The following is a 95,809-nucleotide window of genomic DNA, read 5'->3' as shown; positions in this document are numbered from 1 at the left end:
CCCCACCCCCCCCGCCCCGCTTGCGACCCCACCCGCCGATCCGATCGCGATCGCCGCAGACGCGCCCGGATCGACCATCGCCACGCCCGGTGTCATGGCCGCGGTGTACGAGACACCCGTCTCGCTGGCATCGACGACCGCGGGCCTCGTCACCGGCACGCTTGGCGGCAACGCGCTTGCCGACCTCGCTGACGTCGCGAGCATCAGCCGGACCGTGACCGAGGCGTCGACGTCCGCCGTCAAGGCGGTGCAGGTCGCGGTCGAGACGACCGCGGTGACCGATGCGCAGACGGTCGCCGCGTCCGCGGCGACGCGCCAAAGCGAGGCGGCAACCGCCGCCGCGGAGTCGAAGGCCTCCGCCGACCGCGCGAGCGAGGAAGCCGCCAGCGCCGCGCTGCGCGCGAACGACGCCGCGGCGAAGGCCAAGGCCGCGCAGGATGCGAGCGAAGCCGCCAAGATGGCGGCGCAGGCGCAGGCCGACGCCGCGGTCAAGGCCGCGGCCGATGCATCGCAGCAGGCCGCTGCGGCGCAGGCCGATGCAGCGGCAAAGGCGGCAGCCAAGGCTGCGGCGGACGCCGATGCGGCAATGGCGGCGCGCGCGGCAGAAGAGGCCGCCAGGGCCGCCGCCGATTCGTCGGCCGAACAGGCCGCACGCGTCGCGGCCGCCACCGCGGCCAAGGCGGCAGAGGACGCACGCCGGGCAAGCGAACTGGCCGCCGCCGCGGATGCGGATCATGCGGCGAAATCGGCCGCCGATGCCGTCGCTGCCAGCGCGGCCGCCGCTGCCGCCAGGGCTGCGGACGCCGCTGCGGCGGCCGCGCGCGACTCCGACGACGCCGCGACGCAGGCCGCAGCACAGAAGGCTGCGGCAGACGCCGCGAAGGCGGCGAGCGACGCCGCGGCGGCCGCGACCGCATCGCGGCAGGCGGAAATCGACAAAACGGCAAGGGACGCGGCCAAGGCGGCCGCCGACCAGGCCGCGGAAGCATCGAGGACCGCCGAAAAGGCCGCCAAGGACAGCGCCGACAAGATCGCACGCGACGCCGCCAGGGATGCCGAGAAGGCCGCGAAGGATGCAGCCCAGGCCGCCGAAAAGGCCGCGAAGGCGGCGGCCGATGCCGCGCGGGCGGATGCCGAAAAGGCGGCGCGGGATGCTGCAAAGGCCGCATCCGACAAGGACGCGGAAAAGGCCGCGAAGGATGCCGCCAAGGCCGCCGAGGAAGCGGCGAAGAACGGACGCGACCAGGCGGCGAAGGACGCGGAGAAGGCTGCCCGCGAGGCCGCTCAGGACGCCGCCAAGGCCGCGGCCGACCTCGCCAAGCAGCAGGACGATGCCGCAAAGGGCGCAAAGAAGGCCGCCGACGACGCTGCCAAGGGCGCCGACGACGCCGCCAGGGATCTGCTCAAGAGAGCCGATGCCGCCGCGAAGGCCGCGCTCGAGGCGCTCAAGAAGTTCAAGCTGTAACGCGCGCTTGATCACCGCGGGTTGCCTGACGGCAGCCCGCGGCACCAAACGCGGTGACTTTGCCCGATCGGACCCGGCCCGCGGACCGCAACGCCACGCCCGCGCCGATCCTCCGCCGCATCGGTAGGAAAGCGCGCCGCACTATGCAGGCGCTACGCAGAAAGTCGGAATCGATCTCGAATTGCTATGCCGCGCTCGATAGCCGGGTTGCCACGACAAGGAGTGTGGCATGGCGGCGTGGCATCAGTCGCGGCGAGCCGATCTCGGCTTGCGCGCATCGGGACTTCTCCTCTGCGGGATAGCGTACACCGCGCTGTCACGGCTGTGCGCGATGCCGCTCGCCCCGGACACCGTTGGCGCGCTCGCCTTTGCGCTCGCCGCGATCGGTCTGCTCGCGGCGAGCGCGGGCAGCGCGATGGCGGCGCTCGGCCACCATCTGTTCGACCAGATCAAGGTCAGCGAACGGTGGCAGCCCCGGACCCATGACGTCATCCTGCCGATCGAGACCGCGACAATCACCGATATGGCAGACCCCGCACGGCGCGCGTCGCAAACCGCGGGTGCCGAGCGTGTGCCCGCGTCTCGGCTGGCTGGCACCGAACGCATCGACGCGCGCCCACCGCGCAGTTTCTGCGCATCGATCGCCGAACGCGTCGACGACCCATGCGATCGCGCCGCACTCGTTCCGCCGGACGCGCTGGCTGTAGCGACGACGCGGTGAAATGCGACGAGCCGTTACGGCCACTATGCCGGCACTATGGGGTTTCCCGAAATCGCTCTCGAATCGCTATGCCGCGGTTCGTAACTCGGGTCCGCGGGCGGCTTGACGCCCGATCACACAGGCCGTGGCGCGCGGCCTGAGCGGGACACGGACATGACAGTCATCATCACAAGACCTGGCCTATGCCGCACCGCACGATGCGACCCGCGCTGGCCACGGATCACCGCGGCGCTGGCCGCGATGCGCGAGCGGCACCGTCACGCCGTCCGGATCGTCGATACCGACTGCGCGTGCGGAACGCTTTTGATCGCGGCCGTGCACTACGCGCGTGTGCTCGGGTTCACCGCGATCGAGGGACACGGCATCGACGACGCCGCCCCGCTGATCGGTCGCGCGCGCGCCGCCGCGACCCGGCTGCACGATCCCGCGATTGGCCTCAGCTTCGAACGTGCCGACATCGCGCAGGCGCTGGCCCGCGAAGCCGATGTCCCGGCGGACATCCTGCTGTGCCACGACCGCCACGCCGCCGACGACAACGACGGCAGCACCGCGCGGCTGCTGGCGGCTGCGGGTCACGTCGTGATCGACGATCGCGTATCCGCAGCCGCCTGGAGGTGCGCGGCATGACGCGGCGCGACCTGCGATGGAAAGCCGGCGGCCTCGCGCTGACCGCTACCGCCTGCGCGCTGTGCGGGGCAGTCGACGGGTCGCCGTTGATGATCGTCGTCTTCCCGCTCGCATTGCTCGGCCTGCCGCTGATGATCCACGGCAAACGCGTCGGGCAAATGGTCCGCGCGGAACGTCGCGGCCACGGCCACACCATCGACATCGTCCACGCCGCGCGCATGCGCCGGCGCAGCGACTGACGCGCGACGGCACGCCCGTCCCCGCACCGCCGTCAGCACGGACGATCGGGATCGACCCAGTCGCGACGAAGCGGCGTCGATGCCAGCCACATCAGCAACGCCGCGACCAGGTACAGAACGAGCCCCGCGAGCATCGCATAGCGCAACGCTTCGTCGCCATAGCGCGCGGCAAGCGTGTCCGAGAGTGCGCCGAGCGCGAAACTACCGCCGCCGAGACCGATGAGGTTGTTGATCAGCAGGAACGTCGCCGATGCAGTGGCGCGCATATGTCCGGGCACCAGATGCTGGATCGCGGTGATGACGGGCGCGAGCCAGACATAGGCGAGCGCCTGGGGCACGAGGAAGAAGACGAACGCCGCCGTCACCGAGGACGACAGGATCCCCGCGGCGAACAGCGGCACCGCGATGACGAACGCGATCGCGGGGACGCGCGCGTACATCCGCCGATCGCGCGCACCCAGCCGATCGCCGAGCACGCCGCCGAGCAGGACGCCCGCAACACCCCCCAGCAACAACACGCCGCCATAGAATTGCGCGGTCTCGATCAGGTCGAGCCCGAAGCTTCGCTGCATCAGCGACGGCAGCCAGAAGGCCAGGCCATAGCCCAGCATCGAGCTCGCCGAGGCGCCGAACGCGAGCAGCCAGAAGCTCGGCTTGCGCGCGAGGATCCCGAACACGCGGCGGACGGGCTCGCGGTCGCACGCATCGGACCCGCGAACCGGCTCGCGCACGCACAGCCGAAACACCGGCGCGAGCACCAGCCCCGCGACACCGACGACGATGAACGCGGTCCGCCAATCGATCGACGTCGCGATATAGCCGCCGAGCATCACGCCGGCTGCCGACCCGAGCGGGATGCCGAGCGAATAGACCGCCAGCGCGCGCGCACGGCGGTCGGGCGCGAACGTGTCCGCGATCACCGCATAGGAGGGCGCGACGCCCCCCGCCTCGCCTACCCCCACGCCGACGCGGAACGCGAACAGCTGCGCGAAACTGCCCGCCACCCCGCACAGCGCGGTGAACGCGCTCCACACCGCGAGCGAGAGCGTGATCACCCAGGTCCGGCTCGTCCGGTCGGCGAGCCACGCGAGCGGGATCGCCAGCGTCGAATACAGCAACGCGAACGCCAGCCCGCCCAGCAGGCCCAGCTGCGTATCGGTCAGCGCCAGGTCGGTCTTGATCGTCGGCGCGAGGATGCCAAGGATCTGCCGGTCGACGAAGTTGAACGTGTAGACCAGCAACAGCATGACGAGCGCCGTCACGCGGTAGCGGCGGCCCTCGCGCGGGGCCGCCGGGATAGGACTCGCCATATTCTACTCCAGCAAACGAAGGGCGATCACCCGCCCCCGGTTGCGCTCCATCAGAATTTCGCGGTGAGGGTCGCAAAGACCTGACGCGGGTTGCCGTAATAGGCGGTCAGCACGCCGTCGCTGCCGAGCGATGGCCGCAACGCGCCCGCCGCCGTGCGCAGATAGTCGCCGGTATCGGGGTTCTGCAGCAGGAAATTATAGCCCGACACGACATAGCGCTTGTTGGTCAGGTTCTTCCCATGAACCCCGATCGAGAAGCGCGCATCGATCGTATAGACGAGGTTCGCGTCGAGCAGCGCATAGGCCGGCTGGTCGAGCAGCGGCGTGCGGAGCTCGAACTGCTGCGAATCGCTGCGATAGGACAAGGTCGTGCTCGCATCGATCGCGCCCGCCGCACCGACCGGGACATGATAGGCGAGCGTCCCGCTTGCCGTCAGGTCGGGCGTGTTCTGGAACCTGCGATTGGCGGCAACATTGATCCCGCGCGAATCGATGAAGCGCGTGTATTTGGCATCGAGATAGCCGATCGTCCCCGACAGATTGACGCGGTCGCCGGTGCCCGCGATCCCCTCCGCGACCGTCAGATTGGCCTCGCCTTCGACACCGTTGATCCGCGCCCGGCCCGCATTGGTCGTGATGCCGATAAAGGTCTGGATCCCGCCGACGGTGGCCCCGACCGATCCGGGCACCTGCACATCGGTATATTTCGAATGGAATCCCGCCACCGCGAGCGTCAGCCGGCGGTCGAACAGCGACGCCTTGTATCCCGCCTCATAGCTCTCGACGCTCTCGGGCCCGAACGACAGGAAGTTGTAGATATCCTGCCGGTCGCCGCCGGCACCGGTGATGCCGTTGCCGTTTAGATCCGGTGCCGCTGTGCCGACGCCGCGCGGGTCGAACCCGCCGCCCTTGAACCCCTTCGACCAGCTCGCATAAAGCGTGTTGTTCGCATCGGGCTTGAAGCTGACGGACGCGCGCGGCGTGAACTTGGCAAAGCTCGCCGTCCCGCGGAAGTCGGTCTGCCGTGCGATCGGCGCGGTCGTGCCGCCGAAGAAGGGCGACGCGCCGAGATACACGTTGCGCTGCACCTGCGACATGCGATCGTCCCACGTATAGCGGCCGCCGACCGACACGCTGAGCATCGGCGTCACGTCGAGCGTGGCATCGCCGAAGACCGCCACCGTATTCGTCCGCACATCGCCGAAGGTCAGCGCGGTCACCGTCCCCGGCAGCCGCACGTCGAACACGGTGCGTGCCTTGGCATCGAGATAATAGAGCCCCGCCAGCATGTTGAACGGCCCGGCATCGACCAGCAGCTGCACCTCCTGGCTGAACTGCTCGTTGTTGTAGAAGGCGGGGACGTCGACATCGACCGCGGGCAGTGCGTCGAAATCGATCGGCGTCGCGCTGTCGTCCTTGCGATAGCCGGTGATGCTGCGCAGCGTCAGATACGCGGCGGGCTTGAGTTCGGCGAAGAGCGAACCGCCATAGGCCTCGACCGACTGCTTCGGCGCGACCAGTCCACCGCGGCTGTCGAACACGTCGGTCAGCACCGGCGTCCTGGAAACCAGCCCCGGGATCAGCCGGTGCCCGCCGCGCGGGTTGCTGTCGTCCTTGGTATAATCCCCCGACAGGCGGAAGAACGCGCTGTCGCCCGCCTCATATTGCAGCGTGCCGCGCGCGCCCCAGAAATCCTTGTTGTAATTGTCCTGTCCCGTGGTGAGGTTGGTGCCGAACCCGCCGCGGCTCAGCCGCGCGACCGCGCCGCCGATCCGGAACCCCGTGTCGCCGATTGGCGTGCTCGCGCTGATGACGCCGTCCGCCTGGTCATAGCTGCCATAGGTGCCGCGGATGCTCAGCGTCGGGTCCGAGCCGATCCGGCGGGTCACGTATTTCACCGCGCCGCCGATCGTGTTGCGACCATAAAGCGTCCCCTGCGGCCCGCGCAGCACCTCGATCCGCTCGACGTCGTAGATATCGAGCACCGCGGCCTGCGGGCGGTTGAGGTAGACGTCGTCGAGATAGATGCCGACGCCCGCCTCGAACCCCGCGACGGGATCCTGCTGGCCGACGCCGCGGATGAAGGCGGTGAGCGTCGAATTGGTGCCGCGCGAGGTCTCGAGCGTGACGTTGGGCGTGACAGCGGCGAGGTCGGTGACGTCGAGCGCGCCCGACGCCTCGAGCTGCGCGCCGGTGAACGCGGTGATCGCGATCGGCACGTCGAGCAGCCGTTCCTCGCGACGGCGCGCGGTGACGACGATATCGCCGTCGATCCCGGCCTCGTCGGCGGCGGGCCCCGTCTGCGTGGCCGGCGTGGCGTCTGCGACGCTGGCGGCGGGTTGCGTCTGCGCGGACGCGGATCCGCCGAGCAAAGCGGCGAGTGCGACCCCGGCGTTCAACATGATCATCACGGATTTCGGCTGTGCCACGGTGTCATCCCCTCCTGCGGCGCCCGCTTGATGCGCCCGGTATGATCCGGGTTGTGCGCCTTGGTTCCAGTCTATACTGAAACCTGAACCAGTATTCAACTTGTGTATCGAGGCAGACAGAATGGCGAAGGCGCAGGAGACGACGCCGTCAGACCCGGCGGTCAGCGGCGACAGCAAGGCCCCGCGGACCGAGCGTGGCCGCCGGACGATGCGCGCGATCCTCGACGCCGCCGCGATCGAATTCGGCGACAACGGGTTTCACCAGGCATCGATCAGCGACATCACGCGCCGCGCCGGCGTCGCGCTGGGCAGCTTCTACACCTATTTCGATTCGAAGGACGCGGTGTTCCGCGCGCTCGTCCGCGACATGTCGGACCAGGTACGCGATCAGGTCGCCCCGGCGATACTGTCCGCGCCCGACCAGGTTGCCGCCGAGCAGGCGGGGCTGCGCGAGTTCATCACCTTCGTCCGCCAGCACAAGGAGATCTACCGGATCATCGACGAATCCGAATTCGTCGATCCCGCCAGCTTCCGCCTTCACTATGCGACCACTGCCGACCGCATCACGCGCCGCCTGCGAAACGCCGCGGAGCGCGGCGAGGTCACGGGCGACGTCGGGGAGATCCACGGCTGGGCGATCATGGGGATGAACGTCTTCCTCGGACTCCGCTACGGCGTCTGGAGCGAGGACGGGACACCCGACGACATCGCCGGCGTCGTCGCGCGGATGCTGCGCGACGGCATCCTGCGCAGCCCCGCGGATCGCTCGCCGCCGGATACCGATCGTGGGTCCGAGCCACAGGTCCGCGACGTTCCGTAGCGCCGGCGGAGGGTCGAGCCTCCGACGGCGCCGGTCTCATTCGTGGCGCAGCGCACGCGCGGGCTCGCTGCGTGCGACGCGCCATGTCTGGCTGAAGATCGTCGCCACCGCGATACAGCCCGCAACCAGGATCGCCGCGACGAACAGCCACGGCGACAGCGCGACGCGGTCGTCGAACCCCGCCAGCCAGCGCTGCATCGCGATATAGGCGACCGGGACCGCGATGACCCCGGCGATAAGGACGGGCGTCAGGAACTGGCCGATCAACAGCGCCAGCACGTCCGTCGTCGACGCGCCCAGCGCCTTGCGGATCCCGATCTCCCGGATCCGGCGCGCGGTGTCGAACGCGGCGAGCCCATAGAGGCCGATACACCCGATCGCGACCGCGAGCACCGCGCCGATCATGAACAGCCGCGATCGCTGGACGTCCTGGCGATAGAAGGATTCGTAGAGTTTCTGATCGACCGTCACCGCGACCGGGGGCACCGCCGGCGCGATCCGGTGCCACAGCGTCTCGATGCGCGCGAGCACCGGCGCCGGATCGCCCGCAGTCCGGACGACCTGAACCGAGCGATAGCCGCCATCGGGCCGGTAGCTATAGGCCAGCGCATCGACCGGATCGCGCGGCGTGCCGAACCGCATGTCGTCGACGACACCGACGATCCGAACCGCGCCGGTATCGCGCGCTACCACCTGATCGATCGCATCCGCGGGGCGTGCAAACCCCAGCCTGCGGACCGCGGTGCGGTTGAGGATCACATTTGGCACTCGATCGGGCGGATCCTTGTCGCCATTGCCGATATCGAGCGCGAACCGGGCGGGATCGAACAGCCGCCCCGCGATCAATCTCGCGCGAAAGGTCTCGAAAAAGGCGTCCCCGACGGTGCCCTGGACGATCATCGGCGGCTCGCCGGTCGCCCCCGCGCGGTGCATCTTGCCGATCGCGAAGCTCCCGCCGCCGGGCACGATGCCGCTCGTCGTCACGGCCGCCACGCCCGGGATGGCGCGGATCGCGGTCGCAAGTTCGGTCCTCTGCGCCGGATCGAGCGCGCGGTCGCCAAAGCCGTTGACGAGGATCAGGCCATCGCGACCGAAGCCGATATCGGCATTCTGGACATGGCGGGCCTGCGCGACGAGCACCGCCGTGCCGATCATCAAACTCGTCGCGATCGCGAACTGCAGCACGACCAGGGCCTTGCGGACGCGGGCCCCGGTGCGGTCACCCCCCGGAGTCTGTGCCGCGGCAAGCACCCCGGCTGGCTGGAACCGCGAAATCACGAAGGCGGGATAGAAGCCTGCAAGCAGCGTCACGAGCACGACCAGCGCGGCAAGCGGCGGCAGGATCGATCGCGCGCCCCAATAGACGAGCGTTAGACCGGTCCCGCCGGTGGCGTTGACGAAGGGGAGCGCGATCTCCGCCAGCGTCAGGCCGACCAGCGCCGACAGCGTCACGGCGACCAGCGCTTCGCCAAGCAACTGGACGACCAGCATGCCGCGCGTCGCCCCCAGCACCTTGCGCATCGCGATCTCGCGCGCGCGCATCCCTGCCCGCGCAGTCGCCAGGTTCACATAGTTGAGCATCGCCAGCAGCAACGCGACCGCGCCCACGGTGCCGAGGACGGTCACGACCGTCCGGCTGCGCCCGTCCGCGAGATGCACGTCGGCGAGCGGCGTGATGTCCTCCGTCAGGAACTTGATGCTGTCCGCGTTGAAGCCCGGATCGGGGTGGCGACGGATGAAGGTGGCGATCCGCTGGGCACTCGCGGCATCGGGCAACGCGAGGAAGGTCGTCACGCCGTAGCCGGCGGATTGTTCGTCGGCGGCGGGCCGCGCGGGCATCGCCGCGAACATATCGCTGACATAGGTCGTGTTCGCGGGCAGGTTCGCGATCACCGCACCGATCCGGTAGACCGCGGGCTTGCCGTCGCGCGCGACCGTCAACGTTCGGCCCAGCGCGCTGGCCCTGCCGAAATAGGTCTCGGCGACCATGCGCGTGACGACGATGCCGTCGGGGCGTGCGAGCGTGCCCGCGACATCGCCCTCCAGGACCGGCGACGGAAAGATCCGGAAATAGCCTGGATCGACCAGCGCCAGCCTGGCGGTGGCGCTGCTCTGCCCCGTCACCACCGTGGCGGTGTCGTACGGTGTCATCCGCACGCCGACGAGCCCGGGAAACGCGGCCTTGAGCTGTGGCAGCAGCTCGGGCGACGAGGGGATCTGGATCCGCGGATTGCCCGGAAACTGGATGCTGCGCTCCACCTTCCACACCCGCTCCCATCCCGGCAGCACGCGGTCATAGCCCGTCTCGAACCGCACGAAGAGGAAGAGCACCAGGAACACCGCGATGCCCAGCGCGAGCCCGCCGATGTTGAGGATCGCATACAGCCGATGCCGGGTCAGCGATCGGTAGAGCGTCAGCAGTGCGGAATGCATGGCGATGATCCTAGTCGTGGCGCAGCGCGCGCGCGGGCTCGGCACGCGCGACGCGCCACGCCTGGCCAAACACCGTGGCGCTCGCGATCAGCACCGCGGCCAGCGACGCACCGACGAAGAACGCCGGCGACAGCGCGATCCGGTCGTCGAAGAATGCGAGCCACCGGCGCATCACGACGAACGCGATCGGCCAGGCGATCAGATTGGCGAGCAGCACCGGTCGCAGGAACTGCCCGATCAGGAGCGTCAGCACGTCCGCCGTCGATGCGCCCAGCGTCTTGCGGATGCCGATTTCCTTGACGCGCCGCGCGGTGTCGAACGCCGCCAGCCCGTACAGCCCGACGCACCCGATCAGGATCGCCAGCGCAGCCCCGATCGTGAACAGCCGGGCATTCTGGTCGTCGAACTTGTAGAGCTGATCGTACATGTTCTGCTCGACCGTGCGCGCGTCGTACGGAACCGCCGGGGCGATCCGTTTCCAGACGCGCTCGATCCGGTCGACCACGATGCGGGGATCGCTGCCGGTATAGCGCAGGCTGGCGAACGCGTCGGAGATGTCGCGGCGCGACAGAAAATACGCGCTTGGCGGCACGGGGACGCGCGGCGACTGGAACCGGATATCGCCAACCACGCCGACGACCATCAGCGATCCCTTGCCCTCGACCCGCTGGCCGATTGCGTCCTGCGGGCTGGCAAAGCCCAGTTCGCGCACCGCTGCCGCGTTGAGGATGACGTTCGTTCGGCGCGTGTCCGGATCTGCGCCGGCCTCGTCGCCACCGCGCGCGGGATCGAGCCACCGGCCCGCCAGCAATCGCGCACCATAAGTGGTAAAATAGCCCGGCCCGACGGTGATCGTCGTCACGGGCGGGCGCCGGTCGGGCGTTTTCGGACGGTGCAGCGTCGAACTGTTCGTCGAATTCTGGTCGCCCGGTGCATCGTCCGCCACCGCGACGCCCGAAATGCCCGGTAGCTTGGCGAACGCATCAAGCAGTTCCGCCTTCTGCGCGGGCGCCAGCGAACGATCCGCGAACGATCGGACGAGGACCAGTCCGTCGCGCTGGAAGCCGACCGCCGCATCGCGGACATGCGCGATCTGGCCGATCATCACGCTCGTTCCGATTGCAAAGGCGATCGCGATCGCGAACTGCACGACAACCAGCGCGGATCGCACGCGCGCGCCGGTCCGCCCGCCGCCCGGGGCGCGGGCCGAGGCGAGCACCGCGGCCGGCTGGAACGTGGCGAGGACGACGGCAGGGTAGAGTCCGGCGACGATGCCGACGGCGATCGTCAGCGGGACGAGCAGGATCAGCACGCCGTCCGCGCCCCAATAGTGCATCGTGGCCTTCAGCCCACCGCCGAACGAAAAGAACGGCAGCGCGATCTCGGCGAGCGCCAGTCCGATTAGCGCGGCCAGCGCGACGGTCGCGATCGATTCCACCAGAAACTGCCGCACCAGCATACGCCGCGTGCCGCCCAGCACTTTTCGCACGGCGACCTCGCGCGCGCGCAACCCGGCGCGCGCCGTCGCGAGGTTCACATAGTTCACGATCGCGATCAGCAGCGTCAGGACGCCGATCAGCCCCAGCGTCGTGACGAACGCGCGGTAATAATCGTAGCTCAACCGCATCTCTGACCGGGCCAGCAGCGTCTGGCGATATTGCCCCCCGATCATCGTCTCGCGGTTCTCGCCCGTCACGCGGCGTTTCAGGAAAGCGGGAAGCTGCCGTTCGAACACCCTGGCCGCACCGGCGTCGGGGAATTGCAGATAGGTCATCAACGACGTGCTGCCCCAATGGTCGAAATTCGCATCGGCGAACCGCGATCGGACGAGCGGCACGAACATCTGGCTGGTGATGCTTGTATTCTCCGGCAGATCCTTCAGCACCGCGCCGACGCGGTAGCGGTAGCGAACGCCGTTGAGCATGAGCGGCAGCGTCTGGCCGATCGCCGACCCGGTGCCGAAATACCGCGCCGATACGTCGCGCGTGATCACGATCCCGTTCGGGTCGGCGAGCGTCGTGCCGATGTTTCCGGCCAGCACGGGAAACGGAAACAGATCGAAGAATTCAGGGTCGACGGTCGCCAGCCGCTCCTTGGTTGCGGCGTCGCCCCTGAGGACGATCCCGGTGATACCGTTGTAGCGGGCGCCCTTCAGTCCGGGAAAGTCGCTCCGCAACAGGTCGAGCTCGCCACCGCTCGTATAGGGCATCGCATAGGGCGGATCCCCCGGGCGGAAATACTGCTCCTGCACGATCCAGACCTTGTCCCAGCCCGGCAGGCTGCGATCGAAGCTCCATTCGTTGCGCACAAACGTCGCCAGCACGAGGAACACCGCGATGCCGAGCGCGAGCCCGCCGATGTTGAGCAGCGCGAACAGGCGATGGCGCGTCGCCGAGCGATAGAGGCTGGTAAGGGCGGACATGGCGGGTCCTTCAGGCGTCGCCGGAGGGCTTGGAGGACGGCTTGGTCGCCGCGAGATGACGGACGAGCACAACCACGAGCAGCAGCAGCACGAGCGTCCCGAGCAACCGGCGCATCATGCCGCCCGCCGCGCGGACGACAGGATGCGACCGTCGAGCATGTGCACCGTCCGCTTGGCGATGTCGGCGTGCGACGGGCTGTGCGTGACCATCACGATCGTCGCGCCGTCCGCGTTGAGCTGGCCGAGGATGTCCATCACCTGCGCGCCGTTCTCCGTATCGAGGTTGCCGGTCGGCTCGTCCGCGAGGATGAGCCGCGGCTCGCCGACGATCGCGCGCGCGATCGCCGCGCGCTGCTGCTGCCCGCCCGACAATTGGTGCGGGTGATGCCGCTGGCGGTGTGCGATTCCGACGCGGTCCATCGCCGCCGCGACACGGTCCTTCTTCTCGCGCGTGGGCATGGTGCGATAGGCGAGCCCCAGCGCGACGTTCTCGGCGATCGTCAGCTCGTCGATCAGGTTGAAGCTTTGGAACACGAAGCCCAGCCGGTCGCGGCGCAGCCTCGCCAGCGCGGCCTCGGGCGCGCGCGCGATGTCGGCGCCCTCGAACAGATACCGCCCGTCGGTCGGCCGGTCGATCGTGCCGATGATGTTGAGCAGCGTCGACTTGCCGCACCCCGACGGCCCCATGATCGCGACGAACTCGCCCGCCTCGACCGCGAGGTCGATGCCGCCGAGCGCGGTCGTCTCGATCTCGTCCGAGGCATAGGTGCGGCTGAGGGCCTGTAACTGGATCATGATCGAATCCTATCGGATGAAAAGGGTCTGGAAGGGGGTGTAGGTGCCGAGCGCGGTCGTCACGATCCGCTCGCCGGGCGCGAGGCCGGAGACGATCTCGACCTGATCGGGATTGCGCCGGCCGGTAACGATCGCGCGCCTGACGGCCTTCTGGTCGCCATCCAGCACGAACGCGGTCGTGCCGCCCGCATCGAGCCAGCCGCCCGCGGGCGCGACCACCGCGGGCCGGTCCGCACCCAGCACCAGCCGCACGTCGAGCGTCTGCCCGCGGTTCAGTCCGCCCGGCGCCGCTCCGCGAAACCCCAGTTCGACGCGGAACCGGCCCTCGGTCACCTGCGGCAGGATCTTGATGACGGTCATCGGATAGCTGCGCCCGTCGATATCCGCCGCGGCGCCGAGCCCCGCGCGCACGCGCCCGAGATAGAATTGGTCGACATCGGCGGTCAGCTTCCACTGCCCCTCCGAATCGATCTGCCCGACCGGGTCGCCACTTTTCAGCGTCTGCCCGGGCTGGAGCGTGAACGCGGTGAGCCGCCCAGCGACGGGCGCGCGCAGCACCAGCGCGGACAGGCTCGCGCGGACCATCGCGAGGCTTTCGCGCAACTGGCGCGCGGTCGCGGCGATTCCCGACGCCTGGTCCGCCAGCGTCGCCCCCGCCTCCGCCGTCCCGCGATCGAGCGCGGCAACGCGCGCCTGCTGATAGCCGACGTCCTCGCGCACCGGATCGATCGCGGCGCGCGTGATGATCCCGCGGTCGAACAGCACCTGCTTCTGCGCGAGCAAGGTCCGCGCCTTGGACAGCGCGTTGCGTGCCTCGGCGAGGTCGCGCGCGCCGTCCTGCCGCGTGGTCTGCACCGACAGGCGCTGGCCGCTGATCGCGCTCAACTGCCCGACGATGTCGGCCGACCGGCTGGCGACGTCGAGTTCGAGCGACGGGTTGGACAGCTGCGCGAGCGGCGTGCCCGCGGCAACGCGCGCGCCGTCGCTCGCGGCCAGTGCGGCGACCTGCCCGCCCGAGATCGCGGTCACGAACACCGTGCGCAGCGGCGCGACCTCCGCGCGCAGCGGCACGAAATCGCGGAACGGGGCGCGCGTCACGTCGCCCGTCCGGATCGCCGCCGCGTCGACCGCCAGCGCGTTCGCCCCCGGCATCAGCAGCCACAGCAGCGCCCCCGCCGCGAGCACCGCCAGCGCGATCACGCCGCGCACGATCTGCCTGCGCCGCGCGGCATGCGGGCGCTCGATCCGCCGATCCATCGCGGCGCCGGCATTGGGCAGGGTCGTCTCCGTCATGCGGACACTGTACCGGACCGCGCGACGACAGCCTAAGTGGTTGATTTATCGTGATAATCGAACACGGCCGGCATCGACATGCAGCCAGACTGTACCGACTGTCCGTTTCCGGACACTATGTTCGCCATGTCAACCGAATCGCATATCCTCGTCATCGACGACGATCCCGACATCGCCAGGGCCGCCCGGCTGTTGCTCGAACGGCACGCGATGCGCGTGTCGACCGCGGCGGATCCGGAGGCAGCATGGGTGGTGCTGGCGGGGGCCGCGATCGATGTGATCCTGCTCGATCTCAACTTCGCGCGCGGGCGCACCACCGGCGAGGAGGGGTTCGCGATGCTCGACCGGCTGATCGCGGCGGATGCGCGTGCGGTCGTCATCGTCGTCACCGGGCATAGCGGGATCGCGGTCGCGGTCCGTGCGATGCGCAGCGGCGCCGCCGATTTCGTGATCAAGCCGTGGAACAACGAACGCCTCCTGACCACGGTCGAACGCGGCCTAGCGCTGCGCCGCGCGAAGCTCGAGACCGCGGCGACGCCACCGGTCACCGACGGCATCCTGCTCGGCGAAAGCGACGGGATCGTGCGCGCGCGGGCATTGATCGCGCGCGTCGCACCGACCGCGGCGCCGATCCTGCTCCTGGGTGCGACGGGCACGGGCAAGACGCTGATCGCGCGGCTGATCCATCAGGCCTCGCCCTTGGCGCACCGCCCGCTCGTGACGCTCGACGCGGAGGCCGCGGACGCTGCCGCCATCGCGGCGCGGACGACCGCCGCGGCGGGCGGGATGCTGGTGATCGACCATATCGACCGGCTGCCCCGCGCGCTCCACGACGTGCTGCTGCCCGCGCTCGACGGGATCCGCGTGGTCGCGACGACGCGGCTCGATCGCGTGGGCGTCCGGGGCGCGATCGGCGAGGACCTGCTCGACCGCGTCGGCACGATCGAGATCGCGCTCCCGCCGCTCGCCGACCGCGGTGGCGATGCGGTGCTGCTCGCCCGGCATTTCCTCGCGCTGTTCGCGCATCGCCATGGCAAACCGAACAGACCGCTCGACGCGGACGCCGCGCAGGCGATCGCGGCGGATCGCTGGCCGGGCAACATCCGCGGCTTGCGCCAGACGATCGAGCGCGCGGTATTGCTCGGCACCGGTGACGCGCATGCGATCGGCGACCTCATGCTGGCGCCCGATATCGCCGTGCCGCACGCGCTCGCCCCCGACCTGTCGCTGGCGCGCAACGAGGCGGCGCTGATCACCGCCGCGCTCGAGCGTCACGCGTTCAACGTCAGCCGCGCCGCCGCGCAGCTCGGACTGACGCGCGCCGCGCTGTATCGACGGATGGCGCGCCATGGCCTCTGACCGCGTCCGCGCCGCGGTGCGCGCACTGGTGATCGCCGCGGCGGGGGCCGGCGGGGCGTTTGCCGCGACGCGCGGGCTTTATGCCACCGCGCTGCTCGCCGCGCTGATCGCGGTCTGGACCGCCGCGCTGAACCTCGTCGATACCGCCCGGCAGCTGCCGCCGCGGCCATCTCCCCCTGCGCCCCTACTCGCCGACGAGGAGGATCGCAGGCGGCTTACCGCCTATCTCGACCTGTCGCCCGCCCCGCTCGTCGCGCTCGACGACGGCCGCCTGCGCGTCGTCAACCGCGCGGCGCGGCGTCTGCTCGGCGCGAGCGACCTCGTCGCGGATCCGCCCGCGGGACTCGTGACCGCGCTGTCCGATACCCGCCCCGGTCGCACCGCGACGATCGACATCAGCCACGACGCCGTCGTCCGCAGCTTCGCGCTGGCCACCGGCGATCTCGCGCTGTCGGGTCGGATGACGCGGATCGGCGCGCTGATCGACATCGATGCCGAGCTGAAAGCCGCCGAAGCCACCGCGCTTCGCGAGCTCGTCCAGGTGCTCAGCCACGAGATCGTCAACGCGCTCACCCCGATCGCCTCGCTCGCCGAGACCGCCGTGGCGATGCTCGACGATCCCGACCCGGCGCTGCCCAAGGTGCGCGAGGCGATCGAGACGGTGGCGCGCCGCGCCGCGAGCCTGCACCGGTTCGGCGAGAGCTATCGGGCGCTGGCGCGGCTGCCCGCGCCCGTCCCCGAGCGGATCGCGCTGACCGCGTTCACCGACGATCTGGCGGCGCTCTTCACGACGCGGTGGCCGGGTATCGCGTTCACGACCGACCGCGCGGACGCGCCGGCGCATCTGCTCGCCGACCCGGACCAGTTGACCGCAGCGCTCTGGGCGGTGTTGCAGAACGCCGCCGAGGCGCTCCACGACACACCCGATCCGCGCGTCACCTTCGCCGTCTTCGCACTGGTCGGCCAGACGCGGTTCGCGGTGACGGACACCGGTCCGGGGATCCCCGCCGGCGACCAGCCCGACATCTTCCGCCCCTTCTTCACCACCAAGGCGAAAGGCACCGGCGTGGGTCTCGCGCTCGCCCGGCAGATCCTCCGCGGCCATGACGGCGAGCTCCTGCTTGCCGCCTCGCGCCCCGGGGCAACGCGGTTCGAGGCATCGGTCCCTGCGGGTACGACCGGCTGACGCGCCGGCACCGCCGTGGCGACAGCGGCGTTCGGAGGTTCACGGCGCCGCGGTCTGGTCCTCAGCGCAGCACGCGACGGCCAGCCGTCGTTCGAGCCAGCGCGACAGCAGCAGATGCGGGACCGCCACCGACGCCAGCAACTGAAACGCCTGCGCGCCGAAGCTCGGGTCGAACCGCGACGGTGCGATGACGCGCACGCCCCACCAGCCAAGGATCGCGACGCCGGACAGCAGCGCCCCCGTCCCGAGCCACCGCGCGCGCGTCATGTCGCGCAACAGCACGCGCGTCTGCGCGAGGTGCCGCGGCGAATGGAGGAAGACGAAGAACAGCGCGAACCCCGCGACCGGCGGCAACATGATCAGCAGACCCAGACACACCGCCATTGCGCTCGCCCAGTGCCGGCTCCCCTGCCGCCATGCCAGCGCGATCCCGACCAGCGTCACCAGCAGCGCGACCGGCGCGATTGCCGTGACGATCCGCGCAACCACCGCCGCGCGCGGATCGCTCATCGCGACGAACACGCCCGATACCGCGGACGGATGCCCGATCGTCGCCGCGCCGATCACCGCCGCACCCGCGGCCACGCGCAACAGCGGCTCCTCGAGCATCGCCCAGTCCTCGCCGAAATGAACCGCGGCAACCGCGAGGAACAGGACCAGCGCCACCAAGGGCACGGTCAACCACAACGACACCATCAGCAGCGCGGTCGCGACATAGCCCCCAACCACCAATCCGACGCGCGCCAACCCGCCGCCCGCGAGCCCGCCGCCCGCGAGCCCGGCTCGCGACCGGTCCAGCGCGACCGCGCGCCGCAACAGCGCGATATCATAGGCGCCGTGCGGCAGCCCGCCGCCGATGAACACGATCGTCGCCGCCACGACCGCCGCCGGCTGTCCGAGCGGCAGCCCGAGCAGCGTCGCCACGATCAGCGCTGCCGCCGCGACCCAATAGGCCGGATAGACGACATCACCGCGCCGGGATGGGGCACGGTGACGGGATGACGCGCGTCGGTCCGATGACGCGCGTCGTTCGGATAACGGGCGGGGATGCGCAACGATCGTCACGGCATCACACGGCATAGCCCTTGTGCGCATCGGCCTCCGCCTCCGACTTGCGGACCGCGATCAGGAAGATCAGAATGCCCAGACCCGCCTTGGCGACGATATCCGCGATCGTGTAGCCGATCTGGATCGTCGTGGTGACGGTGCCGCCGGTCAGCCCGGCATAGGGCGCCATGTACACGATCGGGTAGAACCCCCATGACGCGAAGGTCAGCAGCCGGGCCTTGCGCACGAGCCCTTGCGCGGCGGCGGGCTGGTCGGCGATCGACTTGCCGAGCCCGCTGAACAGCTCCCACACGATATAGACGAACGGGATCGACGACAGCGTGCCCCACAGGACGCGCGTCGGGATATCCGCCGAGATTTCGCCCGGATAGCCCAGCACGATCATCAGTGCGGCCGCCGATCCCAGCCGCACCGCCTTCGAGCTGGTCTCCTCGCGCGAGAGCCGCATCACCAGCACCAGTTCGATCAGCAGCAGCGGCACGGTCAGCAGCCAGTCGACGTAGCGATACGCATCGTTGAACGCGAACGGCGTCGCGGTGACGACGCCGTTGCCGAAACTGTACGCGGCGATCCAGCTCTCGAAGATGCGGTAATAATGATAGGCCGCGATTCCGGTGACGAGGCCCGAGATGGTCAGCGCGGTCCGATACGCCGGCGCGACCTGCGACCGGCTCAGCCACAGAAACGCCGTTGCCGCCGCCATCGTCGCGAAGGTGAAGGAAAACGCGTTGTAGATCAGCGAATATTGAAAGGGTGTCACGATATCCATTGGAGCCTCCGTCGCATTGATCCGCGGCACGAGTGCGCCGGGCAGCCTGACGCGGGATGTCGCCCAACGATCATGAGGCGCCCTCCATCCCCCGGTACAGCGTCACACCCGCGCTGGATGGGAGCGGGTTCTCCCAGCCGCAGATCGCATGGCCCAGGGGCCACGACACCGCCGTTGTGACGACCAGCCTTGCGTAGAAGGCACCGGGATCGCGGGCGATACGGACTTTGTGCCGTATCCCCGCGCGCGCCTAAAGCCCCGCCTCGACCGCGAGCCGGATGAGGTCCGCCGTCGTGTGCAACCCGAGCCGGTTCATCAGGATCGCGCGGTGCATCTTGACGGTCTTTTCCGCCAGATCGAGTTCCGCCGCGATCTGCTTGTTGAGCAGGCCGTTCGCGACGAGCTGGAGCACCTGGCCCTGTCGCGGCGACAGCGCCTTGACCATTTCCGCCGCACGGATGCGACGCATGCTCGACGACGTCGCCGCTTCGGGCGCAATTTCGAGTTGCACGCCGAGGAAATACAGCAGCGCGTCATGCGTGTCATAGATCGGTGCGACCATGACGGCGTTGCGGAACGGCTCGCCACTGCGCTTGTAGTTCAGGATCTCGACGAGAACCGGACGATGCTCGCGCACGCCGCGCCGGATTTCTTCGGTCAGCCACGGCTCGGTCGCCGGACCCGAGAGGAACCGGCAGTTGCGCCCGACCACATGCTCCGCCGGATAGCCGGTCAGGTCGCAGAAGGCGGTATTGCAGGCGATGATCGGGTTGTCCGGCAACCGCGGATCGCTGATGACACAGGAAATCGGACTATCGGCGACCAGACGGAAATGACGATCCTGTTCGGGAAAGACTTCGGCCTGTTCTGCCATATCACCCGCCTCCCCGATTCCCGTCGCCATGCATACCGGCGTTGGAAGATCGTGGCACTCGAATTATCGCGTCGCCAAGGACAGTTTTCGGATCACCATGAATATTACCACCTTTACATTCGCGCAGCTTCGAGAATGCCCCGTGCCCGGGTGTAGTCGGCATTCCCCGATGACCGGCAGCGAGATAGACTGACGCAACACAGGTTATGAGATGTGAATTGATATAAATCAGGTCAGATCTGCTGCAGCCCTTCCCGACGACCTTGCCCCCCACGAACGCGAGGACGATGCCCGGGCCGTCATCGCGATCCGATACAGGCGCCGGGATGCAGTCCACGACACGCGCCGCGCACTGCCATCCGACGCGCCGCCCGCTGCCGGCGCGCACGCCGAAACACCCGGTCGCTCCGAACCTTTGTCGCCGGTGGCCGTTGACGGACGATGACCGAACCGTCTGAGCAGCAGGCGCAGATGCGCGTATTCTTCACCGCCGACACGCATTTCGGCGACCACCGCACGATCAACATTTCGCGCCGGCCGTTCGCGAACGCTGCCGAGATGGACGAGGCGCTCGTCGCACGCTGGAACGCCGCGATCGGCCCGGATGACGTGGTCTGGCATCTCGGCGACGTCGCGCGACGACCGGCGGACGTCGCCGGGCTGCTCGCACGGCTCAACGGCACCAAGCATCTGCTCCGCGGCAACAACGATCCCGACGCGACGCTCGCGGCACCCGGATGGGCGAGCGTCGCCGATTATGCCGAGATCGAGCTGGACGGCCGGCGGCTCATCCTGTGCCATTACCCGTTCCGGAGCTGGAACGGACAGCACCGCGGCGCGATCAACCTGCACGGCCACAGCCATGGGCGGCTGAAACCGGTGACGCGACAGTTCGACGTCGGCGTCGACGCGAACGGCTATGCGCCGATCCTGCTCGACCAGCTGCTCGCCCCCCGCTGATCGCGCCCGGTCGCGGTGCCGGCGTCCCGCGCAGACCTTGCCGGCTAGACGACGATCGCGGCGTCGGGCGCGGGTCCCGTGGCGAACGCCCCTGCGATCGCCCATGTGCGCAGATCGACGCGCACGACCTTGTCGTTCTCCAGCGAGGCATAGAGCATGTCGCCTGCAAGGTTCAGCCCCGGCGCCCCCGCCTCGAGGGCAAGCCGGTCCGTCTCGGCGAGCGTGACCGGATCGAGCCGCGACAGGCTCTTGTCCGCCACGTTCGACACGATCAGCCGGCCATCCGCCTGCGTCACGATACGGACCGCCTCGCCGCGCATCGGCCGCCGCGCGCGCGTCTCGAGCGTGTCGGCATCGAGCGCGTGGATGATCCCGCCGGGGCGATCGATGACGTAGAGCGTCCGCTCGTCCGCGCTCAGCGTCATCGCCTCGGGCGCGGTGCCGATCCGTTTGCGCACCGGCGCGACGCCCATGTCCTCGGGATCGACCATGATGACCGCGCCGCTCAGCGTGTCGGCGACATAGCAGCGCGTGCCGTCGCGCCGGATGACGAGGTAATGGCTGCGCGCACCGCCCACCGGGATCAGCCGCGACGGCGCGTCGTCCCGCACGGGATCGTCGAAGCGCGCGAGCATGCTGTCGGTCTCCGACAGGACATAGAGCCGCCCCCGCGCGTCGATCCGGACCGCGTGCAGACGACCGAAGGGCGACAGGTCGATCGTCCGCACGAGCGCACGCCGGTGTAGGTCGATGACCCAGACCTTGCTCCCGCCCGCGCCGGGCGCCTTCCAGCTCTCGACCCCGTAATGGCCGACATAGGCAAAGCGCCGTGCCGCATCCGCCGCGATCTCGTGCGGCTGCGTGCCGAGCGACAGCGCGCCGACCCGCCGGCCGTCGGGCAGCGCGTAAAAGGCGATACGGCCTGCGGTCTTCTCGATCAGCGCCAGCACGTCTCCGCGCGGTCCGCTCGGTTGCCCAGCCGCCTGCCCCACCGCGCGCGCGCCAAGCGCAAGCGTCGCGACCGCACTCCCGGCAAGCAGCCACAATCCCTGCCGTCGATCGATACTGGACATGATGTGTTCCTTCACCATCTGAAGCGATGAACGCCGGGGCGGTTCCGGAAACGACCGCGCGTGCAGCCAGCGGTTGATGGCAAGCGCGCCGCGCGGCTTTCCGCCTCCCCGTTCGTTCGCACGACACCGCGCCCTCGCACAGCAACAGGACCACGCCCCATGCAGATCGATCTCACCGGCAAACGCGCCATCGTCACCGGCTCCACCGAAGGCATCGGGTTCGCGATCGCCCAGGGGCTCGCCGCCGCGGGCGCGACCGTAGTCGTCAACGGCCGTACGCAGGCAAAGGTCGATGCCGCGGTCGCGCGGATCGGCGGCGCCACGCGCGGCGTCGTCGCCGATCTCGGCGATGCGGCGGGTCACGACGCGTTGCTTGCGGCCGAACCCCGGGCCGACATCGTCGTCAGCAATCTCGGCATCTTCCAGCCCGCGGACTTCTTCGAAACCGACGACGCGACGTGGGACCGCCACTGGCAGATCAACGTGATGGCGGGCGTTCGCCTCGCGCGCAGCTATCTGCCCGGCATGGAAAAGGCAGGCTGGGGCCGGTTCGTGCTGCTCGCGTCCGAATCCGCGTTCAACATCCCGGTCGAGATGATCCATTACGGCGTCAGCAAGACCGCCGACGTCGCGCTCGCGCGCGGCCTCGCCAAGCGGATGGCGGGCACCGGGGTGACGGTGAATTCGGTGCTGCCCGGTCCGACGCTGTCCGAAGGCGTCGCGGCGATGCTCGAGGACGAGCGCGCAAAGGGCGATCGCGCGATAGAGGACGTCGCCGCCGACTTCGTCACGGCGCATCGCTCGGGCTCGCTCATCCGCCGCGCCGCGACCGTCGAGGAAGTGGCCAACATGGTCGTCTATCTCGCCTCGCCGCTTGCGTCGGCGACCACCGGCGCGGCGCTGCGCGTCGATGGCGGCATCATCGACACGCTGATGTGAGGCACGGGGATGTAGGCGCGGAATATAAACGCAGGACCACGATCGCGGACGACATGGAAGCCTTCATCGCCGCGCTGGACCGGCTCCCGACCGGCTATGGCGAGGGATCGTATCGCGGCGTCCGCTGGGGCGCGACGCTGTCGGTCTCGGCGGATGCCAAACGCCGCTGGCTCTGGGGCGAGGCGTTGGACGGCAGCTTCACGGTCAGCTTCAACCTCTACATGCTCGCCGCCGGTCCCGCGCTGCGACCGTGCGAGATGCCCGCCGCGGACGTGATCGCGTTCGTGCTCGGCTACATCCCCGACGCCGCCGCCTGACTCTTCGCAATGCTGTCGACACCGGCGGCCGAGACGGTCGCACGCGTCGCCGATGGCGGCGCGTCTGCGGCAGCACTCCCCCACGCGGTGTTGGGCTTCGGTCCCATCACCAGCGCCAGCGTCGCCCCGTCGCGGATGTCCGCGTGGCTGAACCACGGCTTCGTCCACGGCCTCCCGTTGAGCGTCGCGGACTGGATATACATGTTGGCCGCCGAAGTGTTGCGCGCGACGATCTCGAGCATTTTCCCGTTCCCCATCGTCAGCCGCACCCGGTCGAAGATCGGGCTGCCGATGATGTACGCCGGCGTCGAGGGATCGACCGGATAGAAGCCCATCGCGCTCAGCGCGTACCACGACGAGGTCGATCCCTGGTCGTCCATGCCGGGATAGCCATAGCCCGCGGCATCGCTGCCATAGAGGTCAGCGAGCACGCGGCGGACGAGCGCCTGCGTCTTCCACGGCTGCCCGCTCCAGGCATAGAGATACGGCGCATGCTGGTCGGGCTGGTTGCCCTGGACATATTGGCCGATCAGCCCGGTACAGTCGCGGCAGATGCCCTTTGGCGCATAAGGCGTGGTGAAGAACGCATCGAGCTTCGCGTTGAACGCCGCGCGTCCGCCAAGCGCACCGATGAGTCCGTTCACGTCGTGCGGCACCAGCCACAGGTTCGACCAGCCCGACGCCTCCTTGCTCGCGAAGTTGTAATAGGGCTCGCCCGGGTCGAACGGCGCGATCCAGTTCCCATCCGCGGTGCGCCCGCGCATGAACCCGATCGACCGGTCGAACACGTTGCGCCAGTTCGCCCCCCGCCTGGCGAAGAACGCCGCGTCGTCGGTCTTGCCGAGCCGGCGCGCCAGTTGCGCGAGCGCGTGGTCGTCCCAGGCATATTCGAGCGTCTTGTCCATCCCCGCCTTGCCGCCCGCATAGGGCGGACTGGGATTGCCCGCGGGCACGATGTCGGAGATCCAGCCCTTGTCGGCATATTCCGCGAGATACCCGCGCGGCCCTTTCACGTCCGTCGCGTTCTTGCGCAGATAGGCATAGGCGTCGGCATAATCGAAGCGGATGCCGCGCTCCATCGCGCCGAGGTACATCAGCACCGCATGATCGCCGTGGAACGAGGTGTTCATGTACCCCCGCTCGCGCGCGGTCTCGAGCTCGGAGCGCATCGTCGCCGCGACCAGATCGGGCGCGACGAGTTCCAGCAGCGTCAGCTGGTTGCGCGCGGTATCCCAGTACGGCACCGGGCTGTAGCGGTCATACGCCATCACCGACGACCCCCCGTCTTGCCGCATCAGCCGTTCCCCCTTGCGCGCGATCAGCCGCGGGCTGGCGAAGGACTGGAACAGCGTCGAATAGAAGAGCTGGCGCTGGCGCGGCGTGCCGCCCGTCACCTTCACCTTGTCGAGCAACTGCGCCCAGGCGGCACGCGCGGCCCCGCGGACGCCCGCGAAATCCCAGCCCGGCTGTTCGGACCGCAGCCGGGCCTCCGCCTCGGCATAACTGTGGCCATGCGCCACCTTGACGAGCACCGTCTCGCCGCGCGGCGCCGCGAAATCGAGATAGCCGCCGGCATAGCTGCCAGCGACGCTGCGGCGTTTCGGCTCGACGTCCTTGTCGCCGATTCCCCATGCCGCACCGTCTCCGGGCGCCTTGCGGAAGGTGCCGAAACCGCTGAACGGCCTGGAGAATTCAGCGACGAAATAGGGGCCGTCGGCGGTCTCGCGATCGCCCTGCGGTGCCGACAGACCGCGGATCACATGGTCGCCCACCACCTCGATCGTACCGCCCGCACGCGGCAGGTTGATCAGCACCGCGGCACGATCGGTCTTGGGAAAGGCGAACTTCATGAGCCCGCTCAGGCGCGTCGCGGTCAGCTCGACCACGGTCCCGCCGTCCAGCGCGACCGAATAATAACCGGGCGCCGCCGTCTCGCGCGTCTTGTCGTAATGGACCTGCGTATAGGCCGGCGGGACCGTCCAGTCGCCGACCACGGGCATGAAAAGGGGCTTTGCACGCCCGCCATAGGTCGGCCCGCCGCCCGCGGTGAAGCCGATCATCGTCGCGTTCGGATAATGATAGGGCGTCGGGACGCCGAACGGATAGTTCAGCTCGATGTTGACGTTGACCGGCGCGACCTCGACGCCGCTGTGCGGTACGCGCGCCCCGGGTGACGTCTGCCCCGAATAGGCGGGCTCGCCCGGCGGCGGCGCGTTGCCGAGCAGATCGGCGCGGTCAAGCGGCGCGGTCCCGACCAGCGGGTTGGCTTCATCGACGGGTTCGCGGACGCCCCGGCCGGACTGCGCACCCGCGGCCACCGCGATCAGCGCGCCGCCGACCAGAAGGAGAATTCGGCAGGAACCGGAACGGATCATGGCGCGCGCCTCTCGTGTCTCGAGGGCGATGCCCCTCTCCCGTCGCGGCGTGCCCCGTCTCGATCGCGGAGCATCGCAGCGACACGAGGATCAAATAAGAAAAGCAATTTGTCAAATATGAACCTTCACGCCGCGCCGCCCCCGGCTCCTGCCGCCGTCTCAGTGCCCCCGCGCCAGATCCATGTCCTCGAGCGCGATCCCGTTCGTCTCGGGCATGACTTTCCAGACCCACAGGAACTGGAGCAGCATCATCGCGCCGAAAAACGCGAACACCCAGCCGCCGAGACGCGCGGCGAAGACGGGGAATGCCCAGGTGATCGCCGCCGCCATCACCCAGTGCGTCGTGCTGCCGAGCGCCTGGCCCTTGCCGCGTACCGCGCTCGGGAACACCTCGGAGATGAACACCCAGATCACCGCGCCCTGCGACACCGCGAAGGCGGCGATGAAGCCGAGCAGCCCGATCAGCACCAGCGTCCCGTCGGGACGGTCGCCGGCGAGCTGCACGCCGACGAGGAACAGCGCCGCGGCGGTCAGCACCGACCCCATGTACAACAACGGCTTGCGGCCGAACCGGTCGATCAGGAACAGCGCGAGGATCGTGAAGACGAGGTTCGTCCCGCCAACCGCGATCGACTGCAGCAACGCGGAATCGGCGCCCGCACCCGCCAGCTCGAAGATCCGCGGCGCATAATAGAGCAGCGCGTTGATCCCCGAGAGCTGGTTGAACATCGCGATCGCGATCGCGCACGTCACGGGTACCGAATAGGCGCGCTGGAACAGCCGTGGCGCCGACGCCGCGGGGGTCCGGGTCGCCGCCGCGTGCATCTTCGCGACCTCGCCGGCGGGATTGGCAAAGCCGAGCCGCGTCATCACCGTGCGCGCCTCCTCGTCGCGCCGCTTCCCGACCAGCCAGCGCGGACTGTCGGGCAACAGGAACGTCACCGCGAGGAACAGCACCGACGGCACCGCGACGATCCCGAACATCCACCGCCACGCGGTATCGGCGGGGATCAGCCCGGCAATGATGTAGTTGGACAGGAATGCCAGCACGATCCCCAGCACGATGTTGAGCTGGTTGAGCGCCACCAGCCGGCCGCGGAACCGCGCGGGTGACACCTCGGCGATATAGACCGGCGTGACCACCGACGCCGCGCCGATCGCCAGACCGCCGAGAAAGCGGAACGCCAGCAGCACCCCCCAGCCCGGCGCCAGCCCGGTTCCGAGCGACGAGACGACATAGGCGATCGCCACCGCCAGCAGCATCGGCTTGCGCCCGAACCGGTCGGCGGGCGCGCCTGCACACAGCGACCCGATCACCGTACCGATCAGCGCCGATGCGACCGTGAAGCCGAGCGCGCCGTCGCTCAGCACGAACTGGCTCTGCAACGCCGCCGTCGTTCCGGAAATGACCGCCGTGTCGAACCCGAACAGAAGACCGCCAAGCGCCGCGCCGGCCGCACTCAGGATCATCGCCAGCGTCACACGGCTTTCGGCCGCCGGATAGTCATGCATGCATCGCGCTTTCGTTCGGATGGGAGGCTTGCCGCCATGCTAGCCGGTTGATTCTCCGTTGTCGCATGGCGAACGACCCCGCCCGCCCGCCCGGCCGCACGCATCGATGGTCCCCTGGCACGACGATGATCGGGGTCAGCTCGGGCTGCCGAAATCGAGGACGACGCGCGCGGCGACGTTACCGTGGTCGAGCCGGTCGAACACGGCGTTGATCGCCGACAGCGGCTGGCGTTCGATCTCGGCCCTGACCTTGCCGTCGGCGGCAAAGGCGAGCGCTTCGGCCATGTCCTTCCGCGTGCCGACGAACGACCCGCGGACCGTGATGCAGGCCGCCACGACGTCGAACAGCGGCAGCGGAAAGTCGCCCGGCGGCAACCCGACGAGCACGCACGTGCCATGCCGCCGCGTCATCGCGACGCCCTGATCGAACGCGGCGAGCGACGGCGCGGTGATGAGCACGCCGTGCGCGCCCCCGCCGGTGACGGTCTTCAGCGCGCCGACCGGATCATCCCCCCGCGCATCGACCAGCGCTTCGGCACCAAGCGCCCTCGCATGCGCCAGCTTGCCGTCATCGACGTCGACCGCACAGACGCGCAGCCCCATCGCGCGGGCATATTGGACCGCAAGGTGCCCGAGCCCGCCGATCCCCGAGATCGCGACCCATTCGCCGGGCCTGGCGCCGGTTTCCTTGAGCCCCTTGTAGGTCGTGACCCCCGCACAGATGATCGGCGCAGCGTCGATCGCCGACAGCCCGTCGGGAATGTGCGCGACATAGTTCGGGTCCGCCAGGATATACTCGGCAAAGCCACCGTTGCGCGTGTAGCCGGTGAACGCGATGTCGGGGCAGACGGTCTCCCAAGCCGACAGGCAATATTCGCAGTGCCCGCACGCCGAATACATCCACGGCACGCCGACCCGGTCGCCGAGCGTGACGATGGTGACGCCCGCACCGACCGCGACGACGATGCCGATCCCTTCATGCCCCGGGATGAACGGCGGGACCGGCTTGACGGGCCAGTCGCCGCGGGCGGCGTGCAGATCGGTATGACACACCCCGCATGCCTCGGTCCTGACGAGGATCTGGCCGGGGCCGGTCGACGGCGTCTCGCATTCGCGAAGGACGAGCGGCTGGCCGAAGGCCTCGACGACGGCAGCCTGCATCCTGCGCGGCACCACGGGTGCGGTCCGGGGCACCGTCACTGCGCCACCTGCCGCACGAGGTCGGGATCGTGCATCAGCGCCTCGTCGCCGAACGCGACCTGCGCGCAACTGCGCCGCGCCTGCGTCTGTACGTCGCGCAGACAGACGTCGGCGGCGTGGCGGCCAAGATCCGGGGTGATGTGATCGAAGCGCCGGTGCTCGTGCGACTGCATGCCGAACGCATGGACCAGATACGCGTCGAGCACGCTTCGCAGCCCCTGCTCCTGCCCTTCCTCCTCGAGCCAGACGTTCGACGAGGCGGCCGTCGTGAAACTCAGCAGGCGTTTGCGGCCGAGCAGCGGGTCGCGCACCTGCCGCCGCACGGCTTCGGGTGTCACGCCGGCGCCGAAGACGCGTTCGATATAGCCCTTCATCATCGCCGGCGGCGACCCGAACCAGATCGGATAGATCAGCACGAACAGGTCGGACCCGGCCAGCAGCTCGCGTTCTGCGGTCACGTCGGGCGCGCGCCGCGGGTCGGCAAGCGTCGGCCGCTCGTCCGCCTTGAGGACCGGATCGAACCGCATGGCATAGAGATCGCGCAGCACGACGTCCTGCCCGGCGGCGCGCACCGCCTCGCAATAGCGCGCGGCGATGGCATGGTTGAAGCTGTGCGGATCGGGATGACACAGGATGACGGCGTGTCGCCCGCCCCTGCCCGGGGCCTGCTCGTCTACGCTCATCATGCTGTCCGATCATCCGTGCGGTGCAAGGAAATACCGGAATACGCGCGCAGCGGATGCGCGAAGACCCTCGGAAACTACGCAATGCGGTTGCGCCGCGGTCAGGCCGCCGGCGGGGGACCAGTTCGTCCGGGATCGACGACGAATGTGGCGATCATTGCGATCATGACGCGACCCCGGCAAGCCGGCGGTCGGGCGTCACGGTCGGCCTGACCGCCGCGACGCCGCCCCTCGTCAGACCATCAGAACTTCGCGCGGATGCCGAAATTGTAGCGGCTTCCCGTTTCCTGCAGCAGCAGGAACCGCTCCTCGATCGCCGACCATTCGTGGATGCGACGGTTGAGAACGTTCACGCCCTGAACATAGACCTGGAAATTGGGCGTGACATCATAGCCCACGTTGAAATCGAGCTGGCCATAGGCCGACCGGTTCCGCGGCCGCGACTGATCGGACCGGCAGGCGCGCAGATAGTCGGAGCGCCAATTGTACGAGGTCCGCGCCGAGACGCCGTATTTCTCGTAGAACACGCTCCCGTTCGCCGAATGCGGTGAAAGCCCGTTATAGCCGCAGTCGTAATCGCTGAGCGAGATGTCGCGATTGGCCTTGCTCTCGACATAGGTGTAGTTGCCGGCGACGCCGAAACCCGATGCGAAGCCCGGAAGCCAGTCGAGCGCATATTGCGCGCCGATCTCGACACCGCGGATATAGCCCGACTGGCCGTTGCGCGTGCGCGTATCCTGGAACGTCCGCCCGAAGCGCTGCACCGGCAGCGTCTGCAGCTCGAGGAAGTCGCTCAGGTCCTTGTAGAACCCGCCCACGCTGATGTAGCTGACCGCGGACAGATACCATTCGAGCGACAGGTCGTAATTGTTCGACTTGAACGGCGCGAGCGACGGGTTGCCGCCCGAGGAGAGCGGGACGGAGACGCGACCGCCAAAGCTGTTGTCGACGCCAAGGTCGGTCAGCGTAGGCCGGGTGATCATCTGCGAGAACGCGGCACGCGCCAGCAGCTTTTCGGTCAGATTGTACCGGATGTTGGCCGATGGCAGCGCGTTGACGTAACTGTTGCGCACCGTCACCGGCGTCGAGGGACCAAAGGTATATTGCAGCGTGTCGTCGCCGGGCGTCGTCGCGATGCCGATGACGGGAAGGTCGAACCCGCGCGACATCGTCTGCGTGCGGATCACGCGGACGCCGGCATTGCCGCTCCAGTTCTCGCCGCCGAACTGCATCGAGATATAGCCGGCGAGAAGCTTCTCATCGACATTCGACAGCGACCCGAGATTCTCGCGCACGCCGTAGGGCCCGCCTGGCAGTGCCAGCAGACGCGCCGCCTCGGCGGCCTGCTCGGCGGCGGTGCGGCCCTGACGCGGCCGGGCCAGATTCGTCGGGTCCGACAGGAACGCGATGATCGCCTTGGGGTCGTAGGTGATGAACCCCGCGGGCGCATTCTGGCTGCCCGAGACGCCCGACAGGAAATCGTCGAGCTGGAACGGGCTCAGCAACGACGGGTCGATCGGAATGTCGTAGCCGCAATAGGCGCAGCCGCCGTCCGTATTGTTCCGGAACCGACGCAGCTTGTTGCGCTCCGAATAGGAGAAGCCGATCTTCACCGCCTGCAGGACGCTGTCCCGCACCTTGAAGTCGCTGTCGATATGGTATTCCGACCCCTTGTCGCGGACGGTGTTTAGCTCGGCGCCCGTGTAATGCGCGCGCATCAGCGACGGATCGGTGATGTTGCCGAAGTTCGACGCGCTCGGCACGTCGTCGCCGGGATTGAGATCGAACCGCGGTGCGGATTGCGCGAGCGAGCCGACGACGACGAAATTGGTCGGGTTGCGCTGTTTCGCGCGCGTCGTCGACGCGTCGAACCGGATCTCGGCATCCTCGGTCGGGTTCCATTTGAGGTTCCCGCCGATCTGATAGGTCTGCGTCAGGCGATCGTTGAGATTCACGATATTGTCGTTCTGCGACAGAGAGACGCGCGACGCGAGCAGTGGATTGTTGGCGATGAACTGCGTGCCCGGACGGTTGAAGCCCGTCGCGCTATTCGTGTCGTCGACGGTCAGCCCGATATACGGCGCGGAGTAGAAATTCGCGAAGATGTTGCGGTTCGTATAGACGTTGAACTTCGAATAGATGCCGTCGACGGTCAGCAACAGCGTGTCGGTCAGCTTCGCCTGAAGCGCGCCCGCGACGTTGATACGTTCGCGCCGGTCCTTCTGGCGGACGAACGCCAGGTTCTGCGGCACGTTGACCGAACCCGGCGTCGTCACGATCGCCGCGGGCGTCAGCCCGACCGAGTCCGCGTTGCCGTTGATCACCGACTGCGGGCCGAACAGCCATCCGTCGGTCTGCGTATAGTCGAGCTGGCTCTTGCGGTTGGTGTAGGATCCCGACAGCACGATGCCGAGCGTCTTCGCGTCGTTGGTCAGCGAGGTCACCGCCGACAGGTCCGGGCTGAACTTGTCGCGCAGCTTGTCGTAGATCGCGCCGGCCGACGCCGCGACATGGAAGCCGCTCCGCCCGTCCAGCGGCCTTGCCGTGACGATATTGACCGTCGCGCCGATCCCGCCTTCCTGCAGTTCGGGCACGCTCGACTTATAGACGTCGGTCCGCTGGATCATGTTGGACGACAGCACGTCGAACGAGAATTCGCGGCCCGGATTGTCGGTCGCCATCACGCGACCGTTGACGAGCACCGTGTTGAACTCCGGGCCAAGCCCGCGGACCGTGATGAACTGCCCCTCGCCGCCCGAGCGGTCGATCGCCACGCCGGTGATGCGCTGGAGTGATTCCGCGATGTTCGCATCGGGAAACTTGCCGACGTCCTCGGCCGAGATGCTGTCGACGATCAGATTGGCTTCGCGCTTCGTCCGCGCCGACGACGTCAGGCTACCGCGGATACCGGTGACGACGATGTCGTCATTGCTGGTCGTCGTCACGTCGTTCTGGCCGACCTCTGCCGAGGGCGGGGTCGGATCCTGCCCGGCAACCGAAGGGTCCTGCTGGACCGACCCCGGTGTCGGGTCGGTGACCTGTTGCGCGAACGCCGGCACGGCCACGGCAAGCGCCGTCACGAGCAATCCGGCTCTGAATGGTAGCGCCATGCAATCCCCTCCTGTTATGATCGACGTCAACCACCTGCGTAATTATCTTACGTCAATGTGTCTGCGCGGAAACAATGAAAAGGAAATTTGCCTTTGTCCAGCAATCATTCGGAATAATCTTATATATTGCCTTCCGATGACTATAGATCGCGCCGCACTTACTGTTCGGTAACCGCACACCACTGCTTCCGAGCCTGGCGGCCCGGCTCATATCGGCATCATGGGCACTGCTGACGCGATCTCAGGCCGCGGGAATCCCCGTACCCTCGCCGCCCAGCCGGTGCCGTACGTCCGATACGGCAGCGCACGGGGCGGATGATCGGCCGGTTGCACGGTGACAGGATTCCCGTAGCTTGGCCGGCACCCTCGTCCCGAACTGGAGCGCTCGATGCTGCGACTTTATCTGCTTGCCGGTCTCGCGCTCGTCCCGGCGACCACCGCGGCCCCCGCGCAACAGGCACGCCACGCTCGCCAGGATGCGCTGTTCGAACTGCGGATCTATTATCCGGAGAAAGGCAAGCTCGCGGCACTGAATGCGCGCTTCAGGGACCATACGATGACGCTCTTTGCCAAACACGGCATGCGCAACGTCGCCTATTGGAACGAGGAACCGACCGAAGCCGCGCCCGAAGGCCGGCTCGTCTACATCCTGAGCTATGCCGATCGCACGTCGCGCGACGCCAGCTGGAAGGCGTTCGGCGCCGATCCCGCATGGCGCGCCGTCGTCGCCAGCTCCGAGGCGGACGGCAAGATCGTCGCGAAGGTCGAGAGCATATTCATGGCCGCGACCGACTATTCGCCGGCACTGCTCACCGCCACGCGCAACGGCCGCGGGCACGCTGCGCCCCGCTAACCCTCAGCCATCGGCGTGACTCCGCTCAGGCGGGCTCGCGCTTCTTGATCAGCACATATTGTCCATCGTTGAGGACGATGATCCGGGACAGGTCGTGCTGGTCGGGCTGAGGGGCCGACTGTGTGCTTGCCGGCGGCGGCATCTCGATCTCGAACTCCGCGACCATTCGGTACAGCGTGGCGCGCCCGCACCGGAGCCGCTTTGCCGTCAGCGTTCGCGAGTTCCCGCAATATGACAGAGCGGCAACAATCGCGGCGCGCTCGGCCGCAGCGAGCGTTCCTTCAATCTTCCAATCCGGAATCGATGGGTCTGCTTCCTTGTCCATTCGCAAGGACTGAACGATCCAACATAAACAGAGTATGACTGAAACATACAATTTGCCGCATGTCTCGGTTTGGCACGCAATTGCGTGAAACGTTCATCGGTCAAGGCTGATCACGTTACTGAACACTGGCTTAACTTAGACACTAATCCTGCGCAGCTTTTTACTTGTTCCGGACAGCGCGTCGTATCGGCATTGGTCACGCAGATGGTCGTAAAGACTTTAACACTACTTCGCGGCATTGACCTGCCATGAATAAGCCCGCCGGTCCTACGGCCAAAAGACTATGGCTATCTTGACCCGGACGATGATGCCGCGACCGGAGTTCCCCACCCGCCACGGGTTCGGGAGCCAGCGCGTTCGATCAGCGGGGTCAGTGCTTCGCGGTGATCGGCACCGACGCGCGTTGCGGACGGTCGACCGCCGCCTCCACGGCGCCGCCTGCCGCCGGCCGCTGGTGCCGGGTCGCGTGCAGGTGGCGCAGGATAAGCGCGAGGTCGCGCTCGGTCAGTCCGGTGCCCCGGTCGATAACGGCCGCAACGGGCAAGGGCTCGACCCACGCCGCAAGCCGGTTGCACGCTGCACCGAGTTCGGGATCCGCGGAATCGTCAAAGGCAGCCATCGCGGTAAAATAGCCCTTCCGGTTTGCCCTGCAAGGCTTGGGGCTGGTCCGGCGTGGCGCGGCACTACGCGATCTCTCCGGATTCTCCGGTTAATTGAGCATTGGGTCAGTCTCGATGCCTTGTTAACCATAAGAGTTTGGGGCTTACGGTACGCCATCGACGGTGCAGATCGCACCGCGGATGAGAGGGTGTATCGATGGCAATGATCCTGGTCGGGTGGGCTGGCTCTTCCCTGGCAACGTTTCTCGCGCTCGGGCACGCCGCGCACAAACTCAAACAGGCGTAAACCGGGCACCAGCCCTGCGGATCGGGGCCCATCGCCCGATCGGGTTTGACGGCGAGCAGCGCGCCCTGCCCCACCCCGGACGCCCCGACGCCCGCCCCACAAAATCTCTGACCGGCAAGGATGCCTTGCACCCCGCGTGATGCGTTTGCACCCGGCGGGGTGTGACATGCTCCCCCATGGAACGCCGAGATCTTCGCCTCGCGGTCGTTCCAATACACGCGATGGGTTGAGAAGACGCGAAGATCAGGCGCCGACCCACCCGCGGCGTCCCCCAAACTTCCACGCAGCAACGATGGAAGCCGATCGCACGACGCCAGTGGCGGCAGGTGGCGATGACACCCGGGACAATCCGCACAGTGCCGGCAAGCCGCCTCATCATGATGAGGCATGCCGGGAGGTTTACGCGATGAATGAACGCTATTGCTCGACAGCATATCGTTACAATTTGCCGTGAACGCGTTTGGACAAGAACTTAACCTATAATTTTCTACCTGATGCAACAATCGATTGCAGCCGGGGTTGTAGCTACTGGAATTCAAGCCTACGCCGCATGAATAGAATGGAGCACAATATGTCTGCAGATACCATCGAACTGAACCCTATAGAACTCGCGACCGAGTTGACGATCGCATGGTTAAGCAATCCCAACACGCGTACGTCCGCCGATGAGGTGCCCGCTTTTCTCGGCAAGATGCACAATTCCATCGCGGCGCTTGCTGGCAATGCGCAGGCATCGGGCACGACCACCGACGTGCCGACCGACTATTCTCCCGCCGTGACTGCAAGAAAGTCGCTTGCCGATCCCGACTACATCGTCAGCATGATCGATGGAAAGAAGTACAAGACGTTGCGCCGCCATCTGTCGACGCATGGCATGACGCCCGAAGAATATCGGGTGCGCTATGGCCTCAAGGCCGATTATCCGATGGTCTCGGCCAATTATTCCGAAAGCCGCCGGGCCATGGCGATGAAGATCGGTCTTGGTCGCAAGTCCGGCGAGACTGTCGGAAGCAAGACGGATGCCGCAAAGCCGGTCGCGCGCAAGCGCAAGGGTGACGCCCCCGGCGAATGAGGCACGGCGTTACTATCGGCCTGCTTCACATCTGATACATTTCTGCTTTGAGGACGGCAGCCTTGAGCCGCCGTCTTCGAAGCCGCCGCGGCGACCGGGTCCGCGCAGGGCAGCGCCATCGCTGCGCGGATCATGGTGCTGCATACCGCTCCTTGGTCACCGGTCCGAGCGACGAAGCCTGCATTTGCGAGCAGCCGACCTCGATCCCGCGATCGGCCGGCAAATCCCCGACATTGCGCACCGGCAGCGAAAAGCGGACAACATCCTCCCCCCAAGCCCGATCCGGTCAATTCCCCCCGAAAAATCCGCAGCGGCCAAAGGAAATGCGTCCATGGATACCCTGTCGCGTCGACAAGCGATGAAGGCCGGCACCGCAGGCGCGGCTGTCCTGTTGAGCGGCCCCGCGGCGGCGATCGGACAGCCGCGCGAGGGTGCCGACCACCCGTGGCGACTCTGGTATCGCCAGCCGGCCGCCGCCTGGACGGAGGCGCTGCCGATCGGCAACGGCCGCGTCGGCGCGATGGTGTTCGGCGGCGCGGGCAGCGAACGGCTCCAGCTCAATTGCGATACGCTGTACGCCGGCGGCCCCTATCGCCCCAACAGCCCGGAGGCACGCGGCGCGCTCGCCGACATTCGCCGGATGGTGTTCGAAGGCCGCTATGCCGACGCGGAGGCGCTGATCAACGTACGCGCGATGGCGCGCCCGCTCAAGCAGATGCCGTACCAGACCGCGGGCGACCTGACATTCACGCTGCCCGCGCTCGCGACGACCGATCGCTACGAACGCGCGCTCGACCTCGATACGGCGATCGCGCGCGTGTCGTTCACGAGTGCGGGCGTGCATCATGTCCGCGAGGTGTTCGCGAGCGCGATCGACGGGGTGATCGCGGTGCGGCTGACCGTCGACCGGCCGGGTGCGCTCGATGTCGCGGTGGCCCTGCAGCCGGGGCAGATCGGAAAGACCGATGCGCGCGGGCCCGACCTCGTCTTCGTCGGCCACAACCAGCCCTCGTCGGGGATCGACGCGAAGCTGTCGCTGGCGATCCGCGCGCGTATCATCGCACCGGGCGCGCGGATCGCCGTCGAGGGCGACACGCTCGTCGTGCGCGGCGCCACCGAGATGGTCGCCATCGTCGCGCTCGACACGAGCCATCGCCGCTATGACGACGTGTCGGGCAAGCCGGCGGACGTGACCGCGGCGGCGATCGACCGTGCGGCGCGCAAAGGCTGGAACGCGCTGCGCGAGGCGCACGTCACCGAGCATCGCCGGCTCTTCCGCCGCATGACGATCGACCTCGGCCGGACCGCCGCCGCCGACCGGCCGACGGACGTGCGGATCGCCGCGCTGACCTCGCCGGACTCGCTGTCGGCGCCGTCGCTCGCCGCCGATCCGGCGCTGGTGGCGCTGTATCACCAGTTCGGCCGCTATCTGCTGATCGCGTCGTCGCACGCGGGCAGCCAGCCGGCGAACCTGCAAGGCATCTGGAACGACAGCAATCGTCCGCCATGGGACAGCAAGTACACGATCAACATCAACACCGAGATGAACTACTGGCCTGCCGAGCCCACCGGTCTCGCCGAGTGCGTCGAGCCGCTCATCCGGATGGTCGAGGATCTCGCGGTCACCGGAGCGGAGACGGCGCGCGTGATGTACGGCGCGCGCGGATGGGTGGCGCATCACAATAGCGATCTGTGGCGGGCGACCGCACCGATCGACGGCGCGCAATGGGGCATGTGGCCGACCGGAGGCGCGTGGCTGTGCCTGCATCTGTGGGACCGCTGGGACTATGGCCGGGACCCGGCGTTTCTGCGCCGTATCTATCCGCTGCTGCGCGACGCCGCGCTGTTCTTCCTCGACACGCTGGTGCGCTATCCGGGGACCGACTGGCTCGTCACCAATCCGTCGCTGTCGCCCGAGAACCAGCACCCGCATGGCAGCTCGATCTGCGCGGGCCCGACGATGGACATGCAGATCCTGCGCGACCTGTTCGACCATGTCGTCGCCGCCGCCGCGATCCTCGGCACGGACGCGTCGCTCGCCAAGGAGGTCGCGGCCGCGCGCGCGCGACTGGTCCCCAACCGGATCGGCGCGCAGGGGCAGCTGATGGAATGGATCGAGGACTGGGACCTCGACGCGCCCGACCTCCAGCATCGCCATGTCAGCCACCTCTACGGGCTCTATCCCAGCGCCCAGATCAGCCTTGAGGAAACGCCCGCCCTCGCCACCGCGGCACGCCGATCGCTCCGCATCCGCAGCGACAACGCCACCGGCTGGGGGCTGGCGTGGCGCCTGAACCTGTGGGCGAGGCTCGACGATGGCGAGCACGCGCACGCGATCCTCGGCCATCTGCTCGGGCCGGGGCGCACCTATCCCAACATGTTCGCTTCGCACCCGCCGTTCCAGATCGACGGCAATTTCGGCGGCACCGCGGGCATCACCGAGATGCTGGTGCGCAGCCGGGGCCAGACGATCGATCTGCTCCCCGCATTGCCGGGCGCCTGGCCCGACGGGAGCATCCGGGGCGTTCGCGTCCGGGGCGCCGCCGAACTCGATCTCGCCTGGAACGCCGGCACCTTGCAGCACGTCCGGATGCAGTCGGCGATCTCGGAAACATGGACACTGCACTACGGCGATCGTCAGCGCCGCGTGACGCTGTCCCCCGGGCAGACGCTGACGCTGAATCCGGCGGATTTCAGACGTCAGGATCCGGGGTCGAACAGGCCCGCCGCTGCAGGATAGGCGTCGGCGATCATCACCCCCGCCGTCTCGGCGTACACCGCCTCCCAGGCCTGACGCGTTGCGGGCGTGAAACCGTCCGCGAGAATGTCTGCGAACGTATCGATCAGGACGGCGCCGATCACCGCATAATGATAGGGCTTCACGCCGTACTGGACATGTCGTCGCGCCAGCGCCGACAGCTCGGGATGCAGCCGCCCGAGATCGACGACATTCTCGACCAGGACATCGATCGTCTCCGAGAACACGGCGATCTGATGCGCCATGTCGTCGGGGAAAAGCGCGCGCGCGAACGGATGATCCAGCAGCAGGCGATAATAAAAGGCGTCCGAATAGCGCGTCGGTGCACGGCTGATCAGCGCATAGCTTTCGCGCACGAGCCTGATCTGATCTGCCGTCAGAGACACATCGCCCTCCCCCGTCGGCTCCCCCCGTCGAGTCGACTTTGCCGCATCGCCGCCTGTCGCGGCTGATCGCGGATTATCCTGACGCCGCAGCATCATGACGCCAAGCGCAATCGGTTCCGCCCGGCATCTTTCGCCGCATACAGCGCGACATCGGCACGCTTGAGAATGACATGCCCCGTGTCGTCGCCCTGCGTCGTCGCAACGCCCAGGCTGACGGTGACTTTCGGCTGCGTGCCACCCCGCGATGCCTCGATCCGGGACCGTACGCGTTCGGCGATCTGCAACGCGGTGTCCGCATCGGTCCGCGGCAGGATGATGACGAACTCCTCCCCGCCATAACGGCCGATCAAGTCGGTGCTCCGCAATCCCTCGATCGCCGACGCCGCGACGCGCTTCAGCACCTCGTCGCCGACATCATGTCCGTACCGGTCGTTGACGGCCTTGAAATGGTCGATGTCGAACAGCACCACCGACAGCGCGGCATCGCCGTCAGCGACGTCCGACAGCGTCGCATCGAGATATTCGACGATCCGCCGGCGGTTCGCCAGCCCGGTCAGCGCATCGGTCGAGGCCAGCGCCATTGCCCTCTCCGCGCTCCGGTTGGCGGCGTCGCGCGCATCCTGCAGCACCTGCCGCGCTTCGATCTGCTCGGTCACGTCACGGATCAGGCCGAACAGCCCGATCGCGTCGTCGGTCGACGAATAATCGCGCTCGCCCTGTGTCGCGACATGGCGGATCGCGCCATCGGGCCGGACGATCCGGGCCTCGAAGGCAAAGGGCTGCCCGCTGGAGAGCGCTTCCGCGACAACCTGCGACACGACCGCCCGGTCATCCGGATGATAGAGGCCGATCGCCTGTTCGAGCGACGGTGGCCGATCTTCGGGAAGCCCGTGCATGCGGAAGACCTGCGGCGACCAGAAAATGGTCTGGTTGACCGAATTGACGCGCCAGTGGCCGATATGCGCGGCGGCCTCCGCCTGATCGAGCAGGCGGATACGCTCGGACAGATTGACCCTCAGGCGATCGCGCGCCGCGAGCAGCGTCGCCATCGGCAGTGCCGAGACGAACAGCGACAGAAGATAGAACTGGAAGAACAGCAGGCGCGAATCATGCGATCCCCGGATCAGAAAGATCGGGCCGGAATCCCACCCGAGCGCGAGCGACCCGATCGCCGCGACGACGATCATGCTGATGATCCCGCCGAGCATGCCGCCACGCAGGACCGCGACGACGATCACCATCATCGGCACGAACAGCATGGGAAACCGGGTTTGCGAGAAGGTCGCGCCCGCCGCGACCGCGGTGCAGATGATGATAGCGATGAGGTTGAGGACATCGCGCCGCGCGACCGCCTGCCGTGCCGACACCAGCAGCTCGAACAGCGCGAGCAACAGCGGCGTGACGAGGAGCATGCCGAGCCACACGGTACTGAACCAGGACAGGATGAACGCGCGGCCGGCCTGCGGCGCGATGCACGCCGCGACGCCCGCGCTCACCACCGCCGCGACCAGCGAGGCGAGAAAGAACGCGGCGAGCCCCGCCGGATCGACGAACGAAACGCGGCGTCCCGACCGCCGCCGCAGCAGCAGCGCGGCGACGACCGCCTCGAGGCCATTGGCGGCGGTAAATCCCACGGAGACGTAGAGATCGGCGCCGGTGAGGAAATTGGCGGAAAAACTCGCGACGAGCGCCGCGATCGCGAACCGCCAGACCGATCGCCGGCGAACGATCAGCAGCGTCGCCAGCAGGATCCCGCTCGGCGGCCAGATCGCGGCGATGCCATGCGCCCCGCGTGTCGCCAGCAGCGACACCACTGCAAAGGCGAAATAGGCAATGCCGAGAGCCATCGGACCGAGCGGTGAATCACCCAATCGTATAATCATTCGTCGCATTGCAATCGGTTATCGGGAAATCCTTAACGACGAGATTACCGTCGCGCATCATCACGCTGTCGTATCGACCAGCGCCATCGCGTGTCGCCCGCCGCGCGGCCGACGGACCGGCGGAGGATACGGTCCGCCCGAGGCGAATATTCCGCACCAGCCCCCGCATTGCGTCTGACGGAGCGCGTCACCGGGCGCGACATCAGCGGACGCCACGCCTCCACGCGGCGAGTTTAACTCGCGGCAAAGCGCGCCGCTGCCGAAACGTCGGCGCCTTGGACCGCTAGCTGCCGGCGTTCAGACGTGCCTGTCGCGCATGTCTGCGGCTCACCTCTTTCATGGCATCGGTTTCGGTGAGATCGACGACATGGACGGTGAGCGGACCGATCCGCTGCGGTATGCGGCTGCCCGTTGGTATCTCGAACGTGGCCCGCACGGTGAACCGGTCGATCCGGTACATGCCCGCATCATTGTCGCTGCCGCTCAGGGGAATATAGCGGCGTGAACCGATCTGCTTCAGGATCCCGGGCGCCCATTGTCCGAGCCCGGCATTGCGCAGCACCTCGACGCCGGCCGTTTTTCCGTCAGGCCGAACCCAATACCCCACATCGGCAAATCTGATCTTCGAATCATGCCAGGGATCCTTCTCGACCAACGTCCGTATCGCGTTGATGTCATTGATCGGTGGCGCATAGAGCAGCTTCGGCGGCCCCTCGGGGTTCTGACGTAGTCGCGCGGCAAGCGCCTCTATGCCGTCACGCTTGCCTTGCTGGAACGCGATCCGGGCGCGCAATATGTCGCGCAGGTCGGTCATCGACGTTTTGTTCTTGGCCGCCAGACCGACGGCTTCGTCCGCGACGCGTTCGGCGTCCTTGTAGCGACCCGAGCCCATGAGCAGCCACGCCCGCCGAAAGGCGCTCCCCGCGGCGATTTCGCCTTGTCCCTGCGCAATGGCCAGGCGCTCGACCTTTTTATAAATGCCTTCGGCAAGTTGAAGCCGGCCCAGCTTGATCAGAGTATCGGCAAAGTCGATCTCCTGCCCCAACGTCGCGCTATTGGCCTCCCCCAGATAGCGGCGCAGCGTCAGTACATTGTTGCGGGCCGACCTCAGCCACAGCTCGTCATTGCCTTGATGCTCGGCAACGGTGGCGAGCGTGGCGTAAAGACTCGATACGGGGCCCGGCAACCGCTCTGCATATGGCACGTTGCGCTTGATCGCCTTCTGGAGAGACCGTTGGGCATCGTCATACCGGCCGCCGGTAAATTGCTCGACAGAGGTTTGGAGCGTAAGTTCGATCTCTTCGTCAGGCGAACAGTTGCGGGCAATGCAAGCGGCCAGCTCTCGCTCTGCTCGTTTGCCAACCACGACAATATCCGGCGATGGCGGCGCGGCAGTAACTTGTACGGCGAGAAGCAGCAGGGCCAGCATTGTATCATCGTCCTTGTCCTTGCTCCCGCTGTCAAGCGGCACACGTGTTGGGACGCGAAGGCATCAGCTGCCCTCGGCAGGCCGCTCATCCTTGTCCGGGTCTCGCCCATGGCTGCGGTCGAGCAGACGCATGATCGGCGTCACGGTGAGCCCGTGCAGCACGATCGAGAACAACACGACCAGCCCGACCAGTCCCCAGAGCCGTTCGGCGCCCGTCACGTGGATATGGTTGAGGCCATAGGCCAGGTAATAGATCGACCCGACGCCGCGTATGCCGAAAAACGCCAGCGTCAGTTTCTCCGACCGGTCCGCCCGGTGACCCCACAGCCCGATCAGCCCGGTGACCGGGCGGATCACCAGCAGGATGACGAGCGCGACCAGCACGTCCGTCAGCGAGACCGATGCCAGCAGGCCGCTGACCAGCGCACCGCCGAACAGGAGAAGCAACACCATCATCGCCAGTCGTTCGATCTGCTCGGTGACATCGTGCATGTCGTGATGGAAATCGTGCGTTCGGTGCGTCCCGCGAAACGTCAGCGCCGTGACGAACACCGCAAGAAACCCGTAGCAATGGATGATCTCGGTAACGCCGTAGGAGATGCACGTCGCGGCCAGCGCAATCAGCCCGTCGCCGGTCTGCGCCAGTTTGGTCTGCGCCGGAACATGGAAGGTCAGCCAGCCAAAGGCGCGACCGATCAGCCAGCCGGCGCCGACGCCCGCGCCGATTTCCCACAGCACGCGGTAGCTCAGCCACTCACCCAGCCACGGTCCCTGCGTGCCGGCAGCGGCCGCCGCCATGATGGCGAGATGGACGAACGGAAACGCGAAACCGTCGTTGAGCCCTGCTTCCGACGTCAGTCCGAAGCGCACCTCGTCTTCGTCGTCGCTCTTGGGTGGCCCGACCTGGATATCGGAGGCAAGAACGGGGTCCGTCGGTGCCAGGCTCGCCGCAAGCAGCAGCGCGATCGCCCATGGCAACCCCATCCCCCACGCCGTCACCGCGGCGATGGCGAGAATGCCAAGCGGCATCGTGATCGCAAGGAGGCGCCACGTGACCACCCACTCGCGCCAATGAAACACCCGGTCGATCTTCAGGCCGGCGCCCATCAACGCGATGATGACGACGAACTCGGTAAAGCGCTCGGTGATCTCGGGGTACAGAAGCGGCAGCGGCCTCAGCGTCACCTGCGGCAGCGAGAAGAGCGCAGCGCCAAGCCCGATGCACACGATGGGCAACGACAAGGGCAGCTTGCGGAGCGCCAGCGGCAGCCAGACGACCAGCGCGGTGAGCAGGCCAAACCCGGTCAGGATGAGGATGTACGGGTCGGGCAACCCGAAAGCGGCGATCATGACGGGTCTTTCGGGTCGGGAATGCGACCGTGCCGCAGGCTCGGCACGGTCATGGGCTCCGGCGTCCGAGCGCATCGCCGATGCCAACGTTCCGGAAGACGCGAAGGGAAGCCCGAAATTCCGTCACGTTGGCGGCAGCGCGAGGCGATGACGAAGTTCCGGTTCTGTGACGATCTCGATCGTCGCCTTGCCTCGCCGAAGCTCTTCCACCCGGCGGTAGTCCGCATGCGCGGTGACGAAGCGGCCAAACGGCTGGTCATCACTGATGACGAGCATCGTCGTCGTGGAACCGACCGAGGCCATGACGCGCGCACCGGCGGCCGCCAGATGCCGCGCGAGCGTGCCATCGCGCGCGCCGCCGAGGATGGCCACGCGCTGACCCTTGAGCGGCCCCCTTGCCGCGGCCTTCAACGCGACACCGCGGCGCCCGCTCGTCGACGACAGCCAGCCGGCGAGCCCGATACCGGTGTGCTCGATGGCACGCACGATCACCATGCCGGCGGCACGCGCGTCGCTCAGCGCATCATGGTGCTTGTGTCGAACGCCAAGGAACTGTGTCAGCACGTTCAGCCTGTGACTGGGCAGCTCGGGCCACGCGCGTTTCGCCACGCGCACGCTGTCGAGCCACGTCGTCTCGATGGCGGCCTGCCCATGGATCGCACACGCCGCGCCAAGCGCTCCCTTGTCGAAGTAGGAGTGCGCGACGGTGATCCGGCCTGCGAGATGTCCGTCGATGACGGCATGGACGTCGCCGAAATTCGGCGCGCCAACGACATGATCGCCGGTGATCCCATGGATGCGCGTGTTGAACGACGAAAAATGGTCGAGCGGGTCGACCAGCGTCTCGTAGGCGAACAGCTCGACGCCGTTCCTGAAGCCGACGATACCGATCTGGCAGATACTGCTGACGCGCGAGCACGCCGTCTCCACGTCGACGACCACGAAGTCGGGTACGGCGGCATCCGATGCGGGCGATGGAGGCTGCTGAACGGGGTCGGAGGCCGTCATGGTCGGCCCGCAAGGCTGCGGAACGTGATTGACCACCGCGGCCGCTCCATCGCGACGATGCTGTGCTCCCAGTCGTGACGGGCGGGTCCGCTCAGCTGGTAGGCGGCGCGCGGATCGAGCGGGACCGACGCCCTGTCGAACCCATCGCTGCGTCGACGTCGAAACCGCATCTCGGCGGGCGCGCCGAGCGATATGCCGAGGACGTGACCATAGATTGGCCGGTCGCGATGCCATCCGATGCCCGCACCCGGATCGTACCGGATGAGCAGTGCCTGGATCAGGTCCTCCGGATCGAGATCTGCAAAACCAGCCGCCCGGTCGCGGAACGGCAGCAGCCACCCGGGGATGGGTGGTGCCTCTGCCGGCCGGCCGACCTCGAAGTCATAGCTCCACCCGAACGAGGTCGTGAGGCGCTTGCCGGTCCAGCCCTGGAAGCGGAAGGGCGTGAGATCGGTCGCATCGATACGCTCGATCAACGCGTGCTCCTCGCCCGCATCGACCAGGTCGGCGCGCGTACTGAGCCCGGGCAGCAACGGCGCGTCGAACAGGTCCAGGGTCACGCCATCGTCGCCGCGACGATCGGACGCCGGCCCGGCATGGCTGACGGCGGCGCGGCAAGGCTTGAAACGGCAGCGCCGACCCGGCGGATGCCCGTCTTCACGAAGGCGAAACAGGCGTCCATGGCGACGGGGACGATCGTGCGTGCGACGGCGCTCATCCTCCACCGATAGCAAACACGGAACGAAGTGGGAACAGGCCTGTGTACGATCGCCGCACCCGCTGCGTTCGACCCGAGCACGCGTGCCGCAGTCCCGCCGCTGGCGAGCGCCGGTTGCAGACGTTCGGACCGCCTTGCCGACTTTCGCCGATCGCTCATCCGACCCATCAGCCGCGCCCGGCGACCCGGCTCGGTCCGTTAACCGAGGACGGAGCGCAGGCCGAACCACCGCCGCGAACATCCATCACTTCAGCCACGCGAACGCATCGAACTCCCGGGCGAAGATCGCGCGGGCAGCACGCTCATAGACCTTGCGCCCGGAATCGCCGTTCGTGAGAATCACGACCGCCATGTTCGATGCCAGATCCACGACAAACAAATTGGCGACGCCGTCGTTCGCGCCCCAGTGCCAGGCGAAACGTCGGTCCGCACCGCGTTCCAGCCCCCACCCGAGCCCCCAGTCGAGCGTCCCCTTGACGCGTGTCGTCGGTGTCGAAAGCATCGTGAAGCGCTGCGCATACGACAGAAACCGGGCGAAATCGGCCGCCGTCGTCCACAGCCCGGCCGCCATGTTGGGGATCGTGAACATCGGCATCGCCGGGTTCCCGCGCGACACGGCCGCGCTCTCCCGCTCGGCCTGCGTCCAGCGGTCGACGGGTGTCGATGGCCCGGCATCGCGACGCGCTGCGAATTCTGCAGGCCCCTTGTCCGCGAGCAGCGCACCGGCGCCATCATGCGCCCGCGCGACCAGCGGCTCGGTGCCGTGCGCCCAGCCATAGCTGCTCCGGCGCATCCCCGCCGGCCGCAGGACGCGCGCCGCGACAACCTGCGCGGCAGTCTCACCGGTCACCGCTTCGATCAGTCGACCGAGCAGGACGAAGCCTTCGCCCGAGTAGCGGAATTTGGTGCCGGGGGTGAACGCGCTCGTCAGCGCTTCGCCCGCCGCGTCCCGCCAGTTGGGCAGGCCGCTGGAATGCGAGAGCAGGTGCCGCGGCGTGATGGTGCGCGTGCGGGGATCGTCGGTGAACGCGACATGGTCGGCCACCGGCCTGTCGAGATCGATCAGACCACCGCGCACCATGTCATGAACGGCGACCGCCAGGACGACCTTGGAGAGCGACGCCGCTTCGAACAGCGTGTCGGGCGTCGCCAGCACGTCATTCGCCCTGGCATAGCCGGCCGCGCCGCTCGCGATGGTGCCCGACGCATGCAGAACCGCCCAGCTTGCGCCAGGCACCGACGCCAGCTCCAGCCACGCCGGCATCGCGTCGAGCGGTGCCGGCAACTGCGCGGACCTTGCACCCGTCGCGGTCATCGCGACCGCTCCGAGGCATGGAACCGCCAGCACGGTACGCCTCGACACCGAAACCATGCGCATCCCCCCGCAAACTAAGCCGGACCATACAGCGTCACGCCGCGGCGTCACTGGCCCAAATCTGGTTATTTGAATGGCTTGTCGACCTGCGCGGCTCCCGACGGTCATGCATTCCTGCACGGACGGTAGCGCAGCCAGACCGCCGTCGCGCCTCCTTGGGTCTCCCCCCGTGTCCCGGCAGCACGCTCTTATTCCCGTCTCATGCCGGCGTAATGTTTTGTGAAGATTAGTCTTCCTCCGGCGTCGCCCCCTGCGGGCAAGTTGACAAGATGAATGCCGTCCGATCCTAGCTACCCGGGAGATTATCCGGGGGACCAGCCATGAAGACCGTTTTCGCGACGTTTACCGCCATGCTGATGCCGTTCGCGCCCCCCGCGATCGCACAGACCAAGGCCCCGGCGGCGACGCAGTATGAGATCAGCTTCCCCAACGCGGTCCATCACGAGGCGCAGGTCACCGCGACCTGGCGCGATCTCGGCCCTGCCCCGTTGCGCGTCCAGATGTCGCGGTCGTCACCCGGGCGCTACGCGATCCACGAATTCGCCAAGAACGTCTATGCGCTCTCCGCCAGGGATGGCCGCGGTCGCGCGCTCGCGGTGACGCGGACCGACCCTTATGGCTGGACGGTATCCGGCCACGACGGGACGGTGACGGTCACCTACACGCTGTTCGGCGATCACGGCGACGGCACCTATGCGCAGATCGATGCGACGCACGCGCATCTCAACATGCCGGCAACGTTCCTGTGGGCGGCCGGACAGGAAAAGCGCCCGATTCGCGTGCGGTTCGTCCCCTTCGACACCAAGTGGAAGGTCGCGACGCAGCTCCAGCCGACCGGCGACCGCTACACCTTCGCCGCGCCCGACTTCCAGTATTTCATGGACAGCCCGACCGAGCTCTCCGATTTCGACCTGCGCGAATGGCAGGTCGGCGAAGGGGCGACACGCGCCACGATCCGCCTCGCGGTCCATCACGACGGCACCCCCGCCGATCTCGATCGCTTCGCCGCCAGCGCCAGGAAGGTCGTCGCACAGCAGATCGCGCTGTGGGGCGAACACCCCACCTACGACTTCGGCACCTATACCTTCATCGCCGATTACATGCCGCAGATCAGCGGCGACGGCATGGAACATCGCAACTCGACGATCATCTCGCAGCCGCGCTCGTTCAAGGCGGCGAAGTTCTCGCAGATCGACACGCTCAGCCACGAATTCTTCCACAGCTGGAACGTCGAGCGGATCCGCCCCGCCGAGCTCGAACCGTTCGACTTCACCCGCGCCAACCCGACCCCGTCGCTGTGGCTCGCCGAAGGGTTCACGCAATATTACGGGCCGCTGATGATCCGCCGCGCGGGCGAATCGGCGATCGACGCGTATCTCCGCGGGGTCGGCGCGACCGTCAACGCGCTCACCACCGGCACCGCCCGCACCTATGGCGGCCCGCAGGAGATGAGCCTGCGCGCGCCGTTCGTCGACGCGGCAAAGGCGATCGACGCGACCAACCCCAACATCTTCGTGTCCTACTACACCTATGGCGCCGGCCTCGCGCTCGCGCTCGACCTGACGTTGCGCCAGCGGTACCCGGACATCACGCTCGACACCTTCATGCGGCATTTGTGGCAGACCTTCGGCAAGCCGGAACGCCCCTATACGCGTGCCGACCTGTCGCGCGCGCTGGGCGCGGTGACGAAGGACCCCGCCTTCGCCGACGCCTTTTTCAGGACCTCGATCGATGCCAGCGCGCTCCCCGACTATGCCCCCTTGCTCGACCAGGCGGGTCTGAAGCTGCGTCCCGCCAGCCCGGCCGCCGCGTGGTTCGGCAACGTCCGCCTCAAGGCGACCGGCAGCGAGGTGCGCATCGATGGCGCGCCCGCACCCGGTACGCCACTCTATCGCGCCGGCCTCGACAATGGCGACCAGATCGTCAGTCTGGGCGGGACGTCGATCACCAGCGATGCGGACACGACTGCGGCGTTGTCGCGCTACAAACCCGGCCAGACCGCCGACATCGTCTACCGCCAGCGCGGCCTCGAACGCCGCGCCACGCTGACCTTCGTCGCCGATCCCACCGTCGAGGTGGTCCGCTACGAAACCGCGGGCATTACGCCGACCGCCCGACAGATCGCGTTTCGCACCGCGTGGCTCGGGCAGGATATCGCGGCCAACTAGGCGGGAACAGCGATACCCGACCAAGCGGATAGGCGTTGAAATCCGGCGGCCGTCGTGTATCCCTGTGCCACCACAAAAAGGGTTGATCATGAAGAAAGTTTTCGCTGTCGCCGTCGCTACCGGCCTGCTCTCGCTCGCGGCCTGCAACTCCAGCCCGCGCGAGCAGGCGGCTGATCAGATCGAGTCGAACACCGAAGCCGTCGCCGACAACCTCGAAGACGCGGCCGACGATACGGGCAACGCCGCAGCGGAAGCCACGCTTGAGAACAAGGCCGACGCCGTGCGCGCAACCGGCCAGAATCAGGCAGACGACATGCGCACCAACGATCCGGACACCAATCTTTCGAATGGCATCTAAAAGACCGATCGCGTAAAATCGCAGCCAGGTTGCTCCCAAGCAGCTTGTAGAAACAGGGCATCCGGGGCGACCCGGATGCCCTTTTTACGTCTTAGGCGTAAGTGCCCGGGCCGCTGGTGAAGGGATTCGGCACCGTCACGCCGTTCATTCATCGTTGCGACGACCGCGCTCGGCGACCGACCCGCCGTCATGACCGTCGCCTGGACAGGTGATCGTGCGCTGCACGGCTACCGCGTGAACAGGAACCCGACGCCGCCGAGAAACAAGGCGCCCTCGAGCATGCCGATAGCTACGTTACCCGTGGCACGCAGATAGCCGGTTCCAAGCACCTTCGCGAACCTGCCGGTCAGAACGAGAAAATAGTTGAGCGTGGTAAGACCCATCAACCAGTGGCCGATCACCGGCATCAGATCGCTTTTATCATCAATCAGGACGGCGCTGAGGCTCATCCCGAGCGCGAACACCGCGGCAGGATAGCATTGCACATAGAAGGGCTGTCGCAGCGAGCTGCGGTCTAACGTCACCCCGCGGCAACGCACTATTCGGGCAGCAAGGAAAAGCGGAAATGCCGCGAATATCACCGCCCGGAACGCCAGCGCCGTCGTATTATCGTTGACGAGTCCGGCAAGCCCATGCGTGTTGGCGATGATTTCGTCGGTCTGGCCAAGCGCTGCGCTGACGGTATGCGCGAGCAGCAACGCCAGCGCCAGGAAGAGCGGCGGCCGCAGCAGGGCCGCATATTGCTGATCATCCGGAAGTGCCGCTTCGCGTTCGACCTGCTCCATCACGGCGATGGGTTGGAAGACGGCACGCCATAGCGTCAACGGGAAGAAGATCAGCCAGCTCATGACCTCATAGAGGAGTTCGTCGAGCGAACTGAGCCACTTCATGAAATCCATGCTGCATCATGTTCGATTCGATCATCGATCGCAACGGCCGGCGTTCCCTCAAGATCCGGCCTTGGTGCCTGCTACCGATGGAAGGTCGTTGCGCGACCGGATGTGATGCAGACCATCGCCGGGCGTGCAACTCTCTGGCCGAAGTGACGATCCTGATCGTGCAAGTCCCGCGGGCGACCAGGGCCTGAAAGCTGTCGACGGTTATGGACGCCGTCGTTCCTGATTTCTAAACTCGCCCTACCGATGACGAGCTGATTCCGCCCGAACAGGAGAGTCGCGATGCGTTGCCCAGCAGGCCTGTCGAAGATCACGGCCATGTTTCTTTCCGCTTCTGCACTTCCGGCGATTGCCCAGGCGCAATCTACCGGTCTTGAAGACATGGTTGGTGCCCGTGCCGGTCAGGCCGAGATGGAACTGCAACGGCGCGGCTATGTGAACATCCGCGGGGAGCAGGGTGACGATCGCGTCTATACCTATTGGTGGAACGCCGACCGGCGCCAGTGCGTCACCATCGCCACGATGGACGGCCGCTACAATTCCATTCAACCGACCACGTCGCCCGACTGCCGGAAACCCGCAAACCTTCGTCCTGACCCCAGCTACGGTCGTCAGCCTGCGTCACGGCCGCGCCCTGACTATGAACCGGATCCTGCCTATGAACGCGCGCCGACGCGTACCGGTAGCGGACAAGCGGGCTATCCATCGGCAGGCCCGGTCGTCGACGGACGAAACGTCGAGCTCGGTCTCGTGTGTTTTGGGGACGGATCGAAGACCGGCGTCGCCAGCGGTACGACATGGAACTGGAATCGTGATCGCGATCGGTACGAGTCCGGCACCTACACCGAAACCAGGAGAGAGGTCTTCGACGCCTCGCTCATGGTGCAGACCTGGGCGGGTGGTGGACGTATCCGGCTGCCCAAATCACTGGTCCCGCCAATCCATTCCCGCGGGGATCAGGGGTGGTGGGACTTGTACGACGTGTCGGTAAGCCCCGATACGATCCGGGCCAGCTATCGCCTGAACGGTTTGAACAAGCCACGGATGGTGATCGATCGGCGCAGCGGTCGCATCACGGTGGAAGGCATGAGCAATTACGGCTTTCGTGGCACGTGCGACGCCATCGGTCACGAACCCCGCCGCTTCTAGCCCCGCCGTTTCCTGCATGGAGCAGCGGGACTAGAGCGGCGACAGCCAGGTCCGGCAACGGAACGGCTGCGCAAGGCATCAGCCGTGAGCAGGGCAATATCGCGCGAGGAATTCGCCATGGCGCGGCAGCGTCCGCACCGTGCGCGCTATCCCCCTGGACAGATCCGCGAAGGAGTTTTGCAGCTCCTGTTCCTTGATCATGCTCGCGATGCGGTGATGCGCGCGTGGCACGACGCCTTGCCCGAGCATGACGGAAACCCAGGAATCGATCCGGAACAGGTCGTCCTGTCCCTGCCAGGCACCCGCGGTCGTGGTGAAAAGCGAGATCCGCGCGGCGAGGCTGTCGGGAACGGTCATCCGCGCGCAGTCGTGCCAGAACGGCGAATCGCGACGCTCGGTGACGTGGTAATGCAGGATGATGAAGTCGCGCACATGCTCCCACTCGTGTCGCGACTGCGCGTTGAAGCGCGCGGCGAGCGCACCGTGATCATCACCCCGAAACGGGAACAGCTGGATCAGACGGATCACCGCATTCATGATCAGGTGGATACTCGTCGACTCGAGCGGCTCGATGAATCCCGCCGCGAGACCCAGCGCGATACAGTTCCGGTTCCAGGCCTGTCGACGCACGCCCGAGCGGAAACGCAGCGGTCGCGGCTCGAACAGCGGCTGGCCATCGAGCGCGCCGATCAGCGTCGCATGCGCTTCGTCATCGCTCATGTGCCGGCTGGAATAGACCAGCCCGTTGCCCGTCCGCGTCTGGAGCGGGATCTGCCAGCGCCATCCCGCCGTGTGCGCAATCGCGCGCGTGTACGGCACGGGCGACGCGACCGTCTCCGTCTGCACGGCAAGCGCCCGGTCGGTCGAGAGCCATTCCGACCAATCCTCATAGCCGGTCCCGAGCGTGCCCTCGGTCAGAAGCGCGCGAAACCCGGTGCAGTCGATGAACAGGTCGCCCGCGATCCGTTCGCCCGATGCCAGGACGAGCGCTGCAATATCGCCCCCCTCGCGGTCGCGCTCGACCCGGTCGATGCGTCCCTCGACGCGCCGCACGCCCCAGGGTTCTGCCAATGACCGGAGGAACCGCGCATACGCGGTCGCGTCGAGGTGGTAGGCGTATGCCAGCGAATGCTGCTCGTCGTGACCGAAGAGCCCCGCGCCGGCGGCCTGCTGTTCGAGCGAATAGTCGCCGTAGGCGCCACCGAACCCGCGGGCACGCGCCTCGAGCCAGAAATGCTGAAAGTCGGCGATCGCCACCGACCTGCCGACGCTGCCGAACGGATGGAAATAGCGGTCGTCGAGCTGGCGCCAGTTCTCGAACGCGATGCCCAGCTTGAAGGTCGCCTGCGTGGCCCGCATGAAGGCGGCTTCGTCGATGCCGAGAAACGCGTGGAAACTGCGCGCGGTCGGAATGGTGGATTCGCCGACGCCGACGGTGCCGATCTCGTCCGATTCGACGAGCGTCACGTCGACGAGCGATCCGAGCTGGCGCACGATCGCCGCGGCGGCGATCCATCCGGCGGTGCCGCCGCCCGCGATCACGACGCGGGTCCGCGGGCGTTCAGACGTCTCGGTCATCGGTTCAGCCTGTGCAGTAGGTAGGCGCGCAACTGACGGGCGCCGGGCTCGTCCAGCGGTGCGAGCGGCCCGCGTGCGGGGGGCGGCAGATGCGCCGCGACCGCCTCCGCATCGCCGAACACATAATGGTCGAACATCGCGCGCCACGCACGCTTTTCCTGGGCGGGCCGGTCGCGCAGGCTGAGCAGCGCGTGCAGCAGCGTATCCATCGGCGTGTCCATGAAGGCCGGCGCCGCGTTCCACCAATAATTCACGAGCACGTTGAAGTCGTCGAGCGCCTCGACATGGTGCCACCACAAGGCCGGGTAGACGAGCACGTCGCCGGCTTCGAGTTCGGCCACCGATCCGGCGGCAATCGCGGCGGCGAAGCGGGGATAGGCATCGAGATCGGGTGCAGCGAAATCGACCATGCTCACCACCTGCCCGCCCGGGGTCGGCGCGAGCGGGCCGGGATAGAGGTTGCCGACCTGGTCGGGTGGGAACAGCGTGAAGCGTCGCCGCCCGACGGCGCAGACCGCCGCGTTGTTCGACATGTCATGGTGCGCGGACGCGATCGTGCGGTTGCCGATCCAGATGCTGGCAAGCGGCGCATGACGATCGAAGACGTCGCCGTGGGGCGCCAGATCGTTCTCGTGCCGGAAGCCGGGAAGATAGGTGTCGACGTCGGTCGAGCCGAGATAATAAGCGGGCGCCTCGGCGTCGCCGAGATGCCCGAGCACGCGATCGAGGAAAGCCCCGAGCACGATCCGCTCGGCCACGAAGTTCATCGCGGTGGCGGACCCGTCATAATGGAAGCGCCCCCTGATCGCGGGATCGCCGACATAGCCGGTGACGGGACGGCCCGCATCGAACCGGCGCAGATAGGCGGCAGCCTCGTGCGGCGACCTCCGCCCGGCCTGGACCAGCGGCCAGTCGGCGGCGAGCCCGCGGAGGATCACCGGCTCCTCGGTCGCGATCAACGCTTCCAGATCGAGGACACCGGTGTGATCGATCTCGCGCACCCCGCGCGACACGTGCACGCGCTCAGCCACGGAACTCCTTCCGCAGCTTGCGATCGATCAGGTGGCGAAGGTTGCCGAGCGACGAGGCGATCCAGAACGCCGGACGCAGGAAATCGTCGCGGTGGAGCGCTGCCAGAGCGTCGCCGTCGAGCGCAGCCAGCCGTCCCGCATCGACGGTGAAGCGATCGGGAATGTCATAACGACGCCCGTCGGCGAGATCGAGCTGCAGTGTCGCGGGTTCGAGCAGGCCCGCGTCGGCGAACGCGTCGAACATCGCCTTTTCGGTCTCCAGCCCGACATAGATTCGTTGCAGCATCGTCGAGACGTGATCGAGCAGCGGCGCGTTGCCGCCAAGCTCGCGGAACACCGGCTCGCCATCGTCGACGATGCGCGGATGGTCCGGGTCGACATGGATCATCGGTTCGCCACCGGCATCGACGCCGATCGAGAACGGGCCACGCGCGCGCGCCGCCGGCACGTACCGCGCGTCCCAATTCTCGCCGTCGAGGAACAGGTTCTCGTCGGGATCGAGCCCCAGCAGGACGGTCGCGAAGAGGACGCCTTGCTCGTCGCGACGCAGCAGGATCGCATAGTCGCGCTGCAGTTCCTCGAACTCGCCCGGGAAGACGCGCGTCTGGTTGATCGCATCGCCGTAGCTCGCGTGGTGACCGACCGCGACACGCAGGTCGCGGTGGTCGATATTGTTGAGAAGTACCGGAGAGGCCATGCGTTGATCCTAGACGAGGAAGGCCGCTTTCGTCAGCGGCCTTCTCGCCATTCGGTCAGAAGCGGTATCGCGCTCCGACCAGGTACCGTGCGGATCCTTCCGAAAGGTACCACAGGTTGCTCTTGTCGCGGCCGTAGGAGCGCACGCCTTCCTCGGTGAGGTTGATCGCTTCGAACCCGAGCGCGAACCGGGGCGTCAGGTCGAAGTTCACCGAAAGGTCGAGCTGACCATAGGGTGCGGTGAACACCGGATTGCGATCGCCGCCGCGGTTGATGCCGCTGAGGAACTTGTCGCGCCAGTTGTAGGACATGCGCGCCGAAATGCCGTTCTTGTCGTAGATCAGCGTGGCGTTGGCCGTATCCGACAGACCGACCAGTGCGAACGTGTTCACGCTCGGATCAGCGGCGATGTCGATGCCGATATTGCCGCGGACCAGCGTGTAGCTGGCGGCCACGCCGAAGCCCGTATCTCCGAGGAAATACTGCCCCGCCAGTTCCACGCCGTAGATGTGCGCGTCCTGGTTGTTGATCGGCGTATTCACCGCGAAGTTGAACAGCGGATCCTGCGCATTGGCGGTGATGTCGTACTGGCCGAGGATCTGATCGACGAACCCCTGGTTCAACGCGCGGCTCTGCGTGTTGTAGTTGGCCGCGAACTGGGCGTTCGTCGTCGCGACGTTGCCCGCATTCTGCTGCAGCAGCGCCGTGTAGGTGAACAGGTTCACGTCGGTGATGTCCGCGTTGAACGTGCTGGCGAGCTGGTCGCGCGCGGTGCCCGAGCGCGTCCCCGCGGTGCCCGAGGTGGGATCGCGCAGACCGAACAGGTTGCGGTTGACCACCGTCTGACCGATGAAGTTATGCACCTTCTTGTTGAAGAAGCCCGCCGACAGGAAGACGTCCTTGCGCGGATACCATTCGAGCGAGACGTCGATGTTGTCCGACGACAACGGATCGAGATCGGTATTGTGCGCGGTGCCGGTGGCGATGCCGCCGATCGCCGTCGGGCGGCCCGGACCGCCGACGTTGGTCGACGCGAACAGGTCGCCGTAGCCGGCGCGTGAGATCGTCTTGCTGTACGACGCGCGGGCAAAGAGGTTGTCGACGACCTCGAACTTGGCATCCACCGACGGCAGCCAGTTGCTGTACCCGCCACGCGACGACAAAGTCTGCCGATCGGCGGTGTTCGCCACGAAGAAGTCGTTGTCGGCCGTCCATACGACCGCGGTCGGCACGGGCTGAAGCGACACCGCACGCACCTTGGTGTTTTCGTAGCGGACGCCGGCAACCAGCTGCGCGTTGTGGTCGAACAGCTTGCCGTTCCACGATCCCTGGACATAGCCCGACCAGATATTCTCACGGACACGGTTGTCGTCGTTCGCGTCGATGTTGTCGGCATGGTTCACGCCGTCGTTCGTCACGCCGAGATAATAGTCGTGGAGCGTGTTGTAGAGCTTCGTCGCATCCTGCGTACGGAACGCCACCAGCGTGTTGGCGTCCGGATTTCCGTCGTTGTGCTCGAACTTGCACACGTTGCAGAACTGGAACACCTGACCCGGCGCGAGACGCGCGACGTCGGGCGGCAGCGAGTTGCCCCAGTCACCCAGGACCTGGCGCGTGTTGTACTGCGTCTGCCGCGTATTCGTGGTGCGATAGTCCGCACCCGCATCGACGCGAAGCTGATCGTTCAGTGCCCATCCGGCATCGGCGCGCAGTTCCTTGACCCGCTGCGTCTGGTTGGACGCGAACTGACGCTGCACCGCGCTCGACAGATCGCCGAGATCGATCACGCCGTTGCCATTGCCCTTGATGAAGGACTGGCCGGTCGGCGTCGTGCTGACCGAACCGTCGTTGATGCTGAGCGTCTGCTGGGGGAAGCCATTCTTGCCCAGCGTCAGCGAATGTGCGGCGACGACCGGCGCGTTGAAGGCGACCGTCGTCGACGTCTGGCCATTGGGATTGTCAGGCGCGCTGTCCGCCCGACCGATATGGCCGTCGATCGCGAGCGAGAAGCGGTCGGTCGGCTTCCATTCGATGTTGCCGCCGAAATCGTACAGCTTGTTCTTCTGCGCACGATACGCCTGCTCGAACGCCTCGTCCTTCACGCCGTTGATGGTTTCGGACAGGAAGCTCGTCGTCGCGATACCGTTGCTGGCATCGTCGAACGTGACCACGCCGAACGGGCGATTGAACCAGTTGGACTGGGTCGAGCGACGTTCGGACTGGCGCAGCTGCGCATAGAGCCCGTCTGCGGTGAAGGTCAGCGTGTCGGTCGGGCGGAATTGCAGGACGCCCGACCCGTTGATGCGCTCGCGGCTCGCTTCGGAGAAGTGATAGCGCGAGTCGTTCGGCACCGACACCAGGACATTGCCGTTCGTCGGACGGTTGTTGATCACCGTCTGACCGTTGACGAAGCCGTTGCCGGGATTGAGGAAGTCGGTCAGCGACCGGATGTTCCAGTTGTCGGGCGCGACGCTGGAGAAGCTGAAGTTGCGCTTCTGGTAGCTGCCGAACAGCGAAACGCCGAACCGCTGGTTGGGATCGCTCCAGCTGGCGGTACCCGACACCTCGGGCGTGACCCGCGCACCGCAGTCGAAACAGTCCGACGAGCTGTTGTCGTAGCTGCCCTTGACGCCGAGCGAGCCGAGCAGACCCGTGTCCTTCGAGTCGAGCGGACGACGGCTGACGACGTTCACCGCCGCGCCGATGCCACCCGACGGGATCGCCGCGCGTCCGGTCTTGTAGACCTCGAGCGTCTTGACGCCTTCGGACGCGAGGTTGGAAAAGTCGAACGACCGGCCAAAGCCGCCGGCCCCGTCGCCGCCCTGGTCACCGCCCACGGCGACGATGTTCGACGTCGCGAGCTGACGCCCGTTGAGCGTGACGAGATTATACTGCGCACCGAAGCCGCGCACCGTGACGGTGGAGCCTTCGCCGTTGCGGCGATCGATCGACACGCCGGTGATGCGCTGCAGCGATTCGGCGAGATTGGTATTGGCGAACTTGCCGATGTCCTCCGCGCTGATCGCGTCGACGACACCGAAGGAGTCGCGCTTGATCGCGATCGACCGCTCGAGCGAGGCGCGAACGCCGGTCACGACGATATCGTCGCCGGGGGCCTGGTCGGGCTGCGCATTGGTCGCGGTCGCGCCCGTCTCGGGCTGCGTGGCGCCGGGCGACGTATCGGCTTGCGGCGTACCCTGCTGGGCCTGTGCCGACGGTGCCGGCACCGGCGCCGTCTGCGCCGTCGCCAAAGTGGGCATCGTCAGCCCCGCCACCAACGCCAACACCGACGTCGAGCGCGCAAACGCCGTCGGAATAGAACCCCTCATACTCATCCTCCCTGACCGGCAAGTCCCTGCCGGCGTGTGACTTTTGGCGGTGTAATCCCGCGTTCCCCGACCGTGCTTTCGCCCGACATCGATGTCAATCAATGCGTGACATCAAGGCCTTTCGCGCGCGGATTTGCCTCAAGGTGTGTCAAATGCAGCACGCGCCGATGCAAGCCGCCGGTCCGTCAGGTTGACCCTGCCCGCCGCGACCATGGTCTGTGCGTCGGTTGCGAGCGTCAGCGCATAGGCGCCGCCCTTGAGGCGCCAGCCGGCGGCTTCCCACCGTGCCAGCGCGCGTGGATCGGCGGTGATCGTCACGGTTCTGGTCTCGCCGGCCGCCAGCGTCTGGCGGGACCAGCCGACCAGCCGCGGTGCGCCGCCGTCCGGCAACGTTGCGTAGAGCTGCGGTACGGCAACGCCCGTCCGCGCGGTCCGGTTGGTAACGGCGAACGTGACGCTGGCGTTGGCGCCGCCCGAGAACCGTGGGTTGCTGATCCGGGTGCTGGCATAGCTCAGCCCGAAGCCGAACGGGAACAGCGGCGAGTCCTTGCGCGTGGCGTACCATCGATACCCGACGTTCGCGCCCTCCTGATAGGTGACGGGATAGGCCGGCAGCAGGCCGGCGTCGCCGGCACCGGCATTGGCGGAGGCATCGTTGCTCGTCGCGCCGGTCGGCGATGTGACCGGGCGGGGGCGAGGAAGCTGCTCGATGGTCCGCGGGAAGCTGATCGGCAGACGACCCGATGCATCGACCTCGCCGAACAAAACGCGCGCGATCGCCTCGCCGCCACGCTGGCCCGGATACCAGGCTTCGACGATCGCCGGCACGCGCGTCGCCCACGGCATCAGGACGGGTCCACCGGTCTCCAGCACGACGATGGTGCGTCGGTTGGCGGCGGCGACCGCGTCGATCACCGCATCCTGGTTATCGGGAAGCGAAAGCGATGGCGCATCCTGCGCCTCGGTCTGCCAGTGCGTTGCAAAGACGATCGCGAGATCGGCGGCGCGCGCCGCCTTCGCGGCGGCGGCGGGGTCGGTGCCGTCGACGAACGTCACCGTCGCGTTGGGGGCCAGCGCCCTGATCGCCCGAAGCGGCGATGACGAATGATAGGTAATTCGCGCGAACGACGCGGCCGCGCCGCTCTTGAGCGGAATCTCGATCGGCACGCCGCCGACCGAGCGAACCTGCGACGAGCCGCCCCCGGACAGCACGCCGACGTCGGCATGCCCGCCAATGACCACGATCGATCGCGCCGTCCTGGCAAGCGGCAACAGACCCTTCTCATTCCTCAGCAGGACGATCCCGGCCTCGGCGGCACGCTGTGCGACCTCGGCGTTCGCGGCATAGTCGATCGGCTGTGCGGACAGGGGCGTGGGATGGTCGTAAAGCCCGCTCGCGATGACGCCGGTCAGGATGCGGCGGACCATGTCGTCGAGCCGTGCCGTCGAGACCCGCCCGGCAGCGACGGCGTCGGCAAGCGGCGTGCCGAAATAGACCTTGGCATCGAGTTCCTGACCCGATTCCTGATCGAGCCCTGCGTTGGCGGCCTTCTCGGTGGAATGGACGGCACCCCAGTCGGACATGACGAACCCCGGATATTTCCAGTCGCCGCGCAGGACGTCGGTCAGCAGACGCTTGTTCTCGCACGCATAGTCACCGTCGATGCGATTGTACGCGCACATGACCGAAGCCGGCTTCCCGTCCGCGATCGCGATCTCGAACGCCAGCAGGTCGCTTTCCCGCAGCGCCGTCGGATCGATCCGCGCGTCGAGCACGGCGCGTCCGGTCTCCTGGCTGTTCAGGACGAAATGCTTGATCGTCGAGACGATATGGTTCGACTGGACGCCCCGGATCGACGCGGCGCCCATCACGCCCGTCAGCAGCGGATCTTCGCCGAGATATTCGAAGTTCCGCCCGTTCCAGGCATCGCGCGTCAGGTTCACGCCGCCGGCCAGCAACACGTTGAAGGTCTTCGCGCGCGCTTCGCTGCCGATCATCGCGCCCCCGGCATAGGCGATGGCGGGATCGAAACTCGCGGCGGTGGCAAGGCTCGCGGGCAGCGCCGTGGCCACATCGCCCTTGCGCTGCTCGACCTGGTTGGCAACGCCCAGCGACGCATCGCTCTCGCGCAACGTCGGTATGCCCAGCCGTGGGACACCGGGCACGTAACCCGCGGACGGGATCATGTCGGCGGTTGCCGGCTTTGCCATCGGCGGGAATATGCCGTGAACATAACGCAGCTTTTCGGCGCTGGTCATCGCCTTCACCAGCGCGTCCGCGCGGTCCGCAGCGGTCCTCGTGGTGTCGCGCCAGATCTCGGCCGTGCGGGCAGCCGGTGCGCCGGCGGTCCTTGACGCCGACGCCTGTGCAGACCCCGCCACCGGCAGCGGCACCGGCAGCGTCTGCGCCGAAAGCGCGATCGGCGCGACGCTCATCAGCGCGCAGGCGATCCGCGGAAATCCGGTGCTCATCCCCGTGCTCATCGTCAATATCCTCCCATGCCGCATCTTCTCGAGCGGCTTGGCGGCGTGATCGCCAACTCCGACATCGATGTCAATGCGAAGCGCGCGGCCATGGTCGCACGTTGCGCAGCCGCGCCGCCTTGCTAGGATGAGGCGTGACCACCATCAGCATGCCCCTTGCGCCCACGCCCAGCGAACAGCGCGCGACGCTGCTGTTCCGGCTCTGTATCGGCGTCTATTTCCTCGGCGGCTTCCTCAACTCGCTCGTCGGGCTGCTCGTCCCCCGGTTGCGGATGATCGAAGGGCTGAACCACACGCGCTCGCTGCTGGTCCAGTCGGCGTTCCATTCGAGCTATCTCCTCTTTGCCGTGCCGATCACCGCGCTGGTCGTGAAGTTCGGCTACATGCGCAGCATCGCAGCCGGGCTGGTCGTCATCGCGCTCGGATGCGGTCTGCTGGCCGTATCGCTCGGGTCGCTCGGCTACACGATGGTTCTGCTCGCGCTCCTCGCGCTCGCGGGCGGCGTTACCTTTCTGCAGATCGCCGCCAACATCGTCGTCCCCGTGGTCGAACCGGTACGCCGCGCCGTCTCGCGACTGACCTTGCTGCAAGGCTTCAACTCGCTTGGTACCGTGCTTGCGTCGCTGGCGGGATCGACGCTGCTGCTCGGGACGGGTCGGCAACGGCCCGGCGCGCTGGCCGAGCACATACGCGTCGTTCTGCCGTTCCTTGCGGTCGCGCTGGTCGCGCTTGCGCTGGCCGCCGCCTTTATCGGCCGACGCGATCTGCTGCGCGCATCCTCGAGCCCGCGTCGCGTGCCGCTCTCGGGGATCGTCGGCGTGCTGTCGAACCGGCGATTGCTGGCGGGTGGCGGCGCGATGTTCGCCTATGTCGGTGCCGAGGTCACGATCGGCACGCTGCTCGTCGAATATCTGGCGATGCCCGGCATCCTGAACGTGTCGCCCGTCGCGGCGGGGCAACTCGTCGGTCTGTACTGGACAGGGGCACTGGTCGGCCGATTGGTGGGCGCGCGCTATCTGACCCGCTACGGCGCGCCGACGATGCTGCTCGGCTGCGCGATCGCCGCCGTCGCGCTCGTGGCGATGGCGATCGGCCTGCACGGGCCGGTGGCCGCCGCGGCGCTGCTCGCAGTCGGGCTGTGCAACGCGATCATGTATCCGACGATCTTTGCGCTCTCGCTGCCCGATGATCATTCCACCGCGACCTATGCCTCGATGCTGTTGTGCATGGTGGTCGTCGGCGGCGCGATCATCCCGTTGCTGACCGGCGTTGTCGCGGACGCGGTCGGCCTGACGATGTCCTTCATGCTCCCGGGCGCATGCTACATCGTCATCGCGGCGTTCGCGTGGTGGCGGCAGCGAACATGGGCTTTGTGATCGGATGACGCCGCCGGTCACGATCAAGGATGTCGCGCGCGCTGCAGGCGTGTCGCCCAAGACCGTTTCGCGCGTGATGAATGCGGAGGCGCATGTCCGCCCGGCGGTACGCGATCATGTCCTGCGCGTCGTCGCGGAACTCGACTATCGCCCGAACGCCTACGCCCGCAGCCTGTCGAGTTCGCGATCCTACCTCATCGGGTTGTTCTTCGACGATCCGGCATCGGGATATGCGGCAGACGTCCAGATCGGCGCGATGGCCCGCTGTCGCCATCATGGCTATCACCTCATCGTCGAACGGATCGACCGCGGCGGCTCGGGCGCGCTCGACGAGGTATCGCGCATGGTGCAAGCCCTGCAACTCGCCGGGGTCATTCTCACCCCGCCGATCTGCGATTGGGCGGAGCTCACCGATCTGCTCGATCAGCGCGGCATCCCGGTGGTGAAGCTGAATGCATCGCGAACCGACACGTCTGCCGCGGTGATCCACATCGACGATTATCAGGCCGCGCGCGATATGACCGATCATCTCATCGCGCTCGGGCACCGCGACATTGCGTTTGTTCAGGGCATAGCGTCACACGATGCGGCGGGCAAAAGGCTCGCGGGCTTCAGCGACGCGATGCGGTGCGCGGGGATCCGCATCAGGGATGACTGGGTCCAGAGCGGTGACTTCAGCTTCCGGTCGGGCATGGCGGCCGGCGACGCGATCCTGTCGACCGACGACCCTCCCAGCGCCGTGTTTGCCGCCAATGACGAGATGGCGCTGGGCGTTCTGGTCAGCGCCGCGCGGAGAAACATCGCAGTCCCCGGGGCGCTGTCCGTCGTCGGCTTCGACGATGCGCCGATTTCGCGGATGGCATGGCCTCAGCTGACGACCATCCACCAGCCCAACGCCGTCCTAGCAAGCGCGGCGATCGATATCCTGACCGACCCCTCGTACAGACAGGCCGACGACCGCGCCGCGCGATCGGTTCAGGTGCCCTATACCTTTATCGCCCGTTCAAGCTCGGGACCGGCTTGACGCGCGGAGACCTTTGGCCAGCGCGCACGGTCTTGCGATGGCCTCAGCCTGCAACTGCATGTTCCGATCATCAGCGGTAATTTACTCGCGCGATGCCTCACCTGCGCGTGCGCAACCTGAAGCGGAGTCCGGCAAGATGTGTCTGCAGCGGGTGGTGGCGGAGCGGGAGGCCGCCATTACATAGTCCAATCCGTTCCAAAGAAATCCGTATAATACCGCGTTATCAATGGCTTATCTCGGTAATGGCGTCCGTTATGTTCCAACAAGAACCGCCTTATTCCTAAAGTTTATGTTGGTCGCTATGTTGGACACATGAGCGGTATCAAGCCCACCGGGCAACATAAAGAAAAGCGCCTATCAGCGCAGACGGTTCGGTCATTGAATCTCCCCGGCCTTCATGGCGACGGCAATGGCCTTTATCTGAAAGTCGATCCTTCGGGAGCCAAGCGGTGGATACAACGGATTGTCATAGAGGGTAAGCGTCGGGACCTAGGAATCGGCCCTCTGTCGCTTGTCAGCCTCGCAGATGCCCGTGAGAAGGCCCTAGAGAACCGAAAGCTTGCCCGGGCAGGTGGCGACCCTCTTGCCGCTAAAAAGCGCTCTATGGAGGTCCTAACGTTCAAGGCCACCGCCGAGAAGGTTCACGAACTATCGAAGCCTAATTGGCGTAATGATAAGCACGGCGACCAGTGGATCAATACACTGACAACTTATGTGTTTCCCTTCTTCGGATCGAAGCGCATTGATACCGTAGGAAGCGCCGACGTGCTTGCGGCGCTGTCCCCTATCTGGAATTCCCACCCTGAAACCGCGCGTCGGGTTAAGCAGCGCGTAGGGTCGGTTTTCAAATGGGCGATGGCAAACGGTTGGCGAACGGACAACCCGGCAGACGCTATTGGAAAGGCTTTGCCTAAGCATGACCGGTCCAAGGTCAAGCATAGGGAAGCGCTGCCATACGACGCCGTAGAGACCGCTATCGGCGAGGTGGCGGCGAGCGAGGCTGGATTGGCTACCAAACTCGCCTTCGAGTTCCTTGTGCTTACTGCCACGCGGTCAGGGGAGACACGCGAGGCCGTGTGGGGCGAGTTCGACTTAGAGAATGCAACTTGGACGATACCTGCGGCGCGCATGAAGGCGAAGAAGCCCCATCGCATCCCCTTGCCGCCGCGGTGCCTTGCGATCCTTGCGGATGCGAAGACATTGAAGCGCGAAAGCGACGACTACGTGTTCCCCGGCACGAAGGACAAGAAACCCCTGTCCGACATGACGCTATCCAAGCTAATGAAGGACCTTGGAATAGCCGCCGTGCCGCACGGCTTCCGGTCCTCTTTCAGAGATTGGGCTGGCGAGCAAACGCACCACCCCCGCGAGGTTATCGAGTTCGCCCTAGCCCACGTTATCAAGGACAAGGCCGAGGCAGCATATGCCCGCTCGGACCTTTTCGAGAAGCGACGGGCGCTCATGAGCGATTGGTCGGATTATTTAAAACGGGGGTAATTGCTGCGCGGAAAGCGAATCTTAAGTTGGACCGTGTTCAGCCCAAGTTGAATTAACAGCTCGCCTACAAATTCTCCTTACTAACCCGCCCACAGTAAAGGAGCCACTAGGCGCAGTTACTAGCTGTTTCCTTCGGTCACGGACCCTCTAAAAGGGTCTGACTGGCAAAGGAGGCCAGCCACAAAATGAATAAACTGTTACGACGTCAACAAGTCATCGACCGCGTGGGACTTAGCCGCTCCACCCTCTACAACTACATGTCAAAGAACCTATTCCCCCGCCCCCTACGAATCGGGGTGCGCGCCGTCGCTTGGAGCGAAGCAGCAATTAACCAATGGATCGCGGACCGCCCATTGTCAGCGGGAGGCATGATTTAATGAGCGACATGCAACAGCTACTCTCTGCCATCCAAAATGGACTGCCGGTCGAACTCGGCAAGCCCCAACCTGTGCAGGACATACAACTTGTTTGGACCCGTAAGCTTGGGGCGTTGCGCGGGAGCGGAGTCCTCGTTGTGACAACCGCTCGCGAGCTAACGACCGAAGGTGGCAACGGCTGGACTGGCCTTGACGGCAAGGACTTGGACATGATCGACGCCGCTATCAGCAACGCCGTTGATGAGGCCGGAGCTACGGGAATGATTGATCGGTTCATTGTCCGTGCCAAGCGGAACGATCGCCCCCTTAGTGATGCCGAGGTTGATCACCTTTTCGATTAACCGACTTGTCCAACAAGACCTTCGGCAGCCCCACCCTTCCAATGGGGTAATGGGCTGCCGCAAGAGGCCCGCCAAGCGCAAGCTCAAGACTTTAGCTGTCCAAGTAGTATAGCGCGGCATGCGCTTCTACGGGGCTGCAAACACGCATCCCGCTGTCCAGCGACGCAGCTCAAAGGCGACACGCTTACTTAGTACTGTGATGATTTGTTTTTCTCGCAGCATTACGATTTAAGCTGCCTAACCAACCATCGAAAATGGTACGGCCTTCCACAGCAGTCGGGATTGTCATCAATCCTGTACTGTTAATATCGCCACGCCCTTAAATCAAAGGGCCTGTAATTTAACGGGCGATTTAACTTTTCGCCTAAATATGCTTAAACGCATTTAAACGACCGGACTACGTCAACCTAAACCGGTAACTACTATGCAACCACCCTCTTTTATAACCTAATTACAAGGACTATTCACTTTATAATGACTAATCAATATTTAAATGTAACGCGTAAGGAGCGCCCAAACGGTAATCAAGGAGTTCGAGATTCAGCTACGGCGGCGCCAAAAGAAGACCGGTTCATGGCTCTTGATACAGAACCCTATTCGTCTAACAGCACCGCATTCACCGAATATCTATCGCTTATAGTTCATGAACAATCTGGCAAAAGATATAGAATAACAATGGAGTTTAGGCAAGCGGTCGGATCAATGATTGGCGATCTATTTGCGAATGCGATCGAGGGCGTTGAGCGTTACGGATACCGGTCAACAGGGCTGCCCACATTCACCGGCATGGCAATCGGTTACAAGCCGTTCAAGACTGTGATGGACGCCATGGAAAGCCTGAACCTTCTAGAGGTTATCCGCGGCGATCGTGGTAGCCTGAAAGGCCGGACCAAGGAACGGGATGCTACCCGGTTCCGTGCCAAGCCCTCCCTATTGGAAATGGCCCTTGGGTACGGAATCACTCCCGGTAATTGGTCATCCCATTTTAGGCAGACGCCACGGCTTGCAAGGATAGCGCACCCGATCCTTCTTCGGTCATGCTCTGCGATAAAGCGGTCGAAGACAAACTACTTCAAAGGATATAAGCTGCCCGGTACGCCGATGAAGGTAGACAAGGACCTTCCCGGCATTCAACGGATGGCCGATCAGGTTCATGATATCAACAGATTCATGGCACGGCAGGAGCTTGGTCTCGGTGACGGCAAGCATCGCTACTTTCAACGTATCTTCGGGCAAGGCGACACGATTGGACAGGACTTCACCAAGGGCGGTCGCCTCTACAGCCCCGGCAAAGACAGCTATCAGCAGATGGCGAGCGACCTTCGCGCCGATATCACCATCAACGGCGAAGCGACGGTAGAGGTCGATATCGGATCAAGCTTCTTGACGATCTATCGCGTTTTGAAGGGCGTTCCGTTCGATCCACAGGCCGATGCTTATGCAGACATTGGTGGCCTGACACGCGGCGTGGCTAAAACCTGGGTTGTGATAACCTTCGGCTATGATCGGTTTCATACCCGCTGGCCTCCACACACCAAGGCCAAATACAAGAAACGATACGACGAGTATCGAACGCCGGAATACGGTACGGGTGACCTACAGAAGGATCATCCTATCGGGCAAACGCATCTGTTGATGCTGGCCGCGTTACCCGAGCTGGTCGATTGGCCTACCAGCGAAATCCGGTGGGGCGACCTGCAATATGTCGAAAGCTGCGCGGTGAGCGATGCCGTCCACACGTTAGCCATGCGATACGGTGTTCCTGCGCTGCCAGTTCATGACTCTATCCGCGTACCGGTGTCTGCACAGGACTTGGCAACGCGGGTACTGTCAGATGCCTTTTACAATCACGTCGGCGTCCGACCGGTAATCAAGGCAAAGTAAGAAAGCGGGGCGTTGCAGCGGTACCAGTTGGACGACAGGCGTCGGCAGTTTCCGATTTACAGGGCCAGCCGGGTACCAGCCGACGCCGATAGGGGCGGGAAATAGGGCGACGTACCTTATCCCGCCCCTTGCTGCTGTATGCAGCTTAAAATCGATTGTAATTCGCCTATTATGTAGAAGCGCTGCCAACGAGCGCAATACCTCCGGGACACGTTGTTAGCCACCTAACATCCGGTTTAGCGGCTCGCATAACCGGGCACACAGGATTACCAGTTTACTTTCTTCTTAGCTTTTAGATTATTTCAAAGCGGGAATATTAATCAATTCTGATCAAGTTACATCTGCGAGCTTAAGAGCTGTACTGTGAGCATACGAATCCCCAAACTTTATTGACTGGATAGATACGTAAGGATGGTTGACCATTCTATTTGGACTTCGACGATTTTAGAGCTAGTCAATATCATCGACGGGTCAAGCGCGACGATTAGGATCGCAATAAAGATCGATTGCCGTTTCTCTTCGAAACGATCATCGTCTCCCAGATTAGTAAGGCGTTCTTTTCGAGTCGAAAGGGCGATACGATGCCATATGGCTTTGGCGTGAACTCAAAAGTTAATTTACAGGGGGTCCACCCCCAGCTCGTTGCTATCGCAAATATGGCAATCGCACTAAGCGAGCAAGACTTTGCCGTTCACGATGGCGTCCGAACGATCGTTGAGCAACAAAAACTCGTAGCCGCTGGCGCCTCCAAGACCCTTGATTCCAAGCATCTTGTCCAGGCGGATGGCTTTGGGCACGCGATTGATCTGGTGCCTTACATAAACGGCAATTTAAGATGGGAATGGGGCCCGGTTTACAAGGTGGCTGCGGCCGTACATCATGCTGCTATTCATATAGGCGTTCCGCTTACATGGGGCGGAGTTTGGGACACGCCATTCGAGCAAATTAGTGGCACACCAGCCGGTCTTGAGGACGCCGTTCACGATTATGTGAAACGACGCACTGCTCTTGGTAAAAAGGCATTTATAGACGGGCCACATTACCAACTAGCATTATAATAACCGGCTAGGTATTTGATATGGTACAGCTTTACGGCGTTGAAAAAGTTCTGCCACTTGTGCCGGCGGTTGGTGGTGTAGTCTTAGTCATTGCCGCTATCTACGCGCGAAGCATATCCGGCGTAATTGGTAACGGCCTTAATAAACTTCATGCCCTTGGCCGGGTCCCGGCTCGCGACAGAGTCGAAGCGATAAAGGTCCTGGAAGTTGGCCTCGACATAGGAAAGGTAGATATCGACGGTTTGGACCCGCAACAGCGGTACGAGCTTGTAAAGGCGACTCTAGAAGAGCGAATGACAAAAGTTCGTCATCGATTTTGGCTATTACTAATAACTGGTCTAATGATGTTTTTATTTGCAACCGGATGGCTGGTTTACTCCTTTGCTTCCCAAACACAGCAGGAGAAACTAGAGCAGGCGATCAAGAGAAATCCATCCGTGTTTGCCGATGTTCTTGCTGAAAAGAGTTATTATAGCACGGACAGCCTTCGCCTTGTTGATGCTCTCGCTGGCGTAACTGGGATAAATACCGCAGATTTAAAAAAAGCAATGGAACAAGCAAAGGTTTTAGACGGCTGCACCGTTCAAGATAACAAGGACTGTAAGGCAACACTCGTTGAACTTAGGCAGCGTGCGCGCGATCGCAAACCACCTTTCAACGAAATCGGGATGTTCGTCACGGTTGGAAAGCCTCGCGATGACCAACCCCGCCGGTTTCAGTTCTACGTTACGGATAGGTTTCCGTTTAAAAATGTACCGGTAGAGGTATTACGCCCTGACGGCAATCGGTCCCTCATACTGTTCCCTAAAGTCGCCATTCACACAAGTCCTATCAGGGGTCTTGTTCATTTAAACGATGAGCAACTAAGCTTCTTATTTAATGATCCTGATTTGTTAAGCGCCCCCAAAGATAACGCATCAACCGGTACACTCGTAGTCAGGCCCGCTACTGATCAACAAAAGCTGGTTGATCCTGCTTGTGCCGAAAAGTGGATTGGTCGCGATCCTCTCTGTGATATCAAAGAGGATGATATCGCTGTTGATAGACTTGCCGAGGCATCAGTCCGACGCTCTTAATTCCACCGAAAGTGTCCGGCAGACGCTCGCTGGACCGATGCCGAGGCGCTTAGCTATGCCGCTAGGACCGATCCCCTTATCACGGACTAAACGGACCGCTGCCACGTCCATAGCCCACACCCCCCCGCCCTCGACGTAATGCACCCGCTTGACAACGAACCTTGCGCCAACCAGCCACCCTGTTACATTAGCTACAACGAACGTTGAAGCAAATGGAACGACTCGCATGGTGACCGCCAAGTACGTAGCGTATTATAGAGTTAGTACAGCTAAGCAGGGTCGCAGCGGCCTTGGCTTCGAAGCTCAACAGTTTGCCGTTCGCACGTTTTTAAACGGCGGATCGTGGGACCTCGTAGGTGAGGTCGTTGAAATCGAATCCGGTAAGCGCTCGGACAATCGCCCACAGCTACAGGAAGCGCTACGGCTATGCAGGGCAATGGGCGCAACGCTCATAGTAGCAAAGCTTGACCGGCTATCACGTGACGCCGCGTTCCTTATGCAACTGCAAAACGCTGGGACGTCGTTCGTAGCGGCAGATATGCCGGGCGCGAATTCCTTCACGGTTGGGGTAATGGCGCTGGTGGCCCAACAGGAGCGCGAAGCGATATCAACTCGAACAAAGGCCGCGCTAGCCGCAGCGAAGACTAGAGGGGTGGCTCTAGGAGGTCTACGAGGCCACACGCTGCCCTCCAAGGCGGCAGCGGCCGCGAGCGCTAAGGTTCGTACTGCGATGGCAGATCAACGCGCGCGTGACGCTCTTGTCTCGGTCGAACAGGCGAAGAGCAACGGGGCCGTATCGCTAAGACAAATAGCTGCCACACTCAACGCCCAAGGTATTACTACGGCGCGCGGTGGCGAATGGACCGCGGCACAGATTAAACGGGTCATAGATAGACTTTAGGTGAACCCGGACCGCAACGTATGCAGCGGCGGAAGGCCAGACAAATTAGTTCTACGCCGCATTGGCCTAGAATATTGACGGCATTCTAGCGAATAGCGTGCGGTTTTCGGGGTTTTTCCCGTATATACCGTAATTGTCTATACCAGTTCTTCGTCTGCCGCGTCGTAGGCTGCAACACGATCAATTAACTCTTGATATGAGTTTTTTACATTAGTACATAGACTTTTCAGGTACTTCGGTGCGTTAGTATGTACCATCCAGTAGTTATCGTCTTCGCTGAAATCGAACCCTGTTCTAGTATGTGTGATACTTGTTACTACACGTTGAGCATCCAGCTTCTTTTCAGGATCAACACGTGATGGCAAGCCCACTAACTCTTCGCGACTTTCAAACAAGAGTCCCGTATTAAAGAACGCGATCATACCTCGTTGGTTATAGCGGTTTAGAGAAAGCAACTGATGCCCTACCGGATTTAGAGCAAATCCATTAATCCTTCCTTCTCGATCAAAGTACAACGTTCCACACGTTAGATTTACGAAGTAGCTCGGATTCGTCGCTGGATCGTGTTTGCCGAGTTCTTGCATGACATGCTGCATAACCGGAACTGTCCAATTTCGCTCCACTAAGCTCGGCGCCATCTCTTTAAGTAACAGTCCGGACGTTTCAGTTTGCCCCCTGTTCATTATAATATCAACGTATTCCTGTACCTTTATCCCCCTATACTCCGCCACAAAGAATGCGGCAAAGTACTCTTGGAATGATCTATGAACAAACGTGAACTCAAGACCATCTTCTTGTATTATGCACACGCTTTCAATTAAGTCTTTCAATACCGCAGATGCTGACGTTGAGCTACCACAGTACTTTATTGCTTTATCGATATATGATATTATTTCGGTTCTTGAGAAAGCGTACTTGTTTTTGGAATAAGTACTAAAAGAGAAGGCCGCAAATATTGCCCGAAACTCATCTACAGTAAGCTTGGTATAGCGCTTACGCTCATATACGCCTTTAGACAGATCGTGCTTAAAGAATAGAGTCTCGAAAGCCTGATCGTAGAATATATGGATTTTATCACTAGAATTGGCAAACTGATCGTATCTTAAAAGCATGATTGTTGCGAGTAGCGGATTTGTTAAGAAGCTTTTATGCTGATCATAAAGGTGGTTAGCTAAGTCCTTCAAGAATTTTGCTTTGATAACATGATCAAAGTCGATCTTCTTAACAACGGCGGTGACTTGCCGCTTGTCTAGAGGAAGGACGTTGAATAGATAGAACGGTCCCCAACCACCAAGACTTGGGTCTTCCCTAGACGAAACAACTAACATGTTTTCGGGGTATTTAACTGGTAGATTCAGAATTTGCCGATGGACACGCTCCCTGTGGTCCGGTTCAACCTCATCTAAACCATCCAATATGATTATAAACATACCACTTGAGATTGCAGACTCAAATTGAGAAAATGATATTTTACTATTTTTTGGTGTAGAGTATTGATACACAAGCTCTTCGATTGTCTTACTATCCGAAAACTCTAACGATCTCATTTCAACAAATATCGGTATCCGCCCCTTGGGATTCTCAAATCGACATAAGGCAAGATACTTCATGAACATAGTTTTTCCAGAACCACCACTGCCCTGAACAATGATGTTTTTAAAGTCCTCCAGCCTTGATATCAATATATCATCAGTGATCTTTCGACTTTTTAAGCCTAATTTTATTGATACATATTGTGCCAATAATTGGACTGGCTCTTCACGGTATATAAGTGTCTTTATTCGATAGCATCTATCGAACGTGGACTGGAGATGGTGAGAAAATCCAGTTCCAAATGCGGCGGACAGTCTTTCTGGCGTCTTTCTTACTTCGCTACCGGCTAATTTAAGTAGCTTCGGGCCCGATGCCGCGAGAGCTTTACCGATTACAGCATTAGCGTCGAAATTCGTAAGCGCTTCAATCAACGTCTTAGCAACCATGCTCGTAACTCCATCCCCAACCAGTGTGCGAAACAACGGCAGCTATTGCAACGGGTGGTGCTGGGTGGATTGGTATCACACCCCGAACAAAATGTTGGCCAATATGTGGGGCAGCATCCACCCCAGCCAGAAATTCCGAGACTTTACAATGGCTTGTATGGGCAGGTGGCGGAGCGGGAGGGATTCGAACCCTCGATACGCTTTTGACGTATACTCACTTTCCAGGCGAGCGCCTTCGACCACTCGGCCACCGCTCCGCATTGCTCTGGAACGCGCCTGCTAGAGCGGGTTTGGCCGCGGTGCAAGCGATTGCGTGATGCGGCGCGCTCGGGCAGTCTCACAGCGATGATCACCGCCCTCCCCGCCGCCCTTCTCGCCGCCGCCCTAGCCCAGGCCACCCCAACGCCGGCGCCTGCCCCGCCGCTGCCGTCCGATCCGGTCGCGGCCGACTGGGTCGCGGTGCCCGATGACGAGATCCTCGTCTTCACGCTGGCGAACGGGCACGGCTTCACGCTCCGGCTCGCGCCCGCCTATGCGCCCGCGCACGTCGCCAACATCCGCGCGCTCGCCCGCGCGCGCTGGTGGGACACCGCGACCAGCGTCTACCGCGTGCAGGACAATTATGTCGCGCAATGGGGCGATGCGACCGAGAAGAAGCCGCTCGTCCCCGGCGTCGCGGACGGGATCGCCGCCGAATATGACATGGCCGGGCCGACCGCGGTCGCACGGCTCACCAAGTCCGACCCCTATGCGCAATGGGCAGGATACAGCGCGGATGGCTGGCCGCTCGCCGGATCGGGCGCGCGGCAGTGGCTGCCGCATTGCTACGGGATGGTCGGCGTCGCGCGTGATCTGGCACCGAGCGTCGGCAGCGGCGCCGAGCTCTACACCGTCATCGGGCATGCGCCGCGCGCGCTCGACCGCAACATCGCGGTCGTCGGGCGCGTCGTCGACGGGATCGAGTGGCTGTCGTCGCTGCCGCGCGGTACGGGGGATCTCGGCTTCTACGCCACGCCTGCCGAACGCAGCCCGATCGTCTCGGCACGGCTGGCGAGCGACCTTCCCGCCGCCACCCGCCCGCATTTCCAGTACCGCGGGGCGCGCAATCCGCGCTTCACCGCCTGGATCGCGGGGCGCGAGAACCGGACGCCGCCCTTCTTCACGGTGCCGGCGGGCGGTGCGGACATCTGCAACGCGCTCCCGCCGGTCCGTCGCACGCCGGGCTAGGCGTTACCCTGCAACGTGCGGATGATCGCGGAGAAGTCGAGCCCGCCGTGCCCGGCCGCGGCGAGCGCCTCGTAGCGCTCGGCGGCCTTCGCGCCCATCGGCGTGTCGGCGCCGACGTCCTGCGCCGCCGCCATCGCGAGCCGCAGGTCCTTGAGCATCAGCGCGGCGGCGAACCCGCCCTGATAGTCATGGTCGGCGGGCGTGTCGGGGCCGATCCCCGGCAACGGCGCATAGCTCGTCATCGACCAGCTCTGCCCCGACGAGACGCTGGCGATGTCGTAAAACGCCTTCGCGTCGAGCCCGAGCTTGTCCGCGAGCACGAACGCCTCGCACGTCGCGATCATCGTCGCGCCGAGGATCATGTTGTTGCAGATCTTCGCCGCCTGTCCCGCGCCGTTGACGCCGGCATGGATCACCGCCTTGCCCATCGCCGCGAGGATCGGCTGCGCGTGCTCGAACGCCGCCGCCGAACCGCCGACCATGAAGGTCAGCGTGCCCGCATTCGCCGCACCGATCCCGCCCGAGACGGGCGCATCGACCGCGGCGAGCCCCTTGGCCTGCGCGGCGTCGGCGACCTGTTTCGCGGTCGCGACGTCGATCGTCGAACAGTCGATCAGGATCGCGGTCGGCGCCGCGACGCCGAACAGCGCATCATACACCTCGGCGACGTGCTTGCCCGCGGGGAGCATCGTCACGATCGCCTCGGCGCCGTCCGCGGCCTCGGCGGCGGAGTCGACGGGCAGGCAGCCCGCCGCCTTCGCCTTGGCCAGCGCGTCGGCGCTCAGGTCGAACGCGCGCACGTCATGGCCGTTCTTCGCGAGGTTCGCGGCCATCCCGCCGCCCATGTTGCCGAGCCCGATGAATCCGATGCGTGCCATGTTCTCTCTCCTAAATCTGCCGCCGCGGCTGTGCCGCTCGCGCTGCGATCCCGCCATATGCGGCGCCGATGTCCCGCACCCCACCACCCCGTCATCCTGACGAAAGTCAGGATCCAGAGCCAGAAACGACACCGCCCTTAACCCTGGATCCTGACGTTCGTCAGGATGACGGGCAGCAACGATGACGGGCGCGCCCGTTACTTGCCCGTCCAGGCCCCCGCGCGCTTCTCGACGAATGCGGCCATGCCTTCGCTCTGGTCCGCGGTGCCGAACAGCCCGTGGAACAGCCGCCGCTCGAACTGGACGCCCATCGCTAGCCCCGTCTCGAACGCCGCGTTGACCATTTCCTTGTTCGCCAGCACCGCGAGCGGCGCCATCGCGGCGATCGTCGCGGCGGTCTTCACCGCCTCCTCGACGAGGTCGTCGGCGGGCACGATACGCGACACCAGCCCTGCGCGCTCGGCCTCGACCGCATCCATCATCCGCCCGGTCAGCACCATCTCCATCGCCTTGGCCTTGCCGACCGCATGCGTGAGGCGCTGCGACCCGCCCATCCCGGGGGACACCGCGAGCTTGATCTCGGGCTGGCCGAACTTGGCGGTGTCCGCGGCGAGGATGAAGTCGCACATCATCGCGACCTCGCAGCCGCCGCCCAGCGCATAGCCCGCGACCGCCGCGATGATCGGCTTGCGAGTCCGCGTCACCTGTTCCCAGCCGGCGAAGAAGTTGCTCGCATACATGTCGGCAAAGCCCTGGCTCTGCATCTCCTTGATGTCCGCGCCCGCCGCGAACGCCTTGGCCGAGCCGGTCAGCACCGCGCAGCCCTGCGACGGATCCGCATCGAACGCGGCGAACGCGGCGATCAGGTCGGCGAGCACCTGCGAATTGAGCGCGTTGAGCGCCTGCGGCCGGTTGAGCGTGACGAGCGTCACGCCCCCACGCTGCTCGACGAGGATCGTTTCGTATTCGGCCATGTCAGTCTCCAATAAGCATCGTCATCCTGGACTTGATCCAGGATCCAGAGCCGCGAACGACGTCGCAAGTAACTCTGGATCCTGACGTTCGTCAGGATGACGGATTAACCCGGCGTCCACGCCTCGGCTTCCGGCAACGGCGCGAAGATCTGGTCGATCACGTGATCGCTCACAGCCTCGGGCGTCGCCGGGTCCCAGCGCGGCGCATTGTCCTTGTCGACGATCACCGCGCGGACGCCCTCGATGAAGTCATGCCGCTGCACGACATGCGCGCCGACCGCATATTCCTGTTTCATCTCGTCCGCGAAACTCGCCATCGCCGCGCCTTCGCGGAGCAGCCGGAGTGACACCTTCATCGTCTGCGGCGACTTGGTCCTGAGCGTCGCAAGCGTCTTTGCCGCCCATTCCCCGCCATCAGCGTCGAGCGCGGCATAGATCTCCTCGAGCACGTCGGACGCGAACAGCCGGTCGATCTCGTCCTTGCGCGCAAGGATCTGCGCTTCGGGCGCGGCAGTCGACAGCGCAGCGAGCACGCCGGCAATATCCTGCGGCATCTCGGCGATCCGCGCCTTGGCAGTGTCGAGTGTATCACTCGGCAGATACTGCGTCGCCAACCCCAGCGCGACACACTCCGCCCCATCGAGCCGATGCCCCGTCAGCGCGAGATACTGCCCGATCCGCCCGGGCAGCCGCGACAGATACCAGCCGCCGCCGACATCGGGAAATAGCCCGATCCCCGTCTCGGGCATCGCGAACTTCGTGTTCTCGGTCGCCACGCGGTACGTGCACGGCAAGGCGAGCCCCACGCCGCCACCCATCGTGATCCCGTCCATGAACGCGACGATCGGCTTGGCATAGACGAACAGCCGGTGGTTCATCCGGTACTCGGCATGAAAGAACGCGCGCGCATCGTTACCGTCGCCAGCCCCCGACGCGGCCAGCATCCGGATATCGCCCCCGGCACAGAACCCGCGCCCTTCGGCATGATCCACGACAATCGCCTCGACCGACGCATCCCCGCGCCACGCCTCGAGCGCCTCCAGCACACCTTCGCACATCGCCAGATTGAGCGCGTGCAACGCCTTTGGCCGGTTCAACCGAATCCGGCCGACAGGCCCTTCATGTTCAACGATCAGATCATCGGTCACGCGATCACCTCCCGGGCAAAATCTCCGCGGCTCCGCGTCTCCGCGTGAGAAAATTCTTTGTTCACGCGGAGGCGCGGAGCCGCGGAGGAGAAGGAGGGAGCAACGCTGCGCGGGCTCATTGACGGGTCAGTTCGCGGCCGACGATCATCCGCATGACCTGGTTCGTGCCCTCGAGGATCGAATGCACGCGCAGGTCGCGCCAGAAGCGTTCGATCGGGTAATCCTGCAGATACCCGTAGCCGCCATGCAGCTGCAACGCGCGGTCGACCACCGACGAGCCCGTGTCGGTCGCCAGCCGCTTCGCCATCGCCGCGAACTTGGTCTTGTCGGGCGCGTTCGCGGTCACCTTGGCCGCCGCGATGTAGAGCAGCGCACGCGCCGCCTCGAGCTCGGTCGCCATGTCGGCCAGCATGAACTGCGTGTTCTGGAAGTCCGCGATCGGCTTGCCGAACTGCTTGCGGTCGCGCGTATAGGCGATCGCCTCGTCGAGACACCGCTGCGCGCCGCCGAGCGAGCACGCGCCGATGTTCAGCCGCCCGCCATCGAGCCCCATCATCGCGATCCGGAACCCCTCGCCCTCGCCGCCGACCATGTTCGCGCCCGGCACGCGGACGCCGTCGAAGATCACCTGCCGCGTCGGCTGCGAATGCCAGCCGAGCTTCTTCTCGTTCGCGCCGAACGAGACGCCGGGCATGTCCTTCTCGATCACGAGGCACGAGATGCCCTTTGGCCCCTCCTCACCCGTGCGGACCATGGTGACGTACACCTCGTTCTCGCCCGCGCCCGAGATGAACTGCTTCGATCCGGTCACGATCCAGTCGTCGCCGTCACGTACCGCGCGCGTCTTGAGCGCGGCGGCGTCCGACCCCGAACCCGGCTCGGTCAGGCAATAGCTCGCCAGCCGGTCCATCGTCACCAGATCGGGCAGATACTTGTCCTTCACCGCGGCCGACCCGAACCGGTCGATCATCCACGCCGCCATGTTGTGGATGCTGATGAACGCGCTCGTCGACGGGCAGCCATACGACATCGCTTCCATGATCAGCGCGGCTTCGAGCCGCCCGAGCGCGATCCCGCCGCTCTCCTCGCTGACATAGATCGACGCGAAGCCAAGCTCGGCCGCCGCCTTGATCGTGTCGCGCGGAAAGATGTGCTTCTCGTCCCACTCGGCCGCATGCGGGGTGATCCGGTCGGCGGTGAAACGGCGCGCAAGCTCTTGGATCTCGCGCTGGTCGTCGGTGAGGTCGAACTGGTTGGTCATCGGGCTTTCCTGTGTCGTCATACTGGGCTTGACCCAGTATCCAGAGCGGCGAATGCTGACGCCTGTGGCTCTGGATCCTGACCTTCGTCAGGATGACGGGGTGGGGGAAGGATATGGCTAGGCAACCCGCGGTCTATATCATGGCGAGCTGGCGCAACGGAACGCTCTACATCGGCGTGACGTCCGACCTGATGGCGCGGATCGTTCAGCATCGCGACGGCATGTTCGACGGGTTCTCAAAGCGATACGGCGTGAATCGGCTGGTCTGGTTTGCGATGGCAGACACGATGGACGCGGCGATCACGCGCGAGAAACAGCTCAAGGTCTGGAAACGGTCGTGGAAGATCGCGCTGATCGAGACGGACAACCCGACCTGGCGCGATCTGGCCGAAGACTGGGGTTTCGCCCCCCTCCCGCCCCCGTCATCCTGACGAAAGTCAGGATCCAGAGCCACGAACGCCGCACTCCGCAACGCTGGATCCTGGATCAAGTCCAGGATGACGGAAGGGTGTGACGCAGACCCACCCCGCGCGGACACCGCATAATCGCCCACCCCTCCGTCACCCTGACGAAAGTCAGGATCCAGAGCCACGAACGCCGCGCTTCGCAACGCTGGATCCTGGATCGAGTCCAGGATGACGGAAGAAAGGGAGCGCACCCCCCTCACCCCATCGTCGGGATGACGAACGCGTCGTTGTTCCGCGCCGGGCCGCCATCTTCCGCCATCGCCGGCAGCGCGGAGCCATCAGGCCAGCGTTGCGTGATCGTCTTGACCTTGGTCCAGAACTTCACGCCCTCCATCCCGTGCTGGTTGGTGTCGCCGAACGCGCTGCGCTTCCACCCGCCAAAGCTGTGATACGCCACCGGCACCGGGATCGGCACGTTGATCCCGACCATCCCCACGTTAACCCGCGCCGCGAACTCGCGCGCCGCGTGGCCGTTGCGCGTGAAGATCGCGACGCCGTTGCCATATTGATGCTCGCTCGGGAGGCGCACCGCCTCCTCGAAATCCTTCGCGCGAACGATCTGGAGGACGGGGCCGAAGATCTCCTCCTTGTACGCCGACATGTCCGTCGTCACGTGATCGAACAGCGACGGCCCGATGAAGAACCCCTTCTCATGCCCCTGCAGTTCGAACCCGCGCCCGTCGACGACGAGTTCCGCGCCCTCGTCGACACCCGTCTGGATCCAGGTCTCGATCCGGCTGCGATGCGCCGCGTTGACCACCGGGCCGTAATGCGCGTCATTGTCGGTCGACACGCCCACGCGCAGCGCCGCGATCGCCGGGATCAGCTTCTCGCGCAAAGCAATCGCGGTCTTCTCGCCGACCGGCACCACCACCGGCAGCGCCATGCACCGCTCGCCCGCGCTCCCGAACGCCGCGCCTGACAGATCGGCGACGACCTGGTCGAGATCCGCGTCGGGCATGACGATCCCGTGGTTCTTCGCGCCGCCCATCGCCTGAACGCGCTTGCCCGCCTCGACGCCGCGACGGTACACATAATGCGCGATGTCGGACGAACCGACGAAGCTCACCGCGCTGATCGCCGGATGATCGAGGATCGCGTCGACCATCTCCTTGTCGCCGTGGACGACCTGGAAGATCCCCTCGGGCAGCCCCGCCTCGAGGAACAGCTCGCCGAGCCGCACCGGCACCGACGGATCGCGCTCGCTCGGCTTGAGGATGAACGCGTTGCCCGTCGCGATCGCGACGCCGCTCATCCACAGCGGGATCATCGCGGGGAAGTTGAACGGCGTGATCCCTGCGCCGATGCCCAGCGGCTGGCGCATCGAATAGACGTCGATCCCCGGCCCCGCCCCTTGCGTATACTCGCCCTTCAGGATGTGCGGGATCCCGCAGCAGAACTCGATCACCTCGAGCCCGCGCTGGATGTCGCCCTTCGAATCCGCGATCACCTTGCCGTGCTCGGACGACAGCAGCCGCGCGAGCTCGTCCATGTTCGCCTCGACGAGCCGCTTGAACTCGAACATCACGCGTGCGCGCCGCTGCGGGTTGGTCGCCGCCCAGCCCGGCTGCGCCTTGTGCGCGGCGGCCACCGCGCGGTCGAGATCGGCCTGCGTGCCAAGCGTCACACGCGCCTGGATCTCGCCGCTGTTGGGGTCGAACACGTCGCCGCTGCGCGCGCCGCCGGAGGGCGGTGCACCCGCGCCGCCGCCTGCGATCAGATGCTCGATGGTGCGAACGGTCATGGCGCCTCTCCTTGTTTTATGGCCCCTACACCACCGCATCCACCACGACACAAGCGATAGACTTGCAGGCGATAGCTGCATATCTGCAGCCGGCATGGACTGGAGCGACCTCCCGATCTTCCTCGAAGTCGCCCGCGCGCAGCAGCTTGGCCGCGCCGCGGCGAGCCTTGGCGTCGATGCGACGACGGTCGGCCGCCGCCTCCGCCGGCTCGAGACCGCGGTCGGCCAGCGGCTGTTCGAACAGGGCCCCGACGGCCAGATCCTGACCAGCGCGGGCGAGGACCTGCTCGCGCGCGCGACCGCGATGGCGGCGATCGCATCGGACATCCGCACCCCGCCCGCGGGGCGGACCGAGGTCGACGGCACGATCCGCGTCAGCGTCGCCGAGGGCTTCGGCACCTGGTTCGTCAGCCGGCATCTCGGCACGCTCGCACAGGCGCATCCCAAGCTCGCCGTCGATCTCGTCGCGACCAGCGGGTTCCTCAACCCGACGCGGCGCGAGACCGACGTCGCGGTCCTGCTCGCGCGCCCGCGCCGCGGTCCGCTGCGGACGCGCAAGCTCACCGACTATACGCTGCGGCTCTACGCGTCGGCGGAGCATCTCGCGGCGCACGGCCCGGTGCACGGCATCGCCGACCTGCGCGACCGGCGGATGATCGGCTATGTCCCCGACATCGTCTACGCGCCCGAGCTGCGCTATCTCGACGAGATCCCGGGCGTCCGCGACCCCGTGCTGCGCTCGTCGAGCATCAACGCGCAGGCGCACATGATCGCGGCGGGCGCAGGGATCGGCGTGCTCCCCTGCTTCATCGGCGAGGCGTATCCGGGGCTCGTCGCGATCCTCCCCGACATCCGCATCAGCCGCGCCTTCTGGCTGGTGACGCACCAGGACACCGGCCGCTTCGACGCGATCCGCGCCTTCACCGACTGGCTCGTCGCCCTCGTCGGCCGCGAACGCGCGGTGCTGGCCCCCTCCCTTCCGTCCCCCCTCCCGTCATCCTGACGCCCCCCTTTTCGTCATCCTGACGAAAGTCAGGACCCAGAGCCAAAACCACCGTCACCCGCGATCTCGTGCCGGCGAGACAAACCCGATTGCCCCCGCGCGACAATTGCGCCTAGCCTGTGGCCATTCCCCTCCCGGAGCGTTTGCATGACCCTCAAGCTCGTCCTCCTCGCCTCGATCGCGCTCGCCACCGTTTCGTCGGCGCAGGTGCCCCAGACTGTTTCTGACAAGGCCGCCCCCGCCGGCGGCGACATTCCCGCCAAGTTCGTCCCCGCCACCGCCAACCGCGACTACGTCAAGCGCGAGGTGATGGTCCCGATGCGCGACGGGACGAAGCTCTACACCGTCATCGTCTATCCCAAGGTGCTGACCAACGCGCCGATCGTGCTGACGCGCACGCCGTACGACGCGAAGTCGCGCGCGACGCGGATGGACAGCCCGAGCATCCTCTCGACGCTGCCGCTCGCCGACGAGATGTTCGTCAAGGGCGGCTATATCCGCGTCTATCAGGACGTCCGCGGCAAATATGGCTCGGAGGGCGACTATGTCGTCACGCGCCCGGTGATCGGCCCGCTCAACCCGACCAAGGTCGATCACGTCACCGACGCCTATGACACGATCGACTGGCTGGTGAACAAGGCGAACCTGCCCGAATCGAACGGCCGCGTCGGCATGATCGGGTCGTCCTACGAGGGCTTCACCGTCGTCATGGCGCTGCTCAACCCGCACCCTGCGCTGAAGGCCGCGGTGCCCGAAAGCCCGATGATCGACGGCTGGATGGGCGACGACTGGTTCCATTACGGCGCGTTCCGCCTCGCCAACATCGCCTGGCTCGGCGGCCAGACCGGCTACAAGGGCGCGGGCAAGGCACCGCCGACGGGCGGCTATGACGATTACGAGAATTTCCGCCGCATCGGCTCGGCGGGCGACTGGGCCAAGGCGTCGGGATACGACCAGCTTCCCTATTGGCAGCGGATGGTCGCGCATCCCGCCTATGACGCATTCTGGCAGGGCCAGGCGCTCGACACACTGCTCGCCGCCAACCCCTCGAACGTCCCGACGCTCTGGGAACAGGGACTGTGGGATCAGGAGGACATGTACGGCGCGATCACCGCGTGGGAGACGCTCAAGGCCAAGGGCAAGATGGGCAACAACCATCTCGTCATGGGTCCGTGGCGGCACAGCCAGGTCAACCGCGACGGCCGCAGCCTCGGCCCGTTCGAGTGGGACGGCGACACCGCGCAGCAGTTCCGCGAGCAGATGGTCTTGCCGATGTTCGACCAGTATCTGAAGGACGGCCCCGCGGTCACGCTGCCCGCCGCGGCGATCTACAACACCGGCGAGAATCACTGGGACAGGCTGACGACCTGGCCACTCGCGTGCGAGACCGGCTGTGCCGCACCCTTGAAGCCGATCTATCTCGGCGCCGAGGGCGGGCTGGGCTTCACCAAGGCGGCGAGCGGCGGCGACAGCTATGTCTCCGACCCCGCCAAGCCCGTCCCGCATCTGCCGCGCCCGGTCAATTTCGGCGACGGTCGCTGGGGCGACTGGCTGGTCAGCGACCAGCGCGGGGTGGATGGCCGCACCGACGTGATGACCTACACGACCGAGGTGCTGACGACGCCCGTCCGCGTATCGGGCGCACCGATCGCGGACATCTATGCCAAGACGACCGGCACCGACGCCGACTTCGTCGTCAAGGTAATCGACGTCTATCCCGACGAGGTCGCGAGCGATCCGAAGATGGGCGGCTATGAGCTGCCGATCAGCCTCGACATCTTCCGCGGCCGCTACCGCGACAGCTTCGCCAAGCCGAGTGCGATCCCTGCCGGCAAGACGCAGCGCTACAAGTTCCGTCTGCCGACGGTGAACCACGTCTTCCAGCCGGGTCACCGGATCATGGTGCAGGTCCAGTCGAGCCTGTTTCCGCTCTACGACCGCAACCCGCAGACCTTCGTCCCCAACATCTTCCTCGCGAAGAAGGCGGACTACAAGAAGGCGACGGTAACGATCGAACGCGGCGGCGCGAATGCGAGCGCGGTGTGGCTGCCGGTGGTGGCGGTCGACCAGTCGGCGGTGCTGGCGAAGTAACTCCCCGCCGCATCACCGTCATTCCCGCGAAGGCGGGAACCCAGACTGGCTGACCTCACGGCTCTTTTACGAAGGCCAGCCAGTCTGGATCCCCGCCTACGCGGGGATGACGGTTAAGGGTTCAAGCGATAACCGGCGCGGGCCCGAACAGCCCCGCCTGGTAATCGCGGATCGCTTCGCCGATCTCCTCGCGCGTCGTCATCACGAAAGGCCCGTGCGCGACGACCGGCTCGTCGATCGGATCGGCATGCCCGAACACCAGCCGCACCGGCCCCGCCGCCGCGACCTCGATCCGGTCGCCGTGCTCGCCGAACGTGACGAGATGCCACGGCTCGACGACCGTCCCGCCAACCTCGGGCCGCCCCTCGATCACATAGAAGAACACGCTGCGACCGCGCGGTGCCGGCAGTGTAACCCGCCCCCCCGCCGCCAGCTCGACCGTCATCATCGCGACCCCGGTCAGCGACTCGACCGGCCCCGCCTGCCCTTCAAACGTCCCCGCAATGACATTCACGACACCGCCGTCGACCGCGACCGCGGGAATATCCTCGCGCTGGAGCCCGGTATAAGCGGGCTTGGTCATCTTGAGCCGCCCCGGCAGATTGACCCACAGCTGCAGGATCTCGAGCGGCCCGCCGTCGCGCTTGAACGACGCGGGCGAGACCTCCGCATGGATCAGCCCCGACCCCGCGGTCATCCACTGCACCCCGCCCGCGCGCATCACGCTTTCGTGCCCGCCGCTGTCGAGATGCGCCATTTCGCCGCTCAGGATGAAGCTGACCGTCTCGAACCCGCGATGCGGATGCGGCCCGAACGGCAGGCCGCTGTTCCCCGGCGCATAGGTCTGCGGCCCATGATGGTTGAGGAACAGGAACGGATCGACCTGCGGCAGCTGCGGCCCCGGCAGCGGCCGCCGCGTGACGAGATCGGCGATGTCGTCACGCTGGGCGGGATAGGTCCGCAGCACGCGCCGCATCTCAGTTCGCCTCGCGCACGGCCGAGGCGGGCCGCGCGATCTCGCGCAGCAGGTCGTCGACCCCGTGCATCAGGAACTCGAGCGTGCCAGCGTCGCCCAGCCGTCCGTCGGTCATCTTCTCGTGCACCGCACCGATCACCGATTGCGGCCGCAGCAGCGTACGCGCGCCGATCGACGCCAGCGTCTCGTTGAGCTGCGCCTGCGCGCGCGCGCCGCCGACCGCGCCCGGCGACGAGGTCAGCGTGAACACCGGCTTCCCCGTCAGCGTCGCCTTGCCGTAAGGCCGCGACGCCCAGTCGAGCGCGTTCTTGAGCACGCCCGGCATCCCGTGATTATATTCGGGCGACGCGATCACGATCCCGTCCGCCTCGCCGATCGCGGCGCGCAAGGCGGCCACCGTCTCGGGCGGCGTCTCGGTGTCGGCGTCCTGGTCGTACATCGGGATCGCGTTGAGCGGGAAGATCCGCAGCGTCGCCTTGTCGCCCAGCGCATCGGCGAGCGATTCGAGGATCGCGGTGTTGAACGAGTGGCGGCGCAGGCTGCCGGAAATACCGAGAAGAAGGGGCATGGACGTGTCTCCTGTGAAAGGGTCAGGCAAAGCTGAAACCGGAAATCGCGGTCTCGAGGACGTGTTCGGCGTAGATCCTGGTCCCGCGCGCCTCCGACGCGCCCGCGGCGACCATCAGTGGCAGCAGATGCTCCGCGCGCGGGTGCGACAGCCGCCCCGCGGGCGCATCGGCCCAGCGATCGAGCGCGGCACCGCGTGCGTCGGGCGCGGCCGCGACCGCGTCGGTCAGCCATGCATCGAACGCCTCGGACGGCGCGGTGAACCGCGGATCGCCATAGCCGCGCATATTGTGGAAGCTCATCCCCGACGCGACGATCAGCACGCCCTCGTCGCGCAGCGGCGCGAGCGCGCGACCCGCCGCACGGTGCAGCGCGGGGTCGAGATCCTTGTCGACCGACATCTCGACCACCGGGATATCGGCCTCCGGAAACGCGACCTTCATCGGCACGAACACGCCGTGATCGAGCCCGCGCGCCGTATCGACCTGCGCCGCGATCCCCGCCGCATCGAGCAATGCCGCGCCGCGCGCTGCCAGCGCAGGATCACCCGGCACGTCGTAGCGCAGGTCATAGGTGTGCGGCGGGAAGCCGCCATAGTCGTAGATCAGCGGCGGCTGAGCGGCGCCGGTAAACGCGAAGCCGCGCGTTTCCCAATGCCCCGACACGACCAGCACCGCACGCGGCCGCTCGGGCAGGCGATCGGCGAGCGTGCGCAGGAACGCCGCCATGCCGGTCCAGTTACCCGCGGGATCCTCCATGAAGAAGCACGGTCCACCGCCATGCGGGATGAACAGGCTCGGCTGGCGCAAGGTCTTGGTCATCGGACGGCTCCCGGCAGGACGGTCCACGCGATCTAGGCGCTGCGATCGCCCCCCGGAATAGCGCGTTCGGCAACACAGCGTTGCCGCGCGCCCCCGCGCATCACTTGACCGGGCGCTTCTCCAGCTTCCGCGCGAGCGTCCGCCGGTGCATGCCCAGCTGCCGCGCGGTCTCGGAGATGTTGAACCCCGTCTCCGCCAGCGTCGCGTGGATCCGCTCCCATTCGAGCGTCTTGATCGTCGCGCGGCGTTCGGTGACTGCGGTGTCGACCTTGCCCTCGGTCCGGTCGAACGCCGCCTCGATGTCGTCGGTGTTCGACGGCTTCACCAGATAATGCGACGCGCCGAGCTTGATCGCCTCGACCGCGGTCGCGATGCTGGCAAACCCCGTCAGCACGACGACGAGGATATCGGGATCGTGCGCGTGCAGCGTCTGGACGCAGACCAGCCCCGACGCCCCGCCGAGCTTCAGATCGACCACCGCATATTGCGGCACCCCGTCCGCCAGCAGCAGCACGAGATCCTCATGGCTCGCCGCCAGCCGGACCGCATAGCCGCGCCGCTCGAACGAGCGTTTGAGCGTGCGCGCGAACGTCTCGTCATCCTCGACGATCACCAGATGCTTCACCGGGGGCAGGCCGTCGTCGTTCATTCGTCACGCTCCAGTGCGATCGCCGCGAGCGGCAGCGTCAGCGTCACTTCCGCCCCACCCGAATCCCGGTTGGCGACCGCGACGCTGCCGCCCAGCTTGCGCATCGCGTTGACCGCGAGGAACAGCCCGAGCCCGTGCCCCGGATCGCGCTTGCTCGACTGATAGGGCTTGCCGAAGCTCGCCAGCTTGTCGCGCGTGAACCCCGGCCCGTGGTCGCGCACGATCAGCGCGAGGTGATCGCCCGTCCGCTCGCCCGAAAACCCGACCCAGTGCGGCGACGCCTCCGCCGCGTTGTCGAGCACGTTCGCGATCACCTGTTTCAGCGCGGGGTCCGACACGATCAGCGGATCGTCGCCCAGCCGACTCGTATAGTCGAACTCGACCCCGGCATGCAGCGCGCGCCAATCCTCGACGATCGCGTCGAGAAACGCGTGCAGCGGCACGACCTCGGGCGCCTCGCCGCGCGCCTCGCCCGCGGCGAGCAGGATGTTGGTGACGATCGTCTTGCACCGCTGCACCTCGGCCTGCATCTCGCCGATCTCCTCGAGCATGCCGGCATCGGTGACGAGCGCGGGCATCCGCTTCCAGTCGTTGAGGATCACCGCGAGCGAGGCGAGCGGCGTGCCGAGCTCGTGCGCGGCGCCCGATGCGAGCAGGCCCATGCGGACGATATGGTCCTCTTCCGCCGCCTGTTGGCGCAGGTCGGCGAGATGCTCGTCGCGCGCGCGCAGGTTCCCCGTGATCCGCGTCATGAACAGCACGAGCAGCGTCGCGATCAGCAGGAAGTTGAGCAGCGACCCGACCGTATAGAGCGCGAAATACTCGCCCGTGTAATCGGTCGGCAGCGCAAGCGGGCGATAGCGGATCGTCAGCAGCGCGAAGCACCCGCCCGTCACCCCGACGATCGCCCAGCTCGACCAGCGATCGAGCAGCACCGCGCCCAGCACGACCTGCAACAGATACAGCGCGATGAACGGATTGGTCGCGCCGCCGCTCAGGTACAGCTGCACCGTCAACAGCGCGACGTCGAGCAGCATCGCCAGCAGCAGCTGCGCATTCGCCCCGCGCTGCCACCCGTAGAGCCGCATGCTCGCGAGGTTGAGCGCGACCGACGCCGCCATCGCCATCAGCATGGGGACGAGCGGCAGGTCGATCCCGAACAGGAACCGCACCGTCAGCACCGTGACGAGCTGTCCCGCCACCGCGATCCAGCGCAGCGTCACCAGCTGCCGCATGTTCGCGTTGCCCGCCGCATCGGTATCGGCGCGCGCACGGCTCAGCCATGTCTGCCACCGCGACGTGTCGAGCGTCATTCGTGTCGTGTCGGGCGGCGTCACGCGGTCGATCCCTCCTGCGACGGCATCAACGCGCGAGCGCGCGTCTCAGCGCCCGTCACGGCGGCGCTCGTTGCGCACGACGATCCCGAAGCCGAGCGCCGTCATCGCGGCAAGGCCGAACCAGGTCAGCATATAGACGAGGTGGTTGTTCGGAAACGCGATGATCGTCAGCCCGCCGACGGGGGCGCCGGTCCCGACCCTGTCGGCATCGATGAAATAGGGCGCGGTGCGACCCAATGCGCGTTTCGCCGCGATCGCCGCGACGTCGCGCGAATACCAGCTGTCGGCGGCGGCATCGTTGCTGCGCAGGAAACCGCCCTTTGGCTCGGTGATGCGCAGATACCCCGTGACCGTGACGGGCCCCGCGGGCCGCGCATGCGTGCGGCGCTGTTCGGGCGAGACATAGCCGCGATTGACGAGGACGCTGAACCCTCGCGCGGTCCGCAGCGGCGTCATCACCCAATAGCCGCTGCCCAGCGCGGTGGCCGCGCGGACCAGCGTCTCGCGGTCATGGACGAACGTGCCGCTGACGCGGATCCGGCGATACGCGTCGCTCGCGGCGGTGATCGCCGGCCAGCGGTCTGGCCCCGGCGGTGCGACCGGCGCGGCGGTCGCGCGCGCGTCGACCTGCCGGATCAGGTCGAGCTTCCACGTACGGCGCTCGACCTGCCACACACCCAGCGCCACGAACCCGGCGAACAGCAGCAGCGCGATGAAGCCTGCCACCCATATCGCCGGCCGCGGCCGGGCATGCGCGGTCATCACATGTCTACCGCGGCCTGCATCGGCATCATGTTCGTGTTCATGTGATACATGACCCAGATCGACCCGCTGAGCGTGATCACGACGAGGATGATCGTGAAGATCAGCGCCATCATCGTCCAGCCATTCTCGGACTTGGTGTTCATGTGCAGGAAGTAGATCATGTGGACGATGATCTGCAGCACCGCGAACAGCATGATGACCAGCGCGGCGGTCGACGGGTCCTTGAACGCCCCCGTCATCACCGCCCAGAACGGCACCGCGGTCAGCAGGACCGAGAGGAAGAACCCCTTGAGATAGCTCCCCCGCGTCCCGTGCGACGCGTGGTCGTTCCCGTGATCATCGTGCCCGTGCGCGTGCCCATGCGCGTGATCGTCGTGCGCATGCTCGGCATGCGCGTCGTGCGGCGTGGCGTGGCGGTCGGTCATCGCAGCGAACCCATCAGATAGACGAAGGTGAAGACGCCGATCCAGATGACGTCGAGAAAGTGCCAGAACATGCTGAGGCACATCAGGCGGCGCTTGTTCGCGGCGATCAGGCCGTGCTTCTGCACCTGCACCATCAGCGTGACGAGCCAGATGAAGCCCATCGTCACGTGCAGGCCGTGCGTGCCGACCAGCGTGAAGAACGACGACAGGAACGCGCTGCGCGTCGGGCCCGCACCCTCGTGGATGAGGGTCGCGAACTCGTACATCTCGATCGACAGGAAGCACAGGCCGAACAGCCCGGTGAACGCGAGCCACATCTGCATGATGCGCTGGCGGCCCTCTTCCATCGACAGCATCGCAAAGCCGTAGGTGATCGACGAGAACAGCAGCATCGCGGTGTTCACCGCGACGAGCGGCAGCTCGAAGATCTCCTTGGGCGTCGGCCCGCCGGCATAGCTGCTGCCGAGCACGCCGTACGCCGCGAACAACACCGCGAAGATGAGGCAATCGCTCATCAGGTACATCCAGAAGCCCAGCATCGTGCTGCTGCCCTCGGGATGATGATGTTCCTCGAGCTGGTAGAACGAGAGGGGCTCACCCTTCTCGTCCAGACCATCCTTCTTCAATGATACCGAAGACATCGCGTCAGGCTCCCTGGGTCGCGAGCAGGCGGGTGCGCGCGTCCTCGCTGGCGATCACGTCCTCGACCGGGATGTAGAAGTCGCGCTTGTAGTTGAAGGTGTGGAAGATCGTCGTGGCGAAGATGCCGACCAGCGCCAGACCCGCCAGCCACCACATGTACCAGATCATCGCGAAGCCGAACGCCACGCTCAGTCCGGCCAGGACGACACCGGTGCCGGTGCCGCTTGGCATGTGGATCTTGCGGAAGCCGCTCAGCGGCCGCTCGTGCTTGCGGTCCTTCATGTCGTACCAGGCGTCCAGGTCGTGGACGACGGGCGTGAACGCGAAGTTGTACTCCGGCGGCGGCGACGAGGTCGCCCACTCCAGCGTACGACCGTTCCACGGATCGCCGGTGTGGTCGGCAAGCGCCTCGCGGTTCCGGATGCTGACGAAGATCTGCATCAGGAAGGCACCGATGCCCGCTGCGATCAGCGCTGCGCCGAGTGCGGCGATGACGAACCAGATCTGCAGGTTCGGATCGTCGAAATAGCGCATCCGGCGGGTCACGCCCATCAGGCCGAGCACATAGAGCGGCATGAACGCGAGGTAGAAGCCGACGACCCAGCACCAGAACGAGATCGTGCCCCACTTCGGGTCGAGCCGGAAGCCGAACGCCTTGGGGAACCAGTAGTTGATCCCCGCGAACATCCCGAACAGCGTCCCGCCGATGATCACGTTATGGAAATGCGCGACCAGGAACAGCGAGTTGTGCAGCACGAAGTCGGCTGGCGGCACCGCGAGCAGCACGCCGGTCATCCCGCCGATCGTGAACGTCACCATGAAGGCCACCGTCCACATCATCGGCAGCTCGTACCGGATCCGCCCCTTGTACATCGTGAACAGCCAGTTGAAAATCTTGGCCCCGGTCGGGATCGAGATGATCATCGTGGTGATGCCGAAGAACGAGTTGACGCTCGCGCCCGACCCCATCGTGAAGAAATGGTGCAGCCAGACGAGATACGACAGGATCGTGATGACGAGCGTCGCATAGACCATCGAGCTGTAGCCGAAGAGGCGCTTGCCCGAGAAGGTCGAGGTGACCTCCGAAAAGATGCCGAACGCCGGCAGGACCAGGATGTAGACCTCGGGGTGACCCCAGATCCAGATCAGGTTGACGTACATCATCGGGTTGCCGCCCGCGTCGTTCGTGAAGAACGCCGTGCCGATATAGCGGTCGAGCGACAGCATCGCGAGCACCGCGGTCAGCACCGGGAAGGCGGCGACGATCAGGATGTTGGTGCACAACGCGGTCCAGGTGAAGATCGGCATCTTCATCAGGCCCATGCCGGGTGCGCGCATCTTGACGATCGTCGCGACCAGGTTGACGCCCGACAGCAACGTGCCGACGCCCGCGATCTGCAGCGCCCATATGTAATAGTCGACACCGACATCGGGCGAATAGGCGATCCCCGACAGTGGCGGCATCGCCAGCCAGCCGGTCCGCGCGAACTCGCCGATGAACAGCGACATCATGACGACGACGGCACCGGCCGCGGTCATCCAGAAGCTGAAATTGTTGAGGAACGGGAACGACACGTCGCGCGCACCGATCTGGAGCGGGACGACATAGTTCATCAGGCCCGTGACCATCGGCATCGCGACGAAGAAGATCATGATCACGCCGTGCGCGGTGAACACCTGGTCATAGTGATGCGCGTTGAGATAGCCTTCGCTACCCCCGAACGCCATCGCCTGCTGCAGGCGCATCATGATCGCGTCGGAAAATCCGCGCAGCAGCATGACGATCGCGAGCACCATGTACATGATGCCGATCTTCTTGTGGTCGACGCTGGTGAACCACTGGTTCCACAGATAGCCCCACACCTTGAAATAGGTGAGGGCCGCGACGAGTGCGGCGCCGCCGATCGCCACCATCCCGAACGTCGCGACGACGATCGGTTCGTGCAGCGGCAGCGACTCCAGCGTGAGCCGCCCGAAGATGGTCTTCAACAGGGTATCAGACATCATGGTTCTCTTGACCTAGCCGAGGGCGAGGCGTTGCGTGCCGGGTGTCGGCACTGGGATCATTTGCGTGTGGTTGCGGTTCTGCGAGGCGCCGGGGGCGTTGTTGCCGCCGTCCGATTTCGTCGTCGCGGGTGCGGACCAGTGCGGGGCGTTCCCCTTCTCGTCGGCATCCTTCATCAGCGCGCCTTCGACGCGGGTCGAGCCGTCCTGCGGACCGCTCCCGCCGTTGACGCCGGGCATCGCCATGCCGCCATGCGCGTCCTTCTTCATCAGATCGGACATGCACGCCTTGCCGGGCTTGACGCACTGCTCGACGATCGCCTGGAAAAGCCCCCCGTCGACCGCACCGAAATAGCGGACCGGGACCTTCTCGCTCGGCTTTTCGAGCTGCATGTAGTTGGTGCGGTTCAGCCCGCCGCCGCCGTTCCGGACCTTGGCGACCCAGGCATCGAAGCCTGCGTCGGACACGCCGTGGAAGCGGAAGCGCATCCCCGAGAAGCCCGCGCCGCTGTAATGCGACGAGAAGCCCTCATAGTTGCCGGGCTTGTTGATCACCGCGTGCAGCGTCGTCGCCATCCCGGGCATCGTGTAGATCATGCCCGCGAGCGCCGGGATGTAGAACGCGTTCATCACCGACGACGACGTCATCTTGAAGCGCAGCGGGCGATCGACCGGCGCGGCCAGCTCGTTGACCGTTGCGATGCCGTATTCGGGATAGATGAACAGCCATTTCCAGTCGAGCGCGACCACCTGGACGTCGAGCGGCTTGCCGCCCGTGATCGTCTGCTGGTTGTCCGAAAGCTGGCCGATCGGCGCGTTCTCGCCGACATCGCTGGTCTGCGCCGAGATCCGGCCGAGCGGGCGATACGGGTCGAGCAGATGCGTGCTGGTCCATGTCAGCGCGCCGAGCGCGATGATGATCAGCAGCGGCACGCCCCAGATCAGCAGCTCGAGGCCGATCGAGTGATCCCAGTTCGGCTCGTACTTCGCGGCCTTGTTCGCCTGGCGGTAGCGATAGGCGAACAGCAGCGTCAGCACGATCACCGGAATGATGATCAGCAGCATCAGCCCCGTGGAAATGAGCACCAGGTCGCGCTGCTGCACCGCAATATCGCCCGACGGCGACATCACGACCCAGTTGCACCCACTGATCAGCAGCGCGGGCAGCACGGCGGCTGCGCGTAAGAGCCAGGATCTAGGCCTGGAATTCGATAGCTCGGCGGTCATACGCTCGCCCCTACGCCGCAGTTCGGTCATACCATAGTGGACAATTTGTCCAATGGGCGCCGCACTGCAGCAAAGGCATGGCGCTCATGCTGCGACAGACATAGGCGTTACGGAGAGAGTCCGAAAGGCCCTGCCCGCAGGTGAAAAAACGGCGTATGATCAATGCGCCGTCCGAACAGGCCATGGGCGGCGTGCCGCCTCACGGAAGCGAGTTTGAGAATGAGTGCACACGCAGGATCGACGTCTTTCGAGGACGATACCCGCGATCTCCACGATCACGGCAAAAAGATCTCGCCCGGCGAGATCGCGATCGGCGTGGTCATCGGCCGGACGTCGGAATTCTTCGACTTCTTCGTCTATGCGATCGCCTCGGTGATCGTCTTCCCCGCGCTCGTCTTCCCCTATGTCGACCGGCTGCAGGGGACCATCTACTCGTTCGCGGTCTTCGCGCTCGCGTTCATCGCGCGGCCGTTCGGGTCGATCATCTTCATCGCGGTCGACCGTCTCTATGGCCGCAGCGCGAAGCTGACGATGGCGCTCTTCCTGCTCGGCACCGCGACCGTCGCGATGGGCTTCCTGCCCGGCTATGAGCAGGTCGGGAACTGGTCGGTCGTGCTGTTGTCGCTGCTGCGAATCGCGCAGGGCATCGCGCTCGCCGGCGCATGGGACGGTCTGGCCTCGCTGCTGTCGCTCAACGCGCCCGAGGGTCGCCGCGGCTGGTACGCGATGCTGCCCCAGCTCGGCGCACCGTTCGGCCTGCTCGTCGCCAGCGGGCTGTTCGCCTTCTTCGTCGCGACGCTGCCCGCCGCCGACTTCATCGACTGGGGCTGGCGCTATCCGTTCTTCGTCGCGTTCGCGATCAACGTCGTCGCGCTCTTCGCCCGCCTCCGCCTCGTCGTCACGCCCGAGTTCGAGACGCTGTTCGAATCGCGCGCGCTTCAGCCCGCGCCCGTGCTCGACACGATCCGCGCAGAAGGCCGCACGATCGTGCTCGGCGCGTTCGCACCGCTCGCCAGCTTCGCGCTGTTCCACATGGTCACCGTGTTCCCGCTCTCGTGGATCGTGCTCTTCACCTCGGAGACGCCCGGCCGCTTCCTGACGATCGAGGTCATCGGCGCCGCGATCGGTCTCGGCGCGACGCTCGTCTCGGGGCTGCTCGCCGACCGGATCGGCCGCCGTACGCTGCTCGGCAGCACCGCGGTGCTGATCGCGCTGTTCGCGATCGGCGCACCGATGCTGCTCAGCGGCGGTCCGACCGGCGAATGGGCGTTCATGATCATCGGCTTCATGCTGTTCGGCCTGTCGTTCGGCCAGTCGTCGGGGTCGCTCGCGACCAGCCTCGGCAAGACGCACCGTTATACCGGCTCCGCGCTGACGACCGATCTCGCCTGGCTGTTCGGCGCGGGCTTCGCTCCGCTCGCGGCGCTCGTCCTGTCGAGCGAACTGGGTCTCGCCGCCAGCGGCGCGTATCTCTTCTCGGGTGCGGTCTGCACGCTGATCGCGCTCGGCGTGAACAAGGAACTGGCGAAGCGCGCGAACGAGCGCTGACCCGCAAACGACGACACCGTGACGGGGCGCCTTGCGCGTCCCGCCGGTGTCCCTGACCCGACCCACCCCACGCGCTCTCGTCCGCCGTCGCAGCCCTGCGGCGGCGGTTGACGTTACGGCAACGGCTCGTCGCAAATCCGCCGGGCCCGTCGCGCGCGCCGATTGACGCGCGAAAGACCGTACTGTACCGGACGGTATCGAAGACGATCGGGCGATACCGCCACGCCGCGTCGGATACGACTCGGTTCGCGAACGCCCTGCGCCTCGCCGATCACCGCCTGCCCATTCCAACCGCGTCGCGCGCTGGTGCGACGTGACCATCTGCCCATCCGAAGAGACCCGATCATGGCCTATCTCGACCTCGACAACCTGTTCGCCGCCCCCGCCGGTTCGGCCAGTGGCAGCCGTGTCATCGCGGCGCGCACGGGGTTTTCGGCGCTCGAGTGGAACGTCATCCTGCTCGCGCGCAACGACAGCGTCGCCAGCCTGTCGAGTCGCGGCCGTGTCGCACGCGCGCTCGGCGCGATCTTCGGGATCGCCGCACAGGCGCCGCTCGCGGATCCGCGGCTCGAGGCACTCCGCCGCATCGCGGTCCACGCATGGCGCAAGGGGCTCGCGCTCCCCGCCGCCGAGATCGAGCGATTCGTCGCCGCCGGCTTCCACCGCGCGCAGATCGACACGCTGATCGCGCGCGTCACCGCCTGACACGGCGCTTTGAAACCCGGCGAACCGGGGCGCACCCCGATTCGCCGTCCCGCGTCAGATCCGCGTGGCGCCCGAATAGGCGAACAGCACGTCGGCATCGTCGCCCAGCACGACCTGCTCGCTGCCCGTCACCGTGACGCACTCGCCCGCCTTGAAATCGACGCCCGCGACCGAGCCCGACCCCGTGACCGGGATCAGCCAGCCGGTCTTGCCCTCGGGCAGCGTTACCGCATGCTCGCGTCCGCTCCACCGCTCGAGCACGAATTTCGGCCCCTCGACCTGGATCGTCCGCCCCTCGGACACGCGGCCGGGCGACGTGATCGGCTGATAGGGCACGGGGTCCGACACCGCGATGCCGTCGTCGAGATGGAGTTCGCGGTCGCTGCCATAATCATAGAGGCGGTACGTCGTCTCCGAATTCTGCTGCACCTCGATCACCGTCAGCCCGCCGCCGATCGCATGGATCGTGTCCGACGCGCAGTACATGAAGTCGCCCGCCTTGACCGGCTTCCAGTACAGCTTGTCCTCGATCGTCCCGTCGACCGCGGAGGCGCGCAGTTCCTCGTGCGAGATCGGCGTCTTCGTGCCGACCGCGATCGTCGAATCGGGTTCGGCGGCGAGCACCGTCCAGCATTCGTCCTTGCCGCGCGGCAACCCGCGCGCATGCGCCTGGTCGTCGTCGGGATGCACCTGCACCGACAGTTTCTCGCTCGTGAACAGGTACTTGATCAGCAGGTCGGGGGTCGTGTCGCCCGGCTCCTGGAACCACACCTCGCCGATCGGCGGCGAACCCGGCGCCGGATCGTCGAAACCGGGCCAGAGGGTGTGACGCCCCCATGGCTTCTCGACACGATGCGTGTGGAGCAGGGTGGCGGGCATAGGCTATTCCTTCTGACGTCGGGCGTATCGGCTCGGACATAGCCCTCGCGACGCCCGGTGGCGAGACGCTGTTAACGCGGGGGTTAACGCGGGGGTTAACGCGGGTCGTCCGCGTCCGATCCGACCCCGCCGGTTCGCCCCGCCCCGTTTGCACCGGGTCAGCGCGATCCCCCCGTGCGATCCGCCCGTGCAATCCCCCCGCCGAAGGGGATTGTTCGTGCGGCCCCGGTTACGCTAAGGACGACGTCCATGCGTATCCCCCAGTCTCGCGCGCTCACGATCGCGCTCCTCGCCGCCATAGCGCTCCCGATGGCCGGATGCGCGAGCTCGCGCACCTCGACCGACATTCCCTATGTCGCGCGCGACGTTGGCACGCTCTACTCGCTGGCCAAGCGCCGGCTCGATCAGGGGCGGTACAAGGAGTCGGCGCAGCTCTTCGACGAGGTCGAGCGCCAGCATCCCTATTCGATCTGGGCCCGCCGCGCGCAGGTGATGAGCGCGTTCAGCTATTATCTCGACGCCGATTACACCAAGTCGATCCAGTCGGCGCAGCGCTTCATCTCGGTCCACCCCGGCAACCGCGACGCCCCTTATGCCTATTACCTGATCGCGCTCGGCTATTACGAGCAGATCACCGACGTGACGCGCGACCAGAAGATCACGCGCCAGGCGCTCGACGCGCTCGGCGAACTGATGCGCCGCTATCCCAACACGCGCTACGCGTCGGACGCGCGGCTCAAGATCGATCTCGTCAACGACCATCTCGGCGGCAAGGAGATGGAGATCGGCCGTTTCTACGAGACGCGCGGCCAGTGGCTCGCCGCGAACGGCCGCTTCCGCACCGTCGTCGACCAGTATCAGCAGACCACGCACACCCCCGAGGCGCTGATGCGGCTGACCGAGACCTATCTCGCGCTCGGCGTCCCGATCGAGGCTGAGAAGGCCGCGGCGGTGCTCGGCCGCAACTATCCCGGCACGAGCTGGTACCAGCGCGCGTACAAGCTGATGCAGGAGCACCCGGTCAAGCCGCTCGCGCCGATCGCGACCGGCGCGCAGGTCGTCCCCGCGGGCACCCCCGGCGCGCTTCCCGCCGCCGGCCTCGGCGAGGCCCCGGCGATTCCCGGCTCGGTCGGCAATGGCGGCTCGGGCTCCGCCGCCCCAAGCGGCGCCGGCCCCGTCGGCCCCGCCGGCACCACCCGCACCACCCCCGGCAACGGAGCGGGGGGC

The 95,809-nt window shown here is 65.8% G+C and carries 79 protein-coding genes, 1 tRNA gene and 1 pseudogene; 32 read left to right on the top strand and 49 right to left on the bottom strand.

Annotation, left to right across the window (positions count from 1 at the left end; translation table 11 throughout):
- From AC0CH3_RS11860 to AC0CH3_RS11845, 4 genes and pseudogenes are all read left to right on the top strand, one after another.
- Window positions 1-1,465: pseudogene (locus tag AC0CH3_RS11860) on the top strand (hypothetical protein); the annotation flags it as partial.
- 229 nt (window positions 1,466-1,694) lie between these two features.
- Window positions 1,695-2,186, top strand: a complete 492-nt coding sequence (locus AC0CH3_RS11855) for a hypothetical protein (RefSeq protein WP_354303882.1) — start codon at window positions 1,695-1,697, stop codon at window positions 2,184-2,186.
- A 153-nt stretch (window positions 2,187-2,339) separates the two neighbouring features.
- Window positions 2,340-2,813, top strand: a complete 474-nt coding sequence (locus AC0CH3_RS11850; RefSeq protein ID WP_354303880.1) for an SAM-dependent methyltransferase — start codon at window positions 2,340-2,342, stop codon at window positions 2,811-2,813.
- Window positions 2,810-3,052, top strand: coding sequence for a hypothetical protein (locus AC0CH3_RS11845; RefSeq protein WP_354303878.1), 243 nt, complete (start codon window positions 2,810-2,812; stop codon window positions 3,050-3,052). Before AC0CH3_RS11850 ends, AC0CH3_RS11845 begins: the two co-directional genes overlap by 4 nt.
- Before the next feature lie 32 nt (window positions 3,053-3,084).
- Here the strand turns inward: AC0CH3_RS11845 and AC0CH3_RS11840 are convergent, their stop codons facing one another.
- Together AC0CH3_RS11840 and AC0CH3_RS11835 are read right to left on the bottom strand one after the other, a co-directional pair.
- A complete protein-coding gene (locus tag AC0CH3_RS11840; RefSeq protein ID WP_457326029.1) occupies window positions 3,085-4,362 on the bottom strand; it encodes a spinster family MFS transporter in 1,278 nt (425 codons plus the stop codon).
- 50 nt (window positions 4,363-4,412) lie between these two features.
- The gene (locus AC0CH3_RS11835) at window positions 4,413-6,770 is read right to left on the bottom strand and encodes a TonB-dependent receptor (protein ID WP_354303876.1); all 2,358 of its coding nucleotides are present in this window, start codon (window positions 6,768-6,770) and stop codon (window positions 4,413-4,415) included.
- Between the two features lie 142 nt (window positions 6,771-6,912).
- Here AC0CH3_RS11835 and AC0CH3_RS11830 point away from each other — a divergent pair, with 142 nt between their 5' ends.
- The gene (locus tag AC0CH3_RS11830) at window positions 6,913-7,611 is read left to right on the top strand and encodes a TetR/AcrR family transcriptional regulator (RefSeq protein ID WP_354303874.1); all 699 of its coding nucleotides are present in this window, start codon (window positions 6,913-6,915) and stop codon (window positions 7,609-7,611) included.
- A 36-nt stretch (window positions 7,612-7,647) separates the two neighbouring features.
- Here the strand turns inward: AC0CH3_RS11830 and AC0CH3_RS11825 are convergent, their stop codons facing one another.
- The 4 genes from AC0CH3_RS11825 to AC0CH3_RS11810 form a co-directional block, all read right to left on the bottom strand.
- Complete coding sequence (locus tag AC0CH3_RS11825; RefSeq protein ID WP_354303872.1) at window positions 7,648-10,044, bottom strand: FtsX-like permease family protein; 2,397 nt, start codon at window positions 10,042-10,044, stop codon at window positions 7,648-7,650.
- A gap of 10 nt (window positions 10,045-10,054) precedes the next feature.
- The gene (locus AC0CH3_RS11820; protein WP_465237925.1) at window positions 10,055-12,466 is read right to left on the bottom strand and encodes an ABC transporter permease; all 2,412 of its coding nucleotides are present in this window, start codon (window positions 12,464-12,466) and stop codon (window positions 10,055-10,057) included.
- 114 nt (window positions 12,467-12,580) lie between these two features.
- A complete protein-coding gene (locus AC0CH3_RS11815) occupies window positions 12,581-13,261 on the bottom strand; it encodes an ABC transporter ATP-binding protein (RefSeq protein WP_354303868.1) in 681 nt (226 codons plus the stop codon).
- Window positions 13,262-13,270: 9 nt separating this feature from the next.
- On the bottom strand, window positions 13,271-14,554 hold the full coding sequence (locus AC0CH3_RS11810) for an efflux RND transporter periplasmic adaptor subunit (RefSeq protein WP_354303866.1): 1,284 nt from the start codon (window positions 14,552-14,554) through the stop codon (window positions 13,271-13,273).
- Window positions 14,555-14,680: 126 nt separating this feature from the next.
- Here AC0CH3_RS11810 and AC0CH3_RS11805 point away from each other — a divergent pair, with 126 nt between their 5' ends.
- Complete coding sequence (locus AC0CH3_RS11805) at window positions 14,681-15,913, top strand: sigma-54-dependent transcriptional regulator (RefSeq protein WP_465237924.1); 1,233 nt, start codon at window positions 14,681-14,683, stop codon at window positions 15,911-15,913.
- Complete coding sequence (locus AC0CH3_RS11800) at window positions 15,903-17,099, top strand: sensor histidine kinase (RefSeq protein ID WP_354303862.1); 1,197 nt, start codon at window positions 15,903-15,905, stop codon at window positions 17,097-17,099. The genes AC0CH3_RS11805 and AC0CH3_RS11800 overlap by 11 nt, the downstream gene beginning before the upstream one ends.
- 39 nt (window positions 17,100-17,138) lie before the next feature.
- Here the strand turns inward: AC0CH3_RS11800 and AC0CH3_RS11795 are convergent, their stop codons facing one another.
- The 3 genes from AC0CH3_RS11795 to AC0CH3_RS11785 form a co-directional block, all read right to left on the bottom strand.
- The gene (locus AC0CH3_RS11795) at window positions 17,139-18,023 is read right to left on the bottom strand and encodes a Brp/Blh family beta-carotene 15,15'-dioxygenase (protein WP_354303860.1); all 885 of its coding nucleotides are present in this window, start codon (window positions 18,021-18,023) and stop codon (window positions 17,139-17,141) included.
- 145 nt (window positions 18,024-18,168) lie between these two features.
- Window positions 18,169-18,936 carry a bacteriorhodopsin-like gene (locus AC0CH3_RS11790; protein WP_354303858.1) on the bottom strand — a complete coding sequence of 256 codons (768 nt, stop codon included), beginning with the start codon at window positions 18,934-18,936 and terminating at the stop codon, window positions 18,169-18,171.
- 250 nt (window positions 18,937-19,186) lie between these two features.
- Window positions 19,187-19,810 carry a LuxR C-terminal-related transcriptional regulator gene (locus tag AC0CH3_RS11785; protein ID WP_082445865.1) on the bottom strand — a complete coding sequence of 208 codons (624 nt, stop codon included), beginning with the start codon at window positions 19,808-19,810 and terminating at the stop codon, window positions 19,187-19,189.
- Window positions 19,811-20,251: 441 nt separating this feature from the next.
- Between AC0CH3_RS11785 and AC0CH3_RS11780 the strand changes: the two genes are divergently transcribed.
- Complete coding sequence (locus tag AC0CH3_RS11780; protein WP_354303856.1) at window positions 20,252-20,770, top strand: metallophosphoesterase family protein; 519 nt, start codon at window positions 20,252-20,254, stop codon at window positions 20,768-20,770.
- 44 nt (window positions 20,771-20,814) lie between these two features.
- Here the strand turns inward: AC0CH3_RS11780 and AC0CH3_RS11775 are convergent, their stop codons facing one another.
- Window positions 20,815-21,843: a YncE family protein gene (locus AC0CH3_RS11775; RefSeq protein WP_354303854.1), complete on the bottom strand. Its 1,029-nt coding sequence runs from the start codon at window positions 21,841-21,843 to the stop codon at window positions 20,815-20,817.
- 159 nt (window positions 21,844-22,002) lie between these two features.
- Here AC0CH3_RS11775 and AC0CH3_RS11770 point away from each other — a divergent pair, with 159 nt between their 5' ends.
- Window positions 22,003-22,782, top strand: coding sequence for an SDR family NAD(P)-dependent oxidoreductase (locus AC0CH3_RS11770; protein ID WP_354303852.1), 780 nt, complete (start codon window positions 22,003-22,005; stop codon window positions 22,780-22,782).
- Between the two features lie 53 nt (window positions 22,783-22,835).
- Complete coding sequence (locus AC0CH3_RS11765; RefSeq protein ID WP_354303850.1) at window positions 22,836-23,099, top strand: hypothetical protein; 264 nt, start codon at window positions 22,836-22,838, stop codon at window positions 23,097-23,099.
- Here the strand turns inward: AC0CH3_RS11765 and AC0CH3_RS11760 are convergent.
- The 5 genes from AC0CH3_RS11760 to AC0CH3_RS11740 all read right to left on the bottom strand — a co-directional run bounded on the left by AC0CH3_RS11760 (window position 23,075) and on the right by AC0CH3_RS11740 (window position 31,979).
- A complete protein-coding gene (locus AC0CH3_RS11760) occupies window positions 23,075-25,474 on the bottom strand; it encodes a GH92 family glycosyl hydrolase (protein ID WP_354303848.1) in 2,400 nt (799 codons plus the stop codon). The genes AC0CH3_RS11765 and AC0CH3_RS11760 overlap by 25 nt on opposite strands.
- A 159-nt stretch (window positions 25,475-25,633) precedes the next feature.
- Complete coding sequence (locus AC0CH3_RS11755) at window positions 25,634-26,986, bottom strand: sugar porter family MFS transporter (RefSeq protein ID WP_354303846.1); 1,353 nt, start codon at window positions 26,984-26,986, stop codon at window positions 25,634-25,636.
- A gap of 135 nt (window positions 26,987-27,121) precedes the next feature.
- The gene (locus AC0CH3_RS11750) at window positions 27,122-28,159 is read right to left on the bottom strand and encodes a zinc-dependent alcohol dehydrogenase (protein ID WP_354304101.1); all 1,038 of its coding nucleotides are present in this window, start codon (window positions 28,157-28,159) and stop codon (window positions 27,122-27,124) included.
- A gap of 23 nt (window positions 28,160-28,182) precedes the next feature.
- The gene (locus AC0CH3_RS11745) at window positions 28,183-28,869 is read right to left on the bottom strand and encodes an NAD(P)H-dependent oxidoreductase (protein WP_354303844.1); all 687 of its coding nucleotides are present in this window, start codon (window positions 28,867-28,869) and stop codon (window positions 28,183-28,185) included.
- Window positions 28,870-29,111: 242 nt separating this feature from the next.
- Window positions 29,112-31,979: a TonB-dependent receptor gene (locus tag AC0CH3_RS11740; RefSeq protein WP_354303842.1), complete on the bottom strand. Its 2,868-nt coding sequence runs from the start codon at window positions 31,977-31,979 to the stop codon at window positions 29,112-29,114.
- 388 nt (window positions 31,980-32,367) lie between these two features.
- Between AC0CH3_RS11740 and AC0CH3_RS11735 the strand changes: the two genes are divergently transcribed.
- On the top strand, window positions 32,368-32,832 hold the full coding sequence (locus AC0CH3_RS11735; protein ID WP_354303840.1) for an NIPSNAP family protein: 465 nt from the start codon (window positions 32,368-32,370) through the stop codon (window positions 32,830-32,832).
- 25 nt (window positions 32,833-32,857) lie between these two features.
- Here AC0CH3_RS11735 and AC0CH3_RS11730 read toward each other — a convergent pair whose 3' ends face one another.
- Together AC0CH3_RS11730 and AC0CH3_RS11725 are read right to left on the bottom strand one after the other, a co-directional pair.
- On the bottom strand, window positions 32,858-33,157 hold the full coding sequence (locus tag AC0CH3_RS11730) for a helix-turn-helix domain-containing protein (protein WP_056016919.1): 300 nt from the start codon (window positions 33,155-33,157) through the stop codon (window positions 32,858-32,860).
- A gap of 370 nt (window positions 33,158-33,527) precedes the next feature.
- On the bottom strand, window positions 33,528-33,776 hold the full coding sequence (locus AC0CH3_RS11725; protein WP_354303838.1) for a hypothetical protein: 249 nt from the start codon (window positions 33,774-33,776) through the stop codon (window positions 33,528-33,530).
- Window positions 33,777-34,622: 846 nt separating this feature from the next.
- Here AC0CH3_RS11725 and AC0CH3_RS11720 point away from each other — a divergent pair.
- On the top strand, window positions 34,623-35,135 hold the full coding sequence (locus AC0CH3_RS11720) for a Ros/MucR family transcriptional regulator (RefSeq protein WP_457326018.1): 513 nt from the start codon (window positions 34,623-34,625) through the stop codon (window positions 35,133-35,135).
- Window positions 35,136-35,466: 331 nt separating this feature from the next.
- Window positions 35,467-37,875: a glycoside hydrolase family 95 protein gene (locus AC0CH3_RS11715; protein ID WP_465237923.1), complete on the top strand. Its 2,409-nt coding sequence runs from the start codon at window positions 35,467-35,469 to the stop codon at window positions 37,873-37,875.
- On the opposite strand, the gene AC0CH3_RS11710 is transcribed toward AC0CH3_RS11715, so the two are convergent.
- The 8 genes from AC0CH3_RS11710 to AC0CH3_RS11675 form a co-directional block, all read right to left on the bottom strand.
- Entirely contained in the window at window positions 37,836-38,279 is a 444-nt protein-coding gene (locus tag AC0CH3_RS11710) for a globin domain-containing protein (RefSeq protein ID WP_465237922.1), read from the bottom strand. The two genes, AC0CH3_RS11715 and AC0CH3_RS11710, sit on opposite strands and share 40 nt — an antisense overlap.
- Before the next feature lie 92 nt (window positions 38,280-38,371).
- Window positions 38,372-40,126, bottom strand: coding sequence for a sensor domain-containing diguanylate cyclase (locus AC0CH3_RS11705; protein ID WP_354303832.1), 1,755 nt, complete (start codon window positions 40,124-40,126; stop codon window positions 38,372-38,374).
- Between the two features lie 319 nt (window positions 40,127-40,445).
- Window positions 40,446-41,591: a hypothetical protein gene (locus tag AC0CH3_RS11700; RefSeq protein ID WP_354303830.1), complete on the bottom strand. Its 1,146-nt coding sequence runs from the start codon at window positions 41,589-41,591 to the stop codon at window positions 40,446-40,448.
- Between the two features lie 63 nt (window positions 41,592-41,654).
- The gene (locus AC0CH3_RS11695; protein WP_354303828.1) at window positions 41,655-42,941 is read right to left on the bottom strand and encodes a cation:proton antiporter; all 1,287 of its coding nucleotides are present in this window, start codon (window positions 42,939-42,941) and stop codon (window positions 41,655-41,657) included.
- A 123-nt stretch (window positions 42,942-43,064) separates the two neighbouring features.
- On the bottom strand, window positions 43,065-43,949 hold the full coding sequence (locus tag AC0CH3_RS11690; protein WP_354303826.1) for an exonuclease domain-containing protein: 885 nt from the start codon (window positions 43,947-43,949) through the stop codon (window positions 43,065-43,067).
- The gene (locus tag AC0CH3_RS11685) at window positions 43,946-44,509 is read right to left on the bottom strand and encodes an alpha-ketoglutarate-dependent dioxygenase AlkB (protein ID WP_354303824.1); all 564 of its coding nucleotides are present in this window, start codon (window positions 44,507-44,509) and stop codon (window positions 43,946-43,948) included. The genes AC0CH3_RS11690 and AC0CH3_RS11685 overlap by 4 nt, the downstream gene beginning before the upstream one ends.
- Window positions 44,506-44,667: a hypothetical protein gene (locus tag AC0CH3_RS11680; protein WP_354303822.1), complete on the bottom strand. Its 162-nt coding sequence runs from the start codon at window positions 44,665-44,667 to the stop codon at window positions 44,506-44,508. The genes AC0CH3_RS11685 and AC0CH3_RS11680 overlap by 4 nt, the downstream gene beginning before the upstream one ends.
- A 244-nt stretch (window positions 44,668-44,911) precedes the next feature.
- Entirely contained in the window at window positions 44,912-46,039 is a 1,128-nt protein-coding gene (locus tag AC0CH3_RS11675) for a serine hydrolase domain-containing protein (protein ID WP_465237921.1), read from the bottom strand.
- Between the two features lie 323 nt (window positions 46,040-46,362).
- On the opposite strand from AC0CH3_RS11675, the gene AC0CH3_RS11670 reads away from it, so the two are divergent.
- Together AC0CH3_RS11670 and AC0CH3_RS11665 are read left to right on the top strand one after the other, a co-directional pair.
- On the top strand, window positions 46,363-48,210 hold the full coding sequence (locus tag AC0CH3_RS11670) for a M61 family metallopeptidase (protein WP_354303818.1): 1,848 nt from the start codon (window positions 46,363-46,365) through the stop codon (window positions 48,208-48,210).
- Between the two features lie 88 nt (window positions 48,211-48,298).
- Window positions 48,299-48,568 (top strand): hypothetical protein, encoded by a 270-nt coding sequence (locus AC0CH3_RS11665; protein ID WP_333996981.1) that lies wholly within the window; start codon window positions 48,299-48,301, stop codon window positions 48,566-48,568.
- 227 nt (window positions 48,569-48,795) lie between these two features.
- On the opposite strand, the gene AC0CH3_RS11660 is transcribed toward AC0CH3_RS11665, so the two are convergent.
- Window positions 48,796-49,467 (bottom strand): hypothetical protein, encoded by a 672-nt coding sequence (locus tag AC0CH3_RS11660; protein ID WP_354303815.1) that lies wholly within the window; start codon window positions 49,465-49,467, stop codon window positions 48,796-48,798.
- A 315-nt stretch (window positions 49,468-49,782) separates the two neighbouring features.
- Here AC0CH3_RS11660 and AC0CH3_RS11655 point away from each other — a divergent pair, with 315 nt between their 5' ends.
- Window positions 49,783-50,613 (top strand): hypothetical protein, encoded by an 831-nt coding sequence (locus AC0CH3_RS11655; protein WP_354303813.1) that lies wholly within the window; start codon window positions 49,783-49,785, stop codon window positions 50,611-50,613.
- 78 nt (window positions 50,614-50,691) lie between these two features.
- Here the strand turns inward: AC0CH3_RS11655 and AC0CH3_RS11650 are convergent, their stop codons facing one another.
- The 5 genes from AC0CH3_RS11650 to AC0CH3_RS11630 all read right to left on the bottom strand — a co-directional run bounded on the left by AC0CH3_RS11650 (window position 50,692) and on the right by AC0CH3_RS11630 (window position 59,683).
- Window positions 50,692-52,191: a tryptophan halogenase family protein gene (locus tag AC0CH3_RS11650; protein WP_465237920.1), complete on the bottom strand. Its 1,500-nt coding sequence runs from the start codon at window positions 52,189-52,191 to the stop codon at window positions 50,692-50,694.
- On the bottom strand, window positions 52,188-53,222 hold the full coding sequence (locus AC0CH3_RS11645; RefSeq protein WP_457326010.1) for a cupin-like domain-containing protein: 1,035 nt from the start codon (window positions 53,220-53,222) through the stop codon (window positions 52,188-52,190). The genes AC0CH3_RS11650 and AC0CH3_RS11645 overlap by 4 nt, the downstream gene beginning before the upstream one ends.
- The gene (locus AC0CH3_RS11640) at window positions 53,215-53,919 is read right to left on the bottom strand and encodes a SapC family protein (protein ID WP_354303809.1); all 705 of its coding nucleotides are present in this window, start codon (window positions 53,917-53,919) and stop codon (window positions 53,215-53,217) included. The genes AC0CH3_RS11645 and AC0CH3_RS11640 overlap by 8 nt, the downstream gene beginning before the upstream one ends.
- Window positions 53,920-53,974: 55 nt before the next feature.
- Window positions 53,975-57,247 (bottom strand): TonB-dependent receptor, encoded by a 3,273-nt coding sequence (locus AC0CH3_RS11635; RefSeq protein WP_354303807.1) that lies wholly within the window; start codon window positions 57,245-57,247, stop codon window positions 53,975-53,977.
- A 138-nt stretch (window positions 57,248-57,385) separates the two neighbouring features.
- On the bottom strand, window positions 57,386-59,683 hold the full coding sequence (locus AC0CH3_RS11630) for a beta-glucosidase (RefSeq protein WP_465237947.1): 2,298 nt from the start codon (window positions 59,681-59,683) through the stop codon (window positions 57,386-57,388).
- Between the two features lie 182 nt (window positions 59,684-59,865).
- On the opposite strand from AC0CH3_RS11630, the gene AC0CH3_RS11625 reads away from it, so the two are divergent.
- The 9 genes from AC0CH3_RS11625 (at window position 59,866) to AC0CH3_RS11585 (ending at window position 69,265) form a co-directional block, all read left to right on the top strand.
- Entirely contained in the window at window positions 59,866-61,107 is a 1,242-nt protein-coding gene (locus AC0CH3_RS11625; RefSeq protein WP_354303803.1) for an MFS transporter, read from the top strand.
- 4 nt (window positions 61,108-61,111) lie between these two features.
- Complete coding sequence (locus tag AC0CH3_RS11620; RefSeq protein WP_354303801.1) at window positions 61,112-62,131, top strand: LacI family DNA-binding transcriptional regulator; 1,020 nt, start codon at window positions 61,112-61,114, stop codon at window positions 62,129-62,131.
- Window positions 62,132-62,443: 312 nt separating this feature from the next.
- Window positions 62,444-63,628, top strand: coding sequence for a tyrosine-type recombinase/integrase (locus AC0CH3_RS11615; protein ID WP_465237919.1), 1,185 nt, complete (start codon window positions 62,444-62,446; stop codon window positions 63,626-63,628).
- Between the two features lie 185 nt (window positions 63,629-63,813).
- Window positions 63,814-64,005, top strand: coding sequence for a helix-turn-helix transcriptional regulator (locus AC0CH3_RS11610; RefSeq protein WP_414711876.1), 192 nt, complete (start codon window positions 63,814-63,816; stop codon window positions 64,003-64,005).
- On the top strand, window positions 64,005-64,346 hold the full coding sequence (locus AC0CH3_RS11605) for a hypothetical protein (protein WP_465237918.1): 342 nt from the start codon (window positions 64,005-64,007) through the stop codon (window positions 64,344-64,346). The genes AC0CH3_RS11610 and AC0CH3_RS11605 overlap by 1 nt, the downstream gene beginning before the upstream one ends.
- A 573-nt stretch (window positions 64,347-64,919) precedes the next feature.
- Window positions 64,920-66,230, top strand: a complete 1,311-nt coding sequence (locus AC0CH3_RS11600; RefSeq protein ID WP_465237917.1) for a hypothetical protein — start codon at window positions 64,920-64,922, stop codon at window positions 66,228-66,230.
- Between the two features lie 506 nt (window positions 66,231-66,736).
- Entirely contained in the window at window positions 66,737-67,288 is a 552-nt protein-coding gene (locus AC0CH3_RS11595; RefSeq protein ID WP_465237916.1) for a M15 family metallopeptidase, read from the top strand.
- Window positions 67,289-67,308: 20 nt separating this feature from the next.
- Window positions 67,309-68,364 (top strand): hypothetical protein, encoded by a 1,056-nt coding sequence (locus tag AC0CH3_RS11590; protein WP_465237915.1) that lies wholly within the window; start codon window positions 67,309-67,311, stop codon window positions 68,362-68,364.
- Window positions 68,365-68,590: 226 nt separating this feature from the next.
- Window positions 68,591-69,265 (top strand): recombinase family protein, encoded by a 675-nt coding sequence (locus tag AC0CH3_RS11585; protein ID WP_465237914.1) that lies wholly within the window; start codon window positions 68,591-68,593, stop codon window positions 69,263-69,265.
- Between the two features lie 137 nt (window positions 69,266-69,402).
- On the opposite strand, the gene AC0CH3_RS11580 is transcribed toward AC0CH3_RS11585, so the two are convergent.
- Window positions 69,403-71,244: an NACHT domain-containing protein gene (locus tag AC0CH3_RS11580; protein WP_465237913.1), complete on the bottom strand. Its 1,842-nt coding sequence runs from the start codon at window positions 71,242-71,244 to the stop codon at window positions 69,403-69,405.
- A 166-nt stretch (window positions 71,245-71,410) separates the two neighbouring features.
- Window positions 71,411-71,501: transfer RNA gene (locus AC0CH3_RS11575), tRNA-Ser, on the bottom strand.
- Window positions 71,502-71,589: 88 nt separating this feature from the next.
- Here AC0CH3_RS11575 and AC0CH3_RS11570 point away from each other — a divergent pair.
- A complete protein-coding gene (locus AC0CH3_RS11570) occupies window positions 71,590-72,471 on the top strand; it encodes a peptidylprolyl isomerase (protein ID WP_354303777.1) in 882 nt (293 codons plus the stop codon).
- Here the strand turns inward: AC0CH3_RS11570 and mmsB are convergent.
- The 4 genes from mmsB to AC0CH3_RS11550 form a co-directional block, all read right to left on the bottom strand.
- On the bottom strand, window positions 72,468-73,349 hold the full coding sequence (mmsB, locus tag AC0CH3_RS11565; RefSeq protein WP_465237912.1) for a 3-hydroxyisobutyrate dehydrogenase: 882 nt from the start codon (window positions 73,347-73,349) through the stop codon (window positions 72,468-72,470). The two genes, AC0CH3_RS11570 and mmsB, sit on opposite strands and share 4 nt — an antisense overlap.
- Window positions 73,350-73,546: 197 nt before the next feature.
- Entirely contained in the window at window positions 73,547-74,323 is a 777-nt protein-coding gene (locus AC0CH3_RS11560) for an enoyl-CoA hydratase (protein ID WP_056016979.1), read from the bottom strand.
- A gap of 104 nt (window positions 74,324-74,427) precedes the next feature.
- The gene (locus tag AC0CH3_RS11555; protein WP_354303773.1) at window positions 74,428-75,471 is read right to left on the bottom strand and encodes an enoyl-CoA hydratase/isomerase family protein; all 1,044 of its coding nucleotides are present in this window, start codon (window positions 75,469-75,471) and stop codon (window positions 74,428-74,430) included.
- 115 nt (window positions 75,472-75,586) lie between these two features.
- Window positions 75,587-76,732, bottom strand: coding sequence for an acyl-CoA dehydrogenase family protein (locus tag AC0CH3_RS11550; protein WP_354303771.1), 1,146 nt, complete (start codon window positions 76,730-76,732; stop codon window positions 75,587-75,589).
- A 113-nt stretch (window positions 76,733-76,845) separates the two neighbouring features.
- Between AC0CH3_RS11550 and AC0CH3_RS11545 the strand changes: the two genes are divergently transcribed.
- The gene (locus AC0CH3_RS11545) at window positions 76,846-77,163 is read left to right on the top strand and encodes a GIY-YIG nuclease family protein (protein WP_354303769.1); all 318 of its coding nucleotides are present in this window, start codon (window positions 76,846-76,848) and stop codon (window positions 77,161-77,163) included.
- Window positions 77,164-77,395: 232 nt separating this feature from the next.
- Here AC0CH3_RS11545 and AC0CH3_RS11540 read toward each other — a convergent pair whose 3' ends face one another.
- Window positions 77,396-78,943 carry a CoA-acylating methylmalonate-semialdehyde dehydrogenase gene (locus AC0CH3_RS11540; RefSeq protein WP_354303767.1) on the bottom strand — a complete coding sequence of 516 codons (1,548 nt, stop codon included), beginning with the start codon at window positions 78,941-78,943 and terminating at the stop codon, window positions 77,396-77,398.
- A gap of 94 nt (window positions 78,944-79,037) precedes the next feature.
- On the opposite strand from AC0CH3_RS11540, the gene AC0CH3_RS11535 reads away from it, so the two are divergent.
- Complete coding sequence (locus AC0CH3_RS11535) at window positions 79,038-79,946, top strand: LysR family transcriptional regulator (protein ID WP_354303765.1); 909 nt, start codon at window positions 79,038-79,040, stop codon at window positions 79,944-79,946.
- Between the two features lie 147 nt (window positions 79,947-80,093).
- Window positions 80,094-82,037: a CocE/NonD family hydrolase gene (locus tag AC0CH3_RS11530; RefSeq protein WP_465237911.1), complete on the top strand. Its 1,944-nt coding sequence runs from the start codon at window positions 80,094-80,096 to the stop codon at window positions 82,035-82,037.
- A 121-nt stretch (window positions 82,038-82,158) separates the two neighbouring features.
- Here AC0CH3_RS11530 and AC0CH3_RS11525 read toward each other — a convergent pair whose 3' ends face one another.
- The 10 genes from AC0CH3_RS11525 to AC0CH3_RS11480 form a co-directional block, all read right to left on the bottom strand.
- A complete protein-coding gene (locus AC0CH3_RS11525; RefSeq protein WP_354303761.1) occupies window positions 82,159-83,013 on the bottom strand; it encodes a pirin family protein in 855 nt (284 codons plus the stop codon).
- Window position 83,014: 1 nt separating this feature from the next.
- Window positions 83,015-83,581, bottom strand: coding sequence for an NADPH-dependent FMN reductase (locus tag AC0CH3_RS11520; RefSeq protein ID WP_354303759.1), 567 nt, complete (start codon window positions 83,579-83,581; stop codon window positions 83,015-83,017).
- Window positions 83,582-83,603: 22 nt separating this feature from the next.
- On the bottom strand, window positions 83,604-84,401 hold the full coding sequence (locus AC0CH3_RS11515; RefSeq protein ID WP_354303757.1) for a DODA-type extradiol aromatic ring-opening family dioxygenase: 798 nt from the start codon (window positions 84,399-84,401) through the stop codon (window positions 83,604-83,606).
- Window positions 84,402-84,501: 100 nt separating this feature from the next.
- Window positions 84,502-85,050 (bottom strand): response regulator transcription factor, encoded by a 549-nt coding sequence (locus AC0CH3_RS11510; protein WP_056017007.1) that lies wholly within the window; start codon window positions 85,048-85,050, stop codon window positions 84,502-84,504.
- The gene (locus AC0CH3_RS11505) at window positions 85,047-86,387 is read right to left on the bottom strand and encodes an ATP-binding protein (RefSeq protein WP_443019273.1); all 1,341 of its coding nucleotides are present in this window, start codon (window positions 86,385-86,387) and stop codon (window positions 85,047-85,049) included. Before AC0CH3_RS11505 ends, AC0CH3_RS11510 begins: the two co-directional genes overlap by 4 nt.
- 45 nt (window positions 86,388-86,432) lie before the next feature.
- Window positions 86,433-87,149, bottom strand: a complete 717-nt coding sequence (locus tag AC0CH3_RS11500; RefSeq protein ID WP_354303755.1) for an SURF1 family protein — start codon at window positions 87,147-87,149, stop codon at window positions 86,433-86,435.
- Complete coding sequence (gene cyoD / locus AC0CH3_RS11495; RefSeq protein WP_333995014.1) at window positions 87,149-87,577, bottom strand: cytochrome o ubiquinol oxidase subunit IV; 429 nt, start codon at window positions 87,575-87,577, stop codon at window positions 87,149-87,151. Before cyoD ends, AC0CH3_RS11500 begins: the two co-directional genes overlap by 1 nt.
- Window positions 87,574-88,218 carry a cytochrome o ubiquinol oxidase subunit III gene (gene cyoC, locus AC0CH3_RS11490; protein ID WP_056017017.1) on the bottom strand — a complete coding sequence of 215 codons (645 nt, stop codon included), beginning with the start codon at window positions 88,216-88,218 and terminating at the stop codon, window positions 87,574-87,576. The genes cyoD and cyoC overlap by 4 nt, the downstream gene beginning before the upstream one ends.
- A gap of 4 nt (window positions 88,219-88,222) precedes the next feature.
- The gene (cyoB, locus tag AC0CH3_RS11485) at window positions 88,223-90,226 is read right to left on the bottom strand and encodes a cytochrome o ubiquinol oxidase subunit I (protein WP_333995018.1); all 2,004 of its coding nucleotides are present in this window, start codon (window positions 90,224-90,226) and stop codon (window positions 88,223-88,225) included.
- A 12-nt stretch (window positions 90,227-90,238) separates the two neighbouring features.
- Window positions 90,239-91,450, bottom strand: a complete 1,212-nt coding sequence (locus AC0CH3_RS11480) for a ubiquinol oxidase subunit II (RefSeq protein ID WP_056017024.1) — start codon at window positions 91,448-91,450, stop codon at window positions 90,239-90,241.
- A gap of 219 nt (window positions 91,451-91,669) precedes the next feature.
- On the opposite strand from AC0CH3_RS11480, the gene AC0CH3_RS11475 reads away from it, so the two are divergent.
- A complete protein-coding gene (locus AC0CH3_RS11475) occupies window positions 91,670-92,998 on the top strand; it encodes an MFS transporter (protein WP_354303750.1) in 1,329 nt (442 codons plus the stop codon).
- 345 nt (window positions 92,999-93,343) lie between these two features.
- A complete protein-coding gene (locus tag AC0CH3_RS11470) occupies window positions 93,344-93,703 on the top strand; it encodes a hypothetical protein (protein ID WP_056017030.1) in 360 nt (119 codons plus the stop codon).
- A gap of 54 nt (window positions 93,704-93,757) precedes the next feature.
- Here AC0CH3_RS11470 and AC0CH3_RS11465 read toward each other — a convergent pair whose 3' ends face one another.
- The gene (locus AC0CH3_RS11465; RefSeq protein WP_354303749.1) at window positions 93,758-94,582 is read right to left on the bottom strand and encodes a class I mannose-6-phosphate isomerase; all 825 of its coding nucleotides are present in this window, start codon (window positions 94,580-94,582) and stop codon (window positions 93,758-93,760) included.
- A gap of 249 nt (window positions 94,583-94,831) precedes the next feature.
- Between AC0CH3_RS11465 and AC0CH3_RS11460 the strand changes: the two genes are divergently transcribed.
- The coding region (locus AC0CH3_RS11460) for an outer membrane protein assembly factor BamD (protein ID WP_465237910.1) at window positions 94,832-95,809 on the top strand (978 nt) is incomplete at its 3' end.

Source organism: Sphingomonas sp. AC449 (assembly GCF_979253475.1).
This window is presented reverse-complemented; position numbering and strand designations above follow the sequence as displayed.

What these genes read in the sequence shown, in the direction of transcription:
- AC0CH3_RS11730 (WP_056016919.1), bottom strand. Translation starts at nt 33,157, where the DNA reads ATGGACAAGGAAGCAGACCCATCGATTCCGGATTGGAAGATTGAAGGA.
- AC0CH3_RS11570 (WP_354303777.1), top strand. Translation starts at nt 71,590, where the DNA reads ATGATCACCGCCCTCCCCGCCGCCCTTCTCGCCGCCGCCCTAGCCCAG.
- AC0CH3_RS11820 (WP_465237925.1), bottom strand. Translation starts at nt 12,466, where the DNA reads ATGTCCGCCCTTACCAGCCTCTATCGCTCGGCGACGCGCCATCGCCTG.
- AC0CH3_RS11810 (WP_354303866.1), bottom strand. Translation starts at nt 14,554, where the DNA reads ATGACGGAGACGACCCTGCCCAATGCCGGCGCCGCGATGGATCGGCGG.
- AC0CH3_RS11660 (WP_354303815.1), bottom strand. Translation starts at nt 49,467, where the DNA reads ATGGATTTCATGAAGTGGCTCAGTTCGCTCGACGAACTCCTCTATGAG.
- AC0CH3_RS11630 (WP_465237947.1), bottom strand. Translation starts at nt 59,683, where the DNA reads ATGAGCGTCGCGCCGATCGCGCTTTCGGCGCAGACGCTGCCGGTGCCG.
- mmsB (WP_465237912.1), bottom strand. Translation starts at nt 73,349, where the DNA reads ATGGCACGCATCGGATTCATCGGGCTCGGCAACATGGGCGGCGGGATG.
- AC0CH3_RS11735 (WP_354303840.1), top strand. Translation starts at nt 32,368, where the DNA reads ATGCTGCGACTTTATCTGCTTGCCGGTCTCGCGCTCGTCCCGGCGACC.
- AC0CH3_RS11470 (WP_056017030.1), top strand. Translation starts at nt 93,344, where the DNA reads ATGGCCTATCTCGACCTCGACAACCTGTTCGCCGCCCCCGCCGGTTCG.
- AC0CH3_RS11805 (WP_465237924.1), top strand. Translation starts at nt 14,681, where the DNA reads ATGTCAACCGAATCGCATATCCTCGTCATCGACGACGATCCCGACATC.
- AC0CH3_RS11800 (WP_354303862.1), top strand. Translation starts at nt 15,903, where the DNA reads ATGGCCTCTGACCGCGTCCGCGCCGCGGTGCGCGCACTGGTGATCGCC.
- AC0CH3_RS11540 (WP_354303767.1), bottom strand. Translation starts at nt 78,943, where the DNA reads ATGACCGTTCGCACCATCGAGCATCTGATCGCAGGCGGCGGCGCGGGT.
- AC0CH3_RS11510 (WP_056017007.1), bottom strand. Translation starts at nt 85,050, where the DNA reads ATGAACGACGACGGCCTGCCCCCGGTGAAGCATCTGGTGATCGTCGAG.
- AC0CH3_RS11605 (WP_465237918.1), top strand. Translation starts at nt 64,005, where the DNA reads ATGAGCGACATGCAACAGCTACTCTCTGCCATCCAAAATGGACTGCCG.
- AC0CH3_RS11815 (WP_354303868.1), bottom strand. Translation starts at nt 13,261, where the DNA reads ATGATCCAGTTACAGGCCCTCAGCCGCACCTATGCCTCGGACGAGATC.
- AC0CH3_RS11775 (WP_354303854.1), bottom strand. Translation starts at nt 21,843, where the DNA reads ATGTCCAGTATCGATCGACGGCAGGGATTGTGGCTGCTTGCCGGGAGT.
- AC0CH3_RS11480 (WP_056017024.1), bottom strand. Translation starts at nt 91,450, where the DNA reads ATGACCGCCGAGCTATCGAATTCCAGGCCTAGATCCTGGCTCTTACGC.
- cyoC (WP_056017017.1), bottom strand. Translation starts at nt 88,218, where the DNA reads ATGTCTTCGGTATCATTGAAGAAGGATGGTCTGGACGAGAAGGGTGAG.
- AC0CH3_RS11695 (WP_354303828.1), bottom strand. Translation starts at nt 42,941, where the DNA reads ATGATCGCCGCTTTCGGGTTGCCCGACCCGTACATCCTCATCCTGACC.
- AC0CH3_RS11530 (WP_465237911.1), top strand. Translation starts at nt 80,094, where the DNA reads ATGACCCTCAAGCTCGTCCTCCTCGCCTCGATCGCGCTCGCCACCGTT.
- AC0CH3_RS11615 (WP_465237919.1), top strand. Translation starts at nt 62,444, where the DNA reads ATGAGCGGTATCAAGCCCACCGGGCAACATAAAGAAAAGCGCCTATCA.
- AC0CH3_RS11725 (WP_354303838.1), bottom strand. Translation starts at nt 33,776, where the DNA reads ATGGCTGCCTTTGACGATTCCGCGGATCCCGAACTCGGTGCAGCGTGC.
- AC0CH3_RS11790 (WP_354303858.1), bottom strand. Translation starts at nt 18,936, where the DNA reads ATGGATATCGTGACACCCTTTCAATATTCGCTGATCTACAACGCGTTT.
- AC0CH3_RS11535 (WP_354303765.1), top strand. Translation starts at nt 79,038, where the DNA reads ATGGACTGGAGCGACCTCCCGATCTTCCTCGAAGTCGCCCGCGCGCAG.
- AC0CH3_RS11840 (WP_457326029.1), bottom strand. Translation starts at nt 4,362, where the DNA reads ATGGCGAGTCCTATCCCGGCGGCCCCGCGCGAGGGCCGCCGCTACCGC.
- AC0CH3_RS11745 (WP_354303844.1), bottom strand. Translation starts at nt 28,869, where the DNA reads ATGAGCGTAGACGAGCAGGCCCCGGGCAGGGGCGGGCGACACGCCGTC.
- AC0CH3_RS11720 (WP_457326018.1), top strand. Translation starts at nt 34,623, where the DNA reads ATGGAGCACAATATGTCTGCAGATACCATCGAACTGAACCCTATAGAA.
- AC0CH3_RS11520 (WP_354303759.1), bottom strand. Translation starts at nt 83,581, where the DNA reads ATGCCCCTTCTTCTCGGTATTTCCGGCAGCCTGCGCCGCCACTCGTTC.
- AC0CH3_RS11715 (WP_465237923.1), top strand. Translation starts at nt 35,467, where the DNA reads ATGGATACCCTGTCGCGTCGACAAGCGATGAAGGCCGGCACCGCAGGC.
- AC0CH3_RS11780 (WP_354303856.1), top strand. Translation starts at nt 20,252, where the DNA reads ATGACCGAACCGTCTGAGCAGCAGGCGCAGATGCGCGTATTCTTCACC.
- AC0CH3_RS11560 (WP_056016979.1), bottom strand. Translation starts at nt 74,323, where the DNA reads ATGGCCGAATACGAAACGATCCTCGTCGAGCAGCGTGGGGGCGTGACG.
- cyoD (WP_333995014.1), bottom strand. Translation starts at nt 87,577, where the DNA reads ATGACCGACCGCCACGCCACGCCGCACGACGCGCATGCCGAGCATGCG.
- AC0CH3_RS11465 (WP_354303749.1), bottom strand. Translation starts at nt 94,582, where the DNA reads ATGCCCGCCACCCTGCTCCACACGCATCGTGTCGAGAAGCCATGGGGG.
- AC0CH3_RS11825 (WP_354303872.1), bottom strand. Translation starts at nt 10,044, where the DNA reads ATGCATTCCGCACTGCTGACGCTCTACCGATCGCTGACCCGGCATCGG.
- AC0CH3_RS11850 (WP_354303880.1), top strand. Translation starts at nt 2,340, where the DNA reads ATGACAGTCATCATCACAAGACCTGGCCTATGCCGCACCGCACGATGC.
- AC0CH3_RS11675 (WP_465237921.1), bottom strand. Translation starts at nt 46,039, where the DNA reads ATGGTTTCGGTGTCGAGGCGTACCGTGCTGGCGGTTCCATGCCTCGGA.
- AC0CH3_RS11770 (WP_354303852.1), top strand. Translation starts at nt 22,003, where the DNA reads ATGCAGATCGATCTCACCGGCAAACGCGCCATCGTCACCGGCTCCACC.
- AC0CH3_RS11640 (WP_354303809.1), bottom strand. Translation starts at nt 53,919, where the DNA reads ATGGCCTCTCCGGTACTTCTCAACAATATCGACCACCGCGACCTGCGT.
- AC0CH3_RS11580 (WP_465237913.1), bottom strand. Translation starts at nt 71,244, where the DNA reads ATGGTTGCTAAGACGTTGATTGAAGCGCTTACGAATTTCGACGCTAAT.
- AC0CH3_RS11475 (WP_354303750.1), top strand. Translation starts at nt 91,670, where the DNA reads ATGAGTGCACACGCAGGATCGACGTCTTTCGAGGACGATACCCGCGAT.
- AC0CH3_RS11765 (WP_354303850.1), top strand. Translation starts at nt 22,836, where the DNA reads ATGGAAGCCTTCATCGCCGCGCTGGACCGGCTCCCGACCGGCTATGGC.
- AC0CH3_RS11785 (WP_082445865.1), bottom strand. Translation starts at nt 19,810, where the DNA reads ATGGCAGAACAGGCCGAAGTCTTTCCCGAACAGGATCGTCATTTCCGT.
- AC0CH3_RS11855 (WP_354303882.1), top strand. Translation starts at nt 1,695, where the DNA reads ATGGCGGCGTGGCATCAGTCGCGGCGAGCCGATCTCGGCTTGCGCGCA.
- AC0CH3_RS11550 (WP_354303771.1), bottom strand. Translation starts at nt 76,732, where the DNA reads ATGACCAACCAGTTCGACCTCACCGACGACCAGCGCGAGATCCAAGAG.
- AC0CH3_RS11755 (WP_354303846.1), bottom strand. Translation starts at nt 26,986, where the DNA reads ATGCATGACTATCCGGCGGCCGAAAGCCGTGTGACGCTGGCGATGATC.
- AC0CH3_RS11610 (WP_414711876.1), top strand. Translation starts at nt 63,814, where the DNA reads ATGAATAAACTGTTACGACGTCAACAAGTCATCGACCGCGTGGGACTT.
- AC0CH3_RS11655 (WP_354303813.1), top strand. Translation starts at nt 49,783, where the DNA reads ATGTTTCTTTCCGCTTCTGCACTTCCGGCGATTGCCCAGGCGCAATCT.
- AC0CH3_RS11670 (WP_354303818.1), top strand. Translation starts at nt 46,363, where the DNA reads ATGAAGACCGTTTTCGCGACGTTTACCGCCATGCTGATGCCGTTCGCG.
- AC0CH3_RS11680 (WP_354303822.1), bottom strand. Translation starts at nt 44,667, where the DNA reads ATGAGCGCCGTCGCACGCACGATCGTCCCCGTCGCCATGGACGCCTGT.
- AC0CH3_RS11585 (WP_465237914.1), top strand. Translation starts at nt 68,591, where the DNA reads ATGGTGACCGCCAAGTACGTAGCGTATTATAGAGTTAGTACAGCTAAG.
- AC0CH3_RS11700 (WP_354303830.1), bottom strand. Translation starts at nt 41,591, where the DNA reads ATGCTGGCCCTGCTGCTTCTCGCCGTACAAGTTACTGCCGCGCCGCCA.
- AC0CH3_RS11740 (WP_354303842.1), bottom strand. Translation starts at nt 31,979, where the DNA reads ATGGCGCTACCATTCAGAGCCGGATTGCTCGTGACGGCGCTTGCCGTG.
- AC0CH3_RS11635 (WP_354303807.1), bottom strand. Translation starts at nt 57,247, where the DNA reads ATGAGGGGTTCTATTCCGACGGCGTTTGCGCGCTCGACGTCGGTGTTG.
- AC0CH3_RS11690 (WP_354303826.1), bottom strand. Translation starts at nt 43,949, where the DNA reads ATGACGGCCTCCGACCCCGTTCAGCAGCCTCCATCGCCCGCATCGGAT.
- AC0CH3_RS11760 (WP_354303848.1), bottom strand. Translation starts at nt 25,474, where the DNA reads ATGATCCGTTCCGGTTCCTGCCGAATTCTCCTTCTGGTCGGCGGCGCG.
- AC0CH3_RS11620 (WP_354303801.1), top strand. Translation starts at nt 61,112, where the DNA reads ATGACGCCGCCGGTCACGATCAAGGATGTCGCGCGCGCTGCAGGCGTG.
- AC0CH3_RS11590 (WP_465237915.1), top strand. Translation starts at nt 67,309, where the DNA reads ATGGTACAGCTTTACGGCGTTGAAAAAGTTCTGCCACTTGTGCCGGCG.
- AC0CH3_RS11845 (WP_354303878.1), top strand. Translation starts at nt 2,810, where the DNA reads ATGACGCGGCGCGACCTGCGATGGAAAGCCGGCGGCCTCGCGCTGACC.
- AC0CH3_RS11545 (WP_354303769.1), top strand. Translation starts at nt 76,846, where the DNA reads ATGGCTAGGCAACCCGCGGTCTATATCATGGCGAGCTGGCGCAACGGA.
- AC0CH3_RS11650 (WP_465237920.1), bottom strand. Translation starts at nt 52,191, where the DNA reads ATGACCGAGACGTCTGAACGCCCGCGGACCCGCGTCGTGATCGCGGGC.
- AC0CH3_RS11500 (WP_354303755.1), bottom strand. Translation starts at nt 87,149, where the DNA reads ATGACCGCGCATGCCCGGCCGCGGCCGGCGATATGGGTGGCAGGCTTC.
- AC0CH3_RS11830 (WP_354303874.1), top strand. Translation starts at nt 6,913, where the DNA reads ATGGCGAAGGCGCAGGAGACGACGCCGTCAGACCCGGCGGTCAGCGGC.
- AC0CH3_RS11600 (WP_465237917.1), top strand. Translation starts at nt 64,920, where the DNA reads ATGGCTCTTGATACAGAACCCTATTCGTCTAACAGCACCGCATTCACC.
- AC0CH3_RS11515 (WP_354303757.1), bottom strand. Translation starts at nt 84,401, where the DNA reads ATGACCAAGACCTTGCGCCAGCCGAGCCTGTTCATCCCGCATGGCGGT.
- AC0CH3_RS11705 (WP_354303832.1), bottom strand. Translation starts at nt 40,126, where the DNA reads ATGGCTCTCGGCATTGCCTATTTCGCCTTTGCAGTGGTGTCGCTGCTG.
- AC0CH3_RS11525 (WP_354303761.1), bottom strand. Translation starts at nt 83,013, where the DNA reads ATGCGGCGCGTGCTGCGGACCTATCCCGCCCAGCGTGACGACATCGCC.
- cyoB (WP_333995018.1), bottom strand. Translation starts at nt 90,226, where the DNA reads ATGATGTCTGATACCCTGTTGAAGACCATCTTCGGGCGGCTCACGCTG.
- AC0CH3_RS11835 (WP_354303876.1), bottom strand. Translation starts at nt 6,770, where the DNA reads ATGATCATGTTGAACGCCGGGGTCGCACTCGCCGCTTTGCTCGGCGGA.
- AC0CH3_RS11665 (WP_333996981.1), top strand. Translation starts at nt 48,299, where the DNA reads ATGAAGAAAGTTTTCGCTGTCGCCGTCGCTACCGGCCTGCTCTCGCTC.